General features: G+C 53.1%; 71 protein-coding genes, 1 other RNA gene and 2 pseudogenes (2 of these 74 only partly in view). 30 read left to right on the top strand and 44 right to left on the bottom strand.

Going from position 1 to position 115,343, the window contains the following annotated elements; all coding sequences use genetic code 11:
* From IPM52_05285 to IPM52_05360, 16 genes and pseudogenes are all read right to left on the bottom strand, one after another.
* On the bottom strand, positions 1–232 hold the 5' portion of the coding sequence (locus IPM52_05285; GenBank protein MBK9291021.1) for a hypothetical protein. 632 nt of this gene lie to the left of the window's left edge; the window shows 232 of its 864 coding nt (coding positions 1–232); it begins with the start codon at positions 230–232; its stop codon lies off the left edge, out of view.
* Positions 229–1,030 (bottom strand): annotated as a pseudogene (locus tag IPM52_05290) (prolyl oligopeptidase family serine peptidase). Before IPM52_05290 ends, IPM52_05285 begins: the two are co-directional and overlap by 4 nt.
* 29 nt (positions 1,031–1,059) lie before the next feature.
* Positions 1,060–3,366: a beta-glucosidase BglX gene (gene bglX / locus IPM52_05295; protein MBK9291022.1), complete on the bottom strand. Its 2,307-nt coding sequence runs from the start codon at positions 3,364–3,366 to the stop codon at positions 1,060–1,062.
* 10 nt (positions 3,367–3,376) lie between these two features.
* Positions 3,377–6,688, bottom strand: a complete 3,312-nt coding sequence (locus tag IPM52_05300; protein MBK9291023.1) for a hypothetical protein — start codon at positions 6,686–6,688, stop codon at positions 3,377–3,379.
* Positions 6,672–9,116: a beta-galactosidase gene (locus tag IPM52_05305; protein ID MBK9291024.1), complete on the bottom strand. Its 2,445-nt coding sequence runs from the start codon at positions 9,114–9,116 to the stop codon at positions 6,672–6,674. Before IPM52_05305 ends, IPM52_05300 begins: the two co-directional genes overlap by 17 nt.
* Positions 9,117–9,134: 18 nt before the next feature.
* Positions 9,135–10,889: an MFS transporter gene (locus tag IPM52_05310; GenBank protein ID MBK9291025.1), complete on the bottom strand. Its 1,755-nt coding sequence runs from the start codon at positions 10,887–10,889 to the stop codon at positions 9,135–9,137.
* A gap of 21 nt (positions 10,890–10,910) precedes the next feature.
* Positions 10,911–14,105: a discoidin domain-containing protein gene (locus tag IPM52_05315; protein ID MBK9291026.1), complete on the bottom strand. Its 3,195-nt coding sequence runs from the start codon at positions 14,103–14,105 to the stop codon at positions 10,911–10,913.
* Positions 14,106–14,112: 7 nt separating this feature from the next.
* On the bottom strand, positions 14,113–15,504 hold the full coding sequence (locus IPM52_05320) for a Tat pathway signal protein (protein MBK9291027.1): 1,392 nt from the start codon (positions 15,502–15,504) through the stop codon (positions 14,113–14,115).
* Between the two features lie 63 nt (positions 15,505–15,567).
* Positions 15,568–17,532: an Ig-like domain-containing protein gene (locus IPM52_05325; protein MBK9291028.1), complete on the bottom strand. Its 1,965-nt coding sequence runs from the start codon at positions 17,530–17,532 to the stop codon at positions 15,568–15,570.
* Positions 17,533–17,617: 85 nt separating this feature from the next.
* A complete protein-coding gene (locus IPM52_05330) occupies positions 17,618–18,862 on the bottom strand; it encodes an Ig-like domain-containing protein (protein ID MBK9291029.1) in 1,245 nt (414 codons plus the stop codon).
* A 44-nt stretch (positions 18,863–18,906) separates the two neighbouring features.
* A complete protein-coding gene (locus tag IPM52_05335) occupies positions 18,907–20,385 on the bottom strand; it encodes a RagB/SusD family nutrient uptake outer membrane protein (protein ID MBK9291030.1) in 1,479 nt (492 codons plus the stop codon).
* Positions 20,386–20,396: 11 nt separating this feature from the next.
* Positions 20,397–23,441: a TonB-dependent receptor gene (locus tag IPM52_05340; protein MBK9291031.1), complete on the bottom strand. Its 3,045-nt coding sequence runs from the start codon at positions 23,439–23,441 to the stop codon at positions 20,397–20,399.
* A gap of 330 nt (positions 23,442–23,771) precedes the next feature.
* Positions 23,772–28,076, bottom strand: a complete 4,305-nt coding sequence (locus IPM52_05345; GenBank protein MBK9291032.1) for a T9SS type A sorting domain-containing protein — start codon at positions 28,074–28,076, stop codon at positions 23,772–23,774.
* Between the two features lie 83 nt (positions 28,077–28,159).
* Positions 28,160–32,335, bottom strand: coding sequence for a response regulator (locus IPM52_05350; GenBank protein ID MBK9291033.1), 4,176 nt, complete (start codon positions 32,333–32,335; stop codon positions 28,160–28,162).
* A gap of 96 nt (positions 32,336–32,431) precedes the next feature.
* Complete coding sequence (locus tag IPM52_05355; GenBank protein ID MBK9291034.1) at positions 32,432–35,275, bottom strand: hypothetical protein; 2,844 nt, start codon at positions 35,273–35,275, stop codon at positions 32,432–32,434.
* 124 nt (positions 35,276–35,399) lie between these two features.
* On the bottom strand, positions 35,400–37,535 hold the full coding sequence (locus IPM52_05360) for an RNA-binding transcriptional accessory protein (protein ID MBK9291035.1): 2,136 nt from the start codon (positions 37,533–37,535) through the stop codon (positions 35,400–35,402).
* 143 nt (positions 37,536–37,678) lie between these two features.
* On the opposite strand from IPM52_05360, the gene IPM52_05365 reads away from it, so the two are divergent.
* The 5 genes from IPM52_05365 to IPM52_05385 are packed head-to-tail and all read left to right on the top strand — an operon-like array spanning position 37,679 to position 44,431.
* Positions 37,679–39,055 (top strand): hypothetical protein, encoded by a 1,377-nt coding sequence (locus tag IPM52_05365; protein ID MBK9291036.1) that lies wholly within the window; start codon positions 37,679–37,681, stop codon positions 39,053–39,055.
* A gap of 40 nt (positions 39,056–39,095) precedes the next feature.
* On the top strand, positions 39,096–42,068 hold the full coding sequence (locus IPM52_05370; protein ID MBK9291037.1) for a serine hydrolase: 2,973 nt from the start codon (positions 39,096–39,098) through the stop codon (positions 42,066–42,068).
* 1 nt (position 42,069) lies between these two features.
* Positions 42,070–43,008 (top strand): cation transporter, encoded by a 939-nt coding sequence (locus IPM52_05375; protein MBK9291038.1) that lies wholly within the window; start codon positions 42,070–42,072, stop codon positions 43,006–43,008.
* Positions 43,005–43,829, top strand: a complete 825-nt coding sequence (locus tag IPM52_05380; GenBank protein ID MBK9291039.1) for a hypothetical protein — start codon at positions 43,005–43,007, stop codon at positions 43,827–43,829. The genes IPM52_05375 and IPM52_05380 overlap by 4 nt, the downstream gene beginning before the upstream one ends.
* The gene (locus IPM52_05385) at positions 43,826–44,431 is read left to right on the top strand and encodes a rhomboid family intramembrane serine protease (protein ID MBK9291040.1); all 606 of its coding nucleotides are present in this window, start codon (positions 43,826–43,828) and stop codon (positions 44,429–44,431) included. The genes IPM52_05380 and IPM52_05385 overlap by 4 nt, the downstream gene beginning before the upstream one ends.
* A 26-nt stretch (positions 44,432–44,457) precedes the next feature.
* Here the strand turns inward: IPM52_05385 and IPM52_05390 are convergent, their stop codons facing one another.
* Positions 44,458–45,039, bottom strand: a complete 582-nt coding sequence (locus IPM52_05390) for a YqgE/AlgH family protein (GenBank protein MBK9291041.1) — start codon at positions 45,037–45,039, stop codon at positions 44,458–44,460.
* A 79-nt stretch (positions 45,040–45,118) separates the two neighbouring features.
* Between IPM52_05390 and IPM52_05395 the strand changes: the two genes are divergently transcribed.
* Together IPM52_05395 and murD are read left to right on the top strand one after the other, a co-directional pair.
* Entirely contained in the window at positions 45,119–46,480 is a 1,362-nt protein-coding gene (locus IPM52_05395) for a hypothetical protein (GenBank protein MBK9291042.1), read from the top strand.
* The gene (gene murD / locus IPM52_05400) at positions 46,473–47,774 is read left to right on the top strand and encodes a UDP-N-acetylmuramoyl-L-alanine--D-glutamate ligase (protein ID MBK9291043.1); all 1,302 of its coding nucleotides are present in this window, start codon (positions 46,473–46,475) and stop codon (positions 47,772–47,774) included. Before IPM52_05395 ends, murD begins: the two co-directional genes overlap by 8 nt.
* A 32-nt stretch (positions 47,775–47,806) precedes the next feature.
* Here murD and IPM52_05405 read toward each other — a convergent pair whose 3' ends face one another.
* Positions 47,807–47,947: a 30S ribosomal protein THX gene (locus IPM52_05405; protein MBK9291044.1), complete on the bottom strand. Its 141-nt coding sequence runs from the start codon at positions 47,945–47,947 to the stop codon at positions 47,807–47,809.
* Between the two features lie 66 nt (positions 47,948–48,013).
* On the bottom strand, positions 48,014–48,922 hold the full coding sequence (locus IPM52_05410; GenBank protein ID MBK9291045.1) for a hypothetical protein: 909 nt from the start codon (positions 48,920–48,922) through the stop codon (positions 48,014–48,016).
* A 177-nt stretch (positions 48,923–49,099) separates the two neighbouring features.
* Here IPM52_05410 and IPM52_05415 point away from each other — a divergent pair, with 177 nt between their 5' ends.
* From IPM52_05415 to IPM52_05425, 3 genes are all read left to right on the top strand, one after another.
* Complete coding sequence (locus tag IPM52_05415; protein ID MBK9291046.1) at positions 49,100–49,786, top strand: tetratricopeptide repeat protein; 687 nt, start codon at positions 49,100–49,102, stop codon at positions 49,784–49,786.
* Between the two features lie 78 nt (positions 49,787–49,864).
* On the top strand, positions 49,865–50,827 hold the full coding sequence (locus tag IPM52_05420; protein MBK9291047.1) for a methionyl-tRNA formyltransferase: 963 nt from the start codon (positions 49,865–49,867) through the stop codon (positions 50,825–50,827).
* Positions 50,828–51,029: 202 nt separating this feature from the next.
* On the top strand, positions 51,030–51,302 hold the full coding sequence (locus IPM52_05425; protein MBK9291048.1) for an HU family DNA-binding protein: 273 nt from the start codon (positions 51,030–51,032) through the stop codon (positions 51,300–51,302).
* A gap of 55 nt (positions 51,303–51,357) precedes the next feature.
* Here the strand turns inward: IPM52_05425 and IPM52_05430 are convergent, their stop codons facing one another.
* The 10 genes from IPM52_05430 to lpdA form a co-directional block, all read right to left on the bottom strand.
* The gene (locus IPM52_05430; protein ID MBK9291049.1) at positions 51,358–52,233 is read right to left on the bottom strand and encodes a protoheme IX farnesyltransferase; all 876 of its coding nucleotides are present in this window, start codon (positions 52,231–52,233) and stop codon (positions 51,358–51,360) included.
* A complete protein-coding gene (gene coxB, locus IPM52_05435) occupies positions 52,230–53,141 on the bottom strand; it encodes a cytochrome c oxidase subunit II (GenBank protein MBK9291050.1) in 912 nt (303 codons plus the stop codon). Before coxB ends, IPM52_05430 begins: the two co-directional genes overlap by 4 nt.
* Positions 53,142–53,157: 16 nt before the next feature.
* Complete coding sequence (locus tag IPM52_05440) at positions 53,158–53,481, bottom strand: cytochrome C oxidase subunit IV family protein (protein ID MBK9291051.1); 324 nt, start codon at positions 53,479–53,481, stop codon at positions 53,158–53,160.
* A 5-nt stretch (positions 53,482–53,486) separates the two neighbouring features.
* Positions 53,487–54,113 carry a cytochrome c oxidase subunit 3 family protein gene (locus IPM52_05445; GenBank protein ID MBK9291052.1) on the bottom strand — a complete coding sequence of 209 codons (627 nt, stop codon included), beginning with the start codon at positions 54,111–54,113 and terminating at the stop codon, positions 53,487–53,489.
* Between the two features lie 3 nt (positions 54,114–54,116).
* On the bottom strand, positions 54,117–55,736 hold the full coding sequence (gene ctaD, locus IPM52_05450; protein MBK9291053.1) for a cytochrome c oxidase subunit I: 1,620 nt from the start codon (positions 55,734–55,736) through the stop codon (positions 54,117–54,119).
* Positions 55,737–55,741: 5 nt separating this feature from the next.
* Positions 55,742–56,536 (bottom strand): SCO family protein, encoded by a 795-nt coding sequence (locus tag IPM52_05455; protein ID MBK9291054.1) that lies wholly within the window; start codon positions 56,534–56,536, stop codon positions 55,742–55,744.
* A 401-nt stretch (positions 56,537–56,937) separates the two neighbouring features.
* Positions 56,938–59,808 (bottom strand): excinuclease ABC subunit UvrA, encoded by a 2,871-nt coding sequence (gene uvrA, locus IPM52_05460; protein ID MBK9291055.1) that lies wholly within the window; start codon positions 59,806–59,808, stop codon positions 56,938–56,940.
* Positions 59,809–59,825: 17 nt separating this feature from the next.
* Entirely contained in the window at positions 59,826–60,728 is a 903-nt protein-coding gene (locus tag IPM52_05465) for a lytic transglycosylase domain-containing protein (GenBank protein MBK9291056.1), read from the bottom strand.
* Positions 60,729–60,948: 220 nt separating this feature from the next.
* Positions 60,949–61,491: a dTDP-4-dehydrorhamnose 3,5-epimerase gene (rfbC, locus tag IPM52_05470; protein ID MBK9291057.1), complete on the bottom strand. Its 543-nt coding sequence runs from the start codon at positions 61,489–61,491 to the stop codon at positions 60,949–60,951.
* Between the two features lie 199 nt (positions 61,492–61,690).
* A complete protein-coding gene (lpdA, locus tag IPM52_05475; protein MBK9291058.1) occupies positions 61,691–63,082 on the bottom strand; it encodes a dihydrolipoyl dehydrogenase in 1,392 nt (463 codons plus the stop codon).
* 203 nt (positions 63,083–63,285) lie between these two features.
* On the opposite strand from lpdA, the gene IPM52_05480 reads away from it, so the two are divergent.
* The 5 genes from IPM52_05480 (at position 63,286) to IPM52_05500 (ending at position 68,656) form a co-directional block, all read left to right on the top strand.
* On the top strand, positions 63,286–63,726 hold the full coding sequence (locus tag IPM52_05480; GenBank protein ID MBK9291059.1) for an isoprenylcysteine carboxylmethyltransferase family protein: 441 nt from the start codon (positions 63,286–63,288) through the stop codon (positions 63,724–63,726).
* Between the two features lie 136 nt (positions 63,727–63,862).
* The gene (locus IPM52_05485; protein ID MBK9291060.1) at positions 63,863–64,426 is read left to right on the top strand and encodes a glutaredoxin family protein; all 564 of its coding nucleotides are present in this window, start codon (positions 63,863–63,865) and stop codon (positions 64,424–64,426) included.
* Between the two features lie 10 nt (positions 64,427–64,436).
* Positions 64,437–64,724, top strand: coding sequence for a co-chaperone GroES (locus IPM52_05490; protein ID MBK9291061.1), 288 nt, complete (start codon positions 64,437–64,439; stop codon positions 64,722–64,724).
* A 252-nt stretch (positions 64,725–64,976) separates the two neighbouring features.
* The gene (locus tag IPM52_05495; protein MBK9291062.1) at positions 64,977–67,229 is read left to right on the top strand and encodes a BamA/TamA family outer membrane protein; all 2,253 of its coding nucleotides are present in this window, start codon (positions 64,977–64,979) and stop codon (positions 67,227–67,229) included.
* A complete protein-coding gene (locus IPM52_05500; protein MBK9291063.1) occupies positions 67,229–68,656 on the top strand; it encodes an AAA family ATPase in 1,428 nt (475 codons plus the stop codon). The genes IPM52_05495 and IPM52_05500 overlap by 1 nt, the downstream gene beginning before the upstream one ends.
* A gap of 123 nt (positions 68,657–68,779) precedes the next feature.
* Here IPM52_05500 and porV read toward each other — a convergent pair whose 3' ends face one another.
* From porV to porU (IPM52_05515), 3 genes are all read right to left on the bottom strand, one after another.
* Positions 68,780–70,006 carry a type IX secretion system outer membrane channel protein PorV gene (porV, locus tag IPM52_05505; protein ID MBK9291064.1) on the bottom strand — a complete coding sequence of 409 codons (1,227 nt, stop codon included), beginning with the start codon at positions 70,004–70,006 and terminating at the stop codon, positions 68,780–68,782.
* 64 nt (positions 70,007–70,070) lie between these two features.
* Positions 70,071–73,850, bottom strand: a complete 3,780-nt coding sequence (gene porU, locus IPM52_05510; protein ID MBK9291065.1) for a type IX secretion system sortase PorU — start codon at positions 73,848–73,850, stop codon at positions 70,071–70,073.
* A gap of 9 nt (positions 73,851–73,859) precedes the next feature.
* Entirely contained in the window at positions 73,860–77,771 is a 3,912-nt protein-coding gene (gene porU, locus IPM52_05515) for a type IX secretion system sortase PorU (protein MBK9291066.1), read from the bottom strand.
* Between the two features lie 317 nt (positions 77,772–78,088).
* Between porU (IPM52_05515) and IPM52_05520 the strand changes: the two genes are divergently transcribed.
* From IPM52_05520 to IPM52_05560, 9 genes are all read left to right on the top strand, one after another.
* Positions 78,089–79,072, top strand: a complete 984-nt coding sequence (locus IPM52_05520) for a PorP/SprF family type IX secretion system membrane protein (protein ID MBK9291067.1) — start codon at positions 78,089–78,091, stop codon at positions 79,070–79,072.
* A gap of 51 nt (positions 79,073–79,123) precedes the next feature.
* Positions 79,124–80,596 (top strand): SUMF1/EgtB/PvdO family nonheme iron enzyme, encoded by a 1,473-nt coding sequence (locus IPM52_05525; protein ID MBK9291068.1) that lies wholly within the window; start codon positions 79,124–79,126, stop codon positions 80,594–80,596.
* 66 nt (positions 80,597–80,662) lie between these two features.
* Positions 80,663–81,952 (top strand): UDP-N-acetylmuramoyl-tripeptide--D-alanyl-D-alanine ligase, encoded by a 1,290-nt coding sequence (locus tag IPM52_05530; protein MBK9291069.1) that lies wholly within the window; start codon positions 80,663–80,665, stop codon positions 81,950–81,952.
* Positions 81,952–83,016 carry an anhydro-N-acetylmuramic acid kinase gene (locus tag IPM52_05535; protein ID MBK9291070.1) on the top strand — a complete coding sequence of 355 codons (1,065 nt, stop codon included), beginning with the start codon at positions 81,952–81,954 and terminating at the stop codon, positions 83,014–83,016. The genes IPM52_05530 and IPM52_05535 overlap by 1 nt, the downstream gene beginning before the upstream one ends.
* A gap of 81 nt (positions 83,017–83,097) precedes the next feature.
* Complete coding sequence (locus IPM52_05540) at positions 83,098–83,793, top strand: MotA/TolQ/ExbB proton channel family protein (GenBank protein ID MBK9291071.1); 696 nt, start codon at positions 83,098–83,100, stop codon at positions 83,791–83,793.
* Between the two features lie 12 nt (positions 83,794–83,805).
* On the top strand, positions 83,806–84,219 hold the full coding sequence (locus IPM52_05545; GenBank protein MBK9291072.1) for a biopolymer transporter ExbD: 414 nt from the start codon (positions 83,806–83,808) through the stop codon (positions 84,217–84,219).
* Positions 84,216–85,073 carry a TonB family protein gene (locus IPM52_05550; protein MBK9291073.1) on the top strand — a complete coding sequence of 286 codons (858 nt, stop codon included), beginning with the start codon at positions 84,216–84,218 and terminating at the stop codon, positions 85,071–85,073. The genes IPM52_05545 and IPM52_05550 overlap by 4 nt, the downstream gene beginning before the upstream one ends.
* 3 nt (positions 85,074–85,076) lie before the next feature.
* Positions 85,077–86,363, top strand: a complete 1,287-nt coding sequence (locus tag IPM52_05555) for a bifunctional folylpolyglutamate synthase/dihydrofolate synthase (protein MBK9291074.1) — start codon at positions 85,077–85,079, stop codon at positions 86,361–86,363.
* 21 nt (positions 86,364–86,384) lie between these two features.
* Positions 86,385–86,840 (top strand): CoA-binding protein, encoded by a 456-nt coding sequence (locus IPM52_05560; protein MBK9291075.1) that lies wholly within the window; start codon positions 86,385–86,387, stop codon positions 86,838–86,840.
* On the opposite strand, the gene IPM52_05565 is transcribed toward IPM52_05560, so the two are convergent.
* The 4 genes from IPM52_05565 to IPM52_05580 form a co-directional block, all read right to left on the bottom strand.
* Entirely contained in the window at positions 86,841–87,416 is a 576-nt protein-coding gene (locus tag IPM52_05565; protein MBK9291076.1) for a 1-acyl-sn-glycerol-3-phosphate acyltransferase, read from the bottom strand.
* Positions 87,417–87,479: 63 nt separating this feature from the next.
* The gene (locus IPM52_05570) at positions 87,480–89,615 is read right to left on the bottom strand and encodes an InlB B-repeat-containing protein (GenBank protein MBK9291077.1); all 2,136 of its coding nucleotides are present in this window, start codon (positions 89,613–89,615) and stop codon (positions 87,480–87,482) included.
* 25 nt (positions 89,616–89,640) lie between these two features.
* Positions 89,641–91,428: an elongation factor 4 gene (lepA, locus tag IPM52_05575; GenBank protein ID MBK9291078.1), complete on the bottom strand. Its 1,788-nt coding sequence runs from the start codon at positions 91,426–91,428 to the stop codon at positions 89,641–89,643.
* A gap of 75 nt (positions 91,429–91,503) precedes the next feature.
* Complete coding sequence (locus IPM52_05580) at positions 91,504–95,622, bottom strand: hypothetical protein (protein ID MBK9291079.1); 4,119 nt, start codon at positions 95,620–95,622, stop codon at positions 91,504–91,506.
* A 117-nt stretch (positions 95,623–95,739) separates the two neighbouring features.
* Between IPM52_05580 and gap the strand changes: the two genes are divergently transcribed.
* Positions 95,740–96,747: a type I glyceraldehyde-3-phosphate dehydrogenase gene (gap, locus tag IPM52_05585; protein MBK9291080.1), complete on the top strand. Its 1,008-nt coding sequence runs from the start codon at positions 95,740–95,742 to the stop codon at positions 96,745–96,747.
* A gap of 259 nt (positions 96,748–97,006) precedes the next feature.
* On the opposite strand, the pseudogene IPM52_05590 reads toward gap, so the two are convergent.
* The 5 genes and pseudogenes from IPM52_05590 to IPM52_05610 all read right to left on the bottom strand — a co-directional run bounded on the left by IPM52_05590 (position 97,007) and on the right by IPM52_05610 (position 102,739).
* A pseudogene (locus IPM52_05590) lies at positions 97,007–98,034 on the bottom strand (DUF1016 family protein).
* Positions 98,027–98,686 carry an SAM-dependent DNA methyltransferase gene (locus tag IPM52_05595; GenBank protein ID MBK9291081.1) on the bottom strand — a complete coding sequence of 220 codons (660 nt, stop codon included), beginning with the start codon at positions 98,684–98,686 and terminating at the stop codon, positions 98,027–98,029. Before IPM52_05595 ends, IPM52_05590 begins: the two are co-directional and overlap by 8 nt.
* Positions 98,687–99,086: 400 nt before the next feature.
* Positions 99,087–100,358, bottom strand: coding sequence for a peptidoglycan DD-metalloendopeptidase family protein (locus IPM52_05600; GenBank protein MBK9291082.1), 1,272 nt, complete (start codon positions 100,356–100,358; stop codon positions 99,087–99,089).
* Positions 100,359–100,505: 147 nt separating this feature from the next.
* Entirely contained in the window at positions 100,506–101,093 is a 588-nt protein-coding gene (locus IPM52_05605; GenBank protein ID MBK9291083.1) for an indolepyruvate oxidoreductase subunit beta, read from the bottom strand.
* 29 nt (positions 101,094–101,122) lie between these two features.
* Positions 101,123–102,739, bottom strand: coding sequence for an indolepyruvate ferredoxin oxidoreductase (locus IPM52_05610; GenBank protein ID MBK9291084.1), 1,617 nt, complete (start codon positions 102,737–102,739; stop codon positions 101,123–101,125).
* A 146-nt stretch (positions 102,740–102,885) separates the two neighbouring features.
* Between IPM52_05610 and rnpB the strand changes: the two genes are divergently transcribed.
* The 3 genes from rnpB (at position 102,886) to IPM52_05625 (ending at position 108,063) form a co-directional block, all read left to right on the top strand.
* An RNA gene (rnpB, locus tag IPM52_05615) (RNase P RNA component class A) lies at positions 102,886–103,262 on the top strand.
* A 98-nt stretch (positions 103,263–103,360) separates the two neighbouring features.
* Positions 103,361–106,369, top strand: a complete 3,009-nt coding sequence (locus IPM52_05620; protein MBK9291085.1) for a tetratricopeptide repeat protein — start codon at positions 103,361–103,363, stop codon at positions 106,367–106,369.
* A complete protein-coding gene (locus tag IPM52_05625; protein MBK9291086.1) occupies positions 106,366–108,063 on the top strand; it encodes a TonB-dependent receptor in 1,698 nt (565 codons plus the stop codon). Before IPM52_05620 ends, IPM52_05625 begins: the two co-directional genes overlap by 4 nt.
* Here IPM52_05625 and IPM52_05630 read toward each other — a convergent pair.
* The 3 genes from IPM52_05630 to IPM52_05640 are packed head-to-tail and all read right to left on the bottom strand — an operon-like array spanning position 108,060 to position 111,729.
* Positions 108,060–109,091, bottom strand: a complete 1,032-nt coding sequence (locus tag IPM52_05630; protein ID MBK9291087.1) for an ABC transporter ATP-binding protein — start codon at positions 109,089–109,091, stop codon at positions 108,060–108,062. The genes IPM52_05625 and IPM52_05630 overlap by 4 nt on opposite strands.
* Positions 109,092–109,095: 4 nt before the next feature.
* Positions 109,096–110,703, bottom strand: coding sequence for an iron ABC transporter permease (locus IPM52_05635; protein ID MBK9291088.1), 1,608 nt, complete (start codon positions 110,701–110,703; stop codon positions 109,096–109,098).
* 6 nt (positions 110,704–110,709) lie between these two features.
* Complete coding sequence (locus IPM52_05640; GenBank protein ID MBK9291089.1) at positions 110,710–111,729, bottom strand: Fe(3+) ABC transporter substrate-binding protein; 1,020 nt, start codon at positions 111,727–111,729, stop codon at positions 110,710–110,712.
* A 275-nt stretch (positions 111,730–112,004) separates the two neighbouring features.
* Here IPM52_05640 and gyrB point away from each other — a divergent pair, with 275 nt between their 5' ends.
* Both gyrB and IPM52_05650 read left to right on the top strand, forming a co-directional pair.
* Complete coding sequence (gyrB, locus tag IPM52_05645) at positions 112,005–113,966, top strand: DNA topoisomerase (ATP-hydrolyzing) subunit B (protein ID MBK9291090.1); 1,962 nt, start codon at positions 112,005–112,007, stop codon at positions 113,964–113,966.
* 77 nt (positions 113,967–114,043) lie between these two features.
* Positions 114,044–115,343, top strand: the 5' portion of a protein-coding gene (locus IPM52_05650) for a L,D-transpeptidase family protein (protein ID MBK9291091.1). It continues 452 nt past the right edge of the window; 1,300 of the gene's 1,752 nt are visible here — the first part of the coding sequence; the start codon lies at positions 114,044–114,046; the stop codon falls past the right edge of the window.

Genomic DNA, 115,343 nt, shown 5'->3' on the forward strand with positions numbered 1-115,343 from the left:
CTGGAAAAGTGATTTCCTGCAGGAGCGTATCTCCGGGCCTGAGGTGGTAATGTCTGATATTATCCACGGTTCGGAGGCTTATCAGCAGCGAACCTGCCAGGGCATCCCATTGCAGTTGAAGTGGTTCGCCTTCAAGTTTGGCGATTCTGGTCAGGCGGTATTGTTCCTTGGGAGCTGCAGCTCCCTGCACCAGAAAAGCCACAAGGCACAACCCAAGAAACAGCCTCCTCATCGGTGATTTTCAGCTGATTTGGAGTGAGAAAATAACCAGGGAATCAGCTCCGTCTCCTTGAAAGTGTAGTCCCACGCGTTGTGTCCGACGCCAGGATAAAGCGTCAAACGGGGCGATGCGCCGGCTTGCTGCAAAGCTTCCACCATGCGCAGGCTCAGATCGGCCGGCACCACCGGATCGGCATCGCCATGAAACACCCAAACCGGCACCCTAGCAGCGAAGAAGGCCGCCGTTTCGGGCTTACCCCCCGCCACACACCGGAAAGGCAGCGGCAAACATTTCGGGCCGGCGAAATATCAGCTCAAAGGTTCCCATACCACCCATGGAGAGTCCGCCCACATAGATCCTCGACTGGTCAATCCATGGGGTAGTCATCAGGCTGTCGAGCAAGCTGATGACCAGCTGCATGGGCCAGGTAGGCTCGCCTTCGGGACGGAAGGCGAAGGTGCGGCTGCCGTCGGGGTGCCAGGTAAAATCGACCGCTGCCCAGTACTGATCCTCAGGGCATTGCGGATACACAACCACAGCCGGAAAGTCTTTTCTGTTGTATTGTGCAAAAAATTGCGCCCCGTGCACCAGTTGCTTTTCGTTGTCGGTACCCCGCTCACCTGCCCCGTGCAGGAAAAGTATGAGCGGATATTTGCCGGAAACTTCAAATTCCTCAGGATACATGATGCGAAATGGCAGCACTTTGTCGCCTTTGCTGTAGGCCGACGAACTGAAGTGATGCTGCTGAGCCTTTGCCCTGGGGAACAAAAACAGGAAAAAAACAACCAGCAAAAAGGCAAGGAATTTCATAGTTCAGGCATTTGAGGCAAAGTTAGTCTTTAGCGCTTATTCCAAACCACATAAACCGACTGCGTGCGGTCGGACGAACCACCAACCATCAGCTCGAACTCGCCTGGTTCCCAGTCATAAACGAGATCGGAATTGTAAAATTTCAGCAATTCTGTCGTTACCACAAATTCGATTTCTTTTGTTTCGCCCGGATTGAGCATCACCTTTTTGAAACCTTTGAGTTCTTTCACCGGCCTGGTGATGCTGGCCACCACATCGCGTATATAAAGCTGGACGACCTCCTCCCCCGCCCTTTGGCCAGTATTGGTCAGGCTCACCCTGAGCGTAAGGGTGTCGTTGCCAGCAAGTTTTGCTTTATTTACTTCGGGCTGGCCATAGGTGAAGGTGGTATAGCTGAGGCCGTGGCCAAAAGCATACAGGGGTTCATTGGGCACATCGAGGTAATTAGACCGGAATTTCTGGAACCATTTGCCGGGTTCGAGCGGCCGTCCGGTATTTTTGTGATTGTAGTAAACAGGAATCTGACCCACATTTCGCGGAAAGCTTACCGGCAGTTTACCCGAAGGGTTGGCCAGGCCAAACACGGCATCGGCCACCGCGTTTCCTGACTGGGTGCCGCCAAACCACACATTGAGTATGGCAGGAATATGTTGATTTTCCCATTCGAGGGTGAGCGGCCGGCCGGTAAACAAAACCAGCACCACCGGCTTACCTGTGGCCACCAGTTCTTTGAGGAGCTGCTGCTGGCTTCCGGGTAGTGCAAGATCGGTCCGGCTGGCGCATTCGCCCGACATTTCGGCGCCCTCGCCCATCACCGCCACCACCACATCGGCCCAGCGAGCAAGTTCAACGGCTTCTTTCCGCAACTGCGCGGGACTACGATGTTTGTCGATACCCGGGACGCCCCTCACGGCAGTAATTTTGTCGAGCATAGGATCGTCGGTGATATTGGCGCCACGTGCATAACGCAATTCAGCCCGGTTGCCGGCAAGCCGCTCAAACCCTTCGCGCACTGTGATGCTTTCATCGTGGTTCACGGCCACGCTCCACATGCCGGCCATGTTCAGCCTGTTGTCGGCCAGTGGTCCCACAAGGGCAATACGTCCTTTGGGTTCGAGCGGCAGCAGGTTGTAGTCGTTTTTGAGCAGCACAAAGGTGGAAGGGGCCATTTTGCGCGCAAATTCGTTATGGGCATCAGTAAAAATCTCGTTTTCAGATCTTTCTTTACTGATATAGCGGTAGGGGTCGTCGAACAGACCGAGTTTGAATTTTGCCCGGAGTACCCTGCGGCATGCCTGGTCGATATCGGCTTCGGAGATGAGGCCTTCCTGCAGGGATTTTCTAAGGGTGGTCAGGAAGCCCTCGCCCACCATGTCGAGGTCCACACCGGCTTTGAGTGCCATGGCCGATACCTGTTGCAAATTGCCCACCCCGTGGTCAACCATTTCATTGATGGCTGTATAGTCGGTGACCACAAAACCATCGAAACCCCATTGATTTCGCAACAGCTCGGTGAGCAGCCATCGGTTGCCCGAGGCGGGGATGCCATCCACCTCATTGAATGCTGTCATCACGCTGCCGGCTCCGGCCTCTATGGCCGCCTGATAGGGCAGGAAATATTCGTTAAACATTCGTACACGGCTCATATCTACCGTGTTGTAATCGCGCCCGGCTTCCGATGCGCCATAGAGGGCAAAGTGCTTCACACAGGCCATGAGGGTGTTGTTCCGGCTAAGGTCATCGTCCTGATAGCCGCGCACAAAAGCCTCCGCCATGCGTGCTCCCAGCCATGGGTCTTCGCCCGAACCCTCGGCAATGCGGCCCCAGCGCGGGTCGCGACTCAGGTCGGTCATGGGCGAGAAGTTCCAGCAAATGCCATCTGCTGTAGCCTCGATGGCAGCTATGCGTGCCGATTGCCTGACCAGTGCGGTGTCGAAGCTTGCTGCCATAGCCAGCGGGATAGGAAAAACCGTCCGGTAACCATGGATCACATCCAGCCCAAAAAGAAGCGGGATCCCCAGCCGCGACTCCTCGACGGCAATGCGCTGCAACTCGCGGATCTTCTCCGGACTGCGCACATTGAGGATGGCACCCACCTGTCCGTCGGCAATTTTGCTGCCAACAGCCGAAGAGCGTGCCTCGCCTGTGATGATGTCCTCGTAACCCGCCAACAGGTTGAGCTGACCAATCTTTTCATCCATCGTCATTTGCGACATCAGCTCTGCAATGCGGGCATCCATGCGCTCCTGTTCGCTGCCTCCTTGCCTCACGGGCTGGCAGGCGAAAACAAATACTAAGGACGCTATAATGCTGAATATGAAATTTTTAACAAGCATGAAGTAGATTTTACAGATAAATCTCAAGTAAGTTGTGATCCTCTTTGAACAGAAGTTTTATGCCGTCGGCTGCAAAAACTGCTGCACCCGGACGGTAGAGTTGCCGCTCGCTGGCAAAGGTGAGCATGCGGCCATTGAGCAGGATCTTTTGAGGTCCAAACTCACGTTCTTTTACATGGTATTTAAGCGTTACCGGTTTGCCAAAGAGCTGAAAGGAAGCTTCCAGGCCATCGAAAGATTTCGGCATCACGGGGTCGATATGCAACTGGTTCTTTGTGAGGCGGATTCCCAGAAGCCTGGTGATGATGAGCGCCACAAAGATTCCCGGTCCGCTGGAATAGACCCTCCAGCCGCCACGCAGCACAAACTTACCGGTATTGAGCAGGTGATATTGCTCATCGGCTTCGTAGCGGTTGGCAAATACGATATCGGAACTGCTGTAATAGCAATTGGATTGCCGCGGGGCAGCATTGGTCACTATGGAGGCATAATCCACAGGGATGGCCTGGCGAAGTGCTTTCACAAACGCTTTGGCTTCACCAAGCAAAGAGAGCGCTTCGGCATGGCGGATATGTTCGTGCACATACATCAGCCCGATTTCCCGTCCGAAGTAGGTGCTGGTCTCGGCCCGCTGAAAGATACGCATCTTTCCCCCGCTGTATTTCAAGGGCTTATCCATCAGCCTTGCCCCATCCGGACCTTTGAGGTGCGCCTCAATGATATTCAGATGATTGCCGGCCTGCACAGGGTCGAAAATATGACTGAGCACCCCGCGGTTCATGGGCAGAATGCTGTATCGAATGCCGGTTAGCTGGTCCTCCGGATGCAACAGCAGGCTGATGCGGCCATCGTCTTCGAGCCTGCCATAACCTGCCACCACCCCGTCTTTGACGAGATGTTTGTGAAAGTCGTTGCGCACCAGTGTGCTGAGCTGGATCAACCGGTCAGCAAGAGCGGTATGCACCGTAGGTTTCAGGGCAGCAGCAAGCGAACGGAAGGCCTGATAACACATCTGCACTGTCCAGGATGAGATAAGACGTGCTGCAAGTTCCGGGGAGGCCGGCTGCAAAGAGTCGTTCCAGTCGCCTCCACCAAAAGGCACCAGTGAAGTACCGGGCAGGAAAGAGTCTGTGATCATCTTCAGCCAACGCTCCACGTGTTGTATGAGCGGGTCAGACGATTCAAATACCTGAATATCTGGATTATACCAAGCTATCTGCTCATCGAGGAAACCGTAGTCACCGGTTTGTACCAGGTAGTTTGCCAAAGCAATCATCACCCAATAGGTGATATCGCCATGTGCTTCGTGGGCACGAATGCGGGCATAGCTGTCGAACATCCACCATTGAGGCCATCCTCCGTCGGGATGCTGGTTGCGGAAAATGGTGCGCAACACCTGCCTGGCCTCGTCGTATCTGCCAAGGCTAAGCAAAAGTTCGACCGGCCCCTGCGACACATCGCGCGTGCCCCAGGCTGCACCGCCAAACTGTTCCAGCCCGTATGGTGTGAGGTAATGGGTGAGGGCATTGGTGGCATACCAGGGCAGGATGGTGTTCAGGGCCTGGATGTCGGCATGCCCGCCACTGAGGCTGAGGTTGCCGGTGAGCCGTGCAAAGCCCGACCTTGCCGGCAAAGCTTCATTTTCAAAAACGGCAACCTGCGTATCGTCAGATTGTCCCTGAGGGCAGAACCGGAACGAAATCTGAATATTTCTGCAGCCGGTAAACACGTGCACCAACAATGGTCCGTCAGCTCCTTCGGTCTTTTCGACCAGGGTTTCTACAAGGCCGTCGAACTGATCAAGCCGTGCCGAAAAACATGAATGCGGAAACTGCTTGCCCAGGAGCGAGTCGGGATCCGGATACATGCATCCACCCAGGTTTTTATTGAGTGAAACAGTATAGTTTGGCCCCGGATCGAAGTGGTTGGTTATCCTAAAATCAGTTAGCGCACCTTGCAGCACCCTGAGGCGGAAATTCACCCGGTGGATTTCGGTGGATGTCCACGTAACCACCTCAACGACAATATCTTCAATATGATAAATCCAACGGCAGTAGTTGAATCCCATTTCGAAAGCCGAAGGCAACCCAAGCAGTAACCAACGGTTATGGATTTTCACAAAAACGCGTTGTCCATTAGGCGAAGGCAGGCCAAACTGGTTGGAGTAAACCGAATGCAGGACGTTGAAGTTGGTATTTCCGGCGGTGACATGGGCATTGAACACACCAGCCATAAAAGGATTTGTGGACATGATATTTTCGTCAGGAAGCAACCCCCATCCTGAACGGATGATATGTCCGTGCGGGCGATCAACAAACAGCTCCTTGTTTTTCAGCACAATATGATTGCCATTGGCTGCAAAAAAAGAATGCAGGCGGGCATGATGGTATTCGGCGTGCAGCCGTTCTGTCCCGAAATAGCTGTTCAGCTCATCCTCCGTGAGCTCGCGTGCTTCGGCATAATGTGGCGGATTGAAAGGACTGATGGCCGGACTTTGTTTCCAGGGAAGATAAGGCAGGGGGTTGATGGCATCGAAGCTGCCCAGCACGGGCCGGATGAATTGCAAATCAGTTTCGGCAGATGGCTCAGGATGGTTTTCCATGAAAATGAACAAAAACCTCAGCACAATACCCGATCCGGGATTGAGCGTGACTGCTTTGGATTGCAGGGCGAGCAATGACGACTCGCCCGCATACTCGCCGCTCAGGACCGGGGCTAACAATCCGTGGGGAAACCGTGACTGCCTGTTGGCCGGGCCAAAAATCTGCGCCCCATCGGTGGCCCCTGCCACAGCTCCTTCCAGGCTGGTCATGAGCAACCAGGGATGTCCCGTTGCTTCGCGCATGTGCTGCCGGCAAACGGCGACCTTGCCATAAAACTCACTGTCGAAAATGCGCCGCTCGGTGTACTGGCTCACATAATACTCATTGACGAGGGGCGCTGCCTGGCGCAAGCCGGCATCCTGATAACAGATGGCATCGAAAGTAACTTGCTTGTGACTTGTGTTACTCACGATCATGCTCCACATCCAGGCCGTTTCGTCGGGCGAGAGCTTTAGCTCGGTCAGGCACCTGAGTCCATCGGATTCCGTTTGCCAATACAACTTATTGTCGGACAACCCGAAAGATCCTTTGATTGTGGGGCCTGTGAGGGCAAGCAGGTGCATCTGCTCTCCGTGCAGGCGCAAATACACACCCGCTCCCGAAGCTCCGTGAATGCTGGCCGGGCGGAGGTTTATCCGGATCTTGCCATGATTTATTTCACCCACTGTGCCATTGGGCAACACACTGATTTTGAGTCCTTTGCTATTGCTTATCTCCATGATTCAGATGTATCTCAAGTTGAAGGTCCGATTGATGCGGATGATGGTAGCGCATGAGCAGGTGTCCCTCGTGCATGGTAAAGAACTGCTCTTTCCCATTGTTTAAGATTTGTGATATTTCCTTCAGGCGTTCTCCCACAAGCACGATTTCTCCCATCAGGTCACGGTCGCCCCTGAGCACCAGTTGAATACCTAGCTCGGTAGCCCGGATTTCCAACAGATCCGAACTGGTGTGCAGCATCCGGATGCCGGGTAGCAGCTCCATGTTTAGTGGCGAGAGCAGGCCGTACAATGGTGGCCAGAGTATTTCGCCTCCCCCGAAAGGAATGGAAACAGGCTGATTTGTAACCGGATGCGTATAGCTTACCTTGCCGGTTTGCGGCTCGTTGTAGTAATTGGCGATGAATAAAACGCCGCTGCCTTTCTTGGTAAACCGTTGCCGCACACTCAGCGGATGGGTGGCTGTGGCCAGCTGCTGCCGGGCTTCGGAGAGGTCAAGCAGGGCTTTGTAGGCCGGCAGGTGACCTTCGGTGTCGAAACCAAGCCAGGTGCCCAGGTGAATCACACTTCCCTGCCCGAGTGGCAGTTGCCAGCCGCACACAGCTCCGGACAAGGTTCGTGCAATCACGCGTCCTCTTTTTATATCCATCTCATTATAAACCATTTGCGGGTTGGCGCATTTGATGTCGTTTAGCTGCATGATGTCGATCAGGGGCGAGTCGATGGATTCGCTGCCGGCCGGCCGGATGCCGAGTGCATCGCGCAGCAGGGTGCAGCTTTGCTGGCGGAGGTCCCTGTCGGGCAAGGTGGGGAACACTACGAGCTGCCCGCCACCGGAAGCATAGTCCACAAGTATCTGCTGGGCCGGCGCATCCATTTCATCAGTAGCAAAAGCCCACACCTGTTTATACTGAGCTAATTTTCCGGCGCTTGTGCGCGTCAGATCGGCCATGTCGTAGTCGATGTTGAGCACCTGCAGGGCCTTGAGAAGCCCGTCGAACCATGCCTGGCGGCGGATGGATGCAGGCACAAAATTCAGCCCGGATGCGCCGGCTTCGGGGCGCTCCAGTTCAGTGGCATAATAGGGAGGATAGAAGAGCACACATATTTCGGCATGGCGCTCAGCACTCAGAATGAGTGGCTCAAGGGTGCTGATGAGGCGGTTGGTATGTTGCACCAGGTCGAAGGCTGAGGTGCGCGAGCCGTCGGCCAGCAAGGGATTAAACCAGTAAAAGGTGTCGCCCGAATAGCCCTTGCGGGGAGGATTTTTTCCCTGCGAGAACATGTAATAATTCCATCCTTTCAGTCCGTGGGCGATGCTGGCTTTGTAGAACAACTCCATCTCACGGGGGTTGGTCACCACATGATATTCGCGCGAGCCGCTCTGAAACTCTGCGGCAAACAGGGGTTTGTTGCCCTGCATGGCCAGGGTGATGTCGTTGATAATGCGGTCGTCGTGCATGTTGCGGTAGCTGAGAAACTCCGGGATGTGGTCCACACCGAAAATCAGCTCGCTTTTATCGCCGTACAGGTCGTCGTACATGGTATGGTTTACCGGAAACTCATATCCATGGCCAAATATCCAGCCCGGGAGGTTGTGGTAAAGCGGCACCCCGAGGCCACGCGCTCGTACCATTTGCGTGAGCATCCTGAGGTAGTCGCCGTAAACCGTACGCCAGAACATATGCCAGTCGTAATCGCGGGCGCGATCGGCGGCATCGCTGTATGGCATCCGACCATCGGGAGGCAGGTCCACCTGCGTAAAATCCTGATATTCCGTGCCCCAGACCTTGTTGAGTGCATCAATCCCGGGATAGGTCTTCCGAAGCCAGCCGATGAAACGTGTACGGGTAGCCTGGCTGTAGTCGGCCTGGTGGGCAAGCCATGAAAAGACACCAATCTCGTTGCAAAGCTGAATCATGATGACCGGCCCGCCTTTGGATGCCTGCCTTTCGGCAATAAAAGGAATGATGTGGTCGTACCAACGTTCGACATATTTCAGGTATTCGGGATGAAAGAGGTTGACCCCGTCGCTGGGAACCATCTCGTTGCGGCTGTTGCGCATGCGCACAGCTTCGGCATATTGGTTCACAAACCAATCGGGCAGGCCTGCGCCGCGAAACTCGGCCAGAATGAAAGGACCTGGCTTGAGGATGCATGTAAGCCCATGGCGCGAACAAGCTTCCACCCAGGCTTTCAGGTCGCGCTGCGGATGGGTGCGCCCGTCAAAATCGAACAAACCTTCCTCCGGCTCATGCCAGCCCCAGGGCACATAGCTGCTCACCGTGCGCAGTCCTGCCTCTGCGGCACCGGCCAGATGCGTGTCCCACAAAGATTTGTCTATCCTGAAATAATGAATCTCCCCGGAAAGCAAAAAAACCGGCTTCCCGTCCTGTACAAAATAACCTTCTCCTGGTTTAAACTCCATGATTTTATACTCGTTTAGTTATTTCCCTTCTTGCAGAGCCTTGCGCTCATCAAGCAACTGCTTGATTTCCATTGACCTGCTCTCCGTTAATGTGTAACGCAAAATAAAGAAAACCGAAAACAGGCTGAGCAGCACCGGGATGCCGATTTCGACCACCCGCATCATTAGCATGGTATATCCGCTTTGCTTTTTCAGCTTGTGGAGGTATGGCTCCAGCTGAGCAATGAGCTCCAGGGCTTGCTTCGGATTCAGCTCCTGCATTCCCGCCACCTTGGATTTCAGCGCATTAAGTTCCTCACTGAGGCTCCGGTAATGTGCAGCGCGGTCGGGTTTCGACTGTTGTGCTTTGTTTTCGAAATGGCTCTCCAGCTCACCTGCCCTGGCGTTTACCTTGTCCGTCATGGCTGCCATGTCGATTGTTGTGGCTTTGCCGTTGGTGTAACTTTCGAGCGTCACCTGCATCTCCCTGATGCTTCCCTGCAGGGCATCCACACGGGTGACCTGCGTTTCGTCGAAGGCTGTGAACACAATGAGCGCGCCTGCCACAAAACTTGCCAGGGCGGTGCCCATCTTGATGAACCACCAGAAAATGGAGTAAAAGCTGCCTTCGGTGCGCATACCCGTTTGCAGGTCGTCTTCGTCGCAGATGTCGCCAACCATGGACGACCCCAGTGTGAAAAAAAACAACATACCTGCCGACAGCAGAATAGTTGGGATGATGATCAGGTAGGGATAATCGGGGTTATAGCACACAATTTTTGAGAGTTGCGCCAGCACCATGAGGCCGATGGCCAGCAGCAGGGTGTTGCGCTTTCCGATGCGGGGGCTGATGTAGTTGAGCGGAAAAACTGCCACAAGTCCGGTCACCGCCCAGATGGTACCATTGATGCCGAGCAGCCACGAACCTGCCACTTTGTCGCCTCCGAATACATAAAAAATGGGAATATACGATCCGAGCAGGCTCACAAAGTTGAATCCCATAGCCAGGGTGAAGATGGTGAGGGTGAGGTAGATAAAATTGCGATTGCGGAAGGCGTGGCGGAAATCGGCCCAGAAGTTGGTTTTTTGCTGTGTCGAGACCCTTGCAAAACCCGGCTCGCGCAGGCTGACAAACCACCAGATGGAAAGGGGTACCAGCAGGGCAGCCACCATGAGCGACACATAGCGCATGCCATCGGCTTCGTTGCCCCCAGGGCCTTTGAAAAACTCCATATTGGCCAGGGCAAACAGCCAGGGGGTGCTCATGGCGAACAGGTTACCTACAAAGCTCTTGGCGCTAAACAGTCGGGTGCGCTCGTGCACATCCTGGGTCATTTCCATGCCCAGCGCTCCATGCGGTATTTCGAAGATGGTGCAGGCTGTGAAAAACAGCAGCAACGATACAAGGATATAAACCAGCTGAAAGGCCTGAAAACTAACTTCGGACGGAAACATCCCGCGCACCCATTCGCCCCGCGGAATCCACCACATGGTCACGAAAAAGAAAGCCACGAGCAGCCCGCCTGCCAGCAAAAACGGCCTGCGCCGCCCCCAACGGGTGCGGGCATTGTCGGACATGTGCCCGATGATGGGATCGGAAACCGCATCCCAAAGCCGGGGTATGATGAGAATCAGGCCCAGCCAGAAGGCGCTCAGCCCCAGACTGATGTTGCCCATCAACCCGACGAGAATGCCGGCAATATTGAACAGGGCGATGGGGATGATGCCCCCCGACCCATATGCAGCCAACTGATTAAGACTGATTCTCCCTCCGGCACGTGATGTCTTTTGCATAGGCTTGGGCCTTATTTTGGATTATTGTTCCTTATAACTGATCTCGATGCGCGCCGGCGATGCAGGTACATTGATAAGATCGGAGGTGTAATTGGTCACCACCTTGCCATTGATGCGCACCTCTGAAGGCATGCGCCCGCCGTTGAAGTTCCGGATACGTATCCCATTGGCTGGCAATCGCAGATCGCCCTGCAGGTCAATGATATAGGTATCGCCTTCGCGGATGATGCTGTAGGAGACATCGCCATAATAAGTTGGCAGGTTTTCGACCGACATGCCGCCGGGGTAATCTATCCAATCCTGGCGCAAAGCCGCTGCCAGTACCAGCGACTGGTCGAGCTCGTCTTCGTACACAAACATGGAGCGGATGGCATTGATAAAATCGCTGCCCACCCAGGTATGTGGCATATCGCCTATGAAGCGGGGTTCGCGATGATTTTTCCAAACCACTTCAGCCCAGTGTTTCCAGCCTTGCGGACGGCGGTCGGCCAGAAAGAAATCAACCAGCTGATGTGCCCTTTCAGGTTGGTTGAGCAGCACAAACGAACCGATCAGCCTGTTTTCGTAAGGGGTATAATTCACCCACTCGAGCAAGCCGTCGCGCCGTTTCACAAAAAACTCAAAATATTTGTCGAAGGTGTTGTAAACCTCCGGTTTTGGAAGGTGCTGATACTCATTGCATGGGGTGAGCGCTACCGTGGTCGAGGTGGCATCGAAGTCGCCCAGTTCCACACAACCCGGGATGTAGTTGATACCACGCACCTGCATGGCCAGCCGGATGGAGTTGTAAAGATCCACAGTAAACTTATCGCGCACCTGCGCAATATGCTGATAATCTGACTTATGACCAAGGATACGCTGGATCTCAGCCGCATCTTTCAAACCTTTGATCACAAAAAAGTTATCCCAATACGAGTGCATGGGTTTTTCGGAATAGCCTTCGTGGCTGATACTTTCGGGCACAATGCCGTAGTGCGCGCGAATGCTGTCGTTGCCCAGGCGGTAATGGTCGGTGCTGCGCTCGGCAATGAGCGATTCGATGTAGCGCACTGCGTTGAGCACATAAGGATTCATTTCGCGCAGGAAAGCTGTATCGCCTGTAAAATTGAAATACTCCCTGATCAGGTAGATGAGCTGTCCGTGGCTGTCGTGTTCGGGCACGGGATCCGGTCCGCGAAAATCGACCACACAGGGCACCTTGCCATTTTCGTATTGGTAGGGCGCATACCATCGGATGAAGTCTTTGACTTCCTGAGCGATGCCCGACTTCAGCAAGGCCGATGAGGTGAGCGAGCCATCGCGGATCCAGCTGCGCTCGTAGCTGCGCGAGCCGGGCTGGATGCCTGCATTGTCGCGGTTGATCAGAATATACACCAGGTTGGCCAGCCAGGTGTCCACAATAGGTCGGGCCTGGGGCGGAAGGTTGAAGTTGATATGACCAATTTTATCGGCCCAGAATCCGGAAGCGCGATCGAAGGCTTCGGCCATATCTTCGTTGTTGGGCAAGTGGGCTGGGGAATCAAGATGGTGATAGGGCACAGTGGCAAACAGTTCTTCCACCTGTCCGGGGGTCAGATTGAACGAAAATTCCAGGGCGGCCTGCCCGAGGCGGTCGGGATCGCGCACGGGTACGGCCGGAGGCCAGGCCTGGCCGCGGGCTATCTCGGCAATATTTCCCTGCCTGCCGGTAGCGGCAGTCCAACGCCTGTATGGCAAGCTGAAGCTAAGCGTTTTGTCGTCCACCCTCAGCTGCCGGCCGGGCACAGTTTCGCTTATCGCAGCTATCTTTCCCGCACCGCCTGTAAGGTTGAGAAACTGATACCAGGGATTCACCTGAAATGGCCTGAGCATCAGGATGAGCCTTGCGTCTGTAGGTTTTCCCGTCAGGTTTTCGAGCCGGTAGCCTATGTTTAGTCTGGAGTTTTTATTGGCCACCCCGTCCGACGACACCGAAACCGTGAGCCTCACATTGCCGGCCACCATATCCACCGTGGGCGAGAAGGCAAATTCGCCGGCATCCCAGGGCGAGCGCAGGGTTTGCCTTGTGGTAGCCTGGCTCCAGTCGTAATATTTTCCGTCCACCACCAGCAAGGGCTCAATGCTGAACAAGGCTTTGTCCACCTCCACCACCCCATCCTCGCTGATCATGCCTTCGTGGGTGTCGTTGTTCACCCCGGTCACCGTCCAGTACCATGCTTCGTCGAGGAAATACCGGGGGTAAAGCCCGCGCGGACTGTTTTTAGCTTTCAGACGAAACAGCTCGTTCGGGTGAAGGGTAGCCTCCACAGGTAATAACTCTATTTCTTGTATGCCAACCGATTGTGGATCTGGAAAACCTATTTTCAGGCGCAGTTTTACGGCTTCGGCCTCCCTGAGGGGGATGTAGGTGCTTCGCGTCAGTATGGACCTGGCTTCCCAGCTTTGCTCCCATTGTTTGCCGTCGAGGCTGGTTTCGAGGCTTAGCCTGTGAGGAAGTCTGTTGCCTGACCACATGATATGCAGGCCGCCAAACTCGCGCCTGAGGCCAAGATCAATCACGACTTCAATATCGGTTGCAGGTTTACTTTGCCAGGCAGTGGATTTGTTCCCATCCATGATGGCCGCCGGCCTGCTGCCACGCTGGCCGGGACCGGCGGTGATTTTTGGTGTGGGGAAAACAGCAGGCGGAGCATCCAGCGGTTCAAACCGGAGATCGTCAATCCAGACACTTCCTTTGCCGCCCAAAAAACTGGCTACCGTAAACTCAATCCTGTCCATCCGGCTCAGGTACCGTTCCTCGGTCGGCCCCCAGGCATAATGCACATGCCGGCGTTTGATGCGGATGCGCTGCCATTCGTCCGGAAAGTCGTAATTGCGGTTGTTAACCCACCACACATTGTGACCACTTGCATCTATAAACTTGATTTCGAAGTTGTTGGCAGGCGATTCAGCCCTGAGCCAGAAGCTGATCTCGAAATGTTCGGGCAGGTCGAGGCTGATTCGTTTTTGTATCCCTCCGTAACCTGTGCCGCGGGTAAAGTCGTAATTGAACCTCAGGGCCTTTCCTACCTTGCCCTGATCTGGCTGCACGGAAGCTTCCACCCCATCGGCCAGAATGAGTTCCCATCCGTCGGCACTTTCCATTCCATCGAGCAACATCTGCTGCGCCCTGGCACTATGGATGAATGAAACACAAACCAACAGCGCCGGAACCAGAAATCTTTTCATCTTGCCCATAACCAGGTCATTTTTTATTGGTGAGGTAGCTAAACCCAAGTTTTGTCATACCATCCTGAATCACAGGGTCTTTCATCACATAATCCCAAACCAGGCCGGAGCGGAAATTTTCGATCATCAGCAACATGGGTCCTTGCGCAATGCCGATAAAATCGTCGTTCACCCAATCCGCAGTCTCGTTGAAAGCATCGTAGAACCCATACTTACCCCAGATTCGCTGGCCGTGTCGCGCAATAATGTTGCGGATGGTCGGAAACACAATTTCAGGTGCAAAAGGAAGGGACGAGAGGGAGGCATAGGGCGCGATGGTTCCATCGTCGAAATAATTGTAGTCCGGTCCGCTGGCGCCACGGCCGGCGTAGGCATAAAATTCACGTCCACCGGCATTGTAACCGGAGCCCGGACCATCGCTGGCGGTGATGCCCCAGGTGAGCGAGTCATAGCCTTTCCAGCCATGGATGTTCTGAATGGCATATTGTTGTTGGGCGAGGGTGGCCCTGCGTGAGTTTTCGAAATAATCAATGCCTTTCTCACGCATGTATTTGTCCGCTATGCCCCTGAAATCGATGAAGATATGGCTGAACTGGTGACCGAACAGGGGAGGAAAAGCCACATGAGCCAGTCCCGGATAAGGTTCTTTCCATTTGTAGTACGACAGCCAGGCATCGTAGCTGCGCTCCACATCCTGCATGCCGGTTCCGGCCGCAAGGATATAAAGGAAAAGGCCTTCGTTGTAGCCATGCCAGCCCCAGTTGATGGGACCCGACTCCGGTTTCCAGCCCATGGAAATGGTGTGTGGATGCGTGCTGCCTTCGGGCATATCGAAAACAGACCAGTCGAGCCTGCCGAGCAAGCCGGCCACTAGCCTGCGGATTTCCTTTTCTTCTTCCGTATCCTGGTTGTAGTAGTTGCGTGCAAAGATCATCCCCATGAAAAGGAGGCCGGAGTCGATGGAAGAAAGCTCGCACTGCCATGCACGTGTGCCCGTGTCCATCCTGAGAAAGTGATAATAAAAACCTTTGTAACCGGTGGCATTGGTGTCGGCACTTTGCAGGCTGCCATCAAAAAACCTGAGGATGTTGAGGGTGTTGCGGGCTGCTTCCTCGCGTGTGATCCAGTTTCGCTCTGCGCCTACTGCATACACCGGTATGGCAAAGCCAGTTGAAGCTATGGACGAGGGCGACCAGGAAGCTGCCCTGTCTTTGGTAATCCCCCACTCAGGATGGATTTCATGCATAAAAAACTGAAATGTAGCACGTTGTATGCTGTCGAGCATCATCTCATCATCGGTTGAAACTGGATAACTGATACGTCCGGAAGACTTGAAAACCGTTTGTTCGTTCTTTCCTGGTGTGCATGATCCGAGCAGGATGGCTGCGAATAACACAACCAATAACATGTTTTTCATATCGTGTATTTTATTGATTCAATGCAACTTACATCAACATAACTAATTCTTCAATCACCAGCTGAAGCCAAGTTTATTCATAGCTGTCTGCACTTCGGGTGCCGACATAAACAGGTTCCACAACAATCCCGACCGGTGATTTTCGATCATCACCAGAATAGGCCCCTGGTCGATGGCGAGGTAGGAATTGGCAAACCAGCCCTGTCCCGGGTTGAACGCGTCTTTGAAGCCATACTCACCAAAGAGCTTATCGCCCAGGATGTAATAGAAATGACGCATGGCCTGCATGGAGTATTCCGGGGTGAATGGGATGGACGACAGGGCTGCGGTGGGTGTGATGGTGCCGTTGTCGTTCGTTGGCTCGTGCACCCGGTAGCCGGTGTGGTCGTCGCTGGCTGTGAGTCCCCAGCTGTCGGCGCCATATCCCACATGGCCGTAAGGGTTTCGCACACAATGCTCGCGGTTGATGAGGGTATGGTTCACATTTTGTGTCCAGTAGTTGGCATACTGGTCGCTCAGATTCCGCGGATCGAGGCCAAGGAAGGAGTAGTGGGCAAAAAAGAGCGGACCACCGTAGTCGAAACCCACCGGCAGGTTGATGCCATAAAACTGTTTGTTGTTGATGATTCCCCCGTTGGAAGCCCATCCCTGATGATAGACCTGTGCCTCAATCGGATAGGTTTCGGATGTGGCAGCCATGAAATAGGTGATCAGGGCCTCGTTGTAACCTTTTACCTGCATGTTCATGGCCCAGCCGTGGTTGGGCGACCAGTGCCAGTAGAGCACATTTTGTCCGCTACGGGTAAACCAGTTCCATTCAATGCCTGCCAGCAGGTTGTTTATTCTTGTGATAATATTATGTTCCTCGGGCACTTCCGGATTAAGCCACTGACGAACGGTAAGTAATGCAGCAGCCATGAATGAGGTTTCCACCAGGTCGGCGCCGTTGTCGAACTGGCTGAAAGCCTGCACCCTTCCGGTGCTTCCGTTGAGCCAGTGGGGCCAAGCCCCATGAAAACGGTCGGCATTGGCCAGAAAGTTGGTCACTTTGTCGAAGTGGCTCACTGCCTGCTGACGGCTGATAAAGTTGCGGTGCACTCCGGCAATGATACCCATCAGTCCGAAACCACTTCCGCCAATGGTAACTGTTTCGCCCGAGCCCAGTCTTTCGCGGGCCAGGCCGCTCACCGGATGGGCATAGTCCCAGAAATAGCGGAAAGTGTGCAGCTGCACCAGATCGAGCAATTGGTCGTCGGTCAGGAGCGGCAGTTTGGGGTTTGGATTGAGGCCGGTTATAAACTGGTTCGAAAATCCTGCAAAGGGCGCCCCCTCAGCCGATTGCAATGAGGAGGAAATCACCATCAGGTACCTGCAGTAGTAGTCGAGTTCGCCGGTATTGATGGTCAATGTCTTACGGTCGTCCGAGAGCTGAAACTGCATGTTGGCTCCCGGAGTGAAAATGATATGTTGCTCAAATCCCTGAGCAAGGGGATCGGAAAATGTGGCCACAATCTGGGCGCCTTCATAAGGAATGTTGCGAGCCTGCTGTGGTGGCCTGAAGTCGCGCCCGTTGATGGTGATACCCAGTAAACTGAGCTCGGCGGGTACGGTGCTGAACCTGATGGTCAATCCGTCAAAGCCTTCGCCGGCTGCACCGCGAAGCTTGTTGCTTATCTGCAGATCGTAGGTCTTGCCGCGCTGAAGCGTGGTCCTTGGGCGCAGCACCACCTCATGGTTTTCGGCCGAAAAGAAATGATCCACTTCCACCGCTGCGTTGTCCTGAAGCAAGCTGATGCTGCCGGCCACTGAGCTCACCCTGAGGGGCGCCGAAAAACTCAGCCGGAATTCTGCTGCCGGGTCAATCCCACTGTTCGGACCAGCCGGATCGAGCACACGATTGCCAGCTTTGGCCTGACTCAGCTGCAGGCTGCCTTTGGGATCATCATTGTCTTTTTTGCAGGCCGAAAGCATAGCTAAGGCAATGATTATTAATGTAATACCGGTTTGCAGTCGGGTCATGGATCTTTGTTTGATTTGAAAAAAAAGGGGAAGGGCAGCGGGTGCCACCCCTCCCCTGCTAACCTAATTCACTAACACTAAACACTCAAGGTTTTTCCGATTCGTACATCAGGCCGATTTCGGCAGGTGTAAGCACTTTGTGATAGATGCGCACATCGTCGAGTTCGCCTTTGAAGTGGTTGGCGCCCGGGAACTGATATCCGCCCCAAGGCTCGTTGGCCCACATCTGGCCGGCACGCGACTGGATGAAACCGAAGGCCAGTTCATTCTTCACATCAGGCATCTGGCCTCCCCATTTCATACCTTTAACGGTACGTTTGGCATCGCCGTCGGGCCAGAGGTTGAAGTCGAAGCTCTTCATCTTTTCGCCATTGTAGTAGAGCGTTCCTTTTTTGGCGTCGCCGTTATAGGTATAGGTTACCATGAGCCATTTGTTGCTCACCATAGCTACATAATCATCCGGAGCAATCGACTTGGCAAAGTCCCAGCCCTGCCAGCCGCCATTGGCATTGTATGTCGCATTGCTCGGGAACCACATGTCTTCCGACACGGTTTCACCATTCTCGAGCTCATAGCGGATGGCAAACTTGGCGCCATCAAGACCGCCGAAGATTTCGAACTGAATGCCATAGAACGCACCCAAACCAAGTACAAAATGACCTTTGTCCTGCGGCATGGCTTTCACCCAGAACGAGATGGTAAAGTTGCGGGTGTTGATCAGCTGGTCGCCATTGGGGATTTCGATGATGCTGGTGGTGCCGTTGAAGCTGGCAGCTTTGCCGGCTGCGGTATTGCGCGAGTTCACATAGGTAATGTCAACCACACCGGCAGCAGCAGGATTGAAACTACCCGCTGCATCATTAGCGTTGTTTTCGAACTTCCAGTGCGCAATTGCTCCCGAAGGCGCAAATGTTCCTTCGGTAGTAAAGGTACGCTCAAAAGCGGTGAGGGGTTTCTGCTTGGTGCTCTGAATGGCCCCGCTGAAAGTGAGCTTGTAGAGGGTGCCTGTTCCAAGGTTTGCTTTGGGTTTCACGGTGATGGTTGCTCCCGAAACCGTGATGTCGATTTCGATATCGGTGTTGTCGTAGTCTTGTTTGAGTTTGATGTTGGCAGCTGTGGCGGTAGCAGCATCCACATCGGTGCTGAAAGTGGCTACGATGGTGGGCATCACGGGCACATTGTTGGGCGAGGTCGCGCCATTGAGGTCGATGGTGCCGGCTTTAAGCTCTTTGAGGGTGAGCTCGGGGTCTTCTTTTTTACAGCCCTGAAAAATCAGTGCAGTGACGGCCAGCGCCATCAGGAGGATTGCGAACAGGTTTTTACTTTTCATAGCATTTTTGATTAGGTGAAACATTTAATGATTTGGATTAGTGGTTAATTCCAGTTGGGGTTTTGTGTCAGGGTTCCTTGCGAGATATCGATCTCGTTTTGCGGGATGGGCAGCAGCTCATGTTTTCCGGCCTGAAAACCAAGTGGTCCCAGCACCTGTGGCGCCTTACCGGTGCGCACCAGGTCCCAGAAACGATGGCCCTCGAGGGCGAGCTCGTGGCGACGTTCGTCGAGGATGAGGTTGCGCAGGGCGTCTTTGTCAGTAACAGCGATGTCGGGCAGTATGTTATTGTTTCCCATCCGGGCACGTGCCCTTACCCGGTTGAGATAAACGAGGGCTTCTGTGGGTTTGTTGTTTTCGTTGAGCGCTTCGGCAGCCATCAGCAGCACATCGGCAAAGCGAATCAGGCGGCGGTTGTGCCCAAACTGGGTATTGGTACTCAAACCCGGAATCCACACCTTGCGGTTGTAACACTCGCGTTCGATGATGTTTCCGTTTTCGTCGTACACATAATCCGGAGTGGAACCATCGCCGAGGATGGTAATTCCGTCAATCACATCGCCCAGGTCGATGATGGTGAGTTTCATGCGCGGGTCGTTGTTTTCGAAGCTGAAACGGAGGTTTTCCGAAGGCCGGTTGAAGCCCCAGCCCCGGTTTGGTGTGCCTCGCACACCCTGGGTGTTGGCATACTGGTTGCCCAATGCATTTTCCGTTTCAAATGCACCTATCTCGAAAACCGACTCTATGCCGTGCTCGCCCTCGCGTGAGTTGGCATGGGCAAAGTTGGGTTCGAGGTCATACAATGTAGGGCCGTTGATTACTTCCAGGGCGTAGCGCTCTGCATTGACATAATCTTTGCGGAACAGGTACATCTTGGCCAGGAAAGCTTTTGCGGCGCCTTTGCTGGCCCGGCCGAGGTCCTGGCTGTTGTACTCGCTCTTTTCCGGCAGGCGGGAAGCCGCAAACAACCAGTCTTTTTCAATCTGGGCATAAATCTCGTCTGCCGTGCTGCGAGGCAGTTTGAGCGGGGGCGTGGTGGTGAGTACCAGAGGCACACCTCCCCATGCCCTCACCAGGTCGAAATAGTAGAGTGCACGCAAAAAGCGGGCTTCAGCCACATAACGTCCACGCTGGTTGGTATCCATATTGATCTGCGGCACCTTCTCGATGACCACATTGGCGCGTTTGATACCCTCGTACAAGGCAGCCCACCAGCGGTCGAGTCCATCCTGGGTGGGTGTGATCGTGAAATTATCATAAGGGCCTATGGTGTTGAGCTGGTCGTTGGGATTGCTGCCCTTGTGGGTGTCGTCCGACATGATGTCGAGTATGGGATAACCTCCGGAATGGTAATGCCAGTTGCGCAACGTGGCGTAAACGGCATTGGTGGCCAGCAGGGCATCGGAAGCTGTTGTCGGGAATGCTTCCTGGGTGAGTTCACCCTGAGGTTTGATGTCGAGAAAATCTTTGCACGAGCTGAGTGCAATCAAACCAATTGTGATGTATATCAAAGTTCTTTTCATGGCTCCATGTTTTAGAAGTTGATGTTAAGACCCAGCGAAACAACGGCTGCGATGGGATAAATCCCATTGTCGATCCCATTCGAGAGCACATCGAAACCACCTATCTCAGGGGTGTAACCGGTGTATTTGGTCAGGGTGTACAGGTTGTTGGCCTTGACGTAGGCGCGGACATTTTCGAGCTGAAGCTGGCGGGTCAGATTGTCGGGCAGGGTGTAGCCTACGCTCAGGTTGCGCAGCCTGATGTAAGCGCCATCGAGCACAAAGAAATCCGAGGGGAAATAGTTGTAGCCTCCAAACGAGGGTTTTGGCACCTTGTTGCTCGTGCCTTCGCCACGCCAGCGGTCGAACACATATTTCTCGAAATTGTAGGGATCGGGACGCACCACGTCTTTGCCATTGAATATCTTGTTGCCATACTGCCCTTGCAGGTCAAACGAAAAGTCCCACGATTTGAAGTTGACCTCCACATTGAACCCGAAAATGAATTTCGGAATGGGTGAGCCGATGTAGGTACGGTCGAGTCCGTTGATGCGGCCATCGTTGTTCACATCCACGAAGCGAAGGTCGCCCACGCCGGCCAGCGACATATGGGGATAAGCATCGAGCTCAGCCTGATTCTGGAAAATACCATTGGTGAGGTAGCCGTAGAATGCACCCACCGGAAGGCCTACCCTGCTAAGGGTAACTGCCTGTCCGTTAGCCAGATAACCACCAATGAGGGTAGAGTCGATGCCACTGTTGCCGCCGATGGTGAGCACCTCGTTGTGGATGGTGGTTCCCAGGAGCCCAACCGAATAGCTCAGGTCTTTGCTGAGTGTTTCGCGCCAGCGCAGGTTGAACTCGAAACCGCGGTTGAGCACCTTGGCAGCATTGTAGCGCACACGCTGACCCATACCGTTGCCCAGGTGGCCGGGGGTGGACAATTCGACCAGAATGTCGTCGGTTACCCTGTTATAGAAGTCGAACTCTCCGGTCAGTTTGTTGTTGAACACACCAGCCTCAACGCCAATGTTGGTCTGTGTGGTGCTTTCCCATTTCAGGTCAGGATTGCCTGTCTTGCCATAGGTTGCGGCAGGATAGGCGGCATCGGGATTGGAGAACACAGCAAAAAGCCCTGAGTTAACCCTCGAGAAGCGGTCGTAATAGGTAATTTTTTCGTTGCCGATGATCCCCCAGCTGGCCCTGACTTTGAGCATACTGATGAGGTCGTATTTCTGCATAAACTTTTCATTGCCCAGGTTCCAGCCCAGCGCCAGGGAGGGGAAGTTGGCATACCTGTTGCCGGGGGCAAACTTGCTCGAACCGTCGCGCCTGAAAGTCACGGTGCCGATAAAACGGTTGTCGTAGGTGTAATTCACGCGTCCGAGATAGGATATCATGCTGTAGAACAGATTGGCATCCACCCCGTTGAAGATGCTCTGCAGCATGTTGATGTTGTTGGTCTCGTCGAGAATGTAGGGTGGCATAATGTACCAGAAGTCGCGGCTGTCGCGCATGATGTTTCTTCCTGCCAGGCCAAAAAACTCGGAACGCGAGCGTTGCATGGTGTAGCCGGCCACCGCATTGAAACTATGCTTGTCGTAGGTCTTCAGCCAGGTCAGGGTATTTTCCCACAGCCATGTCAGGCTTTCGTTCTGTCCCTTGAACAGGTTGCTGAAAGGATTGTCCTGCTGCGAAGCCGTACCATCCGGGTTATAAACTGTGTAAGCCGGTGTGAAGCTCAGCGACTTGTTGAAACCACCGTCCACGCCAAAGCTGGTGCGGAAAAAGAAATCCTTGCGCACATTCAGGTCAGCATAGATGTTACCCACTGCCCTGACACCTGTGTTGTAGCTATTGGAATTCTCCAGGTCGGCCAGCGGATTGCCCACATTGTAAACCACGCCAAACGAGCCGTCGTCGTAATAGGGTTTGAGCACGGGCTGGGCGCGGTAAACTGCATAGGTGACGTTGGGTGCGTTACGCTGCTGGTATGGCGAAAGGGTTAGGTTATTGCCCAGGGTCAGGGCGTCAGTCACCTTGTAGCTGTTGTTCAGCTTGAGCGAAAGTCGCTTGAAATAGCTCTTTGGAATGATCCCGTCCTGCTGATATAAACCAAGACCTATGTAGGAAGTGATTTTGTCGTTGCCCGACGAAATGGCCAGCTGGTGGTTGTGCATGGGTGCGGTGCGGAAAATCAGGCTTTGCCAGTCGGTGTTGGGTACGGCGTCCACATTATTAAAAGAGCCGGGTTTGATTTCGTTGCTGATGATGGCAAACTCCCGGCCGTTGAGCAGGTCAATCTTTTTTGCCAGACGCTGCAGGCTGAATTCCGTCGAAAGACTCACCTGTGGCTTGCCGGAGGCTTTTGCAGCGCCACGGTTGGTGGTGATCAGAATCACCCCATTGGCTCCACGCGAACCGTAAATAGCTGTGGCAGAGGCATCTTTGAGCACCTCCATGGATTGGATATCTGCTGCATTGAGGAAGGAAATATCATCCAGAATTACCCCGTCGACCACAAAAATCGGTGAGGTATTCCCGAAGTTGCTCACCCCGCGGATGCGCACCGCCAGCCCTGCACCGGGCGCTCCGCTCGTGGTGGTAACCTGTACGCCGGCCACCTTGCCTTGCAGGGCCTGGGTAGGATTGCTGGCTGTGATTTTCCGTATGTCGTCCGATTTCACTGAACTCACTGCGCCGGTAAGGTCGCTTTTGCGCACCACACCATATCCGATAACCACAAACTCATCGAGCATGGTGGTGGCCTCCTTCATGACCACATTCACCTCGGTGCGTCCGCTCACATCCACCTCCTGCGTCTCGTATCCGGTGTAGGAGAAAATCAGAAAACGGTCGCCCGCCAGCAGCTCAATGGAATATTTGCCATCGATGTCGGTGGTTGTGCCACGGGTCGTTCCTTTAACAACAATATTTACACCAGGCAGCGTCTCGCCCATTTGTCCGGCCGTTACCGTACCACGCACAATGCGCTGGGCAAAAAGGTCAGCAGCCGTGCCGGTAGTCAGCAGCACTGTCAGCAGGATGAGACCATAAATTCGTTTGCAATTTTTCATCTGGTCGGTTTTTGGTTTCTAAATCATCATTCCGGGTTCGTTAAGACAAGGTCAAAAATAGAGCGAAGCGCAACCGATTGCATTTTTTTCGCATCAACTTGACTACTTCTGCCCGAAAACGGTTGCAATTGTACCACTGAATCACCTCATCAAAAGGCTCATTTTCTTTTTTAAATAATTGATTAATAATACTTTACTATTTTGTTGATTTTTACACAACAAATTTGAAAACCTGCCGCATTCGAAACCGATTGAGCTCAATCAGGCGGGCAACAAAAAAAGTCCGGCCTGAAGCAGGCCGGACTTTACCAAATACTCACCTAATCCATGTCATCTGACAATCACTGTATGCGTCTCAACACGGCTTTTATCTCCAGCAACAGTTTTTAGCCTGAGCATATAAAGACCCGAAGGCATGCCGGAAGTAGAAAACCTGACAGTTTGACGACCTGCCTGCTGCCATCCGCTCAGAACGGTAGTCACCAACTGACCCTGGGCATTGAACAACTGCAACTCGATTTGTGCATCTTTATCCAAAGTGATCGGGATATTGATGAGTTCGCCGGCAGGATTGGGATAGGTACGACCCAGGATGATATTGTTTTTCCCGTTGTAGGCTTTTTCGTCCACGCCAAGGATATTGGCAATGCCCGAGGCAACAATCTGCTGATAGATATAATTGTGACCGGCGTCGTTGAGGTGGATGCCATCGCCTGAATTATACATTGGCTTAATTGTGCCATCGGGATTGGCCAGCTCGTCGAAAATGTTGACAGCATTGTTGCCGTAGGTATTCAGAATGGCCGTGCGCACATTGATGAGGTTTTGCAGCTGGGCCGGGTTGCTGAAGTTCCGTGGCTGGGTGGTCGTCAGGCGGAAATGCTTGTTTTGGGCGATGGCCGGGGCGAGGATGGCTGCGAAATTCGACATTTGCTCTTCAACAGTGTAGTTGTTGGCTGCATCATTGCTGGGCAGGTTGATGATGATAGCCCAGGGATTATAGGCCATTGCCCGGGTGATGTTGTTGTTTGGAGAGGGCGAAGGCCGTCCTGCTGGCGGAACAAATCCGGTAGGCATGACGTGGTAGGTGGTGAACCCACCCACGGCAAGGTTGACAACCACAGCATCCGGATCGATGTTCTGCACGTATGTGCGGAACTTACCCACCCACGAATTGGCCGCAGATGAAGCACCGGTTCCGGCAGCTGTGGAGGAGCCAAGCACCACAAAAACAGGCCTGTCGTTGCCATTGATGCTCTGACCTTCCACGCGGATATCATCAAAGTATAGCACCGTTGGGGTGTTGTCGGCATTATTCTGGCTGAAGAAGATTGTTTTGATGCGCGTCAGGTCGGCCTGCAAAGGATTGTCTTTGAATGGCTGCACCGGCACCCTGATCTCCGTCCAGGTGAGTGGCGGAACCGAGGCAGTGTAATTAGCCAGAGGGAATTTCTCGGTCTTGCGGTTCGAGAGGTCTTCAAGGAAAATGAAGGGCATCTGGGCAGTCGTCCAACCACTGGGTGCAAACACCTTGATGCTGATGGTGTCGGTAAGCATGAAATCATGCCCTACCCAGCCGATGCTTGCAACCGCAATTGACCAGTTGCCACCCGGTGCAGAGGTATAGTTAAGTTTCAAAGCATAATTACCTACCAATGAATACGTTGTGCTCACAGGCCATTTTGATCCATTGACGAGTTCGAGGGCGCTAGGTGCGGTGAACGTGCCCCAGCTGGGATCGTAAAAGTCGGCGGTCGGACTGTCGGAAAAGAATACAATATCCTGATTTTCAGGTCTGGGCTCAACTATTGAAAAGGGTGCAGCGCTGCTTACCTGGTAACCGGTCAACGGATCGCTGATGCGAATCAGACACTGAGCAGCAGTTGTTTCGGGAAGCTGCCACAAGTAAAAACCTGAAGCCGCGGAATGATTTTCTACAATGCCAGTCCATGAAGCTCCATTATTAGTTGAGAGCTCTATATTGACATTGCTGGCATTGGTAGCCTCGAACATGATTTTTTTCTGGCTACCCTTTTCCCATTGCTGGTAACCATTGGGCGAAAGCAGGCTGATGGTTACATTAAGCGGCACAATGCTGAATGTGCCACTCACGCTGTTGATCGAGGCGTTGGTCACGTCCGAAATCCGGATTCTGGCTTCGTTTGTCAAAGGTGCATTCACAAGCCAGGCAAACTGTCCGTCGGCGGCAGGAACACTTTCAGCCAGGGTAGTCCAGCTGGCGCCATTGTCGGCCGAGAACTCAATTTTGATATGGTCAACCATCTGGCTTGTCCAGCTGATGGTTTGTGTAGTGCCTTGTGCCCAGGATTCGCCTCCGGAAGGTGCGGTGAGCACCACCTGATATTGACCAGAGGTAAGGAAGTAGAACCGAAGCACGCGGTGGTTGTTGTAGTCGGCCACAAAAACATTGCCGGTGGCTTCGTCAAGAAACATTGCACGGGGTGTATTGAAGTTTGAGGCCGAGGGCGGCGTGCCTGCGGTACCTGTGTTAAAGTCGGGTTGTCCCCAGATATAGTCGGCAGGCGCACCATTCGGCAACGAGGCGGCGTTTTCGAATACCACAATGCGGTGGCTGTTTTCCTGCATGACGTAGATGCGTCCGCTGTTGTCGCCGGTAACAAACCTCAGGTTGGTGAAGCCACTCTGACTAACCGACGAAACATCGCTGGTGAAATCAAGCTGACCAAGCACCCCATCGGCCGGAGCGCCGTTGGGCAGATTGCGGGCGTTGTCGAAACGCAGCACCCTTCGGTTGGCAGCATCGCTCACCCAAAGCCTGCCAAACAAATCCACATACAGGTCATTGGGATTTTTCATACCGGTCTGGGTAGTGGCACCCACCGCGCTGCCAAACCCTGGCTGTCCGAGCACACCATCGGCAGGCGCACCATTGGGCAACAAGGCTGCGTTGTGATACCAAACCACACGGTGGTTGCTCCAGTCGCTCACCCATAGCGTACCCGTATGATCCACATAAATGCCTACCGGGCCACCCAGCTTTTCAGCAGTATTTCCAGCACTGTTGGTGGTAAAGTCGGGCTGCCCCAGTACCGCATCGGCAGGTGCGCCGTTGGGCAGACTGGCGGCTGCATCGAAACGCAGCATACGACGGTTCCCGAAGTCGGCCACCCAAAGTCGGCCCAGCAAATCCAGATGCACACCAATGGGGTTGTTAAACTTAGATGCGGTGAGTCCGGAGCTGTTGGAGGTAAAATCAGTCTGACCCAACACCGCCTCAGCTTCGGCGCCCGATTGCATAGCCGCAGCAGAGCTATAACGAAGCACGCGGTGGTTGCTGCGGTCGGCCACAAATACTTTACCCGAAACGGGATCCACGGCCACGCCGTTGGGACCATTCAGTTTCGAAGCGCTCAGGCCGGAAGAACCTGAAGTAAAGTTTTCCTGCCCCACGACGCTCACAGCCTGGGGATTGTTGCTGATCAGCAAGGTGTTGAAATAATCCACTGAGAACCGCAACACACGGTGGTTGTTGTAGTCGGCCACCCAGACGGTTTCGCGGGCTTCGTCCACAAACATGGCCCTGGGTGTGTTAAAGTTGGCAGCTGTGGGCGGATTGCCTGCCGTACCGGTGTTAAAATCGGGCTGCCCCCAGAGGTAATCAGCCGGGGCGCCGTTTGGCAAAGCTGCTGCATTCTCGAAAATGGTGATGCGGTGGCTATTTTCCTGTATGACATAGAGTCGTCCTTTCATGTCGCCGGTAACAAAGCGCAGGTTGGTAAATCCGCTCTGAGAAACTGACGACACATCGCTGGTAAAATCGGTCTGACCAAGCACACCGACGGCCGGAGCGCCATTTGGCAGGTTACGGGCATTGTCGAAACGCAGCACCCTGCGGTTGGCGGCATCGCTCACCCACAAACGTCCGGCATAGTCCACATACACATCGTTGGGATTTTTCATCCCGGTTTGGGTGGTTGCGCCCACGGCACTTCCGAAACCGGGTTGTCCCAAAACCCCATTGGCAGGCGAACCATTGGCCAGTGTTGCAGCGTTTTGGTACCACACCACCCTGTGGTTGCTCCAGTCGGATACCCACAATGTTCCGGTATAGTCAACATAAATTCCCACCGGACCACCAAGCTTTTCGGCCGAGTTGCCGTTGGAGTTTGTAGTAAAGTCAGGCTGACCAAGCACGGCATCAGCTGCTGCCCCGTTGGAAAGCATGGCCGCGTTGTCGAACCTGAGCACACGTCTGTTTCCAAAATCGGCTACCCAGAGGCGACCGGCCAGGTCAATATGCAGACCAATAGGATTGTTGAACTTGGCTGCCGTAAGCCCTGAGCTGTTCGAAGTAAAATCGGTCTGACCCAACACGGCTTCGGCTTCAGCTCCAGTTTGCATGGCCTCAGTCGATCCATAACGAAGCACGCGGTGGTTGGAACGGTCGGCAATAAAGACCTTTCCGCTCACGGGGTCAACAGCCACGCCGTTGGGGCCATTGAGCTTTGACGCATTCAACCCGGAGCCTCCGCTGGTAAAATTTTCCTGCCCAAGCACGCTCACTGCCTGTGGCTGGTTGACAATCTGGGCCATCATGCTGCCCGACATGACGATCATCAGCAGCAATGCCAGCTTTTGTAAATGTTTTCTCATGGAAATAAAATTTTGGTTATAGCTGCCCAAAAATATCCGGACCTCAACCAGACAGGGTAGCAATAGCTTTCGGAAAAATTTACCTATTGTTCGGAAAGCCGGTTTTGTGCGTGCTTTTCCTGAAACATGCCCGGAGTGATCCCATATTGCTCCCTGAACAGACGAATAAAATATGCCGTATTGGGCAAACCGCATTTCCAGGCCACCTCCGAAACTGTTAGCGCCTGGTTGCGCAACATATCAGCCGCCTTGCTCAACCGATAGTTTTTTATCCAGTCGCTTGCCGAAACGCCAGCCACCCTTTTCAGCCTGGTGTGCAGCGAAGTACGGCTCATGCCCATGGCCGATACCAGACCAGTCACCCCAAAATGCTCATCGTGATAGTGCTGTGCCAATATATCGTTAAGGCGCAACAAGAATTGTGCATCTTCTGCCGGAAGGGTAGTTTCCTCAGGTATTTCCCACGGGACAGCCAGCATTTTTTCACGCAGCAACGAGATTGCTTTCAGGGTATTGTCGATGCGCAGCTTCAGTTCATCGAGCATGAAAGGCTTACCGATATAATCGTCGGCGCCGTAGCCAAGTCCAAGCAGCTTGTCGGCAATCAGCGTTTTGGCCGTGAGCAAAATAACAGGGATGTGGGCATATCGCGGATGATCCTTGATTTTGCGCAACAATGCAATACCGTCCATCTCGGGCATGATGATGTCCGATACCACCAGGTCGGGCACAATCTCCTGCAGGCGTACCCATCCCTTCAGACCGTTGGGCGCATTAAAAACATTGTAAGTATCGGCTAAATAATCCGATAAATACTCCCGCAATTCCTGGTTATCCTCCACCAGCAACACGGTGGGCCGACGACCACTCCTGCCGGTTCTGCGGCTGGACTCTTTCGTAATCCCCTGTTTTACAGCTATTTCTTCTTTCAAAACCGAACTTTGCGACGGAGCCGAAATCAGTTTTTCCTCGCTGCGGAGGTGCTTGTCGCCAACCGGAAGGATCAGTTCAAATACAGCCCCGCCGGTTTCCGGCGACGATGCCCTGAGCCAGCCGTGGTGCAATACAGCCATCTTTCGGGCCGTAGAAAGCCCGATACCAGTGCCCCCAAACCCCTTCAATCTGCTGTTTTGGCTTTGAAAAAAGCTCTCAAATATGCGTTCTGCATCCCCGGGAGGAAACCCAATTCCTGAATCCGACACCCTGATGACAACACAATCAGTCAAATTGTTGTTGTCCAGTTCATTGCATGCATTTTCCAATATCTCAACGCTGACATTGCCACCAGAGGGAGTAAACTTGATCGCATTGCTGAGCAGGTTGTAAATGATTTTCTGAAACTTCGGCAAATCAATCCAAACATCCGGCAAGGCCTCATCGCAACTGAGAGTGAGCATTATCCCTGCCGCATCGGCCCTGGGGGCCACATCGCTGCAAAGCCGGCCAAGCACCTGAGCAAGGTTGTGCGGGAAAGCCTGAAGGCTCTCATCCTGTCGCTCAAGCCTCTGAAATTCAAGGAGCTGATCCACAAGATCAAGCAGATTAAGTAGGTTTCGGTGCAAAGTTTGCAATCTGGCCGACATCCAGGTGTCGCCCGTTTCGGCACGTTTCAGTATTTCGTGCAGGGGACTCATCATCAGGGTAAGGGGGGTGCGGATTTCGTGCGATATGGTGGTGAAAAAATTCAGCTTCAATTGATCAGCTTCGTGAAGTTGGGCGCTGATACGTTCTATTTCATCCTTTTGCGCCAATATCTCCGCATTTCGCGCAAGCAATTCATCACGGGTGGCACTCAGCTCCCTGTTTTGTGCTTCAACCCTGAGTTTCTCATTTTCCAGTTCCATGGTGCGTTGTCCCACAAGCACTTCCAGCTCACGACGGCGCGATACCTCGGCCCGGAAGCGGCGGGTGATGACCAATCCGGTTATGCCAATCACAAGCATCACGAACAAAAGTCTCGCTTGCCAGGTGTCCCACCAGGGTGGCACAACAACCACCTTCAGTATGGCCTCGTGCGGACTCCACACCCCGTCAGCATTGGCAGCCCTTACCCTTAAGGTGTAGGTGCCTGGGTCAAGATTGGTAAAGGTGACCCGGCGCTGGCTGCCAATGTTGTTCCAGTCCTTGTCGAAACCTTCGAGCAGATATGCATATTTCCCGCTTTCGGGTTGCACATAGTTGAGCGCCTGAAACTCAAGCGAAAAGGTATTCTGATGATAAGCCAGCCTGATGCCGGTCTGAAAAGCAATGTCCGATTTCAGCAAGCCTTCCGTGGAGGTTGGCTTCACTTCCTCGTTCATCACAAAAAGACGGGAGAAATAAACCGGCGCAGCGTATTGGTCTTTTCTCACCATACCCGGATCGAAACTATCCAGACCATAAACACCGCCGAAGGCCAACATACCGCCAGGCAGAGTAGCTGCCGACTCGCTCAGGTACTCCTGAACCCTCAAGTCATCCTCAAGGGTGTAAGTAAGCACTGTTCCATCGCGCGGATCAATACGGTTCATGCCACTGCCTCCGCTTACCCAGATGAAGTCATTTGATTCCTGCCTGATTGCCGCTATGCTGTTGCTGCTTAACCCGTTTGATCTGCCGAACTGCTGCACGACGCGCAGTCCGGAATCGAGTTTGAATAGTCCCCTGCTGCGCGTGCCTGCCCATACATTCCCCTCCCGGTCCAGGTGAAGCGCCTTGACTTCTGCAGTTGAAAGCGGATGAGTTGGATCGGTGGCAACCCGGCTTACCTTCAGCCTACCCCCGGCATATTTCAGCTCGAATAAGCCTCCAAATGAGCCGGCCAGCAGGCTGCCGCGAAACGGATGGTAGATAAGCACAAGAATACTCTGTGGAACCAGCTCATTTTCAACAACTTCAAACGCGATAAAATCCATCTTCGAGGGATCGAAAAGCCGCATACCACCATTCAGTGTACCAACCCATACATTACCTTCGGCATCTTCGGCAAAGGCCCAGACATTGTTGAATGACTCGTTGTTGGTGCCAGGCTTTTCTCTAAAGACCAGCCACCTGCCGCCGGAATCCCGCACAGCCATGCCCTGGCCATAGGTGCCAAAATAGAGGTTCCCCCGACCGTCTTCAAATATGGTTTTAACTACCCTGCCGGCATTAAAAATCTGATCCGCAATTTTATTGCCGGAGCTCGATGAAGCGCGGAACACCCCACCTCCATCCGTTCCGATCCAAAGCTGGCCGCTGCGATCATGATGAATGGCCATCACCATCTGACGGGAAACAGTGTCGGGCAAAGCCAGCTTGTGAGGCTTCAAACGTCGGGCCTCTGCAAAAAGCACATTGACCCCACCTTTGTTGGTTCCTATCCACAAATGCCCCTCCCTGCTTCTGAAAAGCCGGAAAATCACCGAAGACGTTAATCCACCTGGTCTTCCGGTAAAAGTTTCCTGCGCACATGTGCCTTCCTCCGGGTGTACGACCAGAAGTCCCTGTCCATCAGTACCTATCCACCACTTTCCCTCAGCTATGACTATGGAGCGGATCAGAGGATCGGAAAATCCCCGGCAAAAGTACTTTCCCATTTTCTGACTGTCGGCTTCCTCCTGCAGAAACAAACCTTCTGAGGTGCCTGCAAGCACCCTGCCCTGATAAAAAGCAATCGCGTTGACCTGTGGAAGTGCCCCTTGGGTATTGGCCAATATCATGCTTTGCTGTTGGTTTGTCTTTGGGTCAAAACAGACGATACCTCGCTCCTCGGAGGCAGTCCAGATCTTACCACTGCTGTCGATGGCCAATGCCCGAATCATGTTGCCAGGATTGTATTTTGGCCACAATGCTGCAGAATGTTTCCATGCATTATCTCCAGGATTCCGCACAAACAGGCCATGGCCCTGCGTGGCAGCAAACAATGTGCCCTCCTCATTCTGAGTAAGCGCCCAAACACTTCTGCACCAATGCACCGCTCCGGTGTCGGCACCGCAGGCAACCTCCATCCTGCCCTGGTACCTGTTATAATAATATATTCCTGTACCCCAGACACTTACAAAAAGATTCCCTGAAGAATCTTCGGCAATGCCCGTGATCATCCGGTCGATCATACCAGACTTTTCGGGCAATGAGAACCAGGGTTCCCGCATGCTGATTCCGTCATAGCGAACCAGCCCTTCGCGTGTACCAAACCACATGAAACCAAACCTGTCCTGGTGTATCACCGTGACCGTGCTGTTGGGCAATCCGTCGGCAATACCGATATGCCGGAAGTTCAACTCAGCTGAATGCAGCATTGCGGGAACCAATACCAAAACGAACAAAAGGAGCTCCGCCAACCTTTGTTCCAGACGAGTGGCTGAAGTGGTCCGTATAAGTCTCCTGGCTGGCATTTAAAACCCAATAATAAATTCGGTGAGGTTCTGGTCGGGGCGGAGGTTGAGTTTTTTGCGCAGGCGATACCGCTTTTCTTCCACTCCACGCACCGAGATATTCAGCAGAGGTGCGATCTCTTTCGAAGAGAGGTTCATTCGCAGATAGGCGCAAAGCCTGAAATCGCTGGCAGTGAGCTCAGGATAAGCTTCCTTGAGTCGTCTGAAAAAGTTTTCGTGGGCCTGATCGAACAGGTGCTCAAACATTTCCCAGTCATGCTCACTGTTGAGTCCGCTTTCGATGAGCTTGTTAATCCGGGTGTGAAATTTATCCGGATAGCGCGGACCCAGTTGTGCTTTCTGGTTAGCCAGCTCCTCACGGATGTCGATAAGCAATTCGTTTTTCCGGATCATGGCCATGGTGTTTTTGGCCAGCTCCATGGTCTTGCTCACCACCTCCGATTGCAGCCTCTCGTTGCTCAGCCTGATGAGCTCTGCCTCGGCCTGCTCGTTGCGTGCCTTGATGCGCTCGTTTTCTTCCCTCAACTCTTTCTCTCTCATTTTCAGCTGCCTGCGGCGGTGGTTGGCCATGAGCAACATCACAAATGCCAGGGTAAGCAGGGCATAAATCAAATACGCATACCAGCTCAGATACCAGGGCGGTCGGATGCGGAAATGTATGACGGTTTCGCCGCTGTAAAAACCGGACTCATCGTGCGTGCGCACCCTGAGGGTATAATTTCCGTAGGGTAAACGCGAATACTCCGCAATGGTATTTGCCGACCATTGGTGCCAATCGGAGTCAATCCCCCCGAGCATCCACTGATACATTCTGGCCGGCTCCACGTCACCACTTACAGCAAACCTGAACATGGCCGTATTGTAGCTGAAAGGCAGATACATGCGCGAACCGCCCTTGCGGGTGTCAAAGGTCCTCGCCGCGCTTTTTGAGTTGAGGAAATCGGCCTGCACCTGAACCACAGGCGAAATAGCTGTATTGCGCTGTGGAAGCCTCAGCAAGGCAAAACCATCCTCGAGGCAAAAGAGGTATGATTGCGGACCGAGCGTTACAATCTGCTCGTATCCTTTAACCATTTTTAGATTAAACTGCTGAAATATAAGACGATACAGTATTTTTGCCTGGCCGAGCCTCAACTCGTACAGTGCAGCCTCATCGGGCAGCAGCAACCAGTAGCGATGGTCGCCCGCCGGGACAACCTTCGTGGCAACGGCAAATTTGCCCAGCTGTTTATTGAGGTCCGCCATAGGCACAAATACCGAACGTAACGCATCCCATTGCAGAAATCCCTCTGGCCCGGGCACAACAATCCTGCCATCGACCCCGAACACCTGATTTTGCACCTGAGGCACACCAAACTGCTCGTCAACAAGCTGATAATCTGCAATGCTGTCGAGGCCGGGAGAAGGTACGGCAAGGTAGAGTCCCCACACGGCGTGTCCCAGAAAAAGACGTCCGAGCTGATCAGCCTCCATAAAGCGCACCGGAGCAGTCCAGCCTTCAAGCAGCCGGGCAGCGCGCCATACACCGTCCTGCCGGGCGTATTCCACAAGTTCGTTGTAGGTGGACTGCAGCATGTGTTCCTTGCCGGAGATAAAGAGCCGGCGCAGGTCGTATCCCCCATTTACAGCACTCACCTGCAGCAACTTACGACCATCAAAAGCATAGGTTCCGTCGTTGAGGCCGCAATACAGCAAGCCGTCAATTTCTTTCAGAAACCACACCTGGCCCTGGCTTCCCTCCAAAAAACCGGTGCGTTTCAGCAGACCGTCGGAGCCGGGTTCGTAGATGTAAATCCCCTGATTGGTGCCAATGTACAGCTTGCCTTTGTACATGGCTGCCGCATACACACTGCCGGTTTCGTGGTCCCTTTCGCGATACACCTCCACCGGCGCCCGCAACCAGATGTAATCAATGCCTTTGTCGAGGCCAGCCCATAGGTTGCCCGAAGCATCCGGCTCCAGCGACAGTATCGTGTTGTTTTGCAATCCGTTGCCAGTGTGAATATGATGCCTGAGCTTTCCACCGGCATCAACAATCACCACTCCTTTTAATATGGTGCCAAATGCAAAGTCCTCGCCCAAGCGCGCACCATTGTTCAGATTGTAGCGGCTGAGCAGTTCGTCAGCCTCGGTCGTCCAGGCCTGGATACGATTGTTGCTGTCGAGCAGAAAAAGGCCATCCGTACTGGTGCCGATTACAAGTTGTCCATCACCGTAGGGGAGTATTGTCTTCACCTCAGTTTGGGCAAAGCGTTCCGTACCGGGGATCAAAGCAAGGGTATCTCCTCGTATTTCGTAGATGCCGCCCCTGATGCGCTGCACCAGCAGTCGGCCCCCGGCATTCATCAAAAAAAGCACAGGCCCCGGGAGGTGAAGCCGGTGGATAGTTTGACCATCGTAAACAAAGATATTACCGAAGCTCTGGAAATATATCTTCCCGCCAAATGGCACAATCCGCCAGATCTCCTCATTTCTGAATGCATCCTTTCCAACAAGATGTTCCAGTGGCTGATAGTTCCATGTGCGCCGTTCCGATTCTGTCCAATACCCGAACGCTTCGAACGAACCGGTGTAAACCCTGCCGCCCGCAACCGCCACCGAGCGCAGGATTGTCTTTCCGGGATAGACATGCAGTTGAGGTCCCGAACCGTCTATCACCAGCAAGCCGTCGTTGTTGGCCACAAACTTCCGGCCCGCACTGTCGGTGGCCACCGACCAGTTCTGGTTGCCACCCCTGTAATCCGCGGCACCATAGTGTACCACCACATAACGGTGCTGCCCGGCAGCTGCCAACCAACTGACCCATAAGCCAATGATAATAAAAAACGCCAATCTTCCGGGCATGCTCAATTTGAGTTTGCTGCTATCTGACGAAGCAATCGTTTGTAAATATAACCAATATGTGATTGATGGCAATTGACACCACCTGCAGAAAATGCCCTTTGCCGGTAGGTAGGATCATGCAGCCTCAAAGCTTCATGCTCAGGTTGATACGATTCCGTTCGAGGTCGACCGACAGCACCCTGACCCTGACTTTCTGGTTGATTTTGACCACCTGGTTCGGATCGCGCACATAGCGGTCGGCCATCTGGCTCACATGCACCAGTCCGTCCTGGTGTACGCCTATGTCCACAAAAGCGCCGAAGGCAGTGATATTGGTCACAATACCATTGAGTTCCATCCCGGGCTGCACATCCTGTATGGTCCGCACGTCTTTCGAAAACTCAAATTCTTCAAACTGCATGCGGGGGTCGCGGCCGGGCTTTTCAAGTTCGGCAAGTATGTCTGTAAGCGTCTCCACACCTGCCTTATCATCCACGAAATCAGATATATTGATAATCTGCCGGAGATCTTTCCGGCCGATCATCTCTTTCAGCTCCATACCCACAGCCTCGGCCATGCGCTCCACGATGTGGTAACTTTCGGGATGCACCGCACTGGCATCGAGCGGGTGATCGCCATTGCGGATACGCAGGAAACCAGCGCATTGCTCAAATGCCTTCGGCCCAAGCCTCGGAACCTGTTGCAACTGCTGCCTGTTGCTGAATGGTCCGTTTTCATTTCGGTAACGGACGATGTTAGCTGCCAGTTGCGGGCCAATGCCACTCACATACGAAAGCAGTTGTTCGCTGGCTGTGTTCAGCTCAACCCCAACTGCGTTCACACAAAGTTCTACGGTTTGATTGAGGCTTTCGGCCAGCGCCTTCTGATCCACATCGTGCTGATACTGACCTACGCCTATCGATTTGGGGTCAATCTTTACCAGTTCGGCCAGCGGATCCATCAGCCGTCGCCCGATGCTCACCGCACCGCGCACCGTGACGTCGTAGTCCGGAAATTCCTCCCGGGCAACCTTCGAAGCTGAGTACACCGAGGCGCCACTTTCGTTCACCATTACAGCCATCACATCCCTGTCGAAGCGGATGTGACGGATAAACATCTCTGTTTCGCGTCCGGCCGTGCCGTTGCCCACCGCAACCACCTCCACCTTGTAGGCATTCACCAGCGAGCGCAGTTTCTTCTCAGCTTCTTTTACTTCGTGGTTCGGCGGGTGAGGATATATCGTGTCGTTGTGCAGCAACTGACCTTGCTCGTTGAGGATGACAATCTTGCAACCTGTCCGGAAACCCGGGTCGATGGCCAGCACCCGTTTCTGACCCAACGGAGGCATCAGCAGCAATTGCCTCAGATTTTCGGCAAACACCCGAATGGCCACCTCATCGGCTTTTTGCTTAAAGTGTTCGCGCATTTCGGTTTCCATGGAAGGAGCAATGAGGCGTTTAAAACTGTCGGACACTGCCTTTTCAACCTGTTGGGAGGCTTCGCCCCGACCCCTGACATACATACGGTTGATCATTTCAATGGTGCGGTCGTTGTCCACCTCGACCGAAACCTTCAGGAAACCTTCCGCTTCGCCGCGCAGGATGGCCAAAAGCCGGTGCGAGGGGGCTTTGGCCAAAGGTTCTTTCCAATCGTAATAGGTGAGGTAGGTGCGTCCTTCGGCTTCTTTGCCCTGAACCACCTTGCTTATCAGCATGGCATGCCTCAGGTAGATTCCTCTCACCCGCTCGCGCACCAGCCTGTCCTCGCTCACCCGCTCAGCAATAATATCGCGCGCACCGGCCAGCGCCTCGGCCTCGTCGGCCACACCTTTGGAAGCATTCACATACCGCCTGGCTTCATCGGCCGATGGCCTGAAGCCCTGCTTCAGAATAAAGTCGGCAAGAGGCTCCAGACCCTTTTCCCGGGCTATGCCAGCACGTGTCCGGCGCTTGGGTTTGTAAGGCAGATAAAGGTCTTCGAGCTCCTGCATGCTGCCGGCCTTTTCGATAAGTGTCCGCAGCTCATCGGTCATTTTGCCCTGTTCTTCAATGGATTGCATCACAGTCTGCCGCCTTTTGTCCAGTGCAACCAACTGCAACCAGCGCCGCTGAACCTGTGCAATCAGCTCCTCGTTCATCGAGCCGGTGAGTTCTTTGCGGTAACGCGCCACAAAAGGAATGGTCGCCCCATCGGCCAGCAGACTCAACGTATTTCGCACATGCTGATATTCCAACCCCATCTCGCCCGCGATCAGCCGGGCATATGCCGTCAACACCTCCATATACTGGTTTTTAACACGAAAATACAAGAAACCGGCCAACCGGCCGCCATTACAGGCGCTGTTTGTATGAGCTTCGTGTGCACAATGCGCTTTCAAGCCGAAAAGACCATAACTTCGCCAGCAGATTCAACCCCAATCACTTCATGAAAACTTATCTCAGGAAAATAGCATCGAAAATCATCCCCGCCAGTCTGGCGATTTACCTGTTGTTCCAGATTCCATCGGCCACAGCACAACCTACTGTTTCCGGCAAGTGGCACGATGAGTCCGGCAAATTGCTCACCCTATGGATGTTGCGAGGCGATATGAGGTTGCCGGTCGACTCGGTACGCACCGGTGAAAACGGCAGTTTTAGCCTGAAACTCAAATGGAATGTGCCCGTAGGACTGTATGTGCTCGACGACGAACAAGGCCGCATGACCCGTATATTTCTGACAGGCAGGGATTTGCAGCTCACAAAAAACGGTGGATTACGTTTCACCGGCTCGCCCGACAACCAGGTGTGGCTCGAGTGGATGAAACTCAAAGAAAGCTTCGTCAGAAAACAGGATGCCCTCGAAGCACTCATTGAGGCATATCCCGAAGGGGAAGAGTTTAGAAAGACAGCCATCAAAGAGCTTGAACAGTTAAGAAAAAACTTTACAAATACGGCAACAAACCTCCAAAAACAGGCTGATGCTCCGATAGCTGCACGGTTCATACGTGGGGATATGCCGGCTATGCTGCCTACAGGCCTGAGCCCGGAACAAAAAGTGGAGGCATTGCGGGTTTATATGCTTCAATTGCTCAGTTTCAACGACACCTTGCTCATTCAGTCGGACATGCTTCCCGGACGGGTGCTCGACTACCTGAGCCTCTACCAGCGGCGGGGAATGCCACGTCACGAAGTGGAAGAAGCTTTTCTGGGCGCCATCGACAAACTGCTTAGAGCAGCCTCGGCCGAAAAAAAGATGTATTTCTTTTATCTCGAATACCTTTTTGAAGGCTTTCAGCGGCTGGGCTTCAACCAGATCACCGATTACCTGAGCACCCTGCCCCATTTCGACGCAGCAAGCGCCCAGGTGGAAGACCTCTTCGAAGTAGAACGTATCATCGGGCCTTATCATAATATTTTAAGCGGACGCACCGCACCCAACATCAGCGGTACCGACCTCCTCGGCCGTAAATTTGATATGTACCAAACCCAGGCACCACTGACCCTGGTGGTCTTCTGGTCCGAAACCTGCCCGCATTGCCTTCAACTGATCCCCGAACTTAAAGCGATTTCGAACGAGCGTCCTGAAATACAAATCGTTTCGATCATCCTTGGTCCTGACCAGGCCTCGCTTCGCGCCCTCATCGAGAGCAGCCATATCGGCCACTGGATTCACCTGACTGAGCCTGGCGGCTGGGAAAGTCCACTCGTTGACGCTTACCGGGTTTACGGCACACCTTCGATGTACCTGCTCGACAGCGAAAAACGCATCCTTGCCAGGCCAATCACTGCCCAGGAACTGCACGAAGCCTTGAACAACCACTAGGCACAGCAGTTTTTCGCTAAATTTGGCCACTAAAAAAAGAATGTCCTGCTCCTTACGTGCTGCCAGCTTTCTCCTGGGTTTCCTTTTTCTTCATTCCCTTTCACCAAAAGCACAGCCTGTCAATCCTGAGCTGCAAAAGCAGTGGGTCGATTCGGTGTATCAGAGCCTGAGCCTCGACGAACGTATTGCCCAGCTGATGATGCTGCGGGCAAACCAGCCCAACCAGCCTTACGACAGCCGTATTGATCAGTATATCAGGACTTACAACATTGGCGGTGTCGCCTTTTTCAAAAACAAGGCCGAAGACCAGCTCAGGCAAACCAACCGCTGGCAGCAAATGGCCAAAACACCTTTGCTCGTTGCCATTGATGCCGAATGGGGACTGGCCATGCGCCTCGACGGAACCCCTTCCTACCCTTTTCAGATGACGCTGGGTGCAGTGGACGATGAGGAGCTGGTTTTCCGGATGGGACTGCAGATTGCGGAACAACTCCGGCGCATGGGCATCCACATGAGCTTCGCGCCTGTGGCCGATGTGAACAACAACCCGGCCAATCCCGTCATCGGTGTGCGCAGCTTCGGCGAATCGCCTGAGCTCGTTGCCCGCAAAGCCCTGGCCTATGCCAATGGCCTCCAGCAAGGCGGAATCTTCACCACGGCCAAACACTTTCCCGGTCATGGCGACACACACAACGACTCGCACTACTCCCTGCCGGTCATCAACCACAGCCGCGATAGGCTCAACCAAACGGAACTTTACCCGTTCATACACCTCATTAATAATGGGGTGCAGGGCATCATGACTGCCCACCTGCACATCCCGGCGCTCGACAACACGCCCAACCTGCCCTCCTCGCTTAGCCCGAAAATTGTAACCGAACTGCTTCGTAAAGAACTGGGCTTCAATGGCCTCATCGTTACCGACGGATTGGATATGAAAGGCGTAACCTCGGTGCAACCTTCCGGCACCATCGAACTGATGGCCCTCGAAGCCGGCAACGATATCCTGCTCCTGCCCGAAAACCTTCCCCTTGCCATCAGCACCATACGCGAGGCAGTGTTGAGCGGACGCCTGCCCGAAAGCATCATCGAAGACCGGTGCAAAAGGGTGCTGAGCTATAAATACCTGTCCGGGCTACATTCGTGGCGCCCCGCTTTCACCGAGGGACTGCGCGCTGACCTTAACCAACAGGCATACAGCGAACTCATCACCCGACTATTCGGGAATGCGGCGACCTTGCTGCGCAATTCCGGGAATGTGCTGCCCCTGAATACAAAAGAGAAAAAAGTCGCATCCGTTGCGCTTGGGCAAACATCAGCCTCTGCTGTTGACCGGCACCTTCGTAACCACGGCCTGCAGCTTAGCTCATTCGCACTGGCAAAAAACAGCAGCGTGCAGGAACGCAACGCCTTGCTCGACAAGCTGAAAGATTTCGACCTGGTGATCATCCACATCCACAACACCAACATCCTGGCCAACAGGCAATTTGGCATCAGTCCCGAGATGATCTCCTTTGTTGGTCAGGCCGCCGCAAGATTTCCTGTCGTGCTCAATGTTTTTGCTTCGCCCTATTCCCTCGACCTGTTCGAACTAAACCAGAACATCAAAGCCATCACCATAGGATACCAGGACCGCGATGAGGCCCACAGGGTAGTTGCCGCTATCATGGCCGGAAAACAACAAGCCTCCGGAAAGTTGCCAGTCAGCCTGAAATCGGGTTTTGCTGCCGGCCATGGGTTATACCTCAGCCTGTCCGAACAGGTTCCGGTCAAAGAAAAACCCCTGCCCTCAGAACCCGTGGCCAAGGCTGCGCCAACGCTACCGGCCACATTTGCCGGACGTATCGACTCGGTGATCGAAGACGGCATCCGCCGCAGGGCCTTCCCAGGATGCCAGGTCGTGGCGCTGAAAGATGGTGAAATCATCTTTCGCAAGTCGTACGGCAAGCTCACCTACGAAGGCGACGAAATGGTGAACGACAGCACCCTGTACGACCTGGCCTCGCTGACCAAAATACTTGCCACCACCCTGGCCTTCATGAAACTTACCGAGGAAGGTCGCATCAGCCTTTCCGACACCCTGGGCACCCATTTTCCCTGGCTGCGCAAAACCGACAAGGCACCCATCAGCTGGATGGACATCCTCACCCACCAAAGCGGCTTCGACGGCTGGATACCCTTTTACACCCTAACCATCAGTCGCAACGGACCTGACAGCAATATTTACAGCAAGACCATGTCCGACGACTATCCATGGCATGTGGCCGACAGCATGTTCATGCACCGCGCGTGGCGCCATCGGATCTTCGACGAAATCGTGGCCAGCCGGCTGAAGTCGAAGGAATACCGCTATTCCGACATGGGACTCTACTTCGTGCCCGACCTCATCAGGCAGCTCGTCAACAGAGACATGGATGAATGGCTGGAGCAGACCTTTTACCGGCCAATGAACCTCAACACACTCACCTACAATCCCTTGCGAAAATTTGATCCATCCCGCATCGCACCTACAGAAAACGACAAAACCTTTCGCCGGCAGTTGCTCAGAGGTTTTGTGCACGACCAGGGAGCAGCCATGATGGGCGGGGTTTCGGGGCATGCCGGTTTGTTCGGTTCAGCTACCGACGTGGCCATGCTCATGCAGATGATGCTCGACAGCGGCTATTATCAGGGCGTGCAGTATTTGAAACCTGAAACAATTCACTATTTCAATCAGGCCCACTTTGCCCACCGTGGCAACCGCAGGGGGATAGGATTCGATAAACCACCGCTCGACAAAAAGAATGGCGCACGTACCATGGCCGATGCTGCCTCGGCCAAAAGCTTTGGCCATACCGGATTCACAGGCACCATGGCCTGGGCCGACCCCGAAAACCGCCTGGTGTTCGTCTTTCTTTCCAACCGTGTGTATCCCGATGCCGGCGACAACACCCTGGCCAGGCTGGGTATCCGCCCAAAGATCCACGAAATCCTCTATCAGGCCATCTCCACTCAAACCGCCAGCAACAACTGATATGCACACGCACAGCAGCCATACACCTCACGATCGCCAAAAGCGCAACCTGCTGCTCACCGTTGTGCTCAACATGGGCATTGCATTTGCCGAACTTGCCGGTGGACTCCTGTCGAACAGCCTGGCCCTTATTTCGGATGCCATCCATAACCTTGGCGACGGACTCGCGCTGCTAATTACTTACATTACGCTGATAATCAGCACTAAACCCGCAACCACACAGCGCACCTTCGGCTACAAGCGCATTCAGATCATGGCAGCGCTGTTCAATGCTGTTGCCCTGGTGCTCATCTGCCTGTTTCTGATTCGCGAAGCCTGGTACCGCTTTACACAACCCGAAGAAGTGAGAGGCATCAGCATGCTCGTGGTTGCTGTTGTGGGGCTGCTGGCCAACATGGCAGGCGTTTGGCTGCTTCGCGGTTTTCACAGGAAAAACCTCAACATCCGGGCAGCATACCTGCACCTGATCGGCGACACACTTTCAAGCATTGCCGTCATTGCAGGAAGCATACTGATCATCTTCAAGGGTTGGCACTGGGTTGACCCGTTGGTTACTTTCATCATTTCTGGCTATATCCTCAAAGAAACCTGGCAGGTGTTGGCCGAGTCGTTTGGCATCCTGATGCAGGATGCACCTAAAGATACCAAAGTCGAAGAAATCGCCGGAAGCATGATGCAAATCAAGGGAATAAAAAACATTCATCATATTCACCTCTGGCGGCTCACCGACAACGAAACGCATCTTGAGGCCCACCTGGAAATGGAAGAAGACCTGCCGCTGAGCAAAGTGCAGGTACATATGGACGAAGCTTCCGCCATGCTGGCTTCCCGTTTCGGTATATCCCACATCACCCTGCAACCCGAGCTTCGGCGCTGTGCCGACCACAACCTCATCGCCGGATACAATTGCAATCACAATAACCACAACATAAACAAATGAAAAAGAGCGTCTTACTTTGGATTATCGCATTTTTCCTGATGGCAGCCATGGCCGTCTGGCAGCGCTCCACCGGCCCCACCTATCCCGTGCGCGGCAGCATCGAACTCAAGGGCGAACGGATTAAGTACCGGCTCATACGCAGCCACAACACCGGACAGGATGCCATGGTCGAAATCAAAGTACCGGATGGCATTTATGCCAACTTCCGTTACAAGCGATACAAGAGTTTCGACGACTGGACCACCCTCGAGGTGCATCCCGATAATGGCCTGCTGCGCTTTGCCATTCCCGAGCAGCCTGCAGCCGGAAAAGTTGAATATCAGATCGCTCTGATGGCCGATGGCAAGGCCTATCCGCTGACCCCCGATCCGGTTATCATCCGTTTCAAAGGTCCGGTGCCAGGCTTTGTGCTCATTCCACATGTGTTCTTTATGTTCTTTGCCATGGTCTTTGGTATGCGTACGGGCCTGGAGGTGCTGGCCGGACAAAAAAACGCCGCCAGACTAAGCCTGTACACCTTACTGCTGTTCGCTGCGGGCGGATTAATCCTTGGTCCGATTGTGCAGAAATATGCCTTTGATGCCTATTGGACAGGTTGGCCATGGGGTACCGACCTCACCGACAACAAAACCGCAGTGTCTTTCCTCTTGTGGCTGGTGGCCTGGCTTGTGCTCCGCAAAAAACCTGAGAACAAAACCTGGCCCATTGCAGCTGCCATCGTGATGATTGCCATCTACCTCATCCCGCACAGCATGCTCGGCAGCGAAATAGACCACACCAAATCCGAACAAAATCAGGTTCAAACCGAGATCACACAATGACAATCATCATCATCCTGATCACTGTGGTGGTTTCGCTGGCGGCTTTCAGCAACGAAACCCTGTTCAACCGGCTGATGTTCAATGCCTGGCTGATCAACGAGCGCCGGCAATGGTGGCGTTTTGTCACATACGCCTTATTGCATTCCGGGTGGGTACACCTGTTTGTCAATATGTTCGTACTTTATTCCTTCGGCAGGGTGGCCGAGTCGGCTTTTCTGATGTGGTTTGGCAGCCCCAAAGGCTATCTCAACTACTTCCTGCTCTACCTGGGCGGCGTGCTTTTTGCCAATGTATTGGATTACGGCCGCCACAAAGACAATCCATATTATAATGCCGTTGGGGCGTCCGGAGCGGTGGCAGCTGTGCTCTTTTCGGCCATCCTGATTGTCCCCGGCTCCACCCTGATCATTTTTCCAATTCCTATCCCGTTGCCGGCCTGGCTTTTCGGCATCCTGTATCTGGTCTATTCGGTGTATATGGGACAGCGCGCAAGCGACAACATTGGTCACTATGCCCACTTTGCCGGAGCTATCTTCGGGCTTGTGTTTACCCTGATCCTTAGGCCTGAGGTACTCAACAACATCCTTGGAGTCTTTATGTAAAAAAACCGGGCGATCCCCGGTTCTTTTTAATTCAGCTGTGGGTCAACGGGAAACTTCCGCCAAAGGTCGTAGGCTGGTCCCATCCGTTGCAGAAAGTGTTGCCACATGCGCTCGGGTTTAATCTGAATGAGCGAGCGGGCTGTGGCATCCGACACCACCCACGAATTGCGCCGGAGCTCATCCTCCAGCTGCCCCGGACCCCAACCTGAGTAGCCCAGATAAAACCTCACCTGATTTTGACCAACCAACCCGAGGGTCATCATTTCCTTGATGGTGTCCAGGTCGCCGCCCCAGTACAATCCACGTAGCACCTCCACACTGTCGGGCACCTCATGGCCAAGCGTGTGCAAAAAATATACATTATCGGTCTGCACAGGCCCGCCATGCATCACCACAGATGGAAACTCCGGCAGGTCGCTCACAATATCATTCAGCATGAGGCCGGAGGGCTTGTTCATCACCAATCCGAACGAACCTTCGTCGGAATGTTCAATGAGCAAAACGACCGAACGGCCAAAATAAAATTCATCCAGTAAAGGCTCGGCAATGAGCACCCTTCCCCCTCTGGGTTTCAGGTCATTGCTCTTTATTTTGATCAGCTTTTGCATATGTCCAAATATAACAAAGTTATCGCACTTCGGTTGCATTTACCTACTTTTGCCGCATCAAAAAACGTACCAATACCACATGGCATCAGGGCGACAGGCCGAATACGAGCTTTTCAGGGGCCAGTACACTTTTTTTGAATACGAAAGCTATAACTACAGATGGGCGCCCGAAGGCCTGCACATAAGTTTCAGCTTCAACCTTGCCGGCAAGTATCAATTCTCCCCAGGTCTGATTTTCCATAAACACCATACATTCAGAGATTTAAGCACGGACCTGCTGGAAAACCTGGTGTTCAATCTGGGGATGATCGAACTGATCAGCTATTGGAAAGCAGCCTGCCCACCCAGGCTTATCGTGCGGCCCCACAGCCTGAGTAGGGAACAGATTGAATTCTGGAAATCAGTCTATTGGAATGGATTGGGGGAATTTTTTCATGTCAATGGCATAAGGCCCGATGAGGAAAACTTTGTCAGCATCGAAGCCGGACATGGCAAACCCACAAAACCGGCAAGCCACAGCACCTCCGAAATGAGGGTACTCGTTCCCATAGGGGGCGGCAAAGATTCGGCCGTGAGCCTCGAATTGCTCCGAAACACCGGCTTTGAGACCATCCCACTTATGCTCAATGCAAATCCTGCCATGACGCGCACCTTACAGGCTGCCGGCATTCCGCCCGAAAATGGCCTGCACATCTCCCGTAAGCTTGACCCGCAACTGCTCGAACTCAATGCGCAGGGTTTCCTGAACGGACACACCCCTTTTTCGGCCTTGCTCGCATTCGTAACTACCTGTGCTGCAGCTTTATCAGGAGCACGACACATTGCCCTCTCCAACGAATCGAGCGCCAACGAAGCTACCATACCCGGCACCCACATCAACCACCAATACAGCAAATCCTTACACTTCGAAACAGCTTTCCGGAAATATCTTCACACCTTCATCACACCCGATATCAACTATTTCAGCCTGCTTCGCCCGCTCAACGAACTGCAGATAGCATGGCTTTTCAGCAGGATGCCACACTACCACAGCGCTTTCAGGAGCTGCAATGTGGGAAGCAAAACCGATAGCTGGTGCGGCCAATGTCCCAAATGCCTGTTCACCGCAACCATTCTTGCCCCGTTTTTGCACCCCAACGAACTGACCCGCATTTTTGGCAAGGACATCCTTTCCGACCTTCAGCTGATGCCTGTGCTCGAATCGCTGGCCGGACTTACCGATGAAAAACCATTTGAGTGCGTGGGTACCACCAACGAAGTGCAGGCCGCCATTGATTACCTGATCAGAAGAAACCACAACCCAACAAACGATCTGCCCAAAGCACTCAAAAACAGATTCTTACCTCAGAAAGATCTGCATGCCCTTTTGGGCCAGTTCGACGAAAACCACCACCTGGAACCCGAGTTTGAATCCATCTTACGGAACTGTCTGAATGACTGAAACAATTATCCGCCGCCTCGAAAACCGCCACATCCTCATCCTCGGGTTCGGCCGCGAGGGAAGGTCAACCCTCAGCTTTCTCATTAATCAGCAAATCCCCTGCCAGGTTAGCATTGCCGACAGGCAAACACCTGATCCTGAAACACTTGAATACCTAAGAAACAAACAAATCAACTGCCATTTCGGGCCTGATTATCTGATGTTTGAGCAGGATTTCGACCTGGTGATCAAAACCCCAGGCATTCCCACAAGCCTGATTCCTCAGAAGCTGATACCAAAACTAAGTTCGCAAACCGATCTGTTCCTCGAGGCCTTCGGACCACAAACCATCGGCATCACCGGCACCAAGGGCAAAAGCACGACAAGCTCGCTGATTCATCACCTCCTCAAAACCAATGGCAAACCTGCACTGCTTACAGGAAACATCGGCATCCCCTGTTTCGATATTATTTCACATATCACACCTGGAACCCAGATAGTCTTCGAACTTTCGGCCCACCAGCTCGAGCATGTGCACAATTCACCTCATATCGGTCTGTTGCTCAACATATTTGCCGAGCACCTGGATCATTTTGGCAGTTTTGAAAACTACGCCCGGGCCAAACTGAATCTCCTGGCTTTCATGACTGGAGAGGATGTGGCTATATTACCTTCCGGACTGGAAAACCTTATCGGCCCACAATTCAGTGCACAAACCCACTTTTACGATAAGCTTGCGTTCGAACTTCCTGCACTTCGACTGAAAGGAGCACATTTTGGCGACCTGGCACGCGCTGCATTGCTGGCTGTGCAAGCTGTTGGAATGGAAATGGCGACTGCTTCGGGCGCACTCACAAGCTTTGCCCCCCTGCCCCACCGGCTCGAACCCATCGGACCGGTGGATGAGGTGCTTTTTGTTAACGACAGCATAGCCACCATACCCGAAGCTACTCAGGCCGCATTAAAGACATACACACCTGATTTCCTGATACTTGGCGGATTCGACAGGGGAATCGACTACCAATTGATAGCCGAAACCCTCAAGACGCACAAGGTCGGGCATGTGCTGGTGATGGGTGCCGCAGGCAGGCGCATGGGGCAGCTCATTCAACAGGCACTTCCGGATCAGCATCTGCATGAAGTCGAAAATCTCGACCAGGCATTCGAACTCATCGCATCGCTTGCCAGGCCCGGACAGCTTGTGCTGCTGTCGCCGGCTGCTGCCAGCTACGATCAGTTTAAAAACTTCGAGCACCGCGGGCAGCGATTCTGCGAACTGGCACGCCGGTTTAAAAGAAAAAACCCCGGAGGCTGAGCCTGCGGGGTTAGAAACTGTTTTGGGCAATATTACTTCTTGTCCTTAGCTGCAGCCTTATCGGCTACTTTTGGTGCCTCGGTCAGAGCAGGCTTTTTACGCCGCGGACGCGAAACGCCATACGTACCGAGAATAATCTTGCCACGCTTGCTTTTCTTGTCGCCTTTACCCATGTTTTTAGTTTTTTGGTGTGAAAAAGGACTGCAAAATTACAAATTCCCAGGTTTTTACAGATCAGGTCACGGTGGACTTTTGGGCAGGCCCTGCCGCGGCCTGGCAGGCAATTTTGGCAGCCCGGGCGCCTCATCCTCCTGTTTTATGGCATCGGCACCCCCCATCAGAACGTTCAACATCTCTTCCACCCCCGCCCTACGGTAGTCAGCCGGAGGCAGAAACACCTCCCCACGCATCCCGGTTTGCCGCACCATGCTCACTTCTACCACACTGCCCCCCAGGCTGTTGGGTGCAACCGACCTGACAAGCATCCCTCCGCTCAGCATGGACAGCCACTCATCGCTCACCCGGTAGGCAGTGTACAGGTTTGGTTTGCTGAAAAGCCGCATCATCTGATTGAGCCTTTTGAGATCAATGCCCTGCCAGGGTTGGATTTCGCGGGTAACCCAGATCTCTTCCAACAGCATGGTATCAACCATGAATAAATATTTGTGGCAGAGGTATTCCCCAATGCGCTTTGTACTGTCGGCGGACACAATCCTGAAATGCTCAGGCAGCAGACTATCAGGCCTGGACGAACGCATCAGCGCCATGAGCGACTGCATCTCCACACTGGCCTTCTCGCGTTCTTTCTCTGGCATCTGGGCTATCATCATCCCGATTTGCAAATCAAGGTGATGAAATAGCGCCGACCCAAGGGTATCGTGGTTTCCTTTCCAGTATATCTTCCGCCGGGGCAATATGACAGTAATCTGATTCGAATCAAGATCAAAAATGAAACTGGAGGTCTGATGTTCGATGCGCACCTTGTTGCCCGAAATCATTGTGCTTTGCATTCCAAAGTTGCCAAAGCGGTCCGACTTCTGCTCCACAATCAGCCAGCCGGCATGCAAATAGCTCTGGCCAGACACAAAAAATACAATTAACCAAAGTAATATCCTGATGGAGTAAACAGGCAGTCGCCAAATCCTCATTGCAAGCCTATTTTGGTTCAAAATTAGTAATCCTGCCATTGCAAACTCAGCTTTCAGCGGGATAATCGGCTTCTTCGCAACCCTTTCGTGGACAGTATGTTGAAAATATGCCGCTCCACTTGATTGATGATTAAGGAAAATACGCTACTTTTGCACCTCTAAAATAAAACCGCTGTCATGGTTAAAAACAAAAAAGCTGACACTGGCGACGAAAGACTCGAAGTGGTTGAGGAAGCACTGAGCAGATCGGAGCAATTTATTGAAAGGAATTCCAAAATCATCACAATTTCCGTTTTGGTGGTTGTCGGCCTGATACTGGCCTACCTCGGTCTGAACCGCTATTTCCTTGAGCCCCGTGAAAAAGAAGCCCAGAAGCAGATGTTTCAGGCCGAACGTTATTTCGAAATGGACTCGCTGAGCAAGGCCCTGAATGGCGATGGCAACAACCCCGGTTTCCTCGACATTATCTCGGATTACGGCATGACCAAAAGCGCCAATCTGGCTCGCTACTATGCAGGCATCAGCTATCTACGTCTGGGCGACTACAACGAAGCAATCAAACAGCTCGACAAGTTCAAAGGTCGCGATAACATTGTTGCAGGCATGGCCCAGGTTGCCAAAGCCGATGCCATGATGGAGCTCGGACAAACTACCAAAGCTGCCGGCGCTTACGAAAAAGCTGCCCGCAAATTCGACAACGAACTAGTTGCTCCCATGGCCCTGATGAAAGCCGGACGTGCCTATGAGCTCGACGGAAACAACAAGAAAGCACTGGAAATGTATGAATTCCTGTTCAAAAACTACCCCAACTCCAACGAAGGTCGCCTGGTAGAAAAATTCATCGCCAAACTTAAAGCATCCTGATTATCAGCTAAATAACACATAGAAACCTGACTGTAGTCTTCAAACAGTCAGGTTTTTTTCTATCCAACATGTCCTGAAATGGAAGAAAAAGCAAAACAAATTCCGCTGATATTTTTCGGAACGCCGGCATTTGCTGCTATTCAGCTCGATCACTTATTGAGCCACGGATACAATGTGCGCGCTGCAGTTACTGCGCCAGATAAACCTGCCGGACGCGGTTTAAAACTCCGGCAATCCGAAACCAAACAAGTGGCGCTCAGGTATCAGATCCCTGTGCTTCAGCCCGTTTCGTTGCGCGACCCAGGCTTTCAGAACGAACTGAAAGCCTTTGGCGCCGATCTTTTTGTGGTAATTGCATTTCGCATGCTGCCCGTCGAAGTATGGGCCATGCCGCCAATGGGCACATTTAACCTGCATGCCTCGCTACTTCCCGATTACCGGGGTGCGGCACCCATCAACTGGGCCATCATCAACGGAGAGACCCAAACCGGACTTACCACCTTTTTTCTGAACGAAAATATTGACGAAGGCCACATCATCCTGCAAGCACCAATGGACATCCTGCCCGACGAAACAGCAGGCGAGCTTCACGACCGCATGTGCACAGAAGCCTGGCCTTTGCTTCAAAACACCCTACAAATGATTGCCTCGGGCAAAGTGTCGCCTACGCCGCAGGACCATGGGAAAGCACTTCACAAAGCCCCAAAATTGCACCGTGAACATCAACGTATCCAATGGCATCAGCCGCTTTTCCAGATACGAAACCTTATCCGGGGCTTGAGTCCAAAACCGGGCGCTTTTACAGAAATTCAACACCAATCAGGTAAAAGCGACGAACTGCGCATCCTGAGAGCCAATACTGGACCAAAACTAACAGATGCCGATGCATACCGCCTGTTTGTATTCAATAAACAACTTATCGTTAGCCATACAGATGGCTGGCTTTACCTGGACGAAGTGCAGCTCAAAGGAAAGAACAGCCTCAAGGCCAGCGAGTTTGTAAAAGGATTCCGTGACGACGGAGGCTGGAAAGTGCTTTGATGCACAACATTGGCAGCCTCTCTGTCCATAACTGTTTGAACCTCAACAAGGCGCTTAACCCATGTCTTTTTGTTCAATTGCGGTTGAAAAGCAATAATTTTTTGAACAAAATGTTCGTTTTTTTGCGCAAATACTTGCGTTTGTTGGATTATGGATTATTTTTGTGCCTCGTTCAACCAATATTCTAACAAAAAATAAAAAAATGAACAAAGCCGAATTGATTGAAGCAATCGCCGCAGAAGCCAACCTGACCAAGGTTGATGCCAAGAAGGCCCTCGACGCATTTGTTGCTGCCACAACCAACGCCCTCAAAGCAGGCGACAAAGTAACGCTTGTTGGTTTCGGAACATTCTCCGTATCCGCAAGGTCAGCCCGCAAAGGACGTAATCCTCAGACCGGTGCGGAAATCAGCATCTCCGAAAAGAAGGTGGTAAAATTCAAACCAGGTGCAGAATTAGCCGGTTCGGTGAAATAAAACACCTTTGCACACCTAAAGCATTGTCCCGTTGGTGCACAGGCCAACGGGTTTTTTATTGCAGAAACGGATCAACAGAAAGTGCGACAATGATGAGAAGCACGAAATAATTGATCCGCATGAAATAATAAAACGGATTGATGATGTGCTCCTTGCGGAGCAGCAATCCCGCAAAAACCGATGTAATCCATACGGCACCAATTAGTATAGCAAATACAATATACCGGGAATGCACCAATCCATAGAGGGGCAGCAACAGGGCCGAAACTGCTGTGGCCATCACCCAAATAAATGTTAACATCTTGATCTGCTGTACATTATATTTTTGGGTGATTGATGGATAACCAGCCTGAATATATTCATCTCCGTATTTCAGCATCAGTAACCAGAAATGCGGCACCTGCCACACAAAGAAAAAGAAGGCCAGCATGAGTGCGCGTGCATCCAGGAGCGGACCGCCTCCGGCAACCCAGCCCACCACAGGAGGAATGGCTCCGATGACTGAGCCGGGGATGACCGCAAAGGCTGATCTCCGTTTCATGGGGGTGTAAATACCATTGTACCAGATCAATGCAAGTAATCCGAGTTGCATGGCCTCAAAACCAGAACCAATATAAAGCATAGCTGCACCCACAAGGGCCATCAATATGGCAAGCCAGAGCACCGATCTGGCTGAAATGCGCCCGGATGGAATAGGACGTTTGGCCGTACGCTCCATCAATCCGTCGCGGTCGCTGTCCTGATAATGATTGAGCGCCGACGACCCGCAGGCCAGGATAAAAATGCCGAGCGCAGGCAGGATGATGCCAGCATCGAGGCTGCCCTTGGACAGTAAATAACCGGCAAGCGTGGTGAGCATCACAGCAAAGGTGATGCGCACCTTGCTGAGCTCGGCAAGCAATCCGAGTTTGTTTTTCAGGACACCGATCATTTCAGCGTTTTGAGATAATCGATGATCTGGGCAATCTGCTCGTCATTGAGCACATTGGCATAACTCACCATGAGGCCTTTCATATACCCTTTGACGATATCGGCATTGGGCTCGCGAATCGAACGGGCAATGTATTCGTCATCGGCAACAAGCTCACGCTCCACACCATTGGTTTCCACAATCTCAGTACGGCCGTACAAACCAAGGAAAGTAGGGCCGATGATCTTGCTGCCATCCTGCGAGTGACAGGTCAGGCAGGCATTTTGTTTAAGCAGGCTGAGACCGGGGTGCTCGTCGGCCAGGCTGACAGCCGATGCCAGCCAGTTTGCATAATCCTCGGGAGTGAGTACGGTTACGTTCGATAGCATGTAGCTGTGCAGCTGCCCGCAGTATTCGGCGCAAAGGATATCGTAGCGCCCGGTCTTTGTGGCTTCAAACCACATAAAGTTGTTTTTCCCCGGCACCATATCTTCTTTCATCCTGAAAGCAGGAATGTAGAAGCTATGCAACACATCGCGCGAGCGCAGGTTCACCTTGACGGGTTGTCCGAGCGGCACCACCAGCGAATCGGTGATCCGGCCATCGGGATACTCAAAGCTGAACTTCCACATCTGGCCATAGGCCGTAACCTCCATGGCACCGTCGGGGACCTTGCGCATGGGTTTGAAACCCATCCACCCGAAATAGAACATCACCACAACCAGCGCAGTGGGAATGGCAGTCCACAACACCTCGAGCAGGTTGCTCCCTTCGATGTTCGTAGCCACAGGGTTGCGCTTATTGTTGTAGCGAAACACAAAATAAATCATCACCGCCGTGATCCCAATCAGAAAAACCAAGGAAATTCCGACGATGATATAGAGCGACAAATCGACGCCCTGTGCAAATGTTGAAGCTGAATTTCTCATAATCTCCTTACCATTGTTAACGGTTCAGGTATTCCAGCGCGGTGAGCACCGAAAGGGCCACAAACAATATTCCCACCAGGATGACCAGACCGCTGTAAATCTTTTTCTCGTATTTGAGGTGCATGAAATAATATGCCACCACAACCACCTTTACCGTAGCAATAAACAGCGCTGTGAACACCGACAAGGTGGCCAGCGCAGCTCCGAACACCGAAACCACAACGGTTATTGCTGTCAGAAAAAGCAATGCAATCAGCGTGCGGATGTGCTCGCTGTAAGGCACGGCATGATGGGTAGCCTCGTGATGGTTTTCGTGCTGTTGATCGTGTGATTGTGCCATATTTCTCAGTGGATTAGGTAAAACAACGGGAACAGGTAAATCCAGATCAGGTCGACCAGGTGCCAGTAAAGTCCGGCATTTTCGGTAAGCGAATGCTTTTCGGGCGACAATGTGCCATTGTTGGTCTGGCGGATGGTGAACAGGATGATCACCATGCCAATGATGATATGCAAGGCGTGGAGGCCGGTCATTATGTAATAGAGAAAAAAGAACAATCGCTCGCCTGCTGGCAGGTTGTTGTAATAATCCAAACCGGGAAACAGACCGTGGTGGATTTTGGCACTCCACTCAAAATATTTGATGACAAGAAACACCCCTGCAAGCGCAAAAGTGATCCACAACAGCATGGCAGAACGTTTGGCCTGGCCCATCTGAATGGCAGAAACCGCCATAGCGATGGTCATGCTGCTTACAAGAAGCACCACGGTGTTCACCGTGCCCATGGTCACGTTGAGCTCGAACGACGAAAGCAGAAATGCTTCGTGGTTGAGCATGCGGTAAACCATATACACAATGAACAAGCCACCAAAGAGCAACAACTCAGTGAAAAGAAAGAGCCACATGCCAAACTTGTTGGCCTCGGCATCGCGATTGTGTCCCGAATTGGGAAGTACAAGTCCCGTGTGTGCCATTTGTCAGTCCTTGATTTGAGGTTTATTTTCGTAATCGTATGGGCCGTTAAGAGGAAGCTCGGGCAAGCTGTCGAAATTTTGTACTGGCGGTGGTGTGGGAGTCTGCCACTCGAGTGTGATTCCGCCCCAGGGGTCACGTTCAGTCACCTTGCGTCCCCTGAAACGTGCAACGATAAGGTTGCCAAGCATAATTAATAATCCAATTGCCAGAATCCATGAGCCAACCGTGCTGACAATGTTTGGCACATGAAACTCAGGCAGATAGTCGTAATAGCGGCGGGGCATGCCCATCAGTCCCGAGATAAACATCGGGAAATAGAGGGTATTGAAACCGATGAAGAAAATGACGAAAGCAATGTTGGCCACTGCCTTGTTGTACATTCTTCCCCAGATTTTGGGATACCAGTAGTGCAGGGCACCAAAAAAGGCAAAACCGGTGCCCCCGAACATCACATAGTGAAAATGGCCGACCACAAAGTAGGTATCATGCAAATGGATGTCGGTGGCGAGGGCGCCCAGAATCAGGCCCGTAAAACCGCCGATCATAAACTGGAAGATAAATGCCAGGGCATAGAGCAAGGGCGGCTCCACGTGAATCGAACCCTTGTAAAGTGTTGCAACCCAGTTGAATACCTTGATGGCCGTAGGAATGGCTACAAGGAAGGTAAGCATTGAAAAGATGAAACGGGCAGTACCACTCATTCCGGAGGTAAACATGTGGTGCCCCCAGATGAAATAGCCCACGAAAGCGATGGCCAGGCTGCTGTAAGCGATGGCCTTGTATCCGAAGATGGTGCGGCGGCTGAAAGTGGGCAGGAGCTCCGAGATGATGCCAAAGGCCGGCAACGCCATGATGTAAACCGCCGGGTGGCTGTAAATCCAGAAGAGGTGCTGGTAAAGAATGGGGTCGCCGCCAATGGAAGGATCAAACAGTCCCACGCCGAGGGTGCGCTCTGCCACAATCATGAGCAGGGTGATACCAATGATAGGTGTGGCCAGAAGCTGAATCCAGGAAGTGGCGTACAAAGCCCAGGCAAACAAAGGCATCTTTGTAAACGTCATCCCTGGTGCACGCAGCCTGTGAATGGTTACGATGAAATTCAGACCAGTGAGAATGGACGAAAAGCCAAGAATGAAGGCCGCAAGGACCGACATGCTGACATTCGTACCCGTTTTTACACTGTATGGTGCATAAAAAGTCCAACCGGTATCGGCCGGACCGTCACCAAAAACGAGGGTCGAAAGTGCCATGACAGCACCTATTATATATACCCACCACGACAACAGGTTGAGACGTGGAAAAGACACATCGTCCGTGCCCAGCATGATTGGCAAAAAGAAGTTGCCAAACACCGCAGGGATGCTCGGAATGATAAAAAGGAAAATCATGATCACCCCGTGCAGGGTAAAAATCTGGTTGTAAGTTTTGGCCTCCACCAGGTCTTTGCCCGGATTGAGCAGCTCATAACGCATGAGCAAACCAAGCGTAACGCCTACAAGAAAAAAGGTGATCAGCGAATAGAGGTAAAGTAAACCGATGCGTTTGTGGTCAACTGAAAAAAGCCATGACAATATGCCTTTTTTGGCTTCCAGATAGCTGACCTGAGCAGTAGCAGTTGCCATATGAATCAAATGTTGTTGGTTTGACGTTTCTTTCGGCCTGAAATAAGCAGATAAGCTAGGAATATGAGTGCAGCAAGCAATATGATGCTGCCGGATATGGAAGTAATATTCAGCACATAACGTTGACCCTCAGGGTCGTAGCTGAAGCAAAATTTCAGCACTTTGTTGATGGTTGGCCCCGATTTGCCCTGCGATGCCTCGATGATTGCCATCTTGAAATCGAAAGGCAGGAAGTAGGTGCCATGCAGGTAGCGGGTTATCTTTCCGTCGGGACTAAGCACGATCAGTGTGGCGGGATGAATATATTCGCCTCCTTCCTGCTTGATCTGGTACCCCACATTGTCGAGCAGGCGACGGATGGTGATGCTGTCGCCGGTGAAAAATCTCCAGCCATTCTCCAGATCACCTTTTTCAACCAGCTTTACATAAGTCTTTTTCTTGTTCATTGCCAGAAAAGGCTTTTCGCGGTGGCTGAAACTTACGGTAAACACCTGGTAATCCTTGTTTGCCAGCATGTCCGACTTTTTCATCACATCAGCCAGCCCGTTCATGAGCGGGGTGCAGATGCCAGGGCATTCATAATAAACCAAAGCCAGCACAGTGGGTTTGTTAATGGCTGCCTTGAGGTCAACCTCCTGGTAGTTTTCGTCGGTAAACATTAAACCGTCCTCAAGGTAACGGTCGAGTTGCTCATACACCCCCAGTTGCTCTTGCGACCTGATAGCCGGCGAAATGGCGACAAGTGATGCCATCCAAACGAAAACAACCGTTTGTGTAAAACTTATTGCCTTGAATTTCATTTAGTTATAAAATTGTCTTAAATTTGGTTTGAAATCGCTAATTTAGACTAAATCTAAACAATAACAAGCAACAAAAAAAGATGTTTTAAAACCCGGAGCACGTGTCTGATTTTGGACACAGGTGTATTGAAACCGGACAAACTGAGAGGCTGGATCGAAGGGCCTGTGTCAGTTTTTCGGCAGCCCTTCGTACAATAATTGCGCTATTCTGGTCGTTAATTGCGTGAATTCTGTTCGTTGAATTTTATCTGGCATCACAAAGCTTAAAATATGTTAAGCAGCCAAAGAGACCTAAAATATTTGGCACGATCTTTGATAAGATTTAGGCGAGTAGTTTTTTTTCATCAGAATATTGGTTGGTTAAGAGAAAAAGTCCCCGGACGCCCGTTCGGGGCTTTTTTTTATGCCTGACGGCCATTTTGGAGTTCCACAGCCAGGTAAGCAGCGGTGTGGCCTGTTCCTTTCTCGACTATTTCTTCAGGCGTCCCTGTGGCAACGATCCGGCCGCCATTTCGCCCGCCATCCGGCCCCAGGTCGATGATATAATCGGCCATCTTGATCACTTCCATATTGTGTTCGATGATGAGCACCGTATTTCCCCTGTCAACCAGCTTGTTGAGCACCTGCATCAGTTGGTTCACATCTTCGAAATGCAGGCCGGTGGTTGGCTCGTCGAGGATATAGATTGTTTTTCCGGTATCGCGGCGTGCGAGTTCGGCGGCCAGCTTGACACGTTGGGCTTCGCCACCCGAGATGGTTGTGGATGGCTGACCAAGCGTCAGGTATCCGAGCCCCACATCCTGCAACGAGCGCAGCTTTTGCTGGATGGATGGGATGTTTTCGAAAAAATCGATCGCCTGATCGATGGTCAGGTTGAGCACATCGTTGATCGATTTGCCCCGGTAGCGCACCTCGAGGGTCTCGGGGTTATATCTCTTTCCCCCGCAATCTTCGCATTGCACTGCCACATCGGGCAGAAAATTCATCTCGATGATGCGCACGCCTGCGCCTTTGCAGGTTTCGCATCTTCCGCCGGACACATTGAACGAAAAACGCCCGGGTTTGTAACCCCTGATGCGCGATTCGGGCAGCTCGCCAAAGAGCTTTCGTATCTCGTCGAACACCTTGGTGTAGGTGGCCGGATTGGAGCGCGGTGTGCGTCCGATGGGCGTCTGGTCAATTTCAATCACCTTGTCGAGCAGCTCCAGCCCTTCGATGCTTTCGTATGGCAGAGGCGCTTTGAGCGCATCATAGAAGTGCCGGTTTAAAATGGGAAAAAGTGTTTCATTGATGAGGCTGCTCTTTCCCGAACCGCTCACTCCGGTTACGCAAATCATCATACCAAGCGGCAGTTCCAGGTCAACATTCTTCAGGTTGTTGCCTTTAGCGCCACGCAGAATGAGTTTCTGCCCGGGCGTGCCCTTGCGGCGTTGAGCCGGCACAGGTATGCTTCTTTTTCCGCTGATGTACTCGCAGGTAATGCTTTTGCACTGATGCATCTCGTCGGGCTTGCCTTGTGCAACCACATAACCGCCATGCACGCCGGCGCCCGGACCGATATCCACCACATGGTCTGCCGCAAGAATCGTGTCCTTATCGTGCTCCACCACGATGACCGAGTTGCCGATGTCGCGCAGTTGTTTGAGCGATTTGATCAGCCGGTGGTTATCGCGCTGGTGCAGGCCGATGCTGGGTTCGTCCAGGATATAAAGCACCCCGGTGAGCTGCGATCCGATCTGTGTGGCCAGTCTGATGCGCTGGGCCTCGCCTCCGGAGAGGGTGTTGGCCGGACGGTTCAGGTTGAGGTAGTCGATACCCACTTCGAGCAGAAAACGGATGCGCTTTTCAATTTCACGCAGTACATCGCGGGCAATCTGCAGCTGCCTTTCAGAAAGTTTTTCGGGCAACGATTCGATCCAGGACGCTAAAGCGCTGATATCCATCGAAGCAGCTTCGGCAATGTTTTTGCCGTCAATCAGGAAATACCGCGACTCTTTTTTGAGCCGTGTGCCTTCGCAAACCGGACAAGTCACATGATTCATGAAACCTTGCGCCCACCTGCGGATGGCCGGCGAGGCATTTTCGTTGTTCTGGGCTTCGATAAAACTGATGATGCCCTCAAAGGTTGTGCTATAGGACGAGATGATACCCATATATTCACGCCTTACCTCTATGGACTCGTTGGTGCCGTAGAGCATCACATCAATGGCTTCGTCGGGTATCTCGCCTATGGGCGTATTCAGGTTGAAACCGTAGCGGCTGCCAATGGCTTCGATCTGGCTGAAAATCCAGTTGTTCTTATATTCGCCCAGCGGGGCCAGACCACCTTTTTTGATGCTCAGGCTTTTGTCGGGCATAATTTTGTCGAGGTCAATCTCGGTGATATGCCCCAGACCGTTGCATTTCGGGCAAGCGCCGTAGGGCGAGTTGAACGAAAACGTATTGGGTTCCGGTTCGTTGTACGACAAGCCTGTGGTGGGGCACATCAGCATGCGGCTGAAATAGCGCAGTTCGTTGCTTCCTGCATCGAGCACCTGCATCAGGCCTTTGCCTTGTTTGAGGGCTGTTTGCACCGAGCGCGTCAGTCTGGCGTGGTCCACCGAAGCCATATCCAGCCGGTCGATGACAATCTCGATGTCGTGCACCTTATATCTGTCGAGCTGCATGCCAAAAACGAGGTCGCGCACTTCCCCGTCAACGCGCACTTTCAGGAATCCGGCCTGTCTGACCTGTTCGAACAACTCGCGGTAGTGTCCCTTGCGCGCCCTGACAACCGGAGCCAGCAGGATGATTCTTTTGCCAGCATATTTCTCGTGGATCAGGGCTACGATCTGTTCCTCGGAATATCGCACCATCTTTTCGCCCGTGGCATACGAAAAGGCCTCAGAGGCACGTGCATAGAGCAGTCGCAGAAAGTCGTAGATCTCGGTAATGGTACCCACTGTGGAGCGGGGGTTGCGGTTGACCGACTTCTGCTCGATAGAGATCACCGGACTCAAGCCGGTGATTTTGTCCACATCAGGGCGCTCCATGGTGCCGATAAACTGCCGGGCATAGGCGGAAAAACTTTCCATGTATCGCCTTTGGCCTTCGGCATAGATGGTGTCGAAAGCCAGCGATGACTTACCGCTTCCGCTCTGGCCGGTGATGACCACCAGCTGATAGCGCGGAATACGCAGGTCGATGTTTTTCAGGTTGTGCACCCGGGCACCCTGCACCTCAAGGTACTGATCTTCGGAGTATGTGTCGTGCTGCAATGATTGCTCGCTCATCAGAGACTGTTGTTTTGTCATGACCGTATGGGTCGGTGCGTGCGTGCAAACCGGCCGTCAGGTATTTTCAGCGTGTAGGTTTTACCGGGTTTCACGGTAAGCTCGTGCGTGCGCAGCCAGGGGTTGAACATGCGCAGCAACTTATAGCTTACCCCCTGCGATCTGGCAAACTCCACCAGGTTCGGGATGCTCTCGCTCACCTGTATCTCTCTGAAAGACAATGGTTCATAAAGCCGCTCCAGATCAGGATAGAAGCCAAAAGCCCGAGGGTTGCGATGAATCATTTTGATGGCCAGAATGCGGTAGAGGTATCTTTCTGTTTCTTCAGCCATTAACAAGTCGAAGTAGCTGTCGGTTTGCTGGCGCGAAAGAAAATCGTCGATGCGCCTGGTGCCAGCGTTGTAGGCAGCTGCCACAAGTGCCCAGCTGTTGTATTTGTTGTAAGCCCGGCGGAAATACCTGCATGCGGCTTCGGTAGCCTTTTCGAGGTGATAGCGCTCATCCACCTGGTCAGTGACCTCGAGTTGGTATTCGCGGGCCGTGCCTTCGAGGAACTGCCAGAAACCGGCCGCTCCGGCAGGCGATCTGCTGTTGGTAAGGTTGCTCTCGATCATGGCCAGGTATTTGAAATCGTCGGGTATGCCGTTCTTCTTCAAAATAGGCTCGATCACCGGAAGCCAGCGGTTGGCACGCTTGAGCAACAGCAAGGTGGAGCTGTGCCAGTAGGTGTTCACCAACAATTCGCGTTCCAGGGCTTCGCTCACATAGTAAAGTTCCAGCGGCACTTCCTCGCCGGCAAAATCAATACTTGCCGGCAATTGGATACTCACTATTTCCTGGGCCGGCAGGCGTTCGGCAGGCTGCTGGGCGTTGCCATTGCGTCCGCAGGAGGCCAGCGTGGCCGCAAGTCCTGTTATCAAGAGGAGAATTAGGAGTTTTGAAGAGTTTAAAACCAGGTTTTTAATCATATGAATTTGATAGTCAATATTATAAGAAGTATCATGCCAAGCCGGGCGCAATCTGCAAAAATACCTGTTTAATCTACTAAATGCGTGATCGGGTACGGGATTGTTCAGCAGTACCTGGGTTCAGACCTGCATAAAGAAGAAAAATTAAGTTGGTCGGGCTGACCGGGAAAAGTCAGAACGGACTGACAAAATCGCGGAACAATGGAGCCTCGCGGTCCTTGTCGGAGAGCAGCGGGTCGGTCACACCCCAGTCGATATTAAGGTCGGGGTCGTTCCACCGGATACTGCCTTCCGAAGCTTTGTTATAGACGTTGGTGCATTTGTAGAAAAATACCGTGTCGTCTTCGAGGGTCACAAAACCGTGGGCAAATCCCGGCGGAATCCAGTACATCCATTTGTTCGATTCGCTCAGCACAATGGAAGCCCATTTGCCGTAGGTGGGCGACTTTTTCCGGATATCTACTGCCACATCGAGCACAGCGCCTTTCATCACGCGCACCAGCTTGCCCTGGGCAAAGGGTGGCTTCTGAAAATGCAGACCCCGCAGGACGTTTTTTGCCGACTTGGATTCGTTGTCCTGCACAAAATTCTGGTCGATACCTTTCTGCAGAAATTTTTCTTTGTTATACGATTCGAAGAAGTATCCCCTGTGGTCCTCGAATACCACGGGTTTCACTATGAGCAGGTCGGGAATGCCGGTTTCGATGATTTCCATGGCTGACACTTTGTTTCCGGGCTAAAAGTAAGTCATTTTTGTCAAGATTGTTTCCCATTTGTCCAAAACGTCAGTCTTCAGAACTTGCTTCGCTCCACATGCCCGGGACGACATACGGATAAGGTGTGAAAATCCATCAAACAAAAACAGGTCGCCGGATGATTCGGCGACCTGTTTTTATGTATTGATTACAAGTGTTTTACAAATGAATCACCTCGCCATAGGCTGCAGCAGTGGCTTCCATGATGGCTTCGGACATGGTGGGGTGCGGGTGGATGGTTTTGATGATCTCGTGTCCGGTGGTTTCGAGCTTACGGGCAGCCACGGCCTCGGCAATCATTTCGGTTACGTTGTCGCCTATCATGTGACAGCCCAGCCATTCGCCGTATTTTGCATCGAAGATCACCTTGACAAAACCATCTTTGTTGCCGGCAGCGCTGGCTTTGCCAGAGGCTGAGAACGGAAACTTACCCACTTTGATCTCGTAGCCGGCTTCGATGGCCTGTTTTTCGGTCATGCCCACCGAAGCTACTTCGGGGCTGGTGTAAGTGCACGACGGGATGTTGCCATAGTCCACCGGTTCGGGATTCAGTCCGCAAAACGCTTCCACACAGGTAATGCCTTCGTGGGAGGCAGTATGGGCCAGCGCCGGGCCATGCACGATATCGCCGATGGCATATACCCCATCAACGTTCGTGCGGTAATACTCGTCCACAATTACCTTGCCTTTCTCGGTTTTCACGCCGGTTTCTTCCAGTCCCAGACCCTCGAGGTTGGTGGTTACCCCAACGGCCGAGAGCACTACTTCGGCCTCCACGACTTCGGTGCCTTTTTTGGTGCTGATGGTCACCTTGCACAAGTCGCCGCTGGTGTCCACGTGTTCAACGGTTGAGCCTGTCATCACCTGCATGCCTGCTTTTTTAAACGAGCGTTCGAGCTGCTTGCTCACATCCTCGTCTTCGAGAGGCAGGATGTTTGGCATGTATTCCACGAGTGTGACTTTGGTGCCCATGCTGTTGTAGAAATAAGCAAACTCGGAGCCGATGGCGCCCGAGCCAACCACAACCATCGAAGCAGGTTGTTTGGGCAGCACCATGGCGTCGCGGTAACCCACGATCTTCTTGCCGTCGATCTTCATGTTTGGAAGCTCACGCGAACGGGCGCCGGTGGCAAGGATGATGTGATTGGCTTCGTAGGTTTCCTTGCTTCCGTCGGCTTTGGTCACTTCCACTTTCTTACCAGGTTTGAGCGTACCAAACCCATTGATCAGGTCAATTTTGTTCTTTTTGAAAAGGAACTGTACGCCCTTGCTCATCCCGTCGGCAACGCTGCGGCTGCGCTTGATAACTGATTCAAAATCAGGCTTCACCTCACCTGTGATGGCGATGCCATAATCGGCAGCATGTTTTGTGTAGTTGAACACCTGCGCACTTTTGAGCAGGGCCTTGGTCGGAATGCAACCCCAGTTGAGGCATACGCCTCCGATTTCGGCTTTTTCAACCACGGCTACTTTTTTGCCAAGCTGACTGGCCCTGATGGCAGCCACATATCCGCCCGGACCGCTGCCTATAACGATAACGTCGTAACTCATTGCTTTTGATGTTGGATTTTGTGGCGCAAAGTTAACATTTTAGGCCTTGTATGGCACGCACTTCATTGCCTGTCGGGCTTGCATTGCCGGCAACATTTATTTTACCTTTGCCTCCGGCACCCGGTTTTCACAGCTCTCTACTTGCGCAACCCGCCGGAAAGGAGACCGGCAACCCGGGTGCCGTTTTTTCTAACGCCCGAAGCATGAAAACCAAATTTACCGCCTACTTTTTTGTGCTTGTTCAGTTTTCGATGATTGCCATCATTCTGGCCACAGGTCCATGGGTCAGCCAGTGGCCAGTCGGACTTTTGGTCGAGCTGGCAGGTTTGCTGGCGGGCGTGGTGGCCATTCTGCAAATGCAGATTGGTAATTTCAACGTGGCCCCTTTGCCCAAACAAGGGGGACAAATGATTACTTCCGGCATTTACAGCGTGATCAGGCATCCCATGTATCTGGCACAACTGATGGCCCTGCTGCCATTGGTTGTGGAGTTTTACAGTCCGATGAGGCTCACCGCCTGGATCATCCTGCTTATCAACCTTATTTTCAAGCAATTGTTTGAAGAAAAACAACTTATCCGGCATTTTCCCGGATATGCGGAGTACATGCAGAAAAGCTGGCGCATGATCCCATTTGTCTTTTAGTCCGCCGTAGCCTTGACTGAAATTATGTCACTCGCAGGTCTTAAATATGACAAAACCTGCATATGGCACAGGAGTTGATCGGCACAGGCCAAAACATCCGCATATGGCATTGAAAAATGTAGCATCGCACGAAGAGATGCTGGGTTTGCTGCGCAAAGACCAGAAAAATTACGTGCTCCTCTACAAATCCGGAACCGAAACCAGCGAATGCAGCCTGCGCAACATCACCGAAGCCGCCCAAAAGATCGACTCGGTGAACGTACTTCTCGCCGATGTAAATACGGTGCGCGACATCCATCTGGTTTATGGCGTAACCAGCGCCCCTTCGCTCCTGGTTTTTGAAGGCGAAAAATTCATCAATGTCGTGAAAGGCTGCAACGAGCCGGCACATTACATCAACCTGTTCGAGGAATCGTATTTTCATCCGTTGACCAGCGCCACCCAGCCAAGGCAGAAAAGAGTCACCGTGTACACCACACCCACCTGCAGCTGGTGCAACACCCTGAAGTCCTATCTCAGGTCGAACAATATTCAGTTTACCGAAATTGATGTGTCTCGCAACCAGCAGGCAGCCGAGCAGATGGTAAGGCGTAGCGGTCAGCAAGGGGTACCGCAAACCGATATTGAAGGCACCATCGTGGTCGGCTTCGACAAAAACCGCATCAACAGCCTCCTTGGAATTTCATCACAACAATCATAAAACATTAATCATGAAAGAGTTGCAACCACTTAACGAACAAGTTATCCTCGATTTGACGGAGGATAAGAGCGAGCAGCGTACTGCTTCAGGACTGATCATCCCCGACACCGCCAAGGAAAAACCTCAGATTGCGCCGGTGATTGCCATCGGCAACATTGAAAAACCTGCCATCAGCGTGGGCGATAAGGTGCTTTTCAAAAAATATTCGGGCACCGAGGTAACCTTCGAAGGACGCAAATTGCTGGTAATCCCCTACGCCGACCTGCTGGCCAAGGTGGTAGAAACCGAAACCATCTGAATCGGCTTATTTTCAGAAACTTAAACTGAAGGCGCAGCACATCCTCCGATGTCCTGCGCTTTTTGTTTGGGCGCCATAGCAGTGCCATGCATCATGAAGCAAATGTCTTACCTTTGCCTGTGACCAGCCGGTAATGGGAGGTCGTGAGGCAAGATGAAACTCAAACGGGCAGCAGGCGCAAGGTGGTTTTTGTTTTCAGGACTTTTTGTAATCCTGGCGTTTTTTTCTCAGAGCTGTGCTCCAACACGCTATGTGCCTGAAGGAAAGCTGCTCATGCACAAAAACACTGTGCGCATTACCGGCAGCAATGGCAGTATTTCATCGTCCGACCTGGCTGTGCTGGCCCAGCCCAAGGCTATGCCCCATATGTTGGGACTTCGGCCGGGCTTGTGGATTTATTACCGATGGGATGAACAACGCAGCAAAGGCCTGCGCAAGGCTGCTGCCAGAAGGTTTGGGCGCCAGCCGGTGTATTTTGATGAGCAACTGGCACGCAATGCATCGGCTCAGATGCGGCAATACCTCTTTAACATGGGACATTTCGAGGCCACAACCAGCTTCGAACTCAGGGCAAAGCGCAAGAAAGCCAACGTCAGCTATATCGTGCATCCTGGTCCTGCATATGTCATCAGCCATCTGCAGCGCACAGTAGAAGATCCATCCATTGCCGGCCTGCTGGATGCCGACACCGCCGAAAGCCTGCTGAGCAGAGGAAAGCGATTCAATGCCTACGAAATGGATGCTGAGCGCGACCGTATTACCAACCTGCTCAAAAACAACGGTTATTTTTATTTCCGGAAAGATTTCATCCGCTTTGAAGCTGACAGCAACAAAACCGACAAAAGCGTCAGACTGAACCTGCGCATTGAAGCGCCTTCGTTCCTGCAAGCCGGAGCAGGCGAGGTACACCAGTCGTATTTTGTACGCAACATCTTCATCTATCCTCAGCATCAGCCCTTTGGGGGAGATCAATTGCCTACCGACACCCTGATCTACCGTTTAAAAAATCCGTGGAACAATAAGCCATCACAGCTCACTTTTGTGAGTCCGGGCAATCCAGGCATCAAGCCCTCGGCATTCCGGCAGGTCATCCAGTTCTATCAGGGCGAGCCGGTGAGCATCGACCGCATGCGCCAGACATACAAAGGCCTGAACAATCTGAAGATCTTCCGGGCATCGAATATAGTGTTCGATACAACGGCATCGCAGGTGGAAACCTATCCCATTCAGCCCGGAAGGTGGATCGACGCCCATGTTTACCTGCAGCGTGCGCGCCTGCATGCCTATTCGGTGGAAGTGGAAGGCACCAACTCGGGGGGCGACCTGGGTATGCGAGGCAGCCTGGTTTACACCAACCGCAACCTTTTTTCCGGTGCTGAAGTGCTCAGAATCAGATTCAACGGCGGTCTTGAAGCCCAAAGGCTGAGCACGGGCGAAACAGAGAATCGCCTTTTTAATACCCGCGAATCAGGTCTCGATGCCAGCCTGCTCATTCCACGTTTTGTCAGCCCCATCAGATTGAGGCGGTTTGCCAGGGAATACCTGCCCAAAACAACCATCAACCTTGGTTATTCCAGTCAAAACCGCCCGAACTACGACCGTGCCATGCTGCGGTTCAGCTTTGGCTACGACTGGATGGCCACCTCATATTCCACACATTTTTTCAGTCCGGCTTCACTGAGCTCCATCAAAGTAAATCTGAGTCCCGAATTTGAGGACTTCCTCAACCAGATCACCAACCAGCGCCTGCGCAACCAATACAATGACCACCTTATTTTTGGGATGCGTTACAGCTATATATTTACAAATCAGAACATTAATCGAATCAGCGACTTCCATTACCTGCGGATCAATGCCGAAAGTGCCGGCAACCTGTTGTCGGCCATGCGCAAACTACCCCTTTTTGGAAAGGAAAATGATTACACCACATTGTTTGGGATACGCTACGCCCAGTTCGTACGACTTGATTTAGATTACAGGTATTACAAGGTCTTCAGGCCGGAACTCAGGCTGGTATTCCGGGGCATGGCAGGGACAGGTATTCCCTTTGGCAATTCGGAAGATCTGCCTTTTGAACGAAGTTTTTACGCAGGAGGTGCCAACGGTATGCGGGCCTGGCCGTTCCGGCAGCTTGGCCCAGGAAGTTTCACCGATACCCTGAAAATTGAACGTTACGGGAGCATGCAGCTCGAAACCAATGTTGAATTCCGTTTTCCGTTGTATAGCTACCTCAAAGGGGCCATATTTGCCGACGCAGGCAACATCTGGACCTATTCCGGCAAAGATGAAAAAAATGCAGGCGATTTTGCATTCAACAGGTTCTACAAAGAAATAGCCCTGGATGCTGGGATCGGCTTCCGGCTCGACTTTTCCTTCTTTGTGTTCAGGGTAGATGCTGCCGTACCCCTGCGCGATCCTTCTTTACCCGAGGCAGAGCGATGGCGGTTTAATGACCTGAAAACGAAAAACATCGCCTGGAACTTTGGTATAGGTTATCCTTTCTGATGGACCGGCACCAATTGCGCATACATCTCGGGCAGGCTTTCGGATATCCTCCCACAGCAGGTCAGCTGAAAGTGATGGACCATCTTTCGGCTTTCTTGCTTTCGAAAAAACCCAATCCGCTTTACCTTTTGCGCGGATATGCCGGAACGGGGAAGACCTCTTTGGTTTCGGCCATTGTGAAAATACTGCCTTTGCTTGGGATGCATCCTGTGCTTCTGGCGCCCACCGGCAGGGCCGCCAAAGTTTTGAGTGCCTACACCGGTCTGCATGCCTCTACCATCCACCGAAAAATATACTTTCAGACCCGAATGCCCGATGGCCACATGCGCATCGTGCGCGCGCCCAACAAGCACCGCAATGCACTCTTTGTGGTTGACGAAGCCTCCATGATTCCGGATACGGCTGTTGAAAGCATTACCGGCAAAAGTCTGCTCGACGACCTGATGGAATATGTGGCCGAAGGACAGAACTGCCGCCTGCTGCTCATTGGCGATCAGGCACAGCTGCCACCAGTGGGATTGCACTTGAGTCCGGCCCTCGACCTTGGCTACCTTCAAAGCCGCTACAACCTCACAGCGGCAGGATTTGAGCTCACCGAAGTGATGCGGCAGAGTCTGGAGTCGGACATCCTGAGCAATGCCACCCAGCTGCGTCAGAAACTGACAAACAAAGATTACCAGCTTCCATTGCTGGAAATCAGACAAAAAGGTGATGTGGAGATACTTGCGGGCAGCGAGGTTGAAGACAGGCTGATGGAAAACTTCGGGCGCCACGACTTCTCGCAGGCGGTGGTGATCTGCCGGAGCAATTATGCAGCAAACCGGCTCAATCAGGCCATCAGGCAGCGCATCATAGGCTTGGATGATGAGCTGGCAGCAGGTGAGCTGCTGATGGTGGTCAAAAACAACTATTTCTGGCTGAGCGAAGCTGACCAGGCAGGCTTTATTGCCAATGGCGACATCATTGAGCTGGTGCGTGTGGTGCGCTACGAAAACATTTACGATCATCGTTTTGCCGAAGCTGAGGTACGCCTGCTCGATTATCCGGACTTGCCCTCTTTCGGGGTAAAACTCTTGCTCGACACCCTCACTGCGCCCGGCCCTTCGCTGAGCGATGATGCTTTCCGCGCGCTTGCCTCAAAAATCGAGGAAGACTATGCCGATATTCCCTCCCGAAGAAAACGCCTTGCCATGATGGCCACCAATCCGTGGTACAATGCCCTGATGGTCAAGTATGCCTACGCCCTTACCTGCCACAAAACCCAGGGCGGTCAGTGGCCCGTCGTTTTCCTGGAACAAGGCCGCCGCAAAGATCAGGACATTGACTCCGATTACATGCGCTGGCTCTACACGGCCCTCACCCGCGCCACACAAAAGGTTTACCTGCTCAGCTTCGACCCCGAAAGCATCGCACTCATAGAACCGTAGGGCAACAAATCACTAGCGCCGCAGGGGCGGCATACCGGTAGCCTCGTTAGGGGCGAAAAATCAATACCCCGTCAGGTTGTGATTAAAAAACCTGACGGGGCATCAACATAAATGGTGAGGTAATTAATTTTTCCTGTTCTTCGTGGCTCCCTCCAGGTCGAAGGTGAGCGCAAATCGAACCGTATTCTGCAGCGGGTTGTTGCGCGAATCCACCGGGATGAGGTAAGAAAAGTCCAGCCCAAAGACGTTGTATCTGAGTGCAGCACCCAGGGTGAAAAACTTCCTGTTGCCTTTGGTTTTGTCCTCAAAAAATCCACCACCCCGCAGAGCGAATGCATTGTTGTACCAATATTCCACCCCAAAGGCATAATAAAGTTCGCGCAGCTCCTCCGACATTCCGTTGGGTGCATCATAAAACGACTGCAACATACCGGCTACAACCGACACTTCGTCGTCGCGTCCTTTGGCAATCTCAAACTTATCTGTTCCGGGGATCAGGATAGGTTGACCGGTGATGCTGTCGCGTTTGAGTATGGGAGGCGTTGGTACAAGCAACTTGTTGATATCCAGAGAGAAGGCGATTTTGTTGTATTCATCTATATCGAGCCTGAGGGTTGGCCCCAACCTGAGGTTGGTGGGAATGAAATCTTTTTTGATGCTGGTTTCGCTGTAGCCCAGCTTGTTGCCGATGTTGCTCACATTGATTCCCCAGGCGAAGGTGGCGTCAATATCTTTAAACCAGTTGACTTCCTTTTCCCAGTACACGGCTACGTCGGCTGCCACCGAAATTCCAGCCGAGGTTGAGGTTGTACCCACGTTCTGGCCCTGGGTGAGGTTTGAGTAGATGAACCGACCGGCCACAGCTCCTGAGAGGTGGTCGGTAAGTTTGCGGGCATAGGTGGCATCGAGCGCCCATTCGCTGGGACGGTACGTACCCCTGTCGTCACCGTTTTCATCGGTAAACTGTATGTCGCCCAAGGTAAAAAAACGCAGGGTCGATCCTACTGCTGAATTGGCATTCAGGCGTTTCGAAAAACCAAGGTAAGCAAGGTTCATATCCGGAACGAGGTTGCGCAACCAGGGGCTGTACGACAGGCCAAGCATCATATCCTGCTGCAGATTGGCATATTTTGCCGGATTCCAGTGCATCGAAAACACATCCGGAGCCGACGAAACCCCGGCATCGCCCATGGCACCTGCACGGGCATCGGGGGCTATCATCAAAAACGGAACAGCTGTTGTGATGACATTGAGGGAGTTGCGACCTGAAAGCTCCTGGTAATTCTGCGTTTTGGCATTGAAAAACAACAGGATAGAAAGTGCCAGCAAGGCCGGGCGTTTCATTTTCATAAGATTATTTTGCGTCATGAATGGATTGTAAACGATTGGTAAGTGGCTTTATTGCATGTTGTTGTCATGGGTTTGCGATTACCAGCCTGCCTCCGGTCGAAACCGGTAGTCCCTCGGCAGGCGCGACAATGAGGCGCCAAAGATACACACCCGACGCCAATCTTCCGGCTGTTGTTTGCTTCGGATTCCACGACAAGGGGTAGGAATGGTTGCCTGATGGGGTCATTTGTGCATTTATCTGGTGTACCTTACTGCCAAATGCATTATAAATCTCAATACTTACAAACAACGTACTGCCTGGTTTGTTGTGTTCGAAGGTAAAAACAGCCTGACCGCTCACCGGATTTGGACTGAGGCGTACATTGCTGATTTTCAATCCCTCTTCCGGATTTACCACAAACCGGATTTCCTTTTCCGAGCTGTTATTATGTAAATCCCAGGCCTTGAGGCTCAACAGGTGTTCACCCTGTATGAGCCTTTCCATGGGAAAGCGAAGGCTTCCCGAAGTGGGGTGATCCAGGTCGAGGCTGAAATAATTGTTGAGCACGTATTTCCTGATTGATCCGTCGGGTAACGAATGGGTTGCCACAATGTCGCGACCTATTTCGGAGCCCAGGTGATGAATGCCCTGCGGGTCAGCGATTTTTGCTATCAGGATACTGCTTTCCGGCACCACACTGCCGCTGACAAACCGCTCATCGCCCACAAACAGCTCTATTTCAGGACCTTTATTGTCGGGCATGATGTCCGGAGCAATGCCGCCAAGGATGATGTTGTCGAACCAGCCGCCGGCCGACATGCCCGAAACGGAATCAGAAGCAAACATCGAGATACGCGCCATTCCGTAATTGTAGGCAATGCTTCGCGGCAACGCAAACCTAAGGCTGAAAAGCCCGTTGGTCGCTGTGGCGCTGCCGCGAAACAGCAATTTGTCGAACAGGCTGAAGTTGGTTGGCATGCTCATCGCGTCGTTGCCCAGAGTACGGTAGGTGCTTTTCTTGTCAAAAAACAACACTTCGACCACTCCATTGAAATTTTCCACAAGCTGGCCTGAGGGATTGACAATGCGTCCTTCGAGCACCACTTCCGACATGGCATGCAGGGTATCGGATGGCTTTCCGTTGATTTTGAGCACTTCGGCACGATATTCGGGATAGCTGAGCCTGAGGGCAGGATTGCCAAGCAGCACAAAATTATAGATGTATGAATTGGTCGGATTTTTGCTGAGCCTGATGATGTCGCCCAACCTGTTGATGTCGCTTTTGCCGTTGGTCATCAGAGAGGCATACAGTCTGCGGTTCACGTTGAAGTTGGAGTGCGCAAAGGCCAGCCTGGTGGTTGTCATCAGTGCAATGGCGCCACCGCTGGGATTCAGCAGGAGCTGTTCGCCAGCCGAGGTGAGGACCGGATTGTCGAAGCGGCTGAATTCGCAGGTGGCCGTCACAAAGAATGCCAGGCGATCGATGTTGGTAAGGCTTTCTATCTCGCTGATCGAAAACACTTTTTCGTCTGTGAGCCCGCTCACGCCCCCATGACCGGTGTAGTTGACTATAAGCGAACCCTCGCTGATGTTTCTCAGCAAGGCGGCAGAGGCCTCCGGATAACGAAATCCACCGGGCACCGGCACACGGCGGTAGGCATCCAGGTAAACTTTACGGATGTTAAAGTTGCGGTAGGCCGTATCCACATGCGTGGCCAGGGTTTCGGCCTGACTCAGATGCAGGTTGCCATCGCCGTCGTCGGCCATGAAAGTGATGGTATTTTGCCAGGGTCCCCTGAGTTTTTCCTGCCTTGAGAGGTAATGGGCATTTTTTTGCACCATGAGCGCAGCCTCCCCGGTGGCGCTCACCGGAAAACGTCCTATGCCCAGATCGAGCACACCCTGCATGTCCTGGCCCTCGTTGCTTCCCATCAGGCCAAAGTAATCGTCGCTTACAAAACTTTGGGTTTCGATGATGCTTTGGATGCTCTGGTAAGTAGGCACAAAATTGGTGTTGCCGGCAATGCGGTTCTTATAATCGTATGAGGCATCGCCAAAGAGCAGCACGTAGCGCAAACGGTCCTGGCTGCGCAAATAGACCATGCGGATAAAATCGCGTATGGCAGTGGGGTCGGGCTTACCCGAACCGAACTCATTGTAAATTTCAGCAGTACCTGCAACAATACTTTCCAGTCCGTCGTGTGCCTGATGCAGCGCCGCCATAGCTTCGGCATAGGGCCTGAAGATGTCCGGAGCAACAATAATCATATCGGTGGCCGGTGTGGCATGAAGATTCTGATTAGCTAAAGGCCGGATGGCAACTGGCTGATATGCATCTGCAGGATCAAAAAGGATGAACTCGCGTATCGAGTCGCCCATCACATTAAACCGCAGGTGATCGTCTGCCAGTTCATGCATCATGGCCTTTGGCCGCAACGGATTGGTGACTTCCCACAGCATCAGTCCGGGAACCACCTGCCCGATCCGATATTGGGGCACCACATTGAACCCCACGGCTTCCGGATTGCGAAACGGCATTTGCCTGCCGGGCACATACCTGAGCTGCCGCCAGGCGTTGACGCGCAGGAAATTGATCCAGCCGCGGGAATTATCCTGAGCTGCATGGTAACGCACCACAAAGTCGAGGCTGTCGCGTTCAGGCAGCTGCAGGCTGAGGTTGAACGACTGTTCGCGGGCAAAGGCAGCCGCACCTGACGAAATCGGCAGAAATGGTTGCTGGGGCAATACCTGCTGGCCATTGAGTTCGATCGAGAATGCGGTGGTTTCGGTGAGCGAGCGCACAGCAAACTGGGTGTTGACCATCACAGGCCGGCCTGCCACCCTGTTCGGGAAGTGAAATTGTACGTCGAGCCTGTCGCGCTGCTGGCGGTTGAAATATTCGCCATACCACTCTCTTCCGGAGTGGATCAGGTTTTCGAGGTCGTTTTCGTGCAACGCATAATCCAGAAAGATGTCGGCTATCGTTGTCGGATTCGCCTGTTCCTGAGGCTTTTCTGAAATTCTCAGCCCAGGGCGATCGAGCACGGTTAAGAAATAAAACGAGGTGTCGGAATAGTAGTTGATGCGGTGGTCGAAGCGGATAGTCATCGGATTGTAAGTCCATGTAGTAGTGGACTGCCCGTAGAAGTACAGGGCATCACCCGGATCAAAGCTGCCGTCGTTTTCTCCCTTGACCAGGATGGGATTCTCCACCAGGTCGTCGTGCCGGAAAGCATTGTTGCGCTCCGGCAGCATGGCGCCGCCGTTGCCAAACAAGGCCAGTCGTTGCGGGTCGAGTTGCTGCACATCCCAGCCAGCCGCAACAAGGTCGGCCGGGGTGAGACGATGCACCCCATCCCTGACTACAGCCAGCTTCAGCCAAGGTCCGGAGCTCAGCACGGAATTCTCGATAAAGCCTGATCCCGCTTCCTGTGGATGCAGCGCAAGGCTGTCGTAATGGACGATGATTTGCCCGCTGGTCAATTGCTCTACACCGCCAATCCTGCTTCGGTAAGGATACAAAAACAGCCGTTCCACTGTTTCGCTACGCTGGTCATACGACTGATAAACCAGCAGAAAATCTTGCGGTTCTGCCTCAGGTTCAGGGAGATCAGAATCCACGGTCTGAAAAACATTCAGGCTGGCCGAGGTAAACCGCATACCTGCCGGCACCCTGATCGGGATCAGCAAACCAGGTTGTATCCCAATGGCTGGCTCAAAATGAAGCACAAAAGGCCATGCATGCTCATCCTGACCGAGATTTAACACGAGCGTATCGGAAAATGCCGGGGAAGGTTGTGCATCAGCCTCGTGAGGCAATGCCAACCAGACCAAAACAAAAAGAAACAAGATACGCCTGATCATTTATGCAGCTTAGAACCTCACCATACGACCGGAATCCACAGTCTGGTTTCCGCTGCCGCCGGTGACAATGAGGCGGTAAAGATACAATCCTTTGGGAACAGGCGTGCCTGAATCGGCTTTTCCGTCCCAACAGATGGGCTGGCTGCGGAAACTGCTGCTGACAATCTCCTCCCTGATGCTTTTTACCCTTCGCCCGTCCATATCGAAAATGTCGATCACGACAGCGAGGCGTTCGCCGTTCTGGTTGTGATTGAAGACAAAGCAGGTGCGATCGCGGAAAGGGTTAGGATAGTTGAACAGTTCGTTCACCGTTACGGTGTTTTTCGGGATCACCTCAAAGCTGATGCTGGCAGTGTTGGAATTGTTCAGCACGTCCCAGGCACGCAGGGTTATGGTGTGCCTGCCGGGATTTAGCCCAATGATGGGGAAACTTACCGAACCCTCATTGCTCTTGTCGAGTGCGGCAGTGTAATAGTCGTTCAGAATGGCCATGCGTTCAGTGGCGCCTTCAATCCATGCCACAATGTCGTGCCCAATGCCTGCCCCTGTGGTATTGATACCGCTTTCGTCGCGAAGCAGGGCAATCAGGACAGGGTTTTCGCTGGTGAAACCGCCATCGCGGAAGGTAGTGTCGCCCATGAATAACCGGATTTCCGGCCCTTTGTCATCGGAGAGCAAATTTCCCGAAAAGCCACCCACAATAAAGTCCTCTGTGCTGCCGTGGGCGTCGCCCACACTGCCTGTGGCATAATGGCTGATTCTGCCGGTGCCAAAACGATAGGAAATATCTTTCGGAACAATAAATGAGAACTCAAAGTGGCCGTTGATTACACTGGCTACACCTTTGTAGATGATGCTGTTGCGGGTAGTAAATGTCTGCGGGAATCCGTTCTGGTCGCCTGCCGTGGTGATGGTTGCAGCCTTGTCGTAGATTGTCGTGAACACCTTGCCATCGAAATTCTGCAATGTTTGCCCGTTGCGGCTGGTGATCTTCCCCCGGATGCGCACTTCCGAAAGCGCCTTGATGGTGTCGTTCTGGCCTATGGAGCCGAGTGCTTTATCGTTGATATGGGTGGTTTGCACAAGGTGCTCAGGATAGGTGAGTTGCAGGGCCGGGTCGCCAAGCAGCACAAATTTGCGGTCGTTGGCGTCTCCGGCTATTTTGGAGCGCCGCATGATGTCACCAAAACGAGCACGTTCGCCGTTGTAAGGTTCAAAGATATTGTTGTTGTAGATGGCTTTGTTCAGGCGCAGGTTTGTGCTGGCATAGGTAGCTCGTGCGGTGGTAAACATGGCAATGGCTCCGCCGTCGGGATTCAGAAAAACCATTTCGCCGGCTGAGAGTCGCGATGGATCATCATAACGTGAAAACTCGCATGTGGCGGTGATGAATACCGGCATGCGGTTGCGATTGCGCCAGCTCTGAATGTCGGAGATCTCCAGGATACGCTCCTCGGCCCAGCCAACCTCACCGCCATGGCCGCTGTAGTTCACTAACAAGGCTCCACGCTCCATCCGACTGTTGATGGCCTCATTCACTGCAGGCGCTTTCTGACCACTTGGGGTGGCAATTTGTGGATATGCATCAATATAGAATTTATTGATGTTGAACGGAGGATTCCGTTGTTCCACTACTGCCACAAGCTCCTCTGCATCTTTCATGTGCCAGTTGGAGTCGCCGTCGTCGGCCACAAAAACCAGCTCATTGCGCCATTCACTGAATGTTTCTGGGTTTTTATCCACGTAGCGCAACACTTTATCCACCATTTGGCGGGCTTCCTGCAAAGTAGTCACCGGGAAACGTCCAATACCTATGTCGAGCAGGTTAGGACCTGTTCCGCCTTCGTTGGGGTCAAGAAACCCGTAGTAATCGTCTGTGGCTATGGACAGTACCAGATTGAGTGAGCTGATGGTCTGGTAAGTAGGCACAAGGTTGTTGTTGCCGTTCAGTTTGTCTTTGTAGTCGAACGAAGCATCGCCAAAGAGCAGCAGATAGCGCAGTTGTTTGCCCGGCGAGGAGGCCGTGTAAAGCATCCGGGCGAAGTCGCGTATGGCAGTAACATCCTGTGCTCCAGACGAAAACTCATTGTAAATGGGACCAGGCGTGGTCACATACACCGTCAGCCCACTGTGCTGCCTGTGAAATTCTGCCAGGCGATTAGCTTCATCAATCAGGCTGGGATGCGATATAATAAGGTAGTCAATGTCGCGTACGCTGTGCAGGTTTTGGTTGGCCACCGGCCCGACGTTTTCGATACTGAAAAAGCTGCTGTTGTCGAACAACACAAAGTTTCTTCTTGTCTGGGCGGGCGCCGCAAAGCTGAAACCTCCCGATACTGGATTCAGCGGACGCGCCACCGCATTGGTGTGATCGGTGACGTCCCACAACTGAAGTCCTGATCCTGAGCCCGTTATCTGATACAGATAATCGCCCTGAGGTATTGTGCGATGGTTGCCAAACAGGAGTTGTCCCCCCTGGAAAACGAGGTTGCGCCATGCATTCACACGGATGTAGTCGAGCCAGCCGCGGGCTGAACTCACCGACCTGGTGAAGCGCAGGTTTACATTGATGCCGTTGCCCGAAGGCATCACCTCGATGGCAGCTCCGTTGTTTTTGGCATAATCGTACCCCGTTGCTTGTGTGGGTTCGATGGGGATGTTGGCACGAAGCTGACCGTCCACATAGAGCTGGAAACCTGCCGGGCCAAAATTCCTGGCGGCCACCTCGGCTTCCACCCTGGCCGGACGGCTTGCAACCAAGTTGGGGAAATCAAACGGATAATCGCGGCTCAGCGTGATGTCGAACAGCTCGCCGTACCAGGTGCGGCCGGTGTTGGAAAGATTGACCAGATCCTGCTCAGCAACCTTGTAATCAATGAAATCGCTTATCGTCTGCTGAACCTCACCCTGACTTTGCTGCATCTGAACACGCTTTCCCGGCCCCAGATCGGTGGTGATAAAATAATAGGCGTAATCGTCGTAATAGGCCGGGGTGTGCTCGTAATAAGCGGTGGAAGGATTGAAATCCCACCTGACAGGTCCTTTGGCATAGAACAGAATGTAGTCGCTGCTGTTGAACACCCCGTCTTCCTCCCCAACCACGAGGATGGCATTCTCGGCCAGGTCGTCGATGCGAGGCGCAGAATTTGGCTCGGGCAACACCCCTCCCCCGTTTCCGTAGATGCGGATATTCCTCGGATCAAGACCCGCGGTACTGATGCCCATAGCCTGAAGATTGGCAGCTGTGATGCGGTGGATGCCGGTGTTGCTCACCCTGAACTTGAACCACCTTCCGCTGGCAAGCACTGAATGATCAGCAAAAACAGCCGCACCAGCGTTTGCATCGGTCTCATCCCACAACTGAGGATACTCCGCAGTGATGGTGTAATCGAAAGCGAGCAGGCGTTCCACCCTGCCATCCACGGTTTGCCTGAGCGAATTTACCTGCCACCGCAATACTTTGAGGTCGCGCGAGCTGCCCGTCTCCACATTGGTCTCAAAAGTTGCAGGCAAAACCACGGCAGCCGGAAGTGAAATTTCTTCAGGGTCCGGGTAATCTACCTGAACAGGCATCACAGTCAGATTGTAGCTGAGACGCTCATCCATCACTGGCAGCATTCCTGCATATTGGGGCAATAGCGGACTGATGTGGTTGTACACCGCTCCATCGAAATAAGGCCTGAATAAAGTTGTCTTTCCAGGAAGATGCAGGGTATCAGGCCTTTGCCAATTCAGGCTGACGCGACCCGAGGCAACAGGCTCTTCCGCCTGCACATGAATCGATGACAACAGTAAAACATAACCCACAAACAAAACAGCCATGTGCAGGGAATAGCTCCCGCAAGAGCTCCGGTACAGCATGGCCGGACTGAATTTATTTTCCGGAAAATGTTTTATCAATTGCATGAGCTTAATCAACATCGGGTGGCTATGAGAAGTTCATCGAAATAAAGAGGCTATCTGATCCAGGGAAGCACGCACATACTATTCCAGGAAGTTTGCTTCAGTCTGAAAACGATAACGACAATAGTTTATTGCCGGCTATGATTTTCAAAGCTAACGATTAAAAGTGTATCATTGCAGCCTCATTTCGGGCTGGAATGCCGTTTTCGTTGCTCACCACAAAAGCTTTTACACTTACTTTGCGAGTTAGCTCGCTACCGAAGGGTCTCATTTTCAGACCGATCCAAGATTTTTTTAATCGCTTTTCCGGATTTCCGTCTGAAGTAAAAACAGCGATGCGCACGCCACTGGCTACTATGTGTTTTTTGCTTTTTTGGGCACAATCTGCGTCAGGACAGGATGTTGGTTTCAGTCAGTTTTTTGCGGCGCCGCTTTACCTCAATCCAGCCCTGACAGGACAGACGGAGTGCGGACGCATTGGCCTGCAATACCGCAATCAGTGGCCAGGTATTGGCAAAGCATTTGTCACGTACAAGTTGTCGTACGACCAGCATCTGCCTGAAATCCAGAGCGGTTTTGGGTTTCAGGTCATGCAGGACCAGCAAGGCAACGGGTTGTATAGCCGCACATCGGCTGGTGGTTATTTGGCCAGTCAGGTACAGATTGGTTCATCGAGCAGTCTGGCAGCAGGAATCAAGCTGGGTATGCTTCAGGATGCACTCGACTGGAACGCCATTCAGTTTCCAGACCAATTGATCAATATCGACGGCACAACAGGCGAGCAGCCCCCGGCCCAAACCAGCAGGCTGACCCCTGACTTTGGCGCAGGCTTGTTGTTTTCGTTCGACGACAGGCTGCTGATTGGTCTGTCGGCCGACCACATCAACAGGCCCTACCCGGGAATGTTTGGCGAGGACCACCGGCAGTTGCCCATGCGCTGGGCTGCCCACATTGGGTGGCGGAAAAGCCCGAACAGCAACCGCTATCTGAAGTCTGACGACGAATCGCTGGTGTTTCAACCCAATATACTATTTTTGCAACAGGGAAACTTCAGGCAAATCAATGCCGGTTTGTATGTGAGCAAGCATCAACTGGTGGCCGGAAGCTGGTTCAGGCACACCATTGCTACGGCAGATGCCCTTCAGGTGATGGTGGGAATGAGAGGCAACGGATTGACAGTTGGTTACAGTTACGACATCACCATTTCGGGTGTCGGGCTCAATGCCGGTGGTGCTCACGAAGTTTCACTCAACTGGGAACTCTGCATCGAACGCGAAACAAAAAGAAAAGTACGCGCAATAAAAGCACCTGTATTTTAGTTATTAAACGCCAAACAAGAAACATCTCGCCAACAGCGAACTCGTATAAGGATGAAAAACAATTTGATTCTTTTTGCAGCAGCCGCTGCAATTGCATTGTCAGGAGCATGCAGCAAGAAACAGGTTTCGCGCTCCACAGGCTGGAACTACAACGACCCGAAATTCGGAGGCTTTGAGGTAGCCAAGGAAAAAGAACAGAAAATCGGCCCGGGTCTGGTGCCCATCGAAGGCGGAACTTTTCTGATGGGCAGCACCCAGCAGGATCTGCTTTACGAATGGAACAACGTGCCGCGCAGGGTCACGGTTCCTTCTTTTTTCATGGACCAGACCGAAGTGAGCAACCTCGATTATCTGGAATACATTTACTGGCTGGAACGTGTTTACGGTCAAGATTATCCCCAGGTAGTGCAGCGTGCCCTGCCCGACACCCTGGTGTGGCGCGACAGGCTGGCATACAACGAACCCCTCGTTGAGCTGTATTTCAGGCATCCTTCATACCACGATTACCCGGTGGTGGGGGTATCCTGGGTACAGGCCAATGAATACGCCAACTGGCGTACCGACCGTGTGAACGAGCTTCAGCTGATTAAGGCAGGCATCCTGGATTTCGATCCCGATCAAAAAAATGAGAACAACTTCAACACCGAAGCTTATCTTGCCGGCCAATACGAAGGCCGTGTGAGAGATGGCAAACGCGACCTCGATCCAAGCGGCACAGGAGTGCGTAATGTACGTTTTGAAGATGGCATCCTGTTGCCCAAATATCGCCTGCCCACCGAAGCCGAGTGGGAGTATGCTGCTTTGGCGCTTATCGGCAATACTGTGAACGAGCGCATTGTGGAACGTCGCGTTTATCCGTGGAATGGAAACGGGCTCAGAACCGACCATAAAAAATACATGGGCAGTTTTGTGGCCAACTTCAAACGGGGCCAGGGCGACTACATGGGTATTGCCGGCAGCCTGAACGACGGCGCTGCACTGCCTGCACCGGTTGGCTCCTACTGGCCCAACGACTTTGGCCTGTATAATATGGCCGGAAATGTGGCCGAATGGGTGCTCGACGTGTATCGTCCGCTCTCGCATGAGGATGTTGCGGATTACAGCCCCTTCCGTGGCAACATCTTCGTAAACAAAAAACGTGAAGCAGATGGTTCCATTGCCCTGAAAGACTCCCTGGGCAGGCTGCAATATGTCGAAATTACTCCCGAAGAAGCCGCCAACCGGAAAAACTACCGCCGCGGCTATGCGGTGAACCACCGCGATGGCGATTATGCCTCCACCATCCAGAGCGACTGGACCAACCTGCAGGAAGACCCCAACTCCACCGCCAAGATGTACGACTACGGCAACTCTACCCTCATCTCCGACAAATCCAGGGTTTACAAAGGTGGCTCGTGGGCCGACAGGGCCTACTTCCTCAGCCCCGGTACTCGCCGTTTCCTCAACGAAGACGAGGCTACCAACTACATCGGCTTCCGCTGCGCCATGAACAAAGTCGGAAGCTCGATTGCAAGAAAAAGATAAGCTTCAGTAAAACTAAAAATAAACCCCGTCCAGCCGATGCGATGGGGTTTTTTACTTTATTTGAATATGGAAATCAAGGCGCTTTACGACATATTTCTGAAGCAGGGCAGCGTGAGCACCGACACCCGCAGCCTGCAGAATGGCGACATTTTTTTCGCGCTCAAAGGCCCAAACTTCGATGCCAACAAACTCGTGCTTAAAGCGCTCGAACTGGGCGCAAGTTATGCCGTGGCCGATGATGCCAGCCTTTCGGATGATCCGCGCATCATCAAAACGCCGGATGTGCTCACAACGCTTCAGCAACTGGCCAACCTGCACCGCCGCAATTGCAAGGCAACAGTGATCGGTATCACAGGCAGCAATGGCAAAACAACTACCAAAGAACTGATGGGCAGGGTGCTGTCGAAAAAATATGAAACCCTCATCACTCCAGGTAACCTGAACAACCACATCGGACTGCCGCTCACACTTCTTCGACTGAAAGAAAGCACCGAATTGGCTGTGATCGAAATGGGTGCCAACCACCAGGGTGAAAACCGCAAACTCTGCCTCATCGCCGAACCCGATTACGGACTGGTGACCAACATCGGCAAAGACCACCTCGAAGGCTTCGGGGGTTATACCGGAGCTATCAATGCCAACAGCGAACTTTACAGCTACATCAGCGACAAAGGCGGTATGCTCTTTGTGAATCGCGACAACGAACTGCTCGACAGGCTCTCGACACGCATCCGAAGGTTCACCTATGGGTCCTCGGTGGATAACGACCTCTACGGCGAATTGATCTCGGCCGACCCCTTTATCCATATCGCCTGGGAGTATGGCCCCATGCAATCGGTTGTAAAAACCAGACTGATAGGCGATTACAACACAGAAAATGTGCTGGCAGCCATTGCTGCGGGCTGCAGATTCGGCATCGAAAAGCAAGACATCAACGATGCCATTGCAAGTTATGAACCACGAAACAACCGCTCACAACTGGTTGACACCGGGCGCAACCGGGTGATCCTGGATGCCTACAATGCCAACCCCAGCAGCATGGAGGCTGCCATACGCAATTTTGAACAGATTCGCGGCAGGCGCGCCACCTACATCCTGGGCGACATGCTCGAGATGGGCATATACAGCGAAGAAGAGCACGCCAATATCCTCCGCCTGCTCACCGATCTCGACGCAGACTCGGTCATCCTGGTGGGTAAGGAATTCGGAAAGGTGTACGGAGGCGACGACTGGCTGCATTTTGAGCACGTGGACCAACTGATCAAACACCTCAGCACGAACCCCTTGCATGGCCACGACGTACTGATCAAAGCCTCCAGGGGTATCATGCTCGAAAAAATATTACCTTACCTCTGATGATTAAGCACGACTATTATGCACTTGGACTCATGTCGGGAACTTCGGCCGATGGCCTCGACATGGCGCTTTGCCGCTTTTTCAAGGAAGACCAACAGTGGCATTACGAGATTGTGGATGTGAGGTATCAGCCCTATGATGCTGAATGGCACCACCTGCTGACTGATGCTATGACACTGGATATGAAGGCTTTGAAAAGCCTGAGCAAAAACTATGCGGTGTGGATGGCCCGACAGGTGAATGCTTTTGTGGCCGACACGGGCATCTTGCCCCGGGTGCTGGCCTCGCACGGACATACCGTGTTTCATCAGCCGGGCAAAGGCCTTACCCTGCAGATTGGCGACGGGCAGACCCTGGCCAACCTGACAGGCCTGACCACGGTGTGCAATTTCCGTGAAGCCGATGTGATCAATGGCGGACAAGGCGCTCCGCTGGTTCCGGTGGGCGACCAGCTGCTGTTTGGCGAATACGAAGCGTGCCTGAACATCGGCGGAATCGCCAACATCTCCTATAGCGTGGACCACCTGCGCATTGCCTATGATGTGTGTCCGGCAAACCAGGTGCTCAACATGCTTTCGGAGCGTGCCGGACAAGCTTTTGACGAGGGCGGCCGCCTGGCCATGAAAGGCAGCCTGATTCCGGATCTCTTCGAAAAGCTCAACAAGCTCGAATATTATTACCTGCCTTATCCCAAATCGCTCGGACGCGAATGGGTAATGGAAAACATCCTGCCTTTGATGGATCGTCAGGCCAGCACCGAAGACCTTTTGTACACTTTTTGCGAGCACATTGCCTGCCAGGCAGGAAAAGCTGCCGGACGCTTTGACCAGGGACGTATGCTCGTTACCGGAGGCGGCGCTTTCAACACCCACCTGATGGAACGCCTTCAGCACTACAGCCCGCTGGAAGTGGTGATTCCGGACGACCACCTCATCTCGTTCAAAGAGGCCATCATCTTCGGCTTCCTGGGCCTGAGGAGGTTGTTGAACAAAACCAACGTCTGGTCGAGTGTGACAGGCGGAAAATCGAACCTGAGCAGCGGCGACATCTTCGAAACACAATAAAATTGGCCGGCTCAGACTATCTTTGCACGCTTTTGCGTTATCAAGGCTGAATTAGTCAAAAAACAGAAAAATAAACCCAATATGTTGCTTCAGACCCTATTGCAAATTCAACCGGTGCCCAACAGTCTGGGCGAAACTGCACAACCAGCCGAGATTTCACTCTCGGTTATCGAGCTTGCCATGAAAGGTGGCTGGATCATGCTGGTGCTGGCGGTGTTTTCGGTGGCAGCGGTTTATGTGTTTGTGGAGCGTTATCTGGCCATCACCAGGGCTTCGAAGCACGACAAAAACTTCATGAACAATATCAGGGAATATATCCACGCCGGCCGGCTCGATTCGGCCATAGCCCTGTGCCGCAATACCGATTCGCCCATCTCGCGCATGATCGAAAAAGGACTCTCCCGCCTGGGCAAACCGCTCAACGACATCAACGCGGCCATAGAGAACGTGGGGAAACTTGAAGTAAGCAAACTCGAAAAAGGTGTGGCCGCCCTGGCTACCATTGCCGGCGCAGCCCCCATGCTCGGATTCCTGGGTACGGTTATCGGGATGATCCGCGCATTCTACGACATGTCGATGGCAGGCAACAACATCGATATTGCCCTGCTGAGCACCGGCATCTATCAGGCCATGATCACCACGGTGGGCGGGCTCATCGTCGGTATTCTGGCTTTCATCTTTTACAATGTGCTGGTTTCGAGGATCGAAAAGGTGGTTTACCTGCTCGAGGCCCGCGCCACCGAGTTTATGGATGTGCTGCACGAACCTGCACGCTAATAATCCGGGCATATGGCAATTCAAACAAGAAACAAACGCATGGTCGCGTTCAGCATGGCATCCATGTCGGACCTGGTGTTCCTGTTGCTTATCTTTTTCATGCTCACCTCTACCCTTGTTGCGCCCAATGCCATCAAGCTGCTGTTGCCATCGAGCAACAGCAAAACCATGGCCAAACAAACGGTGACCGTTTACATCAACGAGGCTTACGACTTTTTTATCGACGACACCCAGGTTGATCCGAAAATGCTCAGCCAGCTGCTTGCCCCCATGCTTGAGGGCGACGCCGAAGGCACAGTGGTTTTGCGCAGCGATCACACCGTGCCGGTGCAGTATGTGGTAGATGTGATCGACGCTGTGAATGAGGTAAATAACCTTCAGAAAACCAACCATAAAGTGATACTGGCTACAAAACCCCGCAGATGAATCTCTACGGCAGTTATGGAAATGAGGAGCTGAGCAGCCGCGAAAAAAAAGACAGGCTGATTGCTGCGGTAGCAGCCATCGTGCTGCATGCCCTGCTGTTGCTTGCCCTGCTGTTTCTGGCACTGCGTACCCCCTTACCTTTGCCGGCCGAACAAGGCGTAGAGGTCAATCTTGGTTATGCTGACCAGGGTATGGGACGGATTCAGCCGGTACAGGAATCGGCTGCAAGCCAGGCAGCTGCAACGCCAACGGCCGCACAACCTGCAAGGGAAGAATTTGTCACCCAAAACACCGAAGAAGCCCCTGCCCTGCCCGAAAGGCGCACCGAACGACCTGCCAGTCGCGACCTTCGCCCGGTGCGCACCGAGCCGGCACCCCGGCCACAGCCCGAGACACCTCCGGCCCAAACGCCACCCGCTGAGCCTCAGCCCCGCGTCAACGAGCGGGCTTTGTTCAGAGGCAGCGGCACAGGAACAACAAGCGGATCGGAAGGCATCACCGGTCAAACAGGCGATCAGGGACGCCCCGATGGCCTGCGCGAAGTGACACGCTACGACGGCCAAGGCGGTCAGGGAGGCGGCCCGGCATTCAGCCTCGGTGGACGCGGCGCACGTTTTCTCGACAAACCCGGCAGCAACTTCAGGGAACAAGGCAATGTGGTGGTGGATATCTGGGTGGACAAAAACGGAAAAGTGGTTCGCGCCGAGGTGAGCCTGCGCGGCACCACCATCGTGGACAGCAACCTACGCAATCAATCCGTCAGGGCAGCACTCAACTCGAGCTTTACCCCCGACCCCAATGCCCCCGACCTCCAAAGAGGCACGATCACCTATACTTTTATCATAGGCAATTGATTCATGAACTACAACGACACCCTGGCCTGGATGTACGACAAGCTGCCCATGTTTCACCGCATCGGCGCCGCAGCCTATAAGGCCGACCTCTCCAATACCATCAGACTCCTCAACCATCTCGGCAATCCCCAGCACCGTTTCAAAAGCATCCATATCGCCGGAACCAACGGAAAAGGCTCCACTTCGCACATGATTGCCTCGGTGCTGCAGGAAGCAGGTTACAAAACCGGACTCTTCACCTCGCCCCATCTTACCGACTACCGCGAACGCATCCGAATAAACGGAGAGATCATTGATAAAGAATATGTTACCGATTTTATTACCACCCAAAGGCAGGCTTTTGAAGAAATGGGCCTCTCGTTTTTCGAGATGACCACCGGTCTTGCCTTCGAGTATTTTGCCAGTCAACTGGTGGATATTGCCGTCATAGAAACCGGCATGGGTGGCCGGCTCGACTCCACCAATCTGATCCGTCCGCTGGTGAGCGTGATTACCAATGTGGGCTATGACCACATGCAGTTTCTGGGCGACACCCTGCCCCTCATCGCAAAGGAAAAAGCCGGCATCATGAAAGCAGATGTGCCGGTGGTAATCGGCGAATGGCATCGGGAAACTTTCAGGGTCTTTGAACAGCATGCCGCTGAAGTGGGTGCGCCCCTCACCTGGGCCGAGAAAGTGTTCGATGCCGTGAGGATAGAAACCGGAAACCACCAGGTGCAAACTTTCGACCTGTGGAAAGACAGCACCCCTTTTGTGGAACAGCTGGAGTTTCCGTTGCTGGGCCATTATCAGCAAAAAAATCTGATCACCGCCTGCACCGCCCTCGATCTGCTGGGCAACCATTTCGACCTTGAAAAGAAACATTTCAAGGATGGCCTGGAAGCTGTGGTGCGCAACACCGGACTGCGGGGCCGCTGGCAAATCATCAGCCGCAACCCGCTGGCCATTGCCGATACCGGCCACAATGCCGACGGAATAAAAGAAGTGGTGATGCAGCTCAGACAGATGCAGTTTCAGCAGTTGCACTTTGTACTGGGCATGGTCAGCGACAAATCGCACGACGCCATCCTGCAGTTGTTGCCCCGTCATGCCGAATATTATTTCTGCCGGCCGGATATTCCCCGTGGTCTTGCGGCCGAAACCCTGGCCAGGCAGGCCGAGGTGTACAACCTCCGCGGCAAGGTATTCGACTCTGTAAGAGATGCCTACCACGCTGCCCTGAACAATGCCCGGCCGGGCGACATGGTGTTCGTGGGCGGCAGCACGTTTGTAGTGGCCGAAGTGGTCTGAACCATCTAACAAATAATAATCATGAAAAAAGCAAACCTTGCCCAGATCAAAGAGTTTCAGCGATACCGCAACACTGCAATTGTTGGCATATCTCGCGACCCAAAGAAGTTCGGATACCAGCTCGCCGAAATGCTCCTGGCGCAAGGCTACCACCTTCGGCCCATCCACCCCGATGCAGAAGAGATTCTCGGCCTGAAGTGTTTCAGATCGGTCAGTGAGCTGCCTCCGGATACGGATTCCATGATCATCGTCACTCCCAAAGAAGCAACCGCCACCTACCTGTCGGAAGCACTGGCAGCCGGCATCAGGCAGATCTGGATCCAGCAGTTTTCTGATTCCCCCGAAAGCGTCGGGATAGCGGCCCAAAGTGAGGCAAATGTCATATTTGGTCGCTGCCTGTTTATGTATTCCAACCCCAAGGGCATCCATCGTTTTCATGCCCGCCTGGCGAAGCTTTTTGGTGTAAAGGCCAGATAATCAAGCCTCCTGTACGCCCGTCTGATACATCGGGCTGAGGTTGAACTTTTCGGGGTGACGGGCAGTCTTGTCTTTATAGAAGTCCTGAATGATTTTGAAGTCCACATCAAAATCGCCGGTTGGGTAAATCACCGGTCCGAAGCCGCCAACCCTGCGCTTGTAATCGATGAACCCAATGACGATGGGCACATTGGCCCGCAGGGCGATGTAATAAAAGCCACGTTTCCATTCTGTTACCAGCCTTCGTGTGCCCTCGGGTGTGATGATCACGTTGAGCACATCGTAATGATCGAACATCTCGGCAACCTGTTCTACCAGATTGTTGCTTTTTTTGCGATCGACAGGGATGCCCCCCAATGCTTTTACCAGCCCACCCAGAGGGTGATCGAAAGCCTCCCGCTTGATCAGAAACCGCACAGGCACACCCAGCTTCCAGTAGGCAAGCCTGCCAATCACAAAATCCCAGTTGCTGGTATGCGGAGCAGCGATGATGACGCACTTTTTGATGTGCGGAGGCACCGAGCCGGTGACTTTCCACCTGATCAGCCAAAGGATAAACCCGGAAATGTATTTCATGGGCTTCAGATTTGGTGGGCTAAAATAGGTTTTTACAGCCCAGCTTTTACAAAGCTCTACAAATCAATTACTTACAACAGTAAAACGGGCAATGCTTACTTTGTTGCCCGTTTGCAATTGCAGATGGTAAATGCCCGGGGAAAGTCCTTTCAGATAGAGCACCGGATTGTCGGACGTAAGTTGCCTGCTGAACATCAACCTGCCATCAGCGCTGAAAACGCTGACTGTGGCCTGGCCCGAAATCTCGGGCGACATGAGTTGCAGTTTGTCGCTTGCAGGATTGGGAAACACCCTGAGCACAGACAATGTATTGTCGCCCAGGCCCACATACCAGGTCATGAACTGCAGCGGAGCTGACCAATTGCTCACATAAACGTTCTCGCACCATGCCCTGACGTACACCTCATACGTGGTTTGAGGATTCAGGCCCTCAAGCAGGTACGATGGCTGGTTCAGTCCCTGGATGAGCGTGCCTTCGGTATTGGGATTAAAACCGGGAAGTCCCCAGGCCAGGTCCCAGGCCTGAACAGAGGCAGGCGAAACCCACGAAAGATGAGCAAACTGTTCCCCAAGGGCCAGGATGGAAAGCGAAAGCGGTTCCGGACAAACCATAACCTGCTGGAAAACAGCTGTAAGCGAACGGTTGGCCAGGGCCACAAAACTGTAGGTGGCCTCCTGCGAAACGGTTTGTCCCTGCTCGGTCCATGCCACAAACTGATAGCCGCTGTTGGCCTGAGCGGTAACTGTAACCGTCTGGCCGTAGGTGTACACCCCGCCTCCACCCACAGTACCGTGCTCCGGACTGGATGCAGCCACTTCGATAACAAACGTCTTGAGCGAAAACCTCGCTGTGAGCGCCAATGCGGAAGCCGGCATGGAAAACGTGTAAACCGGATCGGTTGACAGGATGGTGCTTCCCTGGTTCCAGCTCATGAAGTTATACTCCGGATTTGGAACGGCTTCCACGGTAACCTGAGTATTGTAGGCATAATTGCCTGCTCCGCTTGCCTGTCCGGCACCTGAGGGATTCACGACGATCTGAAGCGGATAAAGTATCTGTTGAAAATTGGCCTGCAGCTGCAATGGCGAGGCAGGCATGTTGAAAGTGTAGGTTTGGCTGGTCGAAACAGTCTGACCGTTGGCCGTCCAGCCGGTAAATTCCCAGCCTGTCAGCGGCTCTGCCTGCACCGTAACCTGGGTATTGTAGAAATAATTTCCTGCCCCGCTGACTGTTCCGCTGCCTTCGGGATGGACTGCGATTTGCAGGGGATAGGCAATCTGCTCAAAGTTGGCCCAAAGCAAAAGGTTGGAAGCGGGCATGGTGAAAGTGTAGTTGGGATCGGTCGAAACCAGCTGGCCATCGAGCATCCAGCCGGTAAACGCCCAGCCGGTGTTTGGCACGGCCTGCACCTGCACTGTTTGACCGAAAGTGTAGGTCCCGGCCCCGCTCACACTCCCGCCCGCAGTCGGATTCGACTGAAGCTGAAGCACATACGAATTTAACCCAAAATTAGCCGTAAGGGTAACATTTTCGGCTGGCATAGGGTAATCGAATTCAGGCAGGGTGGAAACCACCTGCGCATCGCGCGTCCAGTTGATGAAATAATAGCCCGGATTGGCAATGGCCGAAAGGCTGGCCGATTGTCCCGGCAGGTAGGCCCCTGCCCCGCTGAGTACTCCGGCTTGCGGAGGGGAGGAAAGCAGGTCGAGCTGCCAGGTTTGCAATACCATCCCGTTCTGGTAGTTCACCGGAAGCAGGCTGTTCAAACCGGCTACCTGGCTGCCGTGCATGAACGTGAGCGGCACATCGCCCACAGCCAGACGCGTAAAATTGAGGTAAAACATCACCACCGGCTCGGTGCAATTGATGGGCGCCTGCACATTGGAATACTGCAAACTCAGCATACCGTTTACGGGGATGGCGGCCACATTGCTCACAGCGCCAGGACTGATGCCGGCAAACTGAAGTTTCTGGTTATCGTAACTCAGAAAAAGATGAAAACCTGTCACAGCACCCAGACCCGGGCCTCCCATACGGATGGGAACCTGTATGAAACTATTTTGGCCATCAGGCTGCACACCTGCCTGCTGAGCCCTCAGAAAGTGCTCAGGTTGAACAAGAAGCTGTGCACTTGTTTTCGAATGAATTTGAATCAGCAACAGCAGCAACAGCAGACTGAGCAATTTGCGCACATACATTGGTAAAGATCTTGTAAACAATGAGTTAATCCAGCTTAAGGACAGCAAGGAATGCACTTTGAGGCACTTCGACATTGCCCACCTGACGCATACGCTTCTTTCCTTTTTTTTGCTTTTCGAGCAGCTTGCGCTTGCGCGAGATATCGCCACCATAGCATTTGGCAGTTACGTCCTTACGCAGCGCTTTCACTGTTTCGCGGGCGATGATCTTGGAACCTATGGCAGCCTGAATGGCAATATCGAACTGCTGACGCGGGATGAGCTCTTTCAGCTTTTCGCACATGCGCCTGCCGAAATTGTAGGCATGATCGCGATGAATGAGCGTTGAGAGGGCGTCCACCGACTCGCCGTTGAGCAGCACATCGAGTTTGACCAGGTTGGCCTGCTTGTAGCCGGCAATGTGGTAATCGAAAGAGGCATAGCCCCTGGAAATGGACTTGAGTTTGTCGTAAAAATCGAAAACTATCTCGCTAAGCGGCATCTCGAAGGTCACCTCCACCCGGTCGGAAGTGAGGTACACCTGGTTTTTCAACACGCCACGCTTGTCGATGCACAAGGTCATGATCGAGCCAATGTACTCCGATTTGGAGATAATTTGGGCAATGATATATGGTTCTTCAATGTAGTCGAGTTTGGTTGGGTCGGGCAATCCGCTGGGGTTGTGCACTTCGATCATTTCGCCCGAGGTGGTATAGGCCTTGTACTGCACATTGGGCACGGTGGTGATCACGTCCATATCGAATTCGCGATCGAGGCGCTCCTGGATGATTTCCATATGCAGCAGGCCGAGGAAGCCGCAACGGAATCCGAAGCCTAAGGCAGCCGACGACTCAGGTTCGAAAACCAGCGAAGCATCGTTGAGCTGCAGCTTTTCGATGGAGGCACGCAGCTCTTCGTAGTCATCCGGGTCAACAGGATAGATACCCGCAAAAACCATGGGCTTTACATGTTCAAAACCGGCTATGGCCGTTGGACTGGGCCGGTCCACATGGGTGATGGTATCGCCCACTTTCACCTCGCGCGACGATTTGATTCCCGAGATGATGTAGCCCACATCGCCGGCCGAAAGGGTTTGCCTGGGCACCTGCCTGAGTTTGAGCACCCCGATTTCGTCGGCATCGTATTCCTTACCGGTGGCGATAAACTTCACGTGGTCGCCTTTGCGGAGCGTGCCGTTTATGATGCGGAAGTAGGCGATAATGCCTCTGAATGAGTTGAATACGGAGTCGAAGATAAGTGCCTGGAGGGGTGCATCGGGATCGCCTTTCGGAGGGGGGATGCGTTTTACGATTGCTTTCAGCACCTCGTCCACACCAAAACCAGTTTTGGCGCTTACCCTCAGAATGTCGGTACGCTCGCATCCGATCAGGTCAACAATCTGGTCTTCTACCTCATCGGGCATGGCGCTGTCCATGTCGATTTTGTTCATCACGGGGATGATTTCGAGGTCGTTGTTCAGCGCGAGGTAAAGGTTCGAAATGGTCTGGGCCTGAATACCCTGGGTGGCATCCACCACCAGCAATGCCCCTTCGCAGGCGGCTATGCTTCGCGATACCTCGTAGGAAAAATCCACGTGGCCGGGGGTGTCGATCAGGTTGAGGATATAGCGTTCGCCTTCAAACTCATATTCCATCTGGATGGCGTGGCTCTTGATGGTGATGCCGCGTTCCCTTTCCAGGTCCATGCTGTCGAGCACCTGTTCTTTTTGTTCGCGCTGTTCGAGGGTGTTGGTCAGGTCGAGCAGGCGGTCGGCCAGGGTGCTTTTGCCGTGGTCAATATGGGCAATAATACAGAAGTTGCGTATATGCTTCATCATGCCGCAAAGTTACAACAAATGAGGCATCTTGCTCATGGCGGGTCAAAAATAGGAAGGCGCTCAGGGCGGGGTTCAGTATCGGATATCCGACTGATCCAAAGCCTTTTCCAAGGGATAATGGCCGGCATAAATATTGCCCAGGTTGCCATCGATGGCAATCTTGTCGCCACTGCTGACGACAAGCCCGTTGAAACTGCATTGTTTTCTGGCTTCATCCACTTTGAGGTCGATGCAGTTGACCACGCAGGTCTTGCCAAGCCTGACGGCCGTTACGGCGGCATGCGAGGTGGCACCGCCCCTGGCTGTGATCAGTCCATCGCATGCAAACACCATCCCGATGTCGTCGGGCACGGTATCAGGGCGGATGAGGATGATGGCGCTATCGGGATGGCGGCTGCGCAGCTGTTCCATATCGGCCTCGTCGAAAGCCGCAAGTCCGTTCATGGCGCCTCCGCCAATGCCCATACCCCGACCCAGTAATTTCATCTCGTCGGGCGGAGCAGTAAACACCGGGATTTCCTGGCTGATATTCAGATCCTGATCGCGGGTCTGCAGGATATACAGGTCTTCGGGGCGGCTGCTCTCGAAGGTAAACTCTATTTCCTGCGGACTGTAGCCGTGGTTCTCTGTGAGGTCGGTGGCTATGTCGTAAAGCTTTTTGTAGATGGCCGGAAACAGCGATTGCAACGAAGGCCCGGGCAATCCGGCCTGAATGCGCTGGGTTTCGCTCACCGGCAGGGGCTTGACCAATCCGGCCACAATATCCTCGCCCTGACTGCGCAAAGTGAAATCGCCAAACAGGTGCACCCCTGGCCGGCCACGTTTCGGACTTTGGGTAAACAGCACGCCCGTGCCCGAATCGTCGTCCAGGTTGCCCATCACCATTTTCTGTACAATGACAGCCGTACCCCAATTGTCGGAGATCTGCAGATGTCGCCGGTAAACAAAGGCCCGCTCTGACGACCACGACTCAAATACCATGTTGATGGTACGAAGCAGCTGATTGATGAGATCATCTTCAAACCTTACATTGTGATCGTCAAGCACTTTGCGGTAGGCCCGGGCTATCTGCGCCATCTGATCTGCGCTGAACTGCACCTTTTGTTTCACCTTGTCGCGCCGCTTGAAAGCAATCATCACCGCATCGAAGGTGTCGCGCTCTATGCCATGCGCCATGCCCCAGCTTTGCAGCAATCGCCTGTAAGCATCCCATATGGCCCACGAATAACGCGGATTGGCTGCAATGCGGGTCACCAGTTCGTCGTTGAGCCCCACATTGAGCAGGGTATCCATGGCACCCGGCATAGAAATGGCCGTACCCGAACGCACCGACAACAACAATGGCTGCTCCGCATCGCCATAGCGGCAACCCGTGAGCCGCTCAAGCCGCCTGAGATGTTTCAGAATGAGCTCGTGAAACTCCTTCCTGAGTGCCGGCAAGGCATTGATGGTACTGTTGCGACGGAACACTTCTGAGGTGATTACAAATCCGTGAGGCACCGGAAACTTCCTGATCAGCAGTTTCTTAAGATGAAAAGCCTTGCTTCCAAGAAACACCTGGTTGTCCATCTTGGGCGTAGGCTCGTCAAGCGGACTGATCACCATCTCCGAGTTGTAGGTCATGATGTCGGCAATCAGGCGGGCATCGAGCCTGTCGGCCATGCTGCGGAGCGACTGCATAATACGCGACACAAAATTGTCGAGCGGCTGCACCAGAAAGGCCTCGGCAATCACATTGCGGTGAAACTCCTCCGACTTGCGGCTGATGAGCTGCGCCAGTTCCTTGTCGCTCAGCTTGCCCTCCGGATCGAAAAGCTGCGGAATGATGATGCGCAGCGGATACTCGTACGACTTGAGGAAGTATTTGATGATGATGCGGCGCACATCCTGGGTCAGAAACTGGAAAATATTGATGTACTGGTCGAAGGAGAAACTCCTGGAGGTGAGGCTGTAGCGCAGCATCTGCAGGTTGGAGTTGAAGCTCTGGTTGGTGATGCCGTCGAGCTCGAGGCCATCGCGGAAATACTCCAGAATCACATTGATTTCCTCGAGGGTAGTGGCCGAGATGTAATCGAGGTTGATGCTTTCGACAACTTTCTCCATAAGCCTTGTGGCCACCTTCTCGAGCCGGAATGTGAGGCCCAATGCCTCAAATTTGTCTTCGCGATACACCCCGTACATCGAAGGTATGCCGATGGCGATGTGGCGTTTGTGGTAGATATGTTCCCAGCTCTCGCTCTCAGCCGGGTTGAAGATGATTTTCTTCAGCCGGTTCATGAAGCCGTAAATCATGCGGAGCGATTTGCGGTAATCGTTGCTGCGCAGGGCTTTGTCGAACTTTTCTATGTCTTCTTTGGGGATAAACGGATACGCCTGCAGCAGCTGGATGATGTCCACTGCCTCGAACGAATATTTCTGCCGCAGATGGGCATACAGGCTGTGGATGTCGTGCAGGCGTTCTTTGTCGCGCCTGTTATCGTCGGGCAATTTGCTCAGCAGCAGGTCGAATTCGCGCAGTGGCATCAGCAACAGGCCTTCGGGATCGGTGCCTGCCATGTCGCACAGCTGATTGACCATGCGGTGCACCGGCGCAAACCATTCGCTCTGCAGGTCGATGCTGTCGTACACATTGTTGGGCAAAAACGGCCGGAGGGCATCAAGATTGCCATCGTGCCAGAACCTGAAAATGCGCAGGGTAAGGTCGATGAGCGTGTTGTTACTTTCGGTGTGCACCTGCTTGCGCAGAAAATGGATCAGCTTGTCCTGCCGCCCCGAAACCTCATCCATGGTGGTAGTCACCTTCCGTATCTCGCCCTCGGCGCCTATCTCGTTGAAATAGACCGGGAAAATGCGGGTGAGCTGCTTCACCTTTTTGTAATACGGTGCAATATTGCTGTTGAGTATCTTGGTGATTTCGCGCTGAAACAGGTCGGTGTCGCTGATAAAAATACCACCCAGACTCAGGTTTACAATCAAAGCAGAAAGCAACTTCTCCATCACCGATTGCGACGACTCGATGAGTTGCAGCCACACCCGGATGTTCTTGATATGGTTGGGGTTAACCGAAAGCTGCCAGTCCTCGTCCACATAAACCATACCCGGGGTAATGAAACCAAAGGCAATCAGCTTCTTTTCGAAATGGTTGACCAGTTCTTTTTGCGGACTCTGGTCCATATCGATCACCTTGAGGCCAAGCGTGAGTTGAAAATCAAGCACAGCCGAGGTCTGCTCGTGGCGCAGTTCTTCGGCCAGTTCGAAGATGAGGTCGATAAAAGGCAGCACCTCATTTTCGCCCAGCTCGTCCATAGTCTGGCGGATTAAGCGGTCGAGGTTCCATACCAGGCGCTCACCCAGGGTTTTCATGCCCGGCAGGTGAAGCAGATAAAAAACATACTGAAACTTGCGGATGAAGGTGTGCAGCAGATCGGCAGCTTCGGCAAAACGGCTGGCCAGATCGTCGAAGGCTGGCATGTTTTTAAGCTCATCCCAGGAGGTGGCCGCGTCGAGCTGTGCCTGCAACTGCTGAAAATATGCCTTGCCAACCTGTGCAGCCAGCAATGGCGCATCGGGGCCAAACACATCGGCTTTTTGGTCGAGCAGCTGCTCAACCGACGAACTGTTCATCCAGAAATCGTAGCAGGCAGCCAGCACATTGCGACTAATCTTGAGCACAAGCTGCTGCGTGGCAGGATGCGCCGCTGCACCATCGAGGTAACGCTGGAAGTTGCGGGTGGAAAGGATGTAGGCAAACGCATCCTGACTAAAATTGCCACTGAGCACCTGCAAGGCAAACACCGCCAGACCAGATGCACCTGGCTTTTTCTGCATCAGGTGCCAGACAAACTCAAGCAGCGTTTTGATGATCAATGTCTTGAGTTCGTCGTTGAGCTTCTCGCCCAGCATGGTATTGAGCATACCCAGCGGAATCTGCAGGGCATCGGCCGGAATGGTATCGCGGGTGTAGAACCAGAAATCGGTGATGAGGATCTCGCGCAATTCCTCGATCACAAATTTGCGGTTCGAGAGGGGGTGATGAAACTCAACAATGCAATCGTGTGCGCGTTTTTTTATCCCAAAATAACCCTCGGACAAATTGATGAATGCCTGAAAGGCTTCAGGAATGTAAATATCTCTGTATCTGGTTTCTGCGAGATTTGCCTCGAGGGCTGTGGAAACAAATGGCTGTGTCATTCGGGCAGGTGCTAAGGTGGGTGAATGGGCAGAAAATGACTAATTTTGAGCTAAATTAAGGCATCCGAAACGGATGTTCAAGATTTGCGATTAAAGTTCTGTTAAAACAATAGCATTATGGCAAAGACAAAAATTGCGATCAACGGTTTTGGCCGCATCGGCAGAAACGTGTTCAAGATTGCGCTCGAGCGCGAAAACATCGAAGTTGTGGGTATCAACGACCTCACCAGTACCAAGGTGCTGGCCCACCTTCTGAAGTACGACTCCACCCAGGGCCGCTTCAACGGCAAAGTTGAGTACGACGAAACGTCCATCATCGTCAACGGCAAGCGCTATCCGGTAACTGCCGAGCGCAGCCCCATCAACATCAAATGGGCACAGACACCCGACGTGGTGATCGAATCCACCGGTATCTTCCGCTCGAAGGAAAGCAGCAAGGGCGGCTATGGCGATCACCTGAAAAACGGCGCCAAGAAAGTGATCCTCTGCGTTCCGTCGAAAGACCAGATCGACAACACCATCGTGCTGGGCGTGAACGACAACGACCTGCGCGACAGCGACCAGTGCATCTCGAATGCCAGCTGCACCACCAACTGCCTTGCACCCGTTGCCAAGGTGCTCAACGACCGTTTCGGCATCGAAAGTGGCATGATGACCACCATTCACAGCTACACCAACGACCAGGTGATCCTCGACGCTCCGCACGAAGACCTGCGCCGCGCCCGCTCGGCTGCCCTGAGCCAGATCCCCACCTCCACCGGAGCCGCCAAAGCCATCGGACTGGTGATCCCCGAACTTAATGGCAAACTCGACGGCCTGGCCGTACGCGTGCCTACCCCCACCGGCTCGCTGGTCGACCTGGTAGTAACCCTCAAAACCGAAGCCACCAAGGCCCAGATCAACGCCGCCATGAAAGAAGCTGCCGAAGGCCCCATGAAAGGCATACTCGAATACACCGAAGACGAAATCGTTTCGGTGGACATCATCCACAACCCCCACTCCTCTATCTTCGACGCCAAATCGACCATGGTGAACGGCAAGATGGTCAAGGTGCTGGCATGGTACGACAACGAATGGGGCTACTCCTGCCGCGTGGTTGACCTGGTAGAAAGGTTCCGCCTCTAAGCTCAGAGTCAAAATAGTATTCCCATACAAAAGGCCTGCAATGCAGGCCTTTTTTGTTTTGCGATAAGAACCTGGTAAGCTGTTCTCGAGCCAGTTAAAACCCGGAATCAAAGGCTGGTACAGTTATGCTCAACGCAGCGCAAAATTTAATCAGGAAGCAGATCCAACATATCGTTCACCAGGTTTGGCGGTGTAAAAACCTCGTCATTGCTCAAATTGGCAAGACAGGTGAGTACGTCGGGGTTGTAATTTGTCTGAATCATGCTTCCAGGAGTTTTTCCAGTTCTGACTGCAATTGCTTTTTATCGGGCAGATATAGTTGGTATTTACTTACAAAAAGCTGATTGGCAATATTCTGGGTGGCGTATTCTACCAAAATATGGTCTTTGTAAGCGCCTAACACGATACCAATGGGATGGTTGTCGTCCTCCACATTTTCTTCTTTGGAAAAATAATTCAGATACATATTCATCTGCCCGATGTCGTTGTGCTCTATTTCTCCTCTCTTTAAATCAATGAGAACAAAGCACTTCAGGATGCGGTGATAAAAAACCAAATCCACATAAAAATGCCGGTTGGCCAGGCTAATCTTGTACTGTCGGGCTACAAATGCAAAACCTTTCCCCAGCTCCAGCAAAAAATGCTCTAAATTCTGAATGAGCTTTTCTTCCAATTCACCCTCAAGGTATTGATCTTTTTGAGGGATACCTAAAAATTCGAACACATAGGGGTCTTTGATAATGTCGTTGGCCGTCTGTATATCAGCTCCTTTTTGGGCTAACTCCAACACACCTTTCTTGTCCTTGCTATTGGCTAAGCGATGAAAGAGCATACTTTTCATCTGGCGCCGGAGTTCTCGTACGCTCCAGTTTTCTTTTTCGCATTGCTTGATGTAAAAGCTGATTTCCAATTCGTTATCAGCTTTAAGAATTTCCGAATAGTGGCTCCAGCTCAATCGGTGATGCAGTGTCTCGCTTATTTCCAATTGTCCTGACAGTGTCTGGATTTTTTGAAAGGTGAGATAAAACTTTCTTATCAGAAACAGGTTGGATCGGCTAAATCCTTTTCCATACGCCCTGGTTAGATCTTTCGAGAGTTTGTCTAACAACTCAGCACCATATTCGGCTTTTTCTTTGCCCCCCTGTTCAAATTCCAGAAGTGTCTTCCTATTTGCCAATAGGTTTGCACCAAAATGGCATTCACCGCCCTACCGGCTTGTTCACGACCTCTGGCCAGCAACTCACCAATTTGTGTAATCAGTCCTTTGTAGGATATTATCTCACTCATCTTCGCCGATTTTTAAAAAATGCACCAGCGGAAAATCCCTTACCGGCTCATCAATGGCTGCCGGGTTACCTTCGTCGTTAAATAAAGTAAACTGATGTGTTTTTTCCACCAAAAACCTGAACATATAATCCCTGCGTTTGATCATTGAGCCGTTTACGGCGCTCCATTCGGAAAAAACAATGGGCTCTTTGGTTATGGGGTTGGTGAAATCGAGCGCATCACCCCAAAGTATGTTTCTGCTCAGAATAAACCTGATGCTTCTCCGGCACGCGTCCTGGCATTTGTCTTTGAACAGGGTTGTGTATCGTTCATCGAAGATGTTATACAGCCGCGTTCTGCATTCCGCTGCGTTGTCATCCAGAATATCGACACCATAAATACTTGAAACGGCAATTACGGCATAGCGTTCCCAATCGATCTGACTTTTGCGGTAACGCTGGTCAACTACATTGAGTTTTCGGCGCAGTACTTCGGCCAGAAAGTTGCCATTGCCGCAGGCAGGCTCGAGGAAACGCGAGTCGATGCGCTCTGTTTCGTGTTTCACCAGGTCGAGCATATCGTTTACCAACCACTCCGGGGTGTAAACTTCCCCAAAATCAGCAACCCGTTGTTTGGATTTGATTTGTTTGTCTGATTTAGTTTTTCCGGCCATCTCCTAAACTTGCATCTCGGTTTCTCAGCCTGTAAATTTAGGCTTTTAGGCTGCTTGATCCCAACGGACCAGCAATGTGCATCAAGGAATATGTGCAGCACTCCGGAACCTGATCGGTTTCGTCAGCAATTGCAATGGGCAATCGAACAACAGACCTTGGCAGGACTGTCTGCCGGCTCACTTCTCTTCCCCTGTCAGTGGGGCGATTGGGCTGGAAACGGACACTTTACTGCGGGCTGGTTGATGAAAAAATGCAGGATAGTTCCGGAAGGCCGGATTTATGGCATATATGCCCATCACACATCTCATTGCTGATGCCCACCGCAAGGGGACGCCATAGCGGGAAGCCATACTTTGGCGCCGGCAGTTTTAGCCACCTGAATATTTATAGTTGAGTCCTTCAGGATTCCTGACCGGGCGACGTGCTGTTTGCTGCGGTTTCAATTTCTTCGCGCACCCTGGCCAATGCCTGTTTCTGTTCCTGTGCAATCTGCCGGAATTGTTCTATATATTTCTGTTCCACGGGCAGGGCCGGGGGCGATTCCACTTTCAAGGGGTCCACGGGCTGTCCGTTCTTAAAAAAGCGGAAGTCGAGGTGTGGACCTGTCGAAAGTCCGGTGCTGCCCACATATCCGATGAGCTGGCCTTGCGACATCCTTGTGCCCTGCTGTATGCCGGGTGCAAATTTCTGAAGGTGCATATAGGCCGTGGTGTATGTGGCGTTATGCTTGATATACAGGAAGTTGCCTGCACCTCCGGCCTGAAATCCCTTGCGGGTCACCACACCGTGTCCGATGGAATAGACTGGAGTGCCAGCCGGGGCAGCATAATCCACCCCATGATGCGGGCGGACGTATTTAAGAATGGGATGGTAACGCCCATGCGAGAAGTGGGAGCTCACCCTGCTGTATTTCAACGGCGCCTTGAGGAAAGCGCGCCTGAGGCTTTGTCCTTCCAGGTCGAAATAATCGCCCTGTCCGTTCTGCTCAAAATAAACGGCATAATGTTCCTTACCCGCATGGTCGAACCGGGCCGATAGCACCTTGCCCACACCCACAGGCTGCCCGTCAATGTATTTGCGTTCGTAGAGCAATTCGAACCTGTCGTTTTTCTGAATCCCGAAAAAGTCGATGGTCCAGGCATAGATGTCGGCCATCTTTACGGCCAGGTCTGCCTCGTAACCCTGGTTGACGAGCGCATTCCACAAGGAGGAGGTGATCACCCCATGGGCGGCTTCGATGCGGGTTTCGACCGGCTTGCGACCCCGGTAAGCGTAGATGGAATCCGACAACGAGTAAACCACATATTCCGAAGCACTGATCTCGTACACGAAAAACCGGGGTGTGCGCAACGAATCGTTGCTGAGCATCAGGAAATAGTTGTTGCCCTCGCGTATTTTCCGCACGTCGAAGGTATCGCGGTAAGCACGGGTAAGGCGCTCTATCACCGGATAGCTTACGTTATACTGCATCAAAAGGTCGGCCAGGAACTGATTGCGGGCAATCTGATCCTGTATCACCTCGAACGAGTCCACCTGAATATCGAACATATAAGTGGGTTCGGCAGGCACTTCCGGGGCCTCATGCTCAGCCTCTCGAGGCGCACAGGACATCACACTTACCAAAAGGAGCAAAGAAAAAACAAACGGAGACTTCCGCAACAGTTCAAACATCCTATCCATTCTATTTTCAATACATTTAAATAAATCCGCAGCCTCAGCCCGACTTTACAAAGGTATTGAAAATAGGTTTAGGCGCATCGCCGGGTTCATCAAACCCGAGTCCGGAAGCGTCCAGGAGTATGCGGTAAGGAATTGGTTTCAGGGTTTAATCTGGCTGAGCGCCCACTCCCTGCCGGCGCGAAATGCCCTGATATTCAGATCAACGATGGCCTGTCCTTTGGCGGTGAACAGTTCTGTTACACTTTGCTCAAGTGCGGCAGGCGACAGTCCCAGGAGTGGGGAGGCAGCACCCAGCATAACCATATTGGCCGCCTTGATGCTACCGGCATTTTTGGCCATGTCGTCGGCATCCACGGTCACATAGTGCCTGCATTTCCAGATCTCGGCCAGGATGGCGTCGAGCTGCGGGTAGTCGGGTATGTTGATGTAGGGATTGATGCTGGTTACCACCCATCCGTCGGAAGCAAGCATGGGCAGATAACGCAGGGCCTCCATTGGCTCCACCGACAGGATGATGTTTGCCCGTCCTTCGGGGATGATATCCGAGGCAATGGGCTGGTCGGAGATGCGGAGGTGCGACTGCACAGCGCCGCCCCGCTGGCTCATGCCATGCACCTCGGCCTGCTTGAGCTGCAAACCTTCGCGCAAAGCGGCCAGGCCTATGCATGCTGCAATGCTAAGGATGCCCTGGCCTCCGACTCCTGCAAGAATGATATCTTTTTTCATAGGTGTGCTTTTTACTTTGTTGTGCCCGATTACTGCTGTTCCTGCCTGGCTTTGGCCTTCTCACGTACTTTCCTGTTGAGGGTCTGCACGCATTCGCGCCGCGGGATGATCACCGAGACCCCCTGATATTCAAGCTCTTTTTTGATGATTGCCACATTTTCTTCGTGGTGTTTGCGCAAGGGTTTGAGCACGTGGATGTGATCTTCGTGCACGCCCAGTCCGCGGCAGATGTCTTCGACCTTGCCAAAGGCTGCCGAGCTTTGTCCGCCGGTCATGCCTGTGGTCGAATTGTCGAGGATAAGCACGGTAATCGGGCTGTTGTTGTTCACGGCATCGAGCAGGCCGGTCATGCCCGAATGGGTGAAGGTGCTGTCGCCAATGGCAGCCACGGCAGGCACCAGTCCGGCATCGGCTGCGCCTATGGCCATGGTGATGGAAGCTCCCATATCGACGCAGCTGTTGATGGCTTCGAGAGGTTCGAGCGCGCTCAGGGTATAGCAGCCGATATCGCTGAATACCCTTCCCCTGCCGTAAGCCTGAAGCGCTTCGTTGAGGGCCAGAAATGCATCGGTATGCGCGCAACCATCGCACAGGCGCGGGGGCCTGGCTTTTACGATGGCAGGAACAGCTTGTCCGCGATGGGTTTCCATACCCAGGGCGTGTGCCACAAGCACAGGATTGAGCTCGCCATCGCGCGGCAGGGCGCCATCGAGCCGGCCATGCACGGGTTTGCCCAGCTGAAGCAGCCCGCGCAACAGTTCTTCCACCATGGGGTATCCGTCTTCAAGCACCAATATCGCTTCGCATTCGGCATACAGCCTGCGAACCAGTTCGATAGGCAGCGGATACTGTCCTATTTTGAGCACCGGATAGGGAACAACTCCGCTTTCAAAGTTTTCGATAAGGTAGTTGAAAGCAAGTCCGCAGGCGATGATCCCAAGTTTTTTGTCGGGGCCGTCGAGGTATTCGTTGAAACCATCGTTGAGCGAGCGATTGCGCAGGTGTTCCTGTTTGGCGAGCAGGTCGCGGTATTGCACCCTGGCAATGGCAGGCAGCAACACAAACTGCCTCAGGTTGGCCGGAAGCTTGAGCTCGTTTTGTGGACGGGGCGGGGCAGTTGCCACGCCAGCGCGCGAGTGTGCCAGCCTGGTGGTGATGCGGATGAGCACCGGCAAGGCCAGCGACTCGCTCAGGTCGAAGGCATAGCGCACCATATCGTAAGCCTGTTGCTGGTTGGAAGGCTCCAGAATGGGCATAAGGGCAAACTTGCCGTAAAACCGTGAGTCCTGTTCGTTTTGCGAGGAGTGCATCGAAGGATCGTCGGCAGCCAGCACCACAAGTCCGCCATTGGCGCCAGTGATGGCCGCATTGATGAACGCATCGGCTGCCACGTTGAGACCCACGTGTTTCATGCACACCAGGGCGCGCTTGCCTGCATACGACATGCCCAGGGCCGTTTCCATGGCTGTCTTCTCATTGGCCGACCAGTATGCCTTAATTGTACCGCTGCGGGCAGCCGGCGAGGCCTGCACGTATTCCATAATTTCGGTAGAGGGCGTTCCGGGATAGGCATACACGCCCGACACTCCGGCATCGATGGCCGCCTGTGCAATGGCCTCGTCGCCCAACAACAATTTCTTTTCCATGTAGATTGCGCTGATATATTCAATGTTACAAAATTAACAATTCAAATCAAGCCCACAATCGTTTGCGTAAAACATAACCAGTCTAAATAATCGTCCAATGTCCTGAGAAGCAGGGCTGCCGGGCATGGTTTTTGCGTAAATTTGCGGCGGATGGTCACGGTTGTCGCGTTCCGCAATTGCGGGATGAGGAAAGTCGGGACAGCACAGAGCGCCACACTTCCTAACGGGAAGGGGCCAGGCCGGAGACGGCAGGGTCACAGCGAGTGCCACAGAAAATAACCGTTCGCCTCTGGCGAATAAGGGTGAAAACGTGAGGTAAGAGCTCACGCTGCCGGCAGGCGACTGCAGGCAGGGGCAAACCTTGTGGGCTGCAAGGCCAAATATACCGGCGATGTGTACTTCGGTGCACGGGAGGGCTGCTCGTCCGAGCCGGTGGGTAGGCCGCTTGAGGCCATCAGTGATGATGGTCCCAGATAAATGACAACCCAGGTACAGAATCCCGCTTATGAGGCCATCCGCAAAACACGTGCACCCCGGGTGCACGTGTTTTGTTGCAATATCATTCAACGGATGGCGTTTATTTGTTCATCTTTACACATGCACCTGAACCAAAACGCAGCAATGCTTCGTAAAATTCTCCACCACAGCTTATTAACCATTCTCTATCTCTGGCTTGCAGCCGGCCATGCTTTTGCCCAGCAACATGTAAGCAGCCTGCCACCGGAGCGCGTTTACCAGCAGGCGGTTGACCTGCTGTCGAAGCAGCATTATGGTGCTGCCCGGCAGCTCTTTGCCCAACTGCTCGAGGAATACACCGACCAGCACGCGTTTCGCTATGCCGACCTGCGCTATTATCTGCTGGTGTGTGCAGTAGAAACCCGCGACCCGCATGCCCTGGCCGAAATAAACCTTTTCCGGGAGGAAGCCAGGGGGTCCGACAAGATGCACCGGGCCGACTTTCTTGAGGGGCGGATGCAGTTTGCCCAAAGACGCTACAGCCAGGCCCTGGCAGCTTTCAGAAAGGTAAAACGCTCCGAACTACCTGATTTTGAACAGGCCGAGCTGGACTACAAAACCGGTTTCTGCCTGATCAGGCAGAACCAGGTGCGCGAAGCAATCCCCCAGCTGGAGCGTGTGCTGCAGACCAGCAGTGTGTACGCCATTCCGGCACGCTACCAGCTGGCACACCTGCATTATTCGCTGGCCAACAACCAGCAGGCCCTTGAGCTTTTTGCCGGACTGCGCAACGAACCGGCTTACCGAAAAATCGTTCCGGTGTATGAGTTGCAGCTCTTCTACCGCCAGGGCATGTACGATGAAGCCATAGCCGTTTCGGAAACTGCCATGGCTTCGGCCGACAGCAGGCAACAGGCCGAGATTGCCCGCATCATGGCCAACATATGGTTTAGCCGCAACGACTGCCCTAAAGCCCTGAGCTACCTGACGGTGGTGGAAAAAAACCCCAGACGTCAGCTATCGGCCCAAGATCATTATCAGGCCGGCAAGTGCAAACTCGGTATGCAGGATTACAAAGAGGCTATCCGCCACTTGCAGCAGGCATCTGCGGGCGAAGAAGCCTTTGCTGCCCATGCGGCCTACCTGCTTGCCCATGCCTATGCGGGTAATGGACAAAAAGTATTTGCCCGCAATGCCTTCCTGGCAGCCTATCGCAAAAACGGCAACACCGAAACCGGTGTGGATGCATTGCTCAACTATGCCAGGCTCAGCCTCGAAACCGAGGCCGACCCATTCAACGAAGCCGCTACCCTGCTCGAAAAATACCTCAACAGCAGCGCCAGTCCGCCAAGGGCAGCCGAAGCAGGCGAACTCCTTGTGCAACAATACCTTCAGGGCCGCAACTACGATGCCGCGCTGGCTTCGCTCGAGCGCAACAAAGCAGGAAATCCCAGGCTGCACCAGGCCTACGCACAGCTCACTTTCAACATTGGCGCCGAATACCTCCGGCAAAACAATCCCTCAGCAGCCGAACCCTATTTTAATCGTCTTGCCAACCTGAAACCGGCCACCACCTTCAACACCCCTGCCCTGTTCTGGCTGGCCGAAACCAAGTACCAGCAGAAAAACTTTGTGGATGCCGTCAGGTTGTACAGGCAGATGCTGGCAGCCCGCGACGCCCAATCCTCAGGGCTTGTGGCCAAAGCACACTACGGACTGGGCTACAGCCACTTCCAGCTGAAGCAATACGACCAGGCCCTGCAAGCTTTCAGTCAGTTCCTCTCGATGTCGGGCAACGACCCCGCCATGACCTGGGATGCCTGGCTACGCACAGGCGATTGTCATTTTATCTCGCGACGCTACGAGAGAGCCATCGAGGCCTATGATCGCGTGGTGAATGCCGGCATTGCCGAGGCCGACTACGCCCTGATGCAGAAAGCCCTGGCCCAGGGCGCCCTTTCGCGCCACAACCAGAAAATTGCCACACTCGACCAGCTGCTCAAGCGATTCCCCCGCTCATCCTATTACGACCAGGCACTTTATGAAATGGCATCCACCAGCCTGGTTACCAACGACAAACGCGCAGCATTGGCCTATTTTGACCAGCTGATCCGCGAAAGACCCCGCTCGGCCTACGCCCGCGAAGCCATGCTCAAAACCGGACTGATCTATTTCAACAACGATCAACCCGAACAAGCCATACAACACCTGCGCAGGGTAGCCGAAACCTATCCCGGCACACCCGACGCCCGCGAAGCGCTCAACACCCTGAAGGTTATCTATATGGAAACCAACATGATAGACGAGTTCTTCAAATTTGCCCAAAGTGTTGGTATGGGCAGCATCACGGTGAGCGAACAAGACTCGCTTACCTTTATCACCGCAGAAAACTTCTACACCGACGGCCGTTTCGACGATGCTTCCATTGCCCTCGACAACTATCTTTCAAAATTCCCCAACGGCGCCTACCTGCTGAAAGCAAACTATTACAAAGCCCGCATCCTGCTGCGCGCCAACAACCGCACCAAGGCATTGCCTCATCTTGAATTTCTGGCCGGTGTGCCAAATAATCCCTATCTGAGCGAAGCGCTCCTCCACCTTGCCCGCCACCACTACGATGCCGGCAACTACGGCAAGGCTGCCGATTACTACAGCAGGCTGTACGAAAGCAGCGGCCAGCAGGGCGAACGCCTCGAGGCGATTGAAGGCAAAATGAAGAGCCACTTTTTCGAGGGCAAATACGACGAAGCCCTCCGGGCGGCCGGCCTGCTCAGTAATGCTGACCAGGCCAAACCCGAGCAAAAGCTGCATGCAAGCTATATAAGCGGCAAATCGTATCTGGAGCTTGGAAATTCGCGCAATGCACTCGAAGAACTTGGCAAAGTGCACCGCTCAGGACAAGGCGTCATGGCCGCCGAAGCATGCTACCTTATCGCACGCATCCAGTTCGACAACAACCAGCTGACCGAAGCCGAAAACACCATTTTCGAGCTGGCCGAAAAATACAAGCGCCACGACTACTGGGTAGCCAAAGGCTTCATCCTGCTGGCCGATATTTATGTGAAAACCAACAACATATTTCAGGCAAAAGCCACCCTGCAAAGCATAATCGACAATTATCCGGGCGAAGACCTGCGTCAGGAAGCCCGCCGAAAATTAAACATGCTGAAATGAAACCACTGGCATTGTTATCACCCCGCGCCTTCGTAACCAAAGTTCTCAAAACACCCATTGCCCTGGCGGGCATCATGCTGTGCATCAGCCCTATAGCCGAGGCACAACAGACCCGCGAGCAGGTGACCATCATCGGCACTTTCCAGCCAAGCCTGAAAGAAGCCACTAAGATTACCCTGCTGCCCGAGCCTGTTGGCAACCCCATGCAAGCCGGCGACCAGCCGCTCACCAGGGTCGAACAAAGTCTGGAAGTGCGCATCGAACCTGAACCCGTCAGTCCGGTGCAGACAGAGCTCAACGAATCGAAAAACATCTACCGCAACCACCTGAATCTGGGCGCCGGCACCAACCTTAGCCCGGTGTTCGACTTCTTTCACAGCTCTGCCCTCTCAAAAACTGTGGCGCTCAACGTGCAAACCTCCCATCGCTCTTCGTGGACGCAGGTACGCGACTATGCACCCTCGGCCTGGATGAACAACAAAGCCAGGTTGGGCACCGAAATAGCCCTTGGAGAACAAAGCATCGAAGCCGGACTGGCTTACAATTTCGACCGCCTCCATTGGTATGGATTCAAGCCCGCCGACTATCCGCTGTTCGACAGCAATGCGAAAAATATCCTTCAGCACTTCAGCCTGTTCTCGGCCGATGCCAGGTGGAAAACAAGGTTTCGCGACCCGGAATCGGTAAACCATTACCTTGGGCTGAATCTCGATTTTTTCGGCGACAGGCACAAAAGTTTCGAGCATGCCTTTGCCCTCAGCGGGGGTGCATCCAAACAGATGAATCTTTTGCCAGTGGACGGATCGCAATATGTGCTTATTGACGCATCTATGGCCTACACAGCCGAGGGCGACACCGTCATGGAAAAATCCACACTTGCCATCCATGCGCGACCCGCGGCCGGTCTCAAAGGCAGCTTCTACAGCATTGAGGCAGGACTGGGACTAAGCTCGGTGCAAGCCGGAAAAACCTATTTCCATCTGCTTCCCGAGATCGAAGCCAGGTTGTTTGTCTTTCAGGACAGGATGAACATCTTTGCTTCGTTTGGCGGCCGCCTGGAGCACCACAGCAGAAGAATGCAGCTTGCCGAAAACCCCTGGCTAAGAAGCACCGACACCTCGTTTGTGACCACGATACCCTTCGAATTCCGGGCAGGAATCAAAGGCAATCCTGCCAAAGGCCTGCAAATCAGCCTTTCGTACGAGCACATGACCGCCGAGCAAATGGGATTTTTTATCACCGACACCACCTCTGCATTTCAGCACATGTACACCACGGTGTTCGATGATCTGAGCCGCGACCGCTTCTCATTCGGATTGCGCTACGAGCCTGGCAATAAGATGCGGGCCGAAATGATGGTGCATGTGGATACATACCAAATGACCAGCCTGGCTCAACCGTGGCACCTGCCCGGCCTGCAGCTTGTCTTCAACGGATGGTATCCCGTTGACCAGAAATGGACTGCCAAAGCTGGCCTGAATCTGATGAACGAACGCTATGCGCCGGCAGCCGGGGGTGCAGCACAAAAACTCAAAAATATCACCGACATCGCTCTCGGGGCCGAGTACCGCCACAATGAGCAGCTGTGGTTTTATGCCACGGCAGAAAACATCCTCAACCAACGCTATCCGCGTTTCGACCGCTACCCTGTGCAGGGAGCCCAGCTTGTGGCCGGCATGAAACTCAACTTTTAGTGCGGAAATATTCGCACCTTGTCTCTCTTTAGCGCCAGAAGAAGGATGCCTTCGGCCGGATGATCCAGCCTGAGGCTCAGCCATGATTCCCCGGCCTGTGCGCTGGGCGGCCTGCACCACACCAGGTAACCCTCGGCCAAAGGCATGCTCCGGACAACTTCGGCCACCAACACATCCTCCTCTCCCGCACGGGCTATCAACAACGCATCGGGTGGCATCACAAGCAAGGCATCTGAAGGGTGGTCGGCGGTCCAAGCCCTGAAACTACCATAAGGACTAACCCACCTGCCATGCTCGAAACGGACGTCAACTTTGTTGACCGCACCGGTAAACATGGCCACGTAATCGTCGGACGGCTGTTGAACCAGGTTGCGCAGGCTGCCTTGCTGCAACACCTTACCGGAGCGCATGATGGCAATTTCGTCGGCCATCATCATGGCATCCTGCAGGTCGTGCGTCACAAGCACGGTGGTTGTGCCTGCAGCATCAAGCAGGCTGCGCAGCTCGCGCCTCACCGTATCGCGAAGCAGCAGGTCGTAGCCGCTAAAAGGCTCATCAAGCAGAAGGAGGTCGGGTGCCGGGGCCAGGGCTCTTGCCAAAGCCACACGCTGCTGCTGCCCGCCCGAGAGCTGGTGCGGATAGCGATCGGCCAGCCCATCGAGCTGAAACAATGCCAGCATGGCTTCGAGCCTGCGCGAACGCGCAACACTATCCAACCGGCTCAATCCGAATTCAATGTTTTTGCGCACACTGATATGTGGAAACAAGGCAAAGTCCTGAAAAACAAGCCCTACCCCTCTTCTTGCTGGCTCCACATGCTTTTCCGAACCACTCACCAGTTTGCCGTTGATCAGAATGCTGCCCTCCGAAGGCGTCTCCAAACCTGCAACCACGCGCAGCAGACTGGTTTTGCCGCTGCCACTTTCCCCAACCAGGGCCAGGGTTTTCCCTTTCTCCAGGCTGAGGCTCGCCTTGTCGAGAATAATGTTTCCGCCAAGACGCAATACGATTTCATTTACCTGAAGCATGCGATCAGATCATTTTGTTTTTTCGAATCAACCACACAGGAACGAATCCGGCAACCACAATCAGCAGTGCATAAGGTGAGGCTTCGGCAATGCGCTCATCGGCAGCAAATTCGAAGGCCCTCACCGCCAGGGTGTCAAAGTTGAAAGGGCGCAGCAGCAGGGTCAGCGGCAACTCTTTGAGCACGTCCATGCTCACCATGATAAATCCTGCAAGGGTTGCAGGCTTGAGAAAGGGCCAGATCACCTGCCTGAACACCAGCCATGCCGGTGCACCGGCAATTCTGGCTGCTTCGAGCTGCCCGCTTCCGATTCGCGTGGCACCGCTCGACACACTGTTCCAGGAAGCTGTTACAAATCTTGCCACATAGGCATACATCAGCAAGACAACGGTGGAAGTGAGCAACCACCCTAAAAGGCGCGACAAAAATGGTGTAAATGCCATAATGTTAACGATTTGCAGCAGGCCAATGGCAATCACCGCTCCCGGAATGGCATATCCCGAGGTGGCAAATAAAACCAAAGCCTGCGCAAACCGCGACCTGAGCTTGCTGCCGGAATACAACAATGCTAAAGCAAACAAGGTGGCTGCCAGGCCCGCCCCCAGTGCAAGAAGCAAGCTGTTGGCCAGAAGCCGGAAAAAATCGGAGCGTACGAGCACCGGGATGGCATCGAAAAGCATGACCAGCAATTGCGCGACGGGCAGGAGAAATCCCAGCACGAAGGGCAGTGTGGCCACAGCCAGCGCCAGGCCTGCATTCCAGCCCCGGAGTTTTTTTGGCAGGCCGGGACGATGCCCGCCCTTGGTCCGGTCGGTATGCCCCGCCCGGCTCCATTGCTCGGCCAGCAACAATAAAAACGCCATAAGCATCAGCATGCCGGCCAGCCTGAATGCAGCCGCTGGATCGCGCAGCAAAAACCAGGCGTTGAAGATGCCCGTGGTAAATGTTTCGACACCAAAAAAGCGCACCAGACCATAGTCGTTGAGCACTTCCATCAGCACAAGCGAGAGTCCGGCCGCCAGTGCAGGGCGAAGGTGAGGCAGCAGAAGACTGAACAACACCTTGCGGCCCGAGGCCCCGAGCAGGCGCGCTACTTCGAGCTGAGCCGCAGGGAAAGCCCGCATGGCCGCATGGACAAGCAGGAAAACATAGGGCGCATAGGAAAATGAAAACACCAGAATAACCCCGCCGACCGAATGAAGATTAAAAAAAAGGTAAGGGCCGGTTTGAAGGCCAAAATTGCTTCGCAAAAACACGTACAGAGGCGAGGTGTAATCGAGCATGGCATGATAAGCCATGCCGCTGATGTAGGCAGGTATGGCCAGCGGGAGCGCCAGCAGCAAGGGCACCTGAGCCGAAAACGGGAAGCTGTAGCGATGCAAAACCAGCGCAGGAACAAGCCCAAGCGCCAGGCTCAACACACTTACCCCGGCTGCAATCCACAGGGTGTTCAGGAAATAAACAGGCAGCACAGTTTGCCTGAGTTCTACCCAATGTGCCCCTGAATTACCAAACAAGCCGGTCAAAGCAGCCAAAGCAGGTCCTCCTGCAAGCAGCGCCAACAAAGCCAGGCTGACCCAAAAGCCAAATTTTCGTTCTGCGATAGCTTTCATCGCAGCTTATTTCCAACCAGCCGTGCGCGCAACAACCAGGGCCCGGTCGAGTTGGTCGTTGAGCCTGTTCAGGTTGATGGTATCGGCGCGGAACATACCCCATTGCTGAAGCAGTTCAGGCCACTCAGCTTCGGCTATCACCGGATATTCATAATTGCCGGCACTCAGGAATTCCTGCGAGCGGCGTTCGAGCAGATAACTCAGCAACCGGATGGCCTGCGTCCGGTTGGGTGCGTTGCGCAGCAAACCTGCCCCACTCACATTGACATGGGTGCCCCGATCAGCCTGGTTGGGAAATACTATCCTCAGGGAAGCTGCCACCTTTTGTTCTTCCTCGTTGGCCGAACTGAGCATCTGACCAAGATAATATGTATTCACCACACTCACATCCGCCAGTCCCGAGGCAATGGCCTTCATCTGGTCGCGGTCGTTGCCCTGAGGTTCCCGGGCAAAATTGGCCACAATGCCTCTGACCCAGGCCATGGCAGCCTCCTCGCCCTGATAAAGCAGCATCGAGGCCAGCAAACTCTGGTTGTAATGACTCTGAATGGAGCGCATGATAAGCCGGCCACCAAGCTCCGCTTTGGCCAGATCTTCATAAGTGGCGATTGCCTCAGGATTTATCCGGTCGGGCGCGTAAACAATTACCCTTGCACGCATGGTAAGTCCGGTCCAGAAGCCCTCAGTGTCGCGATAAACTGCCGGTACTTTCGAAAGCACTTCCTCCTCCGGCAAGGGCGCCAGAAGTCCCGAAGCCGCTGCCCGGCTAAGCCGGCTGACATCAGCAGTGATAAAAAGGTCGGCAGGACTATTTGTACCTTCCACCTCAATGCGGTTCAGCAACTGGTCGCTGTCGGCTTTCACCAGGTTCACCCTGATACCGGTTTCGCGCGTAAACTGCGCAAACAACGCTTCGTCGGTGGCATAGTGCCGGCCGGAATATACATTGACCACCTCACCCTTCGGTTCGCAGGCTGCAAGCAACAACCCGCTCATCCAGAATACAAAAGCTCGCTTCAATTTCATCTTTTTGTTCTAAGAGCCCACAAAGTTAATTAGAATCATTCTAAATAAGACGAAATACAGCTTCAACCTGCTTGGGAGAATGATAGCAGAAACATTTGGGAAGGAGGAATACGACCAATCAATTCAGGAAAGTGATGATTGGAGAATTGCACACGTTTGCACCCCGGAATTGTTGATAACTCAAGGCTTTTGGGAGATTGCCTGAGGCGGACGAACAGACGAAATCCGTATCTTTGCAGGAAAGGAAAAGATCATCGTAATATATTGATAACCTGATGACAGAAGAACAGAGAAGATTGATTGCCAGCAGCGAATACACGGCAAACAACATTCAGGTACTCGAAGGCCTGGAAGCTGTGCGTAAGCGTCCGGCCATGTACATTGGCGACGTGAACCAGCGGGGGCTGCACCATCTGGTGTATGAGGTGGTGGATAACTCCATTGACGAAGCCATGGCCGGTTTCTGCAACCGCATTGAAGTTACCATACATGCCGACAACTCCATTTCGGTGCTCGACAATGGCCGTGGTATTCCAACCGGCTTGCACGAAAAAGAAAACCGCTCAGCCCTGGAAGTGGTTATGACGGTATTGCATGCCGGGGGGAAGTTTGACAAGGGCTCTTATAAGGTGTCCGGAGGTTTGCACGGGGTGGGCGTGAGTTGTGTGAACGCACTCTCGACGCATCTCCGGGCAGAGGTTTATCGCGAAGGAAAGATATTCGTTCAGGAATACAGCTGTGGTCAGCCGCTTCACGACGTAAAAGTGATTGGTGAGACCAGAATGAACGGCACCAAAATCACCTTCAAACCCGACGGCTCAATTTTTGCAACCACCGTTTATGACTATAACATCCTGGCCAGCCGCATGCGCGAGCTTGCTTACCTGAACCGTGGGATTACCATCGTCCTGACCGACGAGCGCGAGCAGACCGAGGATGGTTTCCGCTCCGAGACTTTTTACTCCGAAAACGGCCTGGCCGACTTCATCCAATACCTCGACGAAAACCGCGAAAAGCTCATACCGGAACCCATCACCATCGAGGGCGAAAAAGCCAACATTCCGGTGGAGATTGCCATGCAATACAACACCAGCTTTTCCGAGAATGTGCACTCGTACGTAAACAACATCAACACCCACGAGGGCGGCACGCATCTTGCCGGCTTCAGGCGCGGGCTCACCCGCACGCTCAAAGCTTATGCCGAGCGCTCGGGCATGCTGGCCAAACTGAAATTCGACATCAACGGCGACGACTTTCGCGAGGGTCTCACTGCCATCATCTCGGTGAAAGTGCCTGAACCTCAGTTTGAAGGGCAGACAAAGACCAAACTGGGCAACAACGAGGTGATGGGTATTGTGGATCAGATTGTCAGCGAACACCTGACCAACTATCTCGAAGAAAACCCCAAGGAAGCCCGTACCATTGTCAACAAGGTGATTTTGGCAGCCACGGCACGCCATGCCGCCCGCAAGGCACGCGAACTGGTACAGCGCAAAAATGTGCTCTCAGGTTCCGGATTGCCAGGCAAGCTTGCCGACTGCTCGGAACGCGACCCTGCCCAATGCGAGCTTTACCTCGTGGAGGGTGACTCGGCAGGCGGCACAGCCAAACAAGGGCGCGACCGCAGGTTTCAGGCCATCCTGCCGCTGCGCGGAAAAATCCTCAACGTGGAAAAGGCCATGCCACACAAAATCTTCGAAAGTGAAGAAATCAAAAACATCTATACTGCCCTGGGCGTGACCATCGGGACGGAAGAAGACAGCAAAGCCCTCAACCTCGAAAAACTACGCTACCACAAGATCATCATCATGACCGATGCCGACATCGACGGCAGCCACATCTCGACCCTTATCCTCACCTTCTTTTTCCGCTACATGACCGAACTCATCGAACGGGGCTACGTCTATATCGCCACGCCCCCGCTCTATCTGGTGAGGAAAGGAAAGAACGAACGCTATTGCTGGACCGACGAAGAACGCGAAAAGCTCGTGCGCGAATGGTCGGCCGATGGCAGCGAAAAAGGCATCCACATCCAGCGCTACAAAGGTCTGGGCGAGATGAATGCCGAACAGCTCTGGGAAACCACCATGAATCCTGCCACACGAACCCTGAGACAGGTGACAATCGAAAACGGCCTCGAAGCCGACCATGTGTTCTCGATGCTCATGGGCGATGAGGTAGCGCCAAGGCGCGAGTTTATCGAAGCAAACGCCAAATACGCCAAAATCGACGCCTGACACCAGGGAGTAAGCTCATATGAAAACCTGCCCCCTGCGGCAGGTTTTCTTTGTTTCAGAACCAAATAGATCAAGCCTTGAAAAACCGAAACCTCTTTGTCCTCGCCTTCTTTGCACTGATTACGACTTTTTCGGGCTGCGATTTTTTCAGCACCAAACCCGACGAGCCGCCGGCTTCGGGGCTCAGCCTTGCCGACAGCCTGAAACGCGTTCGTGAGGAGCAATTCGCAACTACTCTCGAAGAAGCAGCAGACCAGATCCGTTTTGTGCTCGAAAACAGAATGCCCGGCCAACGCTATTTGGTCGAAGAGCGCGCCCTGTTCAGTTCGGTGTTGCTTCCGCGTTTCTACACCAGCCGGGCATTTAAGCCCTTCTGGTTTTCGCATCCCGACAGCCTGCGCAAAGCGGAAAACATGATTCAGTTTATCGGGCAAACCCGGTATCACGGGCTGCTGGCCGAAGATTACCACCTGGCAAAAGCTTCGGAGCTTTTCACGCAGATGAAGGCCGACAGCGCTGCCATCTTCGATGCTGTTGACCTGGCCCATCTCGACCTGCTGCTTTCCGACGCCTGGTTTATGATAGCCTCGCACCTCTACAACGGCAAGGTGGACCCCGAAGACCTGTCGGCCCAGTGGGGCATTCAGCGCAACAGGCCCGAGCTTCAGCTCGACAAACGCCTGTCGGCCTTCGAAGGCGATGATGCGTACGGGGTAATGCAGCAGTTTTTTCCGCCACATCCGGGCTACCCTGCCATGGTGAAGGAAGCTGTAAGACTGAGCCAGCTTAAAGGCTTGCCTGCGCTAAACTTCAGGCCGCAGCAAACAGCCATCAAACCCGGCGAAACCGACCCGCTGCTCCCGGGTATTCGCCAGCGGCTTGAGCTCTGGGGGCTCTACGAACCCGACAGCTTGGCAAATGCAGAATATTACGACGAACATACTGCCGAAGCAGTCAGAAAAATTCAGAAAATATTTGGTTATCAACAGGATGGAATAATTGGCCGGCTCACCCTGAACGCCATCAATATGAGCCCGGAGCAACGACTGAAACAGCTCTATGTGAATATGGAGCGCCTGCGTTGGTTGCCCGACTCGCTCGAAGCCCGATATGTTTTGGTGAACATAGCCGATTTCAGTCTTTACGTGATGGCAGGCAACGATACCCTGCTGCAGATGAAAACCATCGTCGGAAAAGACTACCGCTCCACACCGGTTTTTAATTCCAGAATTACCTACCTGGTTTTCAGTCCCTGGTGGACCGTGCCTCCGGGTATTCAAAAAGCAGATGTAATTCCGGCTGTTGCCCGCAACATCAACTATCTGAAAGAGAAGAATATGCTGGTATTCAATGCCCGTGGTCAGCAGGTTGACCCGG

The sequence above is a fragment of the Bacteroidota bacterium genome, assembly GCA_016715945.1.
Lineage (GTDB): Bacteria > Bacteroidota > Bacteroidia > Bacteroidales > F082 > JALNZU01.

Coding starts and splice junctions, on each gene's coding strand:
- IPM52_05425 (MBK9291048.1), top strand. CDS start 51,030: ATGAACAAAGCCGAATTGATTGAAGCAATCGCCGCAGAAGCCAACCTG.
- IPM52_05555 (MBK9291074.1), top strand. CDS start 85,077: ATGAACTACAACGACACCCTGGCCTGGATGTACGACAAGCTGCCCATG.
- IPM52_05330 (MBK9291029.1), bottom strand. CDS start 18,862: ATGAAAAGTAAAAACCTGTTCGCAATCCTCCTGATGGCGCTGGCCGTC.
- IPM52_05315 (MBK9291026.1), bottom strand. CDS start 14,105: ATGGGCAAGATGAAAAGATTTCTGGTTCCGGCGCTGTTGGTTTGTGTT.
- IPM52_05320 (MBK9291027.1), bottom strand. CDS start 15,504: ATGTTATTGGTTGTGTTATTCGCAGCCATCCTGCTCGGATCATGCACA.
- IPM52_05390 (MBK9291041.1), bottom strand. CDS start 45,039: ATGCAAAAGCTGATCAAAATAAAGAGCAATGACCTGAAACCCAGAGGG.
- IPM52_05490 (MBK9291061.1), top strand. CDS start 64,437: ATGAAAGAGTTGCAACCACTTAACGAACAAGTTATCCTCGATTTGACG.
- IPM52_05595 (MBK9291081.1), bottom strand. CDS start 98,686: ATGGCCGGAAAAACTAAATCAGACAAACAAATCAAATCCAAACAACGG.
- IPM52_05485 (MBK9291060.1), top strand. CDS start 63,863: ATGCTGGGTTTGCTGCGCAAAGACCAGAAAAATTACGTGCTCCTCTAC.
- IPM52_05480 (MBK9291059.1), top strand. CDS start 63,286: ATGAAAACCAAATTTACCGCCTACTTTTTTGTGCTTGTTCAGTTTTCG.
- IPM52_05635 (MBK9291088.1), bottom strand. CDS start 110,703: ATGAAAGCTATCGCAGAACGAAAATTTGGCTTTTGGGTCAGCCTGGCT.
- lpdA (MBK9291058.1), bottom strand. CDS start 63,082: ATGAGTTACGACGTTATCGTTATAGGCAGCGGTCCGGGCGGATATGTG.
- IPM52_05405 (MBK9291044.1), bottom strand. CDS start 47,947: ATGGGTAAAGGCGACAAGAAAAGCAAGCGTGGCAAGATTATTCTCGGT.
- IPM52_05640 (MBK9291089.1), bottom strand. CDS start 111,729: ATGAAATTGAAGCGAGCTTTTGTATTCTGGATGAGCGGGTTGTTGCTT.
- IPM52_05375 (MBK9291038.1), top strand. CDS start 42,070: ATGCACACGCACAGCAGCCATACACCTCACGATCGCCAAAAGCGCAAC.
- IPM52_05365 (MBK9291036.1), top strand. CDS start 37,679: ATGAAAACTTATCTCAGGAAAATAGCATCGAAAATCATCCCCGCCAGT.
- IPM52_05620 (MBK9291085.1), top strand. CDS start 103,361: ATGCTTCGTAAAATTCTCCACCACAGCTTATTAACCATTCTCTATCTC.
- IPM52_05325 (MBK9291028.1), bottom strand. CDS start 17,532: ATGACCCGACTGCAAACCGGTATTACATTAATAATCATTGCCTTAGCT.
- coxB (MBK9291050.1), bottom strand. CDS start 53,141: ATGAGAAATTCAGCTTCAACATTTGCACAGGGCGTCGATTTGTCGCTC.
- porU (MBK9291065.1), bottom strand. CDS start 73,850: ATGATCAGGCGTATCTTGTTTCTTTTTGTTTTGGTCTGGTTGGCATTG.
- lepA (MBK9291078.1), bottom strand. CDS start 91,428: ATGAAGCATATACGCAACTTCTGTATTATTGCCCATATTGACCACGGC.
- IPM52_05410 (MBK9291045.1), bottom strand. CDS start 48,922: ATGAGGATTTGGCGACTGCCTGTTTACTCCATCAGGATATTACTTTGG.
- IPM52_05545 (MBK9291072.1), top strand. CDS start 83,806: ATGGCAATTCAAACAAGAAACAAACGCATGGTCGCGTTCAGCATGGCA.
- IPM52_05530 (MBK9291069.1), top strand. CDS start 80,663: ATGGAAATCAAGGCGCTTTACGACATATTTCTGAAGCAGGGCAGCGTG.
- IPM52_05355 (MBK9291034.1), bottom strand. CDS start 35,275: ATGCCCGGAAGATTGGCGTTTTTTATTATCATTGGCTTATGGGTCAGT.
- IPM52_05520 (MBK9291067.1), top strand. CDS start 78,089: ATGCGCACGCCACTGGCTACTATGTGTTTTTTGCTTTTTTGGGCACAA.
- IPM52_05565 (MBK9291076.1), bottom strand. CDS start 87,416: ATGAAATACATTTCCGGGTTTATCCTTTGGCTGATCAGGTGGAAAGTC.
- IPM52_05605 (MBK9291083.1), bottom strand. CDS start 101,093: ATGAAAAAAGATATCATTCTTGCAGGAGTCGGAGGCCAGGGCATCCTT.
- IPM52_05415 (MBK9291046.1), top strand. CDS start 49,100: ATGGTTAAAAACAAAAAAGCTGACACTGGCGACGAAAGACTCGAAGTG.
- porV (MBK9291064.1), bottom strand. CDS start 70,006: ATGAAAATGAAACGCCCGGCCTTGCTGGCACTTTCTATCCTGTTGTTT.
- IPM52_05550 (MBK9291073.1), top strand. CDS start 84,216: ATGAATCTCTACGGCAGTTATGGAAATGAGGAGCTGAGCAGCCGCGAA.
- IPM52_05445 (MBK9291052.1), bottom strand. CDS start 54,113: ATGGCACACACGGGACTTGTACTTCCCAATTCGGGACACAATCGCGAT.
- IPM52_05350 (MBK9291033.1), bottom strand. CDS start 32,335: ATGCTGCATTCAGCTGAGTTGAACTTCCGGCATATCGGTATTGCCGAC.
- IPM52_05395 (MBK9291042.1), top strand. CDS start 45,119: ATGGCATCAGGGCGACAGGCCGAATACGAGCTTTTCAGGGGCCAGTAC.
- IPM52_05570 (MBK9291077.1), bottom strand. CDS start 89,615: ATGTATGTGCGCAAATTGCTCAGTCTGCTGTTGCTGCTGTTGCTGATT.
- IPM52_05385 (MBK9291040.1), top strand. CDS start 43,826: ATGACAATCATCATCATCCTGATCACTGTGGTGGTTTCGCTGGCGGCT.
- IPM52_05335 (MBK9291030.1), bottom strand. CDS start 20,385: ATGAAAAGAACTTTGATATACATCACAATTGGTTTGATTGCACTCAGC.
- uvrA (MBK9291055.1), bottom strand. CDS start 59,808: ATGAGCGAGCAATCATTGCAGCACGACACATACTCCGAAGATCAGTAC.
- murD (MBK9291043.1), top strand. CDS start 46,473: ATGACTGAAACAATTATCCGCCGCCTCGAAAACCGCCACATCCTCATC.
- IPM52_05560 (MBK9291075.1), top strand. CDS start 86,385: ATGAAAAAAGCAAACCTTGCCCAGATCAAAGAGTTTCAGCGATACCGC.
- bglX (MBK9291022.1), bottom strand. CDS start 3,366: ATGCTTGTTAAAAATTTCATATTCAGCATTATAGCGTCCTTAGTATTT.
- IPM52_05345 (MBK9291032.1), bottom strand. CDS start 28,076: ATGAGAAAACATTTACAAAAGCTGGCATTGCTGCTGATGATCGTCATG.
- IPM52_05580 (MBK9291079.1), bottom strand. CDS start 95,622: ATGACACAGCCATTTGTTTCCACAGCCCTCGAGGCAAATCTCGCAGAA.
- IPM52_05625 (MBK9291086.1), top strand. CDS start 106,366: ATGAAACCACTGGCATTGTTATCACCCCGCGCCTTCGTAACCAAAGTT.
- IPM52_05420 (MBK9291047.1), top strand. CDS start 49,865: ATGGAAGAAAAAGCAAAACAAATTCCGCTGATATTTTTCGGAACGCCG.
- ctaD (MBK9291053.1), bottom strand. CDS start 55,736: ATGGCAACTGCTACTGCTCAGGTCAGCTATCTGGAAGCCAAAAAAGGC.
- IPM52_05310 (MBK9291025.1), bottom strand. CDS start 10,889: ATGCAAAAGACATCACGTGCCGGAGGGAGAATCAGTCTTAATCAGTTG.
- IPM52_05600 (MBK9291082.1), bottom strand. CDS start 100,358: ATGTTTGAACTGTTGCGGAAGTCTCCGTTTGTTTTTTCTTTGCTCCTT.
- IPM52_05455 (MBK9291054.1), bottom strand. CDS start 56,536: ATGAAATTCAAGGCAATAAGTTTTACACAAACGGTTGTTTTCGTTTGG.
- IPM52_05525 (MBK9291068.1), top strand. CDS start 79,124: ATGAAAAACAATTTGATTCTTTTTGCAGCAGCCGCTGCAATTGCATTG.
- IPM52_05340 (MBK9291031.1), bottom strand. CDS start 23,441: ATGAAAAATTGCAAACGAATTTATGGTCTCATCCTGCTGACAGTGCTG.
- IPM52_05540 (MBK9291071.1), top strand. CDS start 83,098: ATGTTGCTTCAGACCCTATTGCAAATTCAACCGGTGCCCAACAGTCTG.
- gap (MBK9291080.1), top strand. CDS start 95,740: ATGGCAAAGACAAAAATTGCGATCAACGGTTTTGGCCGCATCGGCAGA.
- IPM52_05360 (MBK9291035.1), bottom strand. CDS start 37,535: ATGGAGGTGTTGACGGCATATGCCCGGCTGATCGCGGGCGAGATGGGG.
- IPM52_05380 (MBK9291039.1), top strand. CDS start 43,005: ATGAAAAAGAGCGTCTTACTTTGGATTATCGCATTTTTCCTGATGGCA.
- IPM52_05500 (MBK9291063.1), top strand. CDS start 67,229: ATGGACCGGCACCAATTGCGCATACATCTCGGGCAGGCTTTCGGATAT.
- IPM52_05535 (MBK9291070.1), top strand. CDS start 81,952: ATGATTAAGCACGACTATTATGCACTTGGACTCATGTCGGGAACTTCG.
- IPM52_05610 (MBK9291084.1), bottom strand. CDS start 102,739: ATGGAAAAGAAATTGTTGTTGGGCGACGAGGCCATTGCACAGGCGGCC.
- IPM52_05305 (MBK9291024.1), bottom strand. CDS start 9,116: ATGGAGTTTAAACCAGGAGAAGGTTATTTTGTACAGGACGGGAAGCCG.
- IPM52_05440 (MBK9291051.1), bottom strand. CDS start 53,481: ATGGCACAATCACACGATCAACAGCACGAAAACCATCACGAGGCTACC.
- IPM52_05630 (MBK9291087.1), bottom strand. CDS start 109,091: ATGCTTCAGGTAAATGAAATCGTATTGCGTCTTGGCGGAAACATTATT.
- gyrB (MBK9291090.1), top strand. CDS start 112,005: ATGACAGAAGAACAGAGAAGATTGATTGCCAGCAGCGAATACACGGCA.
- IPM52_05300 (MBK9291023.1), bottom strand. CDS start 6,688: ATGGAGATAAGCAATAGCAAAGGACTCAAAATCAGTGTGTTGCCCAAT.
- rfbC (MBK9291057.1), bottom strand. CDS start 61,491: ATGGAAATCATCGAAACCGGCATTCCCGACCTGCTCATAGTGAAACCC.
- IPM52_05430 (MBK9291049.1), bottom strand. CDS start 52,233: ATGATCGGTGTCCTGAAAAACAAACTCGGATTGCTTGCCGAGCTCAGC.
- IPM52_05370 (MBK9291037.1), top strand. CDS start 39,096: ATGTCCTGCTCCTTACGTGCTGCCAGCTTTCTCCTGGGTTTCCTTTTT.
- porU (MBK9291066.1), bottom strand. CDS start 77,771: ATGTTGATTAAGCTCATGCAATTGATAAAACATTTTCCGGAAAATAAA.